This is a genomic window from uncultured Microbacterium sp. (assembly GCF_937927635.1).
Lineage (GTDB): Bacteria > Actinomycetota > Actinomycetes > Actinomycetales > Microbacteriaceae > Microbacterium.
This window is the reverse complement of sequence record NZ_CALBRW010000025.1, coordinates 113956-220206: the sequence shown is the minus strand read 5'-3', so window position 1 is coordinate 220206 and position 106251 is coordinate 113956. Positions and strand designations below refer to the sequence as shown.

At 70.0% G+C, this 106251-nt stretch carries 95 protein-coding genes and 3 tRNA genes (1 of these 98 only partly in view); 78 read left to right on the top strand and 20 right to left on the bottom strand.

Going from position 1 to position 106251, the window contains the following annotated elements; all coding sequences use genetic code 11:
• The 19 genes from Q0568_RS13215 to Q0568_RS13125 all read left to right on the top strand — a co-directional run.
• A partial coding sequence (locus Q0568_RS13215) for a S1 RNA-binding domain-containing protein (RefSeq protein ID WP_298867280.1) occupies positions 1–596 on the top strand: 596 nt, incomplete at its 5' end.
• A 96-nt stretch (positions 597–692) separates the two neighbouring features.
• Positions 693–1292 (top strand): dephospho-CoA kinase, encoded by a 600-nt coding sequence (coaE, locus tag Q0568_RS13210; protein WP_298867278.1) that lies wholly within the window; start codon positions 693–695, stop codon positions 1290–1292.
• Positions 1268–2497 (top strand): MFS transporter, encoded by a 1230-nt coding sequence (locus Q0568_RS13205; protein ID WP_298867276.1) that lies wholly within the window; start codon positions 1268–1270, stop codon positions 2495–2497. Before coaE ends, Q0568_RS13205 begins: the two co-directional genes overlap by 25 nt.
• 59 nt (positions 2498–2556) lie before the next feature.
• Positions 2557–4632, top strand: a complete 2076-nt coding sequence (uvrB, locus tag Q0568_RS13200; RefSeq protein ID WP_298867274.1) for an excinuclease ABC subunit UvrB — start codon at positions 2557–2559, stop codon at positions 4630–4632.
• Positions 4633–4679: 47 nt separating this feature from the next.
• Positions 4680–5423, top strand: a complete 744-nt coding sequence (locus Q0568_RS13195) for a DUF4129 domain-containing protein (protein ID WP_298867272.1) — start codon at positions 4680–4682, stop codon at positions 5421–5423.
• Positions 5420–5908 carry a hypothetical protein gene (locus Q0568_RS13190; protein WP_298867270.1) on the top strand — a complete coding sequence of 163 codons (489 nt, stop codon included), beginning with the start codon at positions 5420–5422 and terminating at the stop codon, positions 5906–5908. The genes Q0568_RS13195 and Q0568_RS13190 overlap by 4 nt, the downstream gene beginning before the upstream one ends.
• Positions 5905–6867 carry a MoxR family ATPase gene (locus tag Q0568_RS13185; protein WP_298867268.1) on the top strand — a complete coding sequence of 321 codons (963 nt, stop codon included), beginning with the start codon at positions 5905–5907 and terminating at the stop codon, positions 6865–6867. Before Q0568_RS13190 ends, Q0568_RS13185 begins: the two co-directional genes overlap by 4 nt.
• Before the next feature lie 2 nt (positions 6868–6869).
• Complete coding sequence (locus Q0568_RS13180; RefSeq protein ID WP_298867266.1) at positions 6870–8138, top strand: DUF58 domain-containing protein; 1269 nt, start codon at positions 6870–6872, stop codon at positions 8136–8138.
• Positions 8135–8710 carry a hypothetical protein gene (locus Q0568_RS13175; protein ID WP_298867264.1) on the top strand — a complete coding sequence of 192 codons (576 nt, stop codon included), beginning with the start codon at positions 8135–8137 and terminating at the stop codon, positions 8708–8710. The genes Q0568_RS13180 and Q0568_RS13175 overlap by 4 nt, the downstream gene beginning before the upstream one ends.
• Before the next feature lie 9 nt (positions 8711–8719).
• Complete coding sequence (gene uvrA, locus Q0568_RS13170) at positions 8720–11611, top strand: excinuclease ABC subunit UvrA (protein ID WP_298867262.1); 2892 nt, start codon at positions 8720–8722, stop codon at positions 11609–11611.
• Positions 11611–13506, top strand: a complete 1896-nt coding sequence (uvrC, locus tag Q0568_RS13165) for an excinuclease ABC subunit UvrC (RefSeq protein ID WP_298867260.1) — start codon at positions 11611–11613, stop codon at positions 13504–13506. The genes uvrA and uvrC overlap by 1 nt, the downstream gene beginning before the upstream one ends.
• 27 nt (positions 13507–13533) lie before the next feature.
• The gene (rapZ, locus tag Q0568_RS13160) at positions 13534–14406 is read left to right on the top strand and encodes an RNase adapter RapZ (RefSeq protein WP_298867258.1); all 873 of its coding nucleotides are present in this window, start codon (positions 13534–13536) and stop codon (positions 14404–14406) included.
• Positions 14407–14494: 88 nt separating this feature from the next.
• Entirely contained in the window at positions 14495–15478 is a 984-nt protein-coding gene (gene whiA, locus Q0568_RS13155; RefSeq protein ID WP_298867255.1) for a DNA-binding protein WhiA, read from the top strand.
• 124 nt (positions 15479–15602) lie between these two features.
• Entirely contained in the window at positions 15603–16229 is a 627-nt protein-coding gene (locus tag Q0568_RS13150) for a superoxide dismutase (RefSeq protein WP_298867253.1), read from the top strand.
• 101 nt (positions 16230–16330) lie between these two features.
• On the top strand, positions 16331–17341 hold the full coding sequence (gene gap / locus Q0568_RS13145) for a type I glyceraldehyde-3-phosphate dehydrogenase (RefSeq protein ID WP_298867250.1): 1011 nt from the start codon (positions 16331–16333) through the stop codon (positions 17339–17341).
• A 10-nt stretch (positions 17342–17351) separates the two neighbouring features.
• Complete coding sequence (locus Q0568_RS13140) at positions 17352–18566, top strand: phosphoglycerate kinase (protein WP_298867248.1); 1215 nt, start codon at positions 17352–17354, stop codon at positions 18564–18566.
• A complete protein-coding gene (gene tpiA, locus Q0568_RS13135; protein WP_298867246.1) occupies positions 18557–19345 on the top strand; it encodes a triose-phosphate isomerase in 789 nt (262 codons plus the stop codon). Before Q0568_RS13140 ends, tpiA begins: the two co-directional genes overlap by 10 nt.
• An 81-nt stretch (positions 19346–19426) precedes the next feature.
• Positions 19427–19675 (top strand): preprotein translocase subunit SecG, encoded by a 249-nt coding sequence (gene secG, locus Q0568_RS13130; protein ID WP_298867244.1) that lies wholly within the window; start codon positions 19427–19429, stop codon positions 19673–19675.
• On the top strand, positions 19675–20031 hold the full coding sequence (locus Q0568_RS13125; RefSeq protein ID WP_298867242.1) for an RNA polymerase-binding protein RbpA: 357 nt from the start codon (positions 19675–19677) through the stop codon (positions 20029–20031). The genes secG and Q0568_RS13125 overlap by 1 nt, the downstream gene beginning before the upstream one ends.
• 133 nt (positions 20032–20164) lie before the next feature.
• Here Q0568_RS13125 and Q0568_RS13120 read toward each other — a convergent pair.
• Positions 20165–20235: transfer RNA gene (locus tag Q0568_RS13120), tRNA-Gly, on the bottom strand.
• 106 nt (positions 20236–20341) lie between these two features.
• Between Q0568_RS13120 and Q0568_RS13115 the strand changes: the two genes are divergently transcribed.
• The 9 genes from Q0568_RS13115 to clpX all read left to right on the top strand — a co-directional run bounded on the left by Q0568_RS13115 (position 20342) and on the right by clpX (position 29247).
• Positions 20342–20418: transfer RNA gene (locus Q0568_RS13115), tRNA-Pro, on the top strand.
• 58 nt (positions 20419–20476) lie between these two features.
• Positions 20477–21958, top strand: coding sequence for a trigger factor (tig, locus tag Q0568_RS13110; RefSeq protein WP_298867240.1), 1482 nt, complete (start codon positions 20477–20479; stop codon positions 21956–21958).
• A gap of 23 nt (positions 21959–21981) precedes the next feature.
• The gene (locus tag Q0568_RS13105; protein ID WP_298867294.1) at positions 21982–22695 is read left to right on the top strand and encodes an ATP-dependent Clp protease proteolytic subunit; all 714 of its coding nucleotides are present in this window, start codon (positions 21982–21984) and stop codon (positions 22693–22695) included.
• Between the two features lie 12 nt (positions 22696–22707).
• Positions 22708–23349 carry an ATP-dependent Clp protease proteolytic subunit gene (locus Q0568_RS13100; RefSeq protein WP_298867238.1) on the top strand — a complete coding sequence of 214 codons (642 nt, stop codon included), beginning with the start codon at positions 22708–22710 and terminating at the stop codon, positions 23347–23349.
• Positions 23350–23508: 159 nt separating this feature from the next.
• On the top strand, positions 23509–24444 hold the full coding sequence (locus tag Q0568_RS13095) for a sugar-binding transcriptional regulator (protein ID WP_298867236.1): 936 nt from the start codon (positions 23509–23511) through the stop codon (positions 24442–24444).
• A complete protein-coding gene (gene deoC, locus Q0568_RS13090; protein WP_298867234.1) occupies positions 24441–25442 on the top strand; it encodes a deoxyribose-phosphate aldolase in 1002 nt (333 codons plus the stop codon). Before Q0568_RS13095 ends, deoC begins: the two co-directional genes overlap by 4 nt.
• A gap of 9 nt (positions 25443–25451) precedes the next feature.
• Positions 25452–26984 carry an aldehyde dehydrogenase family protein gene (locus Q0568_RS13085; RefSeq protein ID WP_298867231.1) on the top strand — a complete coding sequence of 511 codons (1533 nt, stop codon included), beginning with the start codon at positions 25452–25454 and terminating at the stop codon, positions 26982–26984.
• Entirely contained in the window at positions 26981–27832 is an 852-nt protein-coding gene (locus tag Q0568_RS13080) for an aldehyde dehydrogenase family protein (RefSeq protein WP_298867229.1), read from the top strand. Before Q0568_RS13085 ends, Q0568_RS13080 begins: the two co-directional genes overlap by 4 nt.
• A gap of 146 nt (positions 27833–27978) precedes the next feature.
• Positions 27979–29247 carry an ATP-dependent Clp protease ATP-binding subunit ClpX gene (clpX, locus tag Q0568_RS13075; protein WP_298867227.1) on the top strand — a complete coding sequence of 423 codons (1269 nt, stop codon included), beginning with the start codon at positions 27979–27981 and terminating at the stop codon, positions 29245–29247.
• A gap of 6 nt (positions 29248–29253) precedes the next feature.
• Here clpX and Q0568_RS13070 read toward each other — a convergent pair whose 3' ends face one another.
• Genes Q0568_RS13070 through Q0568_RS13060 form a run of 3 tightly spaced genes read right to left on the bottom strand, consistent with a single transcriptional unit; the run spans position 29254 to position 32869 of the window.
• A complete protein-coding gene (locus tag Q0568_RS13070) occupies positions 29254–29889 on the bottom strand; it encodes a class I SAM-dependent methyltransferase (protein WP_298867225.1) in 636 nt (211 codons plus the stop codon).
• Complete coding sequence (locus Q0568_RS13065; RefSeq protein WP_298867222.1) at positions 29882–31933, bottom strand: M3 family metallopeptidase; 2052 nt, start codon at positions 31931–31933, stop codon at positions 29882–29884. Before Q0568_RS13065 ends, Q0568_RS13070 begins: the two co-directional genes overlap by 8 nt.
• A 9-nt stretch (positions 31934–31942) precedes the next feature.
• Positions 31943–32869, bottom strand: a complete 927-nt coding sequence (locus Q0568_RS13060; protein WP_298867220.1) for a LysR family transcriptional regulator — start codon at positions 32867–32869, stop codon at positions 31943–31945.
• Positions 32870–32957: 88 nt separating this feature from the next.
• Between Q0568_RS13060 and tdh the strand changes: the two genes are divergently transcribed.
• The 4 genes from tdh to Q0568_RS13040 all read left to right on the top strand — a co-directional run bounded on the left by tdh (position 32958) and on the right by Q0568_RS13040 (position 36215).
• Positions 32958–34001 (top strand): L-threonine 3-dehydrogenase, encoded by a 1044-nt coding sequence (gene tdh, locus Q0568_RS13055; RefSeq protein WP_298867218.1) that lies wholly within the window; start codon positions 32958–32960, stop codon positions 33999–34001.
• Between the two features lie 11 nt (positions 34002–34012).
• Complete coding sequence (locus Q0568_RS13050; protein ID WP_298867216.1) at positions 34013–35191, top strand: glycine C-acetyltransferase; 1179 nt, start codon at positions 34013–34015, stop codon at positions 35189–35191.
• A 194-nt stretch (positions 35192–35385) separates the two neighbouring features.
• Positions 35386–35994: a helix-turn-helix domain-containing protein gene (locus Q0568_RS13045; protein ID WP_298867214.1), complete on the top strand. Its 609-nt coding sequence runs from the start codon at positions 35386–35388 to the stop codon at positions 35992–35994.
• 2 nt (positions 35995–35996) lie between these two features.
• Positions 35997–36215 carry a hypothetical protein gene (locus Q0568_RS13040; protein ID WP_298867211.1) on the top strand — a complete coding sequence of 73 codons (219 nt, stop codon included), beginning with the start codon at positions 35997–35999 and terminating at the stop codon, positions 36213–36215.
• 25 nt (positions 36216–36240) lie between these two features.
• Here the strand turns inward: Q0568_RS13040 and Q0568_RS13035 are convergent, their stop codons facing one another.
• Positions 36241–37680 (bottom strand): MDR family MFS transporter, encoded by a 1440-nt coding sequence (locus Q0568_RS13035; protein ID WP_298867209.1) that lies wholly within the window; start codon positions 37678–37680, stop codon positions 36241–36243.
• A 75-nt stretch (positions 37681–37755) separates the two neighbouring features.
• Here Q0568_RS13035 and Q0568_RS13030 point away from each other — a divergent pair, with 75 nt between their 5' ends.
• Positions 37756–38358 (top strand): TetR/AcrR family transcriptional regulator, encoded by a 603-nt coding sequence (locus Q0568_RS13030; RefSeq protein WP_298867207.1) that lies wholly within the window; start codon positions 37756–37758, stop codon positions 38356–38358.
• Between the two features lie 12 nt (positions 38359–38370).
• Here Q0568_RS13030 and Q0568_RS13025 read toward each other — a convergent pair whose 3' ends face one another.
• Together Q0568_RS13025 and valS are read right to left on the bottom strand one after the other, a co-directional pair.
• Positions 38371–38586: a hypothetical protein gene (locus tag Q0568_RS13025; RefSeq protein ID WP_298867205.1), complete on the bottom strand. Its 216-nt coding sequence runs from the start codon at positions 38584–38586 to the stop codon at positions 38371–38373.
• Positions 38586–41159 (bottom strand): valine--tRNA ligase, encoded by a 2574-nt coding sequence (valS, locus tag Q0568_RS13020; RefSeq protein ID WP_298867203.1) that lies wholly within the window; start codon positions 41157–41159, stop codon positions 38586–38588. The genes Q0568_RS13025 and valS overlap by 1 nt, the downstream gene beginning before the upstream one ends.
• Positions 41160–41326: 167 nt before the next feature.
• On the opposite strand from valS, the gene Q0568_RS13015 reads away from it, so the two are divergent.
• The 4 genes from Q0568_RS13015 to Q0568_RS13000 are packed head-to-tail and all read left to right on the top strand — an operon-like array spanning position 41327 to position 46227.
• On the top strand, positions 41327–42961 hold the full coding sequence (locus Q0568_RS13015) for an ABC transporter substrate-binding protein (protein WP_298867201.1): 1635 nt from the start codon (positions 41327–41329) through the stop codon (positions 42959–42961).
• A 7-nt stretch (positions 42962–42968) separates the two neighbouring features.
• Positions 42969–43946, top strand: coding sequence for an ABC transporter permease (locus Q0568_RS13010; protein ID WP_298867199.1), 978 nt, complete (start codon positions 42969–42971; stop codon positions 43944–43946).
• Positions 43943–44746 carry an ABC transporter permease gene (locus Q0568_RS13005; protein WP_298867196.1) on the top strand — a complete coding sequence of 268 codons (804 nt, stop codon included), beginning with the start codon at positions 43943–43945 and terminating at the stop codon, positions 44744–44746. Before Q0568_RS13010 ends, Q0568_RS13005 begins: the two co-directional genes overlap by 4 nt.
• Positions 44743–46227: an ABC transporter ATP-binding protein gene (locus Q0568_RS13000; protein WP_298867192.1), complete on the top strand. Its 1485-nt coding sequence runs from the start codon at positions 44743–44745 to the stop codon at positions 46225–46227. The genes Q0568_RS13005 and Q0568_RS13000 overlap by 4 nt, the downstream gene beginning before the upstream one ends.
• A 126-nt stretch (positions 46228–46353) precedes the next feature.
• Here Q0568_RS13000 and Q0568_RS12995 read toward each other — a convergent pair whose 3' ends face one another.
• On the bottom strand, positions 46354–47004 hold the full coding sequence (locus Q0568_RS12995; protein ID WP_298867190.1) for a pentapeptide repeat-containing protein: 651 nt from the start codon (positions 47002–47004) through the stop codon (positions 46354–46356).
• Positions 47005–47233: 229 nt separating this feature from the next.
• Here Q0568_RS12995 and Q0568_RS12990 point away from each other — a divergent pair, with 229 nt between their 5' ends.
• From Q0568_RS12990 to ndk, 5 genes are all read left to right on the top strand, one after another.
• Positions 47234–48073, top strand: a complete 840-nt coding sequence (locus Q0568_RS12990; protein ID WP_298867188.1) for a DUF559 domain-containing protein — start codon at positions 47234–47236, stop codon at positions 48071–48073.
• 335 nt (positions 48074–48408) lie between these two features.
• Entirely contained in the window at positions 48409–51735 is a 3327-nt protein-coding gene (gene ileS / locus Q0568_RS12985; RefSeq protein WP_298867185.1) for an isoleucine--tRNA ligase, read from the top strand.
• Positions 51732–53084 carry a folylpolyglutamate synthase/dihydrofolate synthase family protein gene (locus Q0568_RS12980; RefSeq protein ID WP_298867182.1) on the top strand — a complete coding sequence of 451 codons (1353 nt, stop codon included), beginning with the start codon at positions 51732–51734 and terminating at the stop codon, positions 53082–53084. The genes ileS and Q0568_RS12980 overlap by 4 nt, the downstream gene beginning before the upstream one ends.
• A complete protein-coding gene (locus tag Q0568_RS12975; RefSeq protein ID WP_298867180.1) occupies positions 53081–53500 on the top strand; it encodes a DUF4233 domain-containing protein in 420 nt (139 codons plus the stop codon). The genes Q0568_RS12980 and Q0568_RS12975 overlap by 4 nt, the downstream gene beginning before the upstream one ends.
• Complete coding sequence (gene ndk, locus Q0568_RS12970; protein ID WP_298867178.1) at positions 53490–53906, top strand: nucleoside-diphosphate kinase; 417 nt, start codon at positions 53490–53492, stop codon at positions 53904–53906. The genes Q0568_RS12975 and ndk overlap by 11 nt, the downstream gene beginning before the upstream one ends.
• Before the next feature lie 72 nt (positions 53907–53978).
• Here the strand turns inward: ndk and Q0568_RS12965 are convergent, their stop codons facing one another.
• Complete coding sequence (locus Q0568_RS12965; protein WP_298867176.1) at positions 53979–54587, bottom strand: vitamin K epoxide reductase family protein; 609 nt, start codon at positions 54585–54587, stop codon at positions 53979–53981.
• Positions 54588–54855: 268 nt separating this feature from the next.
• Here Q0568_RS12965 and Q0568_RS12960 point away from each other — a divergent pair, with 268 nt between their 5' ends.
• Positions 54856–57159, top strand: coding sequence for an Rne/Rng family ribonuclease (locus Q0568_RS12960; protein WP_298867175.1), 2304 nt, complete (start codon positions 54856–54858; stop codon positions 57157–57159).
• Here Q0568_RS12960 and Q0568_RS12955 read toward each other — a convergent pair.
• Entirely contained in the window at positions 57124–57390 is a 267-nt protein-coding gene (locus Q0568_RS12955; protein ID WP_298867173.1) for a DUF4031 domain-containing protein, read from the bottom strand. The genes Q0568_RS12960 and Q0568_RS12955 overlap by 36 nt on opposite strands.
• Before the next feature lie 211 nt (positions 57391–57601).
• Between Q0568_RS12955 and rplU the strand changes: the two genes are divergently transcribed.
• The 16 genes from rplU (at position 57602) to Q0568_RS12875 (ending at position 72932) form a co-directional block, all read left to right on the top strand.
• Complete coding sequence (rplU, locus tag Q0568_RS12950) at positions 57602–57910, top strand: 50S ribosomal protein L21 (protein ID WP_298867171.1); 309 nt, start codon at positions 57602–57604, stop codon at positions 57908–57910.
• A 20-nt stretch (positions 57911–57930) separates the two neighbouring features.
• The gene (gene rpmA / locus Q0568_RS12945; RefSeq protein ID WP_298867169.1) at positions 57931–58188 is read left to right on the top strand and encodes a 50S ribosomal protein L27; all 258 of its coding nucleotides are present in this window, start codon (positions 57931–57933) and stop codon (positions 58186–58188) included.
• Between the two features lie 96 nt (positions 58189–58284).
• A complete protein-coding gene (gene obgE, locus Q0568_RS12940) occupies positions 58285–59784 on the top strand; it encodes a GTPase ObgE (RefSeq protein WP_298867168.1) in 1500 nt (499 codons plus the stop codon).
• The gene (proB, locus tag Q0568_RS12935; RefSeq protein ID WP_298867166.1) at positions 59781–60569 is read left to right on the top strand and encodes a glutamate 5-kinase; all 789 of its coding nucleotides are present in this window, start codon (positions 59781–59783) and stop codon (positions 60567–60569) included. The genes obgE and proB overlap by 4 nt, the downstream gene beginning before the upstream one ends.
• A gap of 54 nt (positions 60570–60623) precedes the next feature.
• Positions 60624–61901, top strand: coding sequence for a glutamate-5-semialdehyde dehydrogenase (locus Q0568_RS12930; protein ID WP_298867164.1), 1278 nt, complete (start codon positions 60624–60626; stop codon positions 61899–61901).
• A 49-nt stretch (positions 61902–61950) separates the two neighbouring features.
• Positions 61951–62160: a hypothetical protein gene (locus Q0568_RS12925; protein ID WP_298867162.1), complete on the top strand. Its 210-nt coding sequence runs from the start codon at positions 61951–61953 to the stop codon at positions 62158–62160.
• Positions 62161–62164: 4 nt separating this feature from the next.
• Positions 62165–62767, top strand: a complete 603-nt coding sequence (gene nadD / locus Q0568_RS12920; RefSeq protein WP_298867160.1) for a nicotinate-nucleotide adenylyltransferase — start codon at positions 62165–62167, stop codon at positions 62765–62767.
• Entirely contained in the window at positions 62764–63981 is a 1218-nt protein-coding gene (locus tag Q0568_RS12915; protein ID WP_298867158.1) for a hypothetical protein, read from the top strand. The genes nadD and Q0568_RS12915 overlap by 4 nt, the downstream gene beginning before the upstream one ends.
• Positions 63981–64358 (top strand): ribosome silencing factor, encoded by a 378-nt coding sequence (rsfS, locus tag Q0568_RS12910; protein ID WP_298867156.1) that lies wholly within the window; start codon positions 63981–63983, stop codon positions 64356–64358. Before Q0568_RS12915 ends, rsfS begins: the two co-directional genes overlap by 1 nt.
• A 100-nt stretch (positions 64359–64458) precedes the next feature.
• Positions 64459–64534: transfer RNA gene (locus Q0568_RS12905), tRNA-Ala, on the top strand.
• A gap of 82 nt (positions 64535–64616) precedes the next feature.
• Positions 64617–65864, top strand: coding sequence for an arginine deiminase (locus Q0568_RS12900; RefSeq protein WP_298867154.1), 1248 nt, complete (start codon positions 64617–64619; stop codon positions 65862–65864).
• Positions 65865–65935: 71 nt separating this feature from the next.
• On the top strand, positions 65936–68272 hold the full coding sequence (locus tag Q0568_RS12895) for an FtsX-like permease family protein (protein ID WP_298867152.1): 2337 nt from the start codon (positions 65936–65938) through the stop codon (positions 68270–68272).
• Entirely contained in the window at positions 68269–70947 is a 2679-nt protein-coding gene (locus Q0568_RS12890) for an FtsX-like permease family protein (protein WP_298867150.1), read from the top strand. The genes Q0568_RS12895 and Q0568_RS12890 overlap by 4 nt, the downstream gene beginning before the upstream one ends.
• Before the next feature lie 27 nt (positions 70948–70974).
• Positions 70975–71859: an ABC transporter ATP-binding protein gene (locus tag Q0568_RS12885; protein ID WP_298867148.1), complete on the top strand. Its 885-nt coding sequence runs from the start codon at positions 70975–70977 to the stop codon at positions 71857–71859.
• Positions 71856–72536: an ABC transporter ATP-binding protein gene (locus Q0568_RS12880; RefSeq protein WP_298867146.1), complete on the top strand. Its 681-nt coding sequence runs from the start codon at positions 71856–71858 to the stop codon at positions 72534–72536. The genes Q0568_RS12885 and Q0568_RS12880 overlap by 4 nt, the downstream gene beginning before the upstream one ends.
• A 60-nt stretch (positions 72537–72596) precedes the next feature.
• Positions 72597–72932, top strand: a complete 336-nt coding sequence (locus Q0568_RS12875; protein WP_298867143.1) for a hypothetical protein — start codon at positions 72597–72599, stop codon at positions 72930–72932.
• Positions 72933–72952: 20 nt separating this feature from the next.
• On the opposite strand, the gene Q0568_RS12870 is transcribed toward Q0568_RS12875, so the two are convergent.
• Entirely contained in the window at positions 72953–74089 is a 1137-nt protein-coding gene (locus tag Q0568_RS12870) for a calcium:proton antiporter (protein WP_298867141.1), read from the bottom strand.
• Positions 74090–74211: 122 nt separating this feature from the next.
• Between Q0568_RS12870 and Q0568_RS12865 the strand changes: the two genes are divergently transcribed.
• Both Q0568_RS12865 and Q0568_RS12860 read left to right on the top strand, forming a co-directional pair.
• Entirely contained in the window at positions 74212–75297 is a 1086-nt protein-coding gene (locus Q0568_RS12865; RefSeq protein ID WP_298867139.1) for an NAD(P)-binding domain-containing protein, read from the top strand.
• 10 nt (positions 75298–75307) lie between these two features.
• Positions 75308–76480 (top strand): glycoside hydrolase family 3 N-terminal domain-containing protein, encoded by a 1173-nt coding sequence (locus Q0568_RS12860; RefSeq protein ID WP_298867135.1) that lies wholly within the window; start codon positions 75308–75310, stop codon positions 76478–76480.
• Positions 76481–76510: 30 nt separating this feature from the next.
• Here Q0568_RS12860 and Q0568_RS12855 read toward each other — a convergent pair whose 3' ends face one another.
• The 3 genes from Q0568_RS12855 to Q0568_RS12845 are packed head-to-tail and all read right to left on the bottom strand — an operon-like array spanning position 76511 to position 79051.
• Positions 76511–77356 carry a 3-methyladenine DNA glycosylase gene (locus tag Q0568_RS12855; RefSeq protein ID WP_298867133.1) on the bottom strand — a complete coding sequence of 282 codons (846 nt, stop codon included), beginning with the start codon at positions 77354–77356 and terminating at the stop codon, positions 76511–76513.
• A complete protein-coding gene (locus tag Q0568_RS12850) occupies positions 77353–78381 on the bottom strand; it encodes an App1 family protein (RefSeq protein ID WP_298867131.1) in 1029 nt (342 codons plus the stop codon). The genes Q0568_RS12855 and Q0568_RS12850 overlap by 4 nt, the downstream gene beginning before the upstream one ends.
• Before the next feature lie 13 nt (positions 78382–78394).
• Complete coding sequence (locus tag Q0568_RS12845) at positions 78395–79051, bottom strand: DedA family protein (RefSeq protein WP_298867129.1); 657 nt, start codon at positions 79049–79051, stop codon at positions 78395–78397.
• 69 nt (positions 79052–79120) lie between these two features.
• Between Q0568_RS12845 and pabB the strand changes: the two genes are divergently transcribed.
• The 5 genes from pabB to holA all read left to right on the top strand — a co-directional run bounded on the left by pabB (position 79121) and on the right by holA (position 87075).
• On the top strand, positions 79121–80401 hold the full coding sequence (gene pabB, locus Q0568_RS12840) for an aminodeoxychorismate synthase component I (protein WP_298867126.1): 1281 nt from the start codon (positions 79121–79123) through the stop codon (positions 80399–80401).
• Positions 80402–80499: 98 nt separating this feature from the next.
• Positions 80500–82992, top strand: a complete 2493-nt coding sequence (gene leuS / locus Q0568_RS12835; RefSeq protein WP_298867124.1) for a leucine--tRNA ligase — start codon at positions 80500–80502, stop codon at positions 82990–82992.
• A gap of 120 nt (positions 82993–83112) precedes the next feature.
• On the top strand, positions 83113–83742 hold the full coding sequence (locus Q0568_RS12830) for a ComEA family DNA-binding protein (RefSeq protein WP_298867122.1): 630 nt from the start codon (positions 83113–83115) through the stop codon (positions 83740–83742).
• On the top strand, positions 83739–86021 hold the full coding sequence (locus Q0568_RS12825; RefSeq protein ID WP_298867120.1) for a ComEC/Rec2 family competence protein: 2283 nt from the start codon (positions 83739–83741) through the stop codon (positions 86019–86021). The genes Q0568_RS12830 and Q0568_RS12825 overlap by 4 nt, the downstream gene beginning before the upstream one ends.
• 31 nt (positions 86022–86052) lie before the next feature.
• Positions 86053–87075, top strand: coding sequence for a DNA polymerase III subunit delta (gene holA, locus Q0568_RS12820; protein WP_298867119.1), 1023 nt, complete (start codon positions 86053–86055; stop codon positions 87073–87075).
• Between the two features lie 77 nt (positions 87076–87152).
• On the opposite strand, the gene rpsT is transcribed toward holA, so the two are convergent.
• The gene (rpsT, locus tag Q0568_RS12815) at positions 87153–87413 is read right to left on the bottom strand and encodes a 30S ribosomal protein S20 (protein WP_298867117.1); all 261 of its coding nucleotides are present in this window, start codon (positions 87411–87413) and stop codon (positions 87153–87155) included.
• Positions 87414–87616: 203 nt separating this feature from the next.
• Here rpsT and Q0568_RS12810 point away from each other — a divergent pair, with 203 nt between their 5' ends.
• Together Q0568_RS12810 and Q0568_RS12805 are read left to right on the top strand one after the other, a co-directional pair.
• Positions 87617–88960 (top strand): GH1 family beta-glucosidase, encoded by a 1344-nt coding sequence (locus tag Q0568_RS12810; RefSeq protein WP_298867115.1) that lies wholly within the window; start codon positions 87617–87619, stop codon positions 88958–88960.
• Complete coding sequence (locus Q0568_RS12805) at positions 88957–90192, top strand: MFS transporter (RefSeq protein WP_298867113.1); 1236 nt, start codon at positions 88957–88959, stop codon at positions 90190–90192. Before Q0568_RS12810 ends, Q0568_RS12805 begins: the two co-directional genes overlap by 4 nt.
• Here the strand turns inward: Q0568_RS12805 and Q0568_RS12800 are convergent.
• The 5 genes from Q0568_RS12800 to Q0568_RS12780 form a co-directional block, all read right to left on the bottom strand.
• Entirely contained in the window at positions 90143–90865 is a 723-nt protein-coding gene (locus tag Q0568_RS12800) for an alpha/beta hydrolase (protein ID WP_298867111.1), read from the bottom strand. The genes Q0568_RS12805 and Q0568_RS12800 overlap by 50 nt on opposite strands.
• Positions 90866–90947: 82 nt before the next feature.
• On the bottom strand, positions 90948–92663 hold the full coding sequence (locus Q0568_RS12795) for an ABC transporter family substrate-binding protein (protein WP_298867109.1): 1716 nt from the start codon (positions 92661–92663) through the stop codon (positions 90948–90950).
• 151 nt (positions 92664–92814) lie between these two features.
• A complete protein-coding gene (locus Q0568_RS12790) occupies positions 92815–94758 on the bottom strand; it encodes an ABC transporter ATP-binding protein (protein ID WP_298867107.1) in 1944 nt (647 codons plus the stop codon).
• The gene (locus tag Q0568_RS12785) at positions 94755–95687 is read right to left on the bottom strand and encodes an ABC transporter permease (protein ID WP_298867105.1); all 933 of its coding nucleotides are present in this window, start codon (positions 95685–95687) and stop codon (positions 94755–94757) included. The genes Q0568_RS12790 and Q0568_RS12785 overlap by 4 nt, the downstream gene beginning before the upstream one ends.
• Before the next feature lies 1 nt (position 95688).
• Complete coding sequence (locus Q0568_RS12780; RefSeq protein WP_298867103.1) at positions 95689–96672, bottom strand: ABC transporter permease; 984 nt, start codon at positions 96670–96672, stop codon at positions 95689–95691.
• Positions 96673–96926: 254 nt separating this feature from the next.
• Between Q0568_RS12780 and lepA the strand changes: the two genes are divergently transcribed.
• The 10 genes from lepA to Q0568_RS12730 form a co-directional block, all read left to right on the top strand.
• Entirely contained in the window at positions 96927–98774 is a 1848-nt protein-coding gene (lepA, locus tag Q0568_RS12775; protein ID WP_298867101.1) for a translation elongation factor 4, read from the top strand.
• 51 nt (positions 98775–98825) lie between these two features.
• Positions 98826–99476: a DUF1990 family protein gene (locus tag Q0568_RS12770; protein ID WP_298867099.1), complete on the top strand. Its 651-nt coding sequence runs from the start codon at positions 98826–98828 to the stop codon at positions 99474–99476.
• Positions 99476–100708, top strand: coding sequence for a radical SAM family heme chaperone HemW (gene hemW / locus Q0568_RS12765; protein ID WP_298867097.1), 1233 nt, complete (start codon positions 99476–99478; stop codon positions 100706–100708). The genes Q0568_RS12770 and hemW overlap by 1 nt, the downstream gene beginning before the upstream one ends.
• A gap of 52 nt (positions 100709–100760) precedes the next feature.
• Positions 100761–101801: a heat-inducible transcriptional repressor HrcA gene (hrcA, locus tag Q0568_RS12760; RefSeq protein WP_298867095.1), complete on the top strand. Its 1041-nt coding sequence runs from the start codon at positions 100761–100763 to the stop codon at positions 101799–101801.
• 22 nt (positions 101802–101823) lie between these two features.
• Entirely contained in the window at positions 101824–102936 is a 1113-nt protein-coding gene (gene dnaJ, locus Q0568_RS12755; protein ID WP_298867093.1) for a molecular chaperone DnaJ, read from the top strand.
• Between the two features lie 16 nt (positions 102937–102952).
• Positions 102953–103681: a 16S rRNA (uracil(1498)-N(3))-methyltransferase gene (locus Q0568_RS12750; RefSeq protein ID WP_298867090.1), complete on the top strand. Its 729-nt coding sequence runs from the start codon at positions 102953–102955 to the stop codon at positions 103679–103681.
• Positions 103682–103695: 14 nt separating this feature from the next.
• Positions 103696–104043 (top strand): HIT domain-containing protein, encoded by a 348-nt coding sequence (locus tag Q0568_RS12745; protein ID WP_298867088.1) that lies wholly within the window; start codon positions 103696–103698, stop codon positions 104041–104043.
• Positions 104044–104128: 85 nt separating this feature from the next.
• Positions 104129–105154 (top strand): PhoH family protein, encoded by a 1026-nt coding sequence (locus Q0568_RS12740; protein ID WP_298867292.1) that lies wholly within the window; start codon positions 104129–104131, stop codon positions 105152–105154.
• A complete protein-coding gene (gene ybeY, locus Q0568_RS12735) occupies positions 105151–105609 on the top strand; it encodes an rRNA maturation RNase YbeY (protein WP_298867086.1) in 459 nt (152 codons plus the stop codon). The genes Q0568_RS12740 and ybeY overlap by 4 nt, the downstream gene beginning before the upstream one ends.
• Positions 105606–106251, top strand: the 5' portion of a protein-coding gene (locus tag Q0568_RS12730) for a hemolysin family protein (protein ID WP_298867083.1). 641 nt of this gene lie beyond the right edge of the window; 646 of the gene's 1287 nt are visible here — the first part of the coding sequence; its start codon is at positions 105606–105608; the stop codon falls past the right edge of the window. The genes ybeY and Q0568_RS12730 overlap by 4 nt, the downstream gene beginning before the upstream one ends.

Below are 106251 nucleotides of genomic sequence, written 5' to 3'. Positions count from 1 at the left end.
TCGCCCGCACCCACGCGATCGGCCAGATCGCACCGGGCAAGGTCACCAAGCTCGTTCCGTTCGGCGCGTTCGTCCGCGTCGCAGACGGCATCGAGGGCCTCGTGCACATCTCCGAGCTCTCCAGCAAGCACGTCGAGCTGGCCGAGCAGGTCGTGTCGGTCGGCGAAGAGGTCTTCGTCAAGGTCATCGACATCGACCTCGAGCGTCGCCGCATCTCGCTCTCGCTCAAGCAGGCCAACGACGCGGTCGACCCCAACGGCACCGAGTTCGACCCGGCGCTGTACGGCATGCTCGCCGAGTACGACGAGAACGGCGAGTACAAGTACCCGGAGGGCTTCGACGCCGAGACGGGTGCCTGGAAGGAGGGCTTCGACGCCCAGCGCGAGGCATGGGAGCAGGAGTACGCGGCTGCCCAGGCTCGCTGGGAGGCCCACAAGGCTCAGGTCGTCAAGGCGGCCGAGGCCGAGGCCGCGGCGGGCGACAGCTTCGGCGGTGCGCAGTCCTCGTTCTCGAGCGACTCCGCCGGCGCCGGCACGCTGGCCGACGACGAGGCTCTCGCCGCTCTGCGCGAGAAGCTCTCGGGCGGCAACGCGTAAGCAGCCATCACGCAGGACGGGTCGTCGCCTTCGGGCGGCGGCCCGTTCCGCGTATCCGGGCCGATCCGCCACCGTGCTGCGTGACAGGATGGAGGAATGCCGCTCATCGCCCTCACCGGAGGCATCGCCTCGGGAAAGTCGACCATCGCCGCGCGTCTGGCCGAGCACGGTGCCGTGATCGTCGACGCGGATCAGATCGTGCGCGACGTGCAGGGGCCGGGATCGCCGGTGCTGGCGGCGATCGCCGCGGAGTTCGGCGAGGATGTCATCCGCACCGACGGTGCGCTGGACCGGGCGGTGCTGGGCGCCAGGGTGTTCGGAGACCAGGACCGGCTGCAGGCGCTGAACGCCCTCGTGCACCCCGCCGTGCGCGAGGAGTCCGAGCGCCGATTCGCAGCGGCATTCCAGGCGGACTCGGATGCCGTCGTCGTGTACGACGTGCCGCTGCTCGTGGAGGCGCGCGTGGATGACCCCTGGGATCTGATCGTGGTGGCCGACGCGCCCGCCGACCTGCGCGCACAGCGCATGGTCGCGCTGCGCGGCATGACCGAGGAGGATGCACGAGCGCGTCTCGCGTCGCAGGTGCCGGATGACGTGCGCCGGTCCATCGCGGATGTCGTGATCGACACGTCCGGCACGATCGAGCACACCATCGCCCAGACGGATGCGCTGTGGGAGCGGGTTCGGGCACGGTGACCTTCGCCGGCCACATCCCGGGGACGTCGTCGTACCGGCGCCTCATCGTCGGCCTGTTCTTCGCCGGCGTCGCGACCTTCGCGCAGCTGTACTCGCCGCAGGCCGTGCTGCCGCAGATCTCCCGGGATCTCGCCATCGACCCCGCCACGGCCGCCGTCGCGATCTCCGCGGCCACGCTGGGGATCGCCGTCGCCGTGATCCCGTGGTCGGTCGTGGCCGACCGCCTCGGGCGCGTGCCGGCCATGACGATCGGCGTGTTCTCCGCCACCGTGCTGGGCATCCTGGCGCCTCTCAGCGATGACATCGTCGTGCTGCTGGGCCTGCGGCTGCTCGAAGGGGCGGCGCTGGGATCCGTTCCGGCCGTCGCGCTGGCCTATCTCAGCGAGGAGGTGGACGCCCGCTACGCTGCCACCGCCGCCGGCAGCTACATCGCCGGCACCACGGTGGGCGGGCTGTCCGGCCGCATCGTGTCCGGACTGGTCGGCGAGGTGACGGACTGGCGCTGGGGGATCTGGGCCGTGGCGGGGATGTGCGCGGCATCCGCTGTGCTGTTCGTCTGGCTCACGCCGCGCGCCCGCGGCTTCGTGCCGCTGCGCGAGCGGACGCAGCGCGGGCCCGCGATCGTGCAGCGGCTGTGGCGGCCGCTGCGCTCGGCGCGCCTGTGGGCGCTGTACCTGCAGGGGTTCCTGCTGATGGGCGGCTTCGTCGCGGTCTACAACTACCTGGGCTTCCACCTCTCGGCGGCGCCGTTCGATCTGCCGGGCTGGCTGGTCACACTGCTGTTCCTGGCGTACCTGGCCGGCACGGTCTCGTCGCCGTGGGCGGGAATGCTGGCATCCCGCATCGGGCGGTTCCCGGTGCTGCTGGGGTCGGTCGGCGTGATGACGGCGGGCGCCCTGCTGATGGCGGTGCCGCAGACGGTCGTCGTGCTCGCAGGCCTGCTGCTGTTCACCGCCGGCTTCTTCGGCGCACACGCCATCGCCTCCGGCTGGACGCCCGTCGTCGCAGGGCCCGCGGTGCGCGCCCAGGCGTCTTCGCTGTACTACTTCGCCTACTACGGCGGGTCCAGCCTGTTCGGCTGGGCGCTGGGCCTGGTGTTCGGGGGAGCGGGCTGGGGTGCGTTCGTCGCCGTCGTGGTGGCGATGTGCGCGGCATCCGCTGTCGCCGCAGCTGCGGCGCTCGGCCGGGCCGAGTCGACCCGCTGACGTCCCGCGGGCGGTGCGCGTCCGGTCCGCATGTCCGTGGCCCCTCGTAGGCTGGAGGGATGCAACCCACGCGCAGCGTCCGTCCCTTCGAGGTCGTCAGCGAGTACATGCCCGCCGGCGATCAGCCGCAGGCCATCGCCGAGCTCGCGGCGCGCATCAACGCCGGCGAGACGGATGTCGTGCTGCTGGGCGCCACAGGAACCGGCAAGTCCGCGACCACCGCCTGGCTCATCGAGCAGGTGCAGCGTCCGACGCTGGTGATGGCGCACAACAAGACCCTGGCCGCGCAGCTGGCCAACGAGTTCCGCGAGCTGATGCCGAACAACGCCGTCGAGTACTTCGTCTCGTACTACGACTACTATCAGCCCGAGGCCTACGTGCCGCAGACGGACACCTTCATCGAGAAGGACTCCTCGGTGAACGCCGAGGTGGAGCGGCTGCGGCACTCCACCACGAACTCCCTGCTGTCCCGGCGTGATGTCGTGGTGGTCTCCACTGTGTCGTGCATCTACGGCCTCGGCGCGCCGGAGGAGTACCTCCGCGCCATGGTGGCGCTGCAGGTGGGGGAGCGGTACGACCGCGACGCCCTGATCCGGCAGTTCATCTCGATGCAGTACAACCGCAACGACGTGGACTTCTCGCGCGGCAACTTCCGCGTGCGGGGCGACACCATCGAGATCATCCCGGTGTACGAGGAGAGCGCGATCCGCATCGAGCTGTTCGGCGATGAGATCGAGGCGCTGTACTCCCTGCATCCGCTCACCGGAGAGGTCATCGAGAAGCTCGATGCCGTGCCCATCTTCCCCGCCTCGCACTACGTGGCGGGCACCGACGTGATCCAGCGCGCCATCGGCACCATCGAGGCCGAGCTCGCCGAGCGGCTGGAGGAGCTGGAGCGCCAGGGCAAGCTGCTCGAGGCGCAGCGGCTGCGCATGCGCACCACCTTCGACCTCGAGATGCTGCAGCAGCTGGGCTTCTGCTCGGGCATCGAGAACTACTCCCGCCACCTCGACGGGCGCGAGGCCGGCGAGCCGCCGCACACGCTGCTGGACTTCTTCCCCGACGACTTCCTGCTGGTCATCGACGAGTCGCACGTGACGGTGCCGCAGATCGGCGCCATGTACGAGGGCGACGCCTCGCGCAAGCGCACCCTCGTCGAGCACGGCTTCCGGCTGCCCAGCGCACTGGACAACCGCCCGCTGCGCTGGGACGAGTTCAAGAACCGCATCGGCCAGACCGTGTACCTCTCCGCCACGCCCGGCAAGTACGAGATGGGCATCGCCGACGGCGTGGTGGAGCAGATCATCCGCCCCACCGGCCTGCTCGATCCGGAGATCGTCGTCAAGCCCTCCAAGGGGCAGATCGACGATCTGCTCGAGGAGATCCGCATCCGCGTCGAGCGCGAGGAGCGCGTGCTGGTCACCACCCTCACCAAGAAGATGGCCGAGGAGCTGACCGACTTCCTCGGCGAGCACGGCGTTCGAGTGCGCTACCTGCACTCCGACGTCGACACTCTGCGTCGCGTCGAGCTGCTCACCGAGCTGCGCGCCGGCGTCTACGACGTGCTGGTCGGCATCAACCTGCTGCGCGAGGGACTGGACCTTCCCGAGGTCTCGCTGGTCGCGATCCTGGATGCCGACAAGGAGGGCTTCCTGCGCAGCGGGACCTCGCTGATCCAGACCATCGGCCGCGCGGCGCGCAACGTCTCGGGCCAGGTGCACATGTACGCCGACAACATGACGGACTCCATGGCCAAGGCCATCGAGGAGACCGAGCGGCGGCGCGAGAAGCAGAAGGCGTACAACGCCGAGCACGGCATCGACCCGCAGCCGCTGCGCAAGCGCATCGCCGACATCACCGAAGTGCTGGCCCGCGAGGCCGCCGACACCGCCGATCTGCGCGCTGCACGGACCAAGTCCGGGAAGGGCAAGGGCAAGGCGCCGACGCCCAACCTGCGCCGCACGGGAATCGCGGCCGAGGGCGCCGCGCAGCTGGAGGAGACCATCGGAGACCTATCGGACCAGATGCTGGCGGCCGCGGCCGAGCTGAAGTTCGAGCTGGCGGCCCGGCTCCGAGACGAGGTGCAGGACCTGAAGAAGGAGCTGCGCGCCATGGAGAAGGCCGGACACGCCTGATGCGGCGGACCGGCGGGCCCGGTCGGACGCTCGCCTAGAGTGAGACCGTGACGGACCAGGGCCACCAGCGGGGAAGCGACCCCCGTGGAACCCGCTCCGGACGCTCGCGTCGTGCGCTGACGGCAGGCGGCGCACTGCTGCTGTTCGCCGTCGCCATGCTGAGCGCCGCCATCGCCGGACGTCCGGTGATCGACCTTCCCTCGTCGACACCGCCGCCCCTCCCTGTCATGCCGACTCCGACCAGATCGGACTCGGGCCTTGGCGGCATCCCACAGCAGCGCGACGCGTCCGATGAGACGCTGGCGGTGATCGGGATCATCCTCGTCCTGATCATCGTCACGCTGATCGTCGTCGGGCTGGTGCTGCTGGTGCGCGCGCTCATCCGGGCCTGGAAGGACCGGCCGCTGCGCAGGCAGGACGCGGCCGACGTGGACGTCGATCTCGCCGTCGAATCCGTGGCCGAGCCCGTGCCCGATGCTCCCGCCGTCCGTCGCGGCATCGCCGCCGCCCGCGACGCCATCACCCGTCGCACGGACCCGGGCGATGCGATCATCGCCGCCTGGCTGGGCCTGGAGGAGGCCGCGGCTGATGCCGGCGCAGGGCGCGGCATCAGTGAGACGCCCGCGGAGTTCACGCTGCGGATCCTGCGGCAACGGTCAGGCATCGACACTCCGACGAACCGACTGCTGCGCCTGTACGAGGGCGTGCGCTTCGGCGGGCACGCGGCGAGCGAGTCCGACCGGACTGCGGCGGCAGACGCGCTCTCCGCCATCGAGGACGTCTGGCGATGAGGCGCGGATCGCGGGTGTGGATCGCTCTGGGCGTCGGGGCGGCGGTCGCCGTGGGCCTGAGCATGCTGCAGCTGCCCGTCGTGTACACCTCGGGCTGGGGGCTGCTGGTCGCCGCGGGCGCGCTGCTGTTCGGCATCCGCCTCGCCGACGACCCGCGAGCCGACGCCCCGGGCCGCGAGCGCGGCGCCGAGTACACCGGCTCCGAGGTGTCACGGCTGGCCTGGGCCATCAACCTGCGCACCGGCACCGCCAACGAGGCGGTGGTGCGCCGCGTGCGCGCGACGCTGCGGCGCCGCCTGCTGCGCCACGGCGTCGACGTCGACGACGAGCAGCAGGCCCCGCGCATCGACGAGCTCATCGGCACCGGCCTGTGGACGCGGCTCAACGGCCGGCGCACGCGCGTCTCCGACCTCCGCGAGGCACTCGCCGCCGCCGAACGGCTGGCACCCGCATCCGACTCACCGCACAGGGAGAACGAACAATGAACTTCGAGGACATCGCCCGGCTCGGGCGCAGCATCCGTGAGGCCGTCGCGACCGTGGTCGTCGGCATGGACGATCCGCTGGAGATCGCGCTGGCGACCATCGTGGCCGGCGGGCACGTGCTCTTCGAAGACGTGCCGGGGCTCGGGAAGACCGTGGCGGCCCGCAGCCTGGCATCCGCTCTGGGCCTGTCGTTCCGCCGCCTGCAGTGCACTCCGGACATGCTCCCTGGCGATGTCACGGGCTCGTACGTCTACGCGCCGGACACCGGCCAGTTCGTGTTCCGCCCCGGCCCCATCTTCACGGGCGTCCTGCTGGCCGATGAGATCAACCGCACGACGCCGAAGACGCAGTCGGCCATGCTCGAGGCCATGGCCGAGCGGCAGGTGACCGTGGAGGGCAACAGCTTCCCGCTCGAGCCGCCCTTCCACGTCATCGCCACGGCGAACCCGATCGAGTACGAGGGCACCTACTCCCTGCCGGAGGCGCAACTGGACCGCTTCATGGTGCGGCTGTCGGTCGGCTACCTCGATCAGCGCGGAGAGACCGAGATCCTGCTCGCCAGGCTCCGCCGGCACCAGGAGGCGACGCATGTCGATCCGGTTCTGGCACCGGGGCAGCTGGCGCAGCTGCAGGAGGCCGTGGAGCGGATCCACGTCGACGACGACGTCGCGGCGTACTGCGTGGCGCTGGCCGCCGGCACCCGATCCGCGCAGCATGTGGCCGTCGGCTCCTCGCCGCGCGGCTCGCAGTCGCTCGTGCTGCTGGGACGCGCACTGGCGGCCCTCGACGGGCGCGACTACGTGCGCCCCGACGACATCAAGCGCGTGGCGGTGCCTGTGCTCGCGCACCGGCTCACGCTCACCCCGCAGGCTTGGGCGCAGGGCGTCGATCCCGCCGAGGTGGTCCGCGGCGTGGTCGCGACCGTCGCCGCGCCGCCCAGCGTGGCGGTGCGGCGCTGAGCATGAGCGCGGAGGGACGGCAGCAGGCGGGGCGCCGCACAGGGCCGACGGTCGCGCTGGCCGTGATCGGCGCCGTCGGCGCGCTCGCGCTGGGAGTGGCGTTCTCCCGGCCCGACGTGATGGCAGGCGGGCTTCCGCTGGCTCTTTGGGCCGCCCTCGCGCTGACCAGGCCCGGTCACAGCGGGGTCGGGGTGGTGGTGGAGAGCAGTTCCGGGGACGACGGACGGCATCTGCGAGACGACGTGGTGATCGATTCGGATGCCGAGATCGTGGAGGTCGCGCTGATCCAGGCCGAGCGCGCGCAGCGGCGGGTCTTCGTGGCGGGCCGGTCGCGCCTCGAGGCATCCAGCAGGGCGCTGCACTCCGGGCCGGTGATCAGCGTCGAGGTGGCCGTGCGCGGATTGGATGCGGATGCCGGACTGCTGGGGGCTCCCCAGGCGCCGATCGCCGTCGTCCGTGCGGTGCAGCCCGTGGCGCACCGGCTGCCGCGAACGCCCGTGGCACCGCGGCTCACCGGGCTGCACGGCGCGCACGAGGGCACCAGGCCGGGCCAGGGCGGCGACTTCCGCGACATCCACCCGTTCGCCCCCGGCGATGAACTGCGGCGGGTGGACTGGAGGGCCACGGCACGTGCGGCGCGCCGGCCCGGCGAACTGCTGATCCGGCGCACCGACGCGCTCAGTGACGCATCAGCGGTGATCGTGATGGACACCGTCGAGGACCTCGGCGCCGTGGTGGCCACCTGGGGCGCCGTCGACCTGCTGCGCAGCGGCGCCACCTCGCTGGACCTGGCGCGCAGTGCGGCGCGCGCCATCGCCGAGGCCACCATCGCGCAGGGCGACCGCGTGGCGTTCCACACCCTCGCGCACGGCGGGCGCTCGGTGCGCTCCGGAGCCGGTCGACGACACCTCGCGCGCGTCGTCGCGGAGATCGCGTCCAGCGGGCGCGCGGGGGACGACGCGCGCTTCCGGCGCACTCCGCCCGTGCCGCACGGGTCGATCATCTACGTGCTCTCGACGTTCTTCGACGGCGCCGCGGCCGAGATCGCGACGCGCTGGCGCGCGGCCGGGCACCGGGTGGTGGCCGTCGACACGCTGCCGCCGCTGGACCGCTCGAGGCTGACGACGGAGCGCTCCCTGGCCCTCGAGGTCGTGCTCTCCGAGCGCTCGGACATGCTGCATCAGCTGCGGGACGCCGGTGTGGAGACGCTGACCTGGTCGGGCGACGTGGATGCGCAGCTGGCCGTCCTGCTGCGGGGAGGCGCACGGTGAGACGCGATGACACGCTGAGGATCGGACCGGCGATTCCCGGTGCGGTGCTGCCTCTGCTGCTGATCCTGATCGCCGTCACGGCGGGACTCGCGCTGCAGACGCCGATCGGATGGGTGGTCGCAGCGGGCATCGCGGCAGCGCTGAGCGGCTTCGCGCGGATGGCGGCGGGGCCCTGGCTGGCGGCCGCGGTCCTCGTCGTGATGCTCCTGGCGGCCGAGCCGACCCTCTGGCACACCGCCGCGGTGATCCTGGCAGTGCACCTGCTGCATGTGCTGGGGTCACTGGCACTGGCCGTGCCGCTGCGCTCGCGCATCGCCCTGCGAGCCCTGCGACCGACCACGATCAGGTTCCTGCTCGTCGAACTCGTCGCGCAGGCCGTGGGAGCAGGCGCCACGCTGCTGCCGGTGATCGGAGGCCTCCCGATCGCGGGGCTCGCAGCGGCCGCGGCCGTGCTGGTGCTGGCTCTGGTGGGAGTCCGGATGCTGGCGCAGAGAGGGCCGGAGAGCTTCGCCGTGCCGCGGCGGCCGGTGCGGGCATCCGCTCGTCGCGCCGATGTCGGTGGCCCCTCCTAGACTTGTCTGGTGCCCATCGTCCCTGTCGCCTCGTCCGGAAAACTCAGTGTCCGCGGTGCCCGCGTGCACAACCTCAAGAACATCGACATCGAGATCCCGCGCGACTCCCTGGTCGTCTTCACCGGCCTGTCAGGGTCGGGCAAGTCCAGCCTCGCGTTCGACACGATCTTCGCGGAGGGACAGCGCCGCTACGTCGAATCCCTCAGTGCGTACGCTCGGCAGTTCCTCGGTCAGGTGGACCGCCCCGACGTCGACTTCATCGAGGGCCTGAGCCCCGCGGTCTCCATCGACCAGAAGTCGACCAACCGCAACCCGCGGTCCACGGTCGGCACCATCACCGAGATCCACGACTACATGCGCCTGCTGTGGGCGCGCATCGGCATCCCGCACTGCCCCGAATGCGGTGAGCGCATCCAGCGGCAGACCGTGCAGCAGATCGCGGACCAACTGATGGAGCTGCCCGAGCGCACCCGGTACCAGATCGTCGCACCCGTGGTCACGCAGAAGAAGGGCGAGTTCGCCGACCTGTTCCGCGAACTCGGCGCCAAGGGCTACTCTCGCGCCATGGTCGACGGCGATCTCATCCAGCTCACGGAGCCGCCCGCGCTGAAGAAGAGCTACAAGCACGACATCGCCGTCGTCGTCGACCGCCTGGTGGCATCCGGCGACATCCTCGGCCGCGTCACGGACTCCGTCGAGACCGCGCTGGGTCTGGCCGGCGGGATCATGCAGGTGAACTTCGTCGACGAGGAGGGACACGGCGCCTGGCAGTCGTTCTCCGAGAAGCTGGCATGCCCGAACGGGCATCCCATCACCCTCACCGAGATCGAGCCGCGCACCTTCTCGTTCAACGCGCCGTTCGGGGCGTGCCCGGCCTGCTCGGGTCTCGGAACCCGCATGTCCGTGGACGTCGACCTCATGCTGGGAGACGAGGACCTGTCCATCCGCGAGGGCGTCATCCTGCCGTGGACCACGCAGGGCAAGGGACTCTTCCAGTACTACGAGCGCCTGCTCGAGGGCCTCGCCCGCGACCTGGACTTCTCCCTGGACACCCCGTGGAAGGACCTGCATTCCGACGTGCGCGAAGCGGTGCTGCGCGGCGACAACTACAAGGTCTCCGTCAAGTGGAAGAACCGCTACGGGCGCGAGATGCGGTACACCTCCGGGTTCGAGGGCGTGGTGCCGTACATCGAACGGCAGTACATGCAGGCCGAGTCCGACACGCAGCGGCAGCGCTGGGGCGATTACCTGCGCGAGGTGCCCTGCCCGGTGTGCGACGGCGCACGCCTGAAGCCCGAGGTTCTGGCGGTGAAGGTGCACGGCCATTCCATCGCCGAGGTGTCGAACCTGAGCCTGGCCGAGGCGGCCACCTTCATGCAGACCCTCGAGCTCAGCGACCGCGAGGCCAAGATCGCCGCGCAGGTGCTGCGCGAGATCCGGCTGCGGCTGGAGTTCCTGCTGCAGGTCGGCCTGGCGTACCTGAACCTGGGCCGCTCCGCCGGTTCGCTCTCCGGCGGCGAGGCGCAGCGCATCCGGCTGGCCACGCAGATCGGCTCCGGGCTCACCGGGGTGCTGTACGTGCTCGACGAGCCGTCGATCGGCCTGCACCAGCGCGACAACCGCCGTCTCATCGACACCCTGATCAAGCTGCGCGACCTGGGCAACACGCTCATCGTCGTCGAGCACGACGAGGAGACCATCCAGGCTGCCGACTGGGTGGTCGACATCGGACCGGGCGCCGGCGTGAACGGGGGAGAGGTCGTGCACTCCGGGCCCTACTCCGCGCTGCTGGCCGAGACCGCGTCGATGACCGGCGACTACCTCGCCGGTCGACGCGAGATCGCGACCCCCCGCAAGCGCCGGCGGATCGACAGGAAGCGGATGCTGCAGGTGGTGGGCGCGCGCGCCAACAACCTGCAGAACGTCACCGTGGACTTCCCGCTGGGCGTGCTCACGGCCGTCACCGGCGTGAGCGGATCCGGCAAGTCGTCGCTGGTCAACGACATCCTGTACCAGGTGCTGGCGGGGCGCCTCAACGGCGCCCGCACCGTGCCCGGCAAGCACACCAGGGTCACCGGGCTGGACAACCTCGACAAGGTCGTGCACGTCGACCAGGCGCCCATCGGACGCACCCCGCGCTCGAATCCCGCCACCTACACCGGCGTGTTCGACCGCATCCGCACGCTGTTCAGCGAGACGCCCGACGCCAAGGTGCGCGGGTACCGGCCGGGAAGGTTCAGCTTCAACGTCAAGGGCGGGCGCTGCGACGCGTGCTCGGGCGACGGCACCATCAAGATCGAGATGAACTTCCTGCCCGACGTGTACGTGGACTGCGAGGTGTGCCACGGTCAGCGCTACAACCGCGACACGCTCTCGGTGCGCTACAAGGGCAAGAACATCGCCGAGGTGCTGCAGATGCCCATCGCCGAGGCCGCGGAGTTCTTCGAGCCCATCCAGGCCATCCACCGCTACATGAAGACGCTCGTCGACGTCGGCCTCGGCTACGTGCGGCTCGGGCAGGCCGCCACCACGCTCTCCGGCGGCGAGGCGCAGCGCGTCAAGCTGGCCACGGAGCTGCAGCGCCGCTCCAACGGGCGCAGCATCTACGTGCTGGACGAGCCCACCACCGGCCTGCACTTCGAGGACGTCCGCAAGCTCCTCGAGGTGCTGAACGGACTGGTCGACAAGGGCAACACGGTGGTGGTGATCGAGCACAATCTCGACGTCATCAAGTCCGCCGACTGGGTCATCGACCTGGGTCCTGAGGGCGGTTCCGGCGGCGGGCAGGTGCTGGCCACCGGCACGCCCGAGCAGATCGCCGACGTGGAGGAGAGCCACACCGGGCGCTTCCTGGCCGAGATCCTCCCCGGGGCCGCCCAGAGCCGGCGCAAGGCGGGCTGATGGCCGACGTCCTGCCGTACAAGCCTCGGACGGGCGAGATCCCCACCGATCCGGGCGTGTACAGGTTCCGGGATGCCGAGGGGCGCGTGCTGTACGTCGGCAAGGCCAAGAACCTGCGCCAGCGGCTGTCGAACTACTTCGCGCCGCTGCGCTCCCTGCACGAGCGCACGCGGCGGATGGTGACCACCGCGGCATCGGTGGAATGGACGGTCGTCGCCACCGACGTCGAGTCGCTGCAACTGGAGTACATGTGGATCAAGCAGTTCGATCCGCCCTTCAACGTGCGCTACAAGGACGACAAGTCCTACCCGTTCATGGCGATCACCCTCGCGGACGAGGCTCCGCGCGTGATCGTCACGCGCAATCACAAGATCCGCGGAGCGAAGTACTTCGGGCCATATCCGAAGGTGTGGGCGGTGCACGAGACCATCGACCTGATGATCAAGGCGTTCCCGATCCGCACCTGCAGCGACGCCAGCTACCGGCGCGCCATGCAGACCGGCCGGCCGTGCTTCCCCGGTCAGATCGGCAAGTGCGGCGGCCCCTGCTCGATGACCTGCACGATCGAAGAGCACCGCGCGATGGTCGACGACTTCGTCGCGTTCATGTCCGGCGGGGACGAGCGGTTCAAGCGCGACCTCACCAAGCGGATGCTGGCGGCATCCGCCGCGATGGACTACGAGGCCGCCGCGAAGTACCGCGACAAGCTGTCGGCCATCGAGGCGGTGCTCGGCAAGAGCGCGCTGGTGCTGCCGGCCGACGAGAACGCGGATCTGTTCGGCATCGCCGAGGACGAGCTGTCGGCCGCCGTGCAGCACTTCGTGATCCGCGGCGGACGCGTGCGCGGCGTGCGCTCGCTGACGCTCGACAAGGAGCTCGACATCTCGGGCGGCGAGCTGGTCGACCAGGTGCTCCAGCGCGTGTACGGCGACTCGGACGACATCCCGCGCCGCGTGATCGTGCCGATGCTGCCCGACGACGCGTCCGAGATGGAGGAATGGCTGCGCGAGCGCCGCGGCAGGAAGGTGTCCCTGGCCGTCGCGCACCGCGGCCTGCGCGCGGACTTCATGCGCACGGCCACGCTCAACGCGCAGCAGGCGCTGCTGCGGCACAAGACCCGCCGCACCAGCGACTACGTGGCCCGTACGCAGGCGCTGACCGATCTGCAGGAAGCGCTCGGGATGAGCGAGGCGCCGCTGCGCATCGAGTGCTACGACATCTCGCACCTGAGCGGCACCAACGTCGTCGCATCGATGGTGGTGTTCGAGGACGGGCTGCCCCGCAAGGACCAGTACCGGTCGTTCAACATCCCCGAGACCACCGACGACACCGACTCGATGTACCAGGTGCTCATGCGCCGGCTGGCGCGCGTGGACGAGGCGCAGCCCGCGGAGGACGACCCTTCGACAGGCTCAGGGACCCAGGCGAAGAAGCCGCGGTTCGCGTACCGCCCGCAACTGCTGATCGTGGACGGAGGTCAGCCGCAGGTGCATGCCGCCGAGCGAGCGCTGCGCGACAGTGGTCGCACCGACATCGCACTGTGCGGCATCGCCAAGCGACTCGAGGAGATCTGGCTGCCCGGCGATGACTTCCCGGTCATCCTGCCGCGCACCAGCGAGGCGCTCTACCTCGTGCAGCGCCTGCGCGACGAGGCGCACCGCTTCGCGATCACGCATCAGCGTCGCCGCCGCCGGCGCGACATCACCACGGTGCTCAGCGAGATCCCCGGGCTCGGGGCGGCCCGGATCAAGGGGCTGCTGAAGCACTTCGGCTCCGTCACGGCGCTGCGAGGCGCCTCGCCCGACCAGATCGCCGAGGTCAGCGGGATCGGCCCGACCCTGGCAGCGACCATCCACGCGCACCTCGGCCGCGAGCGACCCGGCGCGAGTGGATAGGCTGGAGTCCGGGGAAGGGAGAGCACGATGACGGCCGCAGATGAAGGCGAGTTCCTGATCGTCACGGGCATGTCGGGCGCGGGGCGCACGACGGCCGCCAACGCGCTCGAGGATCTCGGCTGGTACGTGGTCGACAACCTGCCGCCGCAGATCCTGCGGCCGCTGCTGGATCTCACGGACATGGGCGGTGCGAACCTGCCGAAGATCGCCGCCGTGGTCGACGTGCGGGGCCGCAGCCTGTTCGACGACTTCCCCGGTGTGGCCAATGCCCTGCGCAGCCGCGGCGGAGTCAAGGTGCTCTTCCTGGACGCCTCCGACGACGTGCTGGTGCGCCGGTTCGAGTCGGTCCGCCGCCCGCATCCGCTGCAGGGCGATGGCACGCTGCTGGACGGCATCCGCACAGAGCGCACGCGCCTGGCTCCCATCCGCGAGGCAGCGGACCTGCTCATCGACACCTCTGCCCTGAACATCCACCAGCTGGCCACCCAGGTCTCGGAGATGTTCTCCGAGGCGGGCGCCGCCCGGCATCGGCTCACCCTCCTCAGCTTCGGCTTCAAGTACGGCGTCCCCACCGATGTCGACCATGTGGCCGACATGCGGTTCCTGCCGAACCCGTTCTGGGAGGAGTCGCTGCGCAACCACACCGGGCAGGACGACGATGTGCGGGACTACGTGCTCTCGCGTCCGGGGGCGACCGAGTTCCTGGATGCCTATGAGCAGGCGCTGCTTCCTGTACTGGCGGGCTACCAGCGCGAGAACAAGAGCCACTCCACGGTGGCCATCGGATGCACGGGCGGCAAGCACCGGTCGGTGGCCGTCGCCGAGGAGCTCGCACGGCGCCTGACCGGCACTCCGGGCGTAGCGGTCAACGTCCGCCACCGCGATCTCGGACGCGAGTGACGGCTCTCGGGGCGGTGGAGGGGCGCGCGGCCTTGTAGGCTGGTTCCTTGCGTCGCGATCCGACGCCAGGATCGTGAGAAGGAGTCCCGTGGCACTAACCACCGACGTCAAGGCCGAACTCGTCAGCATTCGCAACGCGCCCCCCGCGGTGCGCGTGGCCGAGGTGACGACGATTCTGCGCTTCGCAGGTGGGCTGCACTCCATCGCCGGTCGCGTGGCGGTCGAGGCCGAGGTGGATGCCGAACTGCTGGCTCGTCGGGTCGCCAGGGATCTCGCCGAGATCTACGGCGTCCGTCCGGACATCGCGCAGGTCAAGGCCAGCACCGCGCAGTCCGGTGACGGTGCTCGCTGGGCCGTCCGCGTGATCGGCCCGGGGGAGACCCTGGCCCGCCAGACCGGACTGCTGGACGCCCGACGCCGCCCCGTGCGCGGCCTGCCCAACCGGCTGACCACGGGTGCTCCCGAGGAGCTCGCCGGCATCTGGCGCGGCGCATTCCTCGCCGCCGGCACGCTCAGCGACCCCGGCCGCTCCGCCATGCTCGAGGTGGACTGCCCCTCCGGCGAGGCCGCCATGGCGCTCGTCGGCGCGGCCCACCGCCTGGGCGTCACGGCCAAGGCCCGCGAGGTGCGCGGCATGCCGCGCGTGGTGGTGCGCGAGGGCGAGGCCATCCGCGCCATCCTGGCAGCCATGGGCGCCCGCCGCACCGCCGCCGCCTGGGAGGAGATGCGCCAGCGCCGCGAGGTGCGCGCCGGCGTGAACCGCCTGGTCAACTTCGACGACGCCAACCTGCGTCGTTCCGCCCAGGCCGCCGTCGCAGCCTGCGCCCGCGTCGAGCGCGCGCTGGAGATCCTCGGCGACGACGTGCCCGACCACCTGCGCACCGCGGGGAATCTGCGCCTCGCGCACCGCGACGCGAGCCTGGACGAGCTGGGCCACCACGCCGAGCCGCCGCTGACCAAGGATGCCGTGGCCGGACGCATCCGCCGTCTGCTGGCGATGGCCGACAAGCGCGCCGCGGCTGACGGCATCCCCGGCACCGAGGCCGCTGTGCCCGCGGGCCTGGATGTCTGAGCGGGAAGGTTCCTGACGCGGGGCCGGTTGTCGTCAGTAGGATGTGAAACGTCTGCTCCGCAGCGCACACGGCGCCGCGGAGAACGCAAGCGCCGCGGCGCGGCGCGGATTGGATGAAATCGACATGGCGACTTACACGCTGCCCGACCTTCCCTATGACTTCGCGGCTCTCGAGCCCCACATCAGCGGCAAGATCATGGAACTCCACCATGACAAGCACCACGCCGCGTACGTCGCCGGCGCCAACGCGGCCCTCGACGGCCTGGCAGAGGCCCGTGACACCGGGGACCTGAAGAACGTCAACAAGCTGGAGAAGGACCTCGCGTTCAACCTCGGCGGTCACGTGAACCACTCGATCTTCTGGACGAACCTCTCGCCGAACGGCGGCGGCCAGCCCGAGGGCGAGCTGAAGGCCGCCATCGACGAGTACTTCGGCTCGTTCGAGAAGTTCCAGGCCCACTTCGCCGCCGCGGCCGCCGGCATCCAGGGCTCCGGCTGGGCCGTGCTGAGCTGGGACCCGATCGGCGCCCGCCTGATCATCCAGCAGCTGTTCGACCAGCACGCCAACGCCGCCCAGGGCACCGTCCCGCTGTTCCAGCTGGACATGTGGGAGCACGCCTTCTACCTGGACTACCTCAACGTGAAGGCCGACTACATCAAGGCCGTCTGGAACATCGCCAACTGGGAGAACGTCGCGCAGCGGTTTGAAACAGCGCGTGAGAAGACCACTGGTCTGCTGGTACTGTCGTAAAAGATGGGCGTCCTGATGGGCGATCAAGCCCATCAGGACGCCGTTGTCCGCGCAATCCGCGAAATTTACGCATTTCCTTGATTAAGAACCAGGAGACTTTCGTGTCTGTCAAGATCGGTATCAACGGCTTCGGTCGTATTGGACGTAACTTCCTCCGTGCAGCTCTTGCACAGAACGCAGACCTGGAGATCGTTGCCGTCAACGACCTCACCGACAACGCCGCTCTGGCGCACCTTCTGAAGTACGACTCCGTCGGGGGTCGGCTGGGAGTCGAGGTCTCGCACGAGGGCGACGTCATCACGGTCGGAGGCAAGGCCATCAAGGTCTTCGAGGAGCGCGACCCCGCGGCTCTGCCCTGGGGCGAGCTCGGCGTGGACATCGTCATCGAGTCGACCGGACGCTTCACCGACGCGGCCTCCGCGGGCAAGCACATCGCCGGTGGCGCCAAGAAGGTCATCATCTCCGCGCCCGGCACCGGTGTCGACGGCACCTTCGTCATGGGCGTGAACGAGGACACCTACGACTCGGCCACCCAGAACATCATCTCCAACGCGTCGTGCACCACGAACTGCCTGGCACCGCTGGCCAAGGTGTTCAACGACACGTTCGGCATCCAGCGCGGCTTCATGATGACCGCGCACGCCTACACGGCCGACCAGAACCTGCAGGACGGCCCGCACAAGGACCTGCGCCGCGCCCGCGCCGCCGCGATCAACATCGTCCCGGCCTCCACCGGCGCCGCCAAGGCCATCGGCCTGGTGCTGCCGGAGCTCAACGGCAAGCTCAGCGGCTCCTCGTACCGCGTGCCCGTGCCCACCGGCTCGATCGTCGACCTGACCATCGTCTCGGACCGCGATGACCTGACCGTCGACGAGGTCAACGCCGCCTACCGCGCCGCTGCCGCCGACGGCCGACTGAACGGCATCCTCGCGTACACCGAGGACCCGATCGTCTCCAGCGACATTCAGCAGGACCCGCACTCCTCGATCTTCGACTCCGCCCTGACCAACGTCTCGGGCAACCTGGTCAAGGTCTCGAGCTGGTACGACAACGAGTGGGGCTACTCCAACCGTCTCGTCGACCTGACCGAGTACGTCGCCGAGCGCCTCTAAGCTCATACGCATGACTCTGCGCACCCTCGACACACTGGGGTCGCTCGCAGGCAGGCGCGTCATCGTCCGTTGTGACCTCAACGTCCCGCTCCGGGACGGAGTCATCACGGACGATGGCCGCGTTCGCGCCTCGCTGCCGACCCTCAACGCTCTCATCAATGCCGGTGCACGTGTCGTCGTGTGCTCGCACCTGGGCCGCCCCGACGGCGCGCCCGACCCGCAGTACAGCCTGGAGCCGGTCGCGCAGCGACTGTCCGAGCTGCTCGGCAAGCCGGTCGCGTTCGCACGGGACACCGTGGGCGAGTCCGCCCGCGGCGCGGTCGCCTCGCTCGAGGACGGCGGCGTCGTGGTGCTGGAGAACCTGCGCTTCAACCCGGGGGAGACCTCCAAGGACTCCGCTGTCCGCCAGGCGTTCGCCGACGAGCTCGCGGCACTGGGCGATGCCCTGGTGTCGGACGGCTTCGGCGTGGTGCACCGCAAGCAGGCCAGCGTGTACGAGCTCGCCCAGACGCTGCCGTCCGCGGCGGGTCTGCTGATCGCCACCGAGCTGGACGTGCTGGACCGCCTCACGGAGAATCCGGAGCGCCCCTACACGGTGGTGCTCGGTGGATCCAAGGTGAGCGACAAGCTCGGCGTCATCTCGCACCTGCTCCCGCGCGTGGACCGGTTGCTGGTCGGCGGCGGGATGCTGTTCACCTTCCTGGCGGCGAAGGGCCATGCTGTGGCCTCCAGCCTGCTGGAGAAGGACCAGCTCGACACCGTCCGCGGCTACATCGCCGAGGCCGCCGAGCACGGCGTGGAGCTGGTGCTCCCCACCGATGTCGTGGTCGCCGCATCGTTCGCGGCGGATGCCGCGCACGAGACCGTCGCAGCGGATGCCATCGAGTCGAGCTCCTTCGGAGCATCCGGCATCGGCTTGGACATCGGACCCGACACGGCGACCGCATTCGCGGAGGCCATCCGCGGATCGCGCACGGTGTTCTGGAACGGCCCGATGGGCGTGTTCGAATTCCCGGCGTTCGCCGCGGGCACCAAGGCCGTCGCACAGGCTCTCACCGAGGTCGACGGCCTCGGGGTCGTCGGAGGCGGCGACTCGGCCGCTGCCGTGCGCCAGCTGGGATTCTCGGACGACCGGTTCGGGCACATCTCCACCGGCGGCGGCGCCAGCCTCGAGTTCCTCGAGGGCAAGAAGCTACCTGGACTGGAGGTCCTCGGATGGCAGTGACTCGTACTCCGCTGATCGCGGGCAACTGGAAGATGAATCTCGACCACCTGCAGGCGGTCGCCACGGTGCAGAAGCTGCACTGGACGCTGAAGGACGCCGGTCACGAGACCGGCTCGGTGCAGGTCGCGGTGTTCCCGCCGTTCACCGACATCCGCTCGGTGCAGACGCTCATCGACGCCGACAAGATCCCGTTCGAGCTGGGTGCGCAGGACCTGTCCGCGTACGACTCGGGCGCGTACACCGGCGAGGTCTCGGGCGCATTCCTGGCCAAGCTGGGCGTCGGCCAGGTGATCATCGGTCACTCCGAGCGCCGTGCCTACCATCACGAGGGCGACGACGTCGTGAACGCCAAGGTGAAGGCTGCGCTGAAGCACGGTCTGACCCCGGTGATCTGCGTCGGCGAGACCGCGGAGGACCTGGAGCGCTTCGGCGGCAGCGCCGTCCCGGTCTCGCAGCTCGAGAAGGCGCTGGAGGGCGTTCCGGCCTCCGCCGACATCATCGTGGCGTACGAGCCGGTCTGGGCGATCGGCTCAGGGCAGGCGGCGAGCCCGGCGCAGGCACAGGAGGTCGCGGCGGCTCTGCGCGGCGTGCTGGTGCGAGTGCTGGACGAGGATGCCGCGGCTCGCACGCGCATCCTGTACGGCGGCTCCGTGAAGTCCGGCAACATCGCCAGCTTCATGCGGGAGCCCGACGTGGACGGCGCGCTGGTGGGTGGGGCGAGTCTCGTCGTGGACGAATTCGCAGCCATCGTGCGCTATCAGAAGCACGTCGGAGTGTGAGTCGGCGGGGCGCGTTCCGCGCCTCGTCCTATAATCGACTGCTAGGCGGGTCTTCTCTGACCCCGGCGAAAGGCTTCATCCGTGGTGGTTCTCGAGTTCGTCCTGCAGGTGGTGCTGGGCATCAGCAGCGTCCTGCTGACGCTCCTCATCCTGCTTCACAAGGGTCGCGGCGGCGGTCTGTCCGACATGTTCGGCGGTGGCATGACGGCCGCCGTCGGGTCGTCCGGGCTCGCTGAGCGCAACCTCAACCGGTTCACCGTGGTGCTCGCACTGGTCTGGTTCGTGACCATCGTGGCACTCGGCCTCATCACGAAGTTCACGGCGATCTGATGGCCGCAGGAGGAAACGCGATCCGCGGTACGCGGGTGGGCTCCGGCCCGATGGGCGAGCAGGATCATGGCTACCACGCCGACCGCATCGCGGTCTCGTACTGGGATGCTCTCGGCAACGAGACCGTGCGGTACTTCGCCGCCGGCGTGCCGGAGGAGGAAATCCCCGAGACCATCGACCACCCGCACACCGGCCTTCCCGCCGGCCGCGATCAGAAGAACCCGCCGGCGATGTCCAAGGCCGAGCCGTACAAGACGCACCTCGCCTACGTGAAGGAGCGTCGCACCGACGAAGAGGCCGAGCAGCTTCTCGCCGACGCGCTCACGCAGCTGCGCGAACGCCGTGGCCAGGCCTGACGCACAGCGCTCGAGCGGAATCCCCGGGAGGTCACTCCCGGGGATTCCTGCGTCTGCGGAGGGTGGCGCGCAGGAAACGACGAGGAGACGCAGGAGAGCCCCCACCTGTCGGTGGAGGCTCTCCAGTATCGCGAGGGGCTGACGGGAATCGAACCCGCGTCATCAGTTTGGAAGACTGAGGCTTTACCATTAAGCTACAGCCCCGCTCGGACGCCCGCTGAGCTGGGCGCCTCGTAAAGCATAGCGGACGTCGCAGGCTGCTCCGTCCGTTAGACTCGTCAGGGCCGTTCCCGTGCGCGCGGGTTCAAGCCGGGGCGTAGCTCAGCTTGGTAGAGCGCCCGCTTTGGGAGCGGGAGGTCGCAGGTTCAAATCCTGTCGCCCCGACCACGGCAACAGACTTCATGCCCGCGCCGTCCGCGCGGAAACCACAAGGAGATACACCAGTATGGCCAACAGCACCGTCGAGAAGCTTTCCCCGACCCGGGTCAAGCTCAGCATCACGGTCACCCCTGAGGACCTCGAGCCCAGCATCAAGCACGCCTACGAGCACATCGCTCAGGACGTGCAGATCCCCGGCTTCCGCAAGGGCAAGGTCCCTGCTCCGATCATCGACCAGCGCATCGGCCGCGGCGCCGTCATCGAGCACGCCGTCAACGAGGGCCTGGATCGCTTCTTCCGCGAGGCCGCCGCCGAGCACAACGTGCGCATCGTCGGCCGTCCCGCCGCCGACATCACCCAGTGGCCGAACGAGAAGGACTTCTCCGGCGACCTGCTCGTCGACGTCGAGGTCGACGTTCGCCCCGAGATCGAGGTCCCCTCCTACGACGACATCACCATCACCGTCGACGCCGTCGACACCGACGACGCCGCCGTCGACGCCGAGCTGGACAGCCTGCGCGCCCGCTTCGGCACCCTGATTCCCGTGGACCGCCCGGCAGCCAGCGGCGACTTCGTCGAGCTCGACCTGATCGCCACGATCGACGGCGCCGAGATCGACCGCGCTGACGGCGTGTCGTACGAGGTCGGCTCGGGCGAGCTGCTCGAGGGCATCGACGAGGCCATCGACTCGCTGACCGCCGGTGAGCAGACCACCTTCCGCTCCAAGCTCGTCGGCGGCGACCACGCCGGCGAGGAAGCCGAGGTCTCCGTCACGGTCAAGGGCGTCAAGGAGCGCGAGCTGCCCGAGGCCGACGACGACTTCGCTCAGATGGCATCCGAGTTCGACACCCTGGCCGAGCTGCGCGACAGCCTCGCCGAGCGCGTCGGCCAGCAGGGCGTCTTCACACAGGGCGCCGCCGCTCGTGACCAGCTGCTGGACGCGCTGCTGGCGAAGGTCGAGATCCCCGTCCCGGCTCAGCTCATCGAGGACGAGGTGCACACCCACCTCGAGAACGAGAACCGCCTGGACGACGACGTGCACCGCGCTGAGGTCGCCGAGGCCAGTGAGAAGCAGTTCCGCACGCAGGTGCTGCTGGACACCATCGCCGAGGGCGCTGACGTGCAGGTCTCCCAGGAGGAGCTGAGCCAGTACATCGTGCAGTCCGCCGCCCAGTACGGCATGGCTCCGCAGGAGTTCGTCGAGGCCCTGCAGGGCGCCGGCCAGCTGCCCGCCCTCGTCGGCGAGATCGCCCGCAACAAGGCCCTCGCCTCGGTGCTCGGCAAGGTCAAGGTCGTCGACAGCAACGGCAAGGCCGTCGACCTGTCCGAGTTCATCGGCGACGCCGACGACGAGGCCGAGGCCGAGGCCGAGGAGGCTCCCGCCGAGGAGAAGCCCGCCAAGAAGCCCGCAGCCAAGAAGGCTCCGGCCAAGAAGGCGACTGCGAAGGCCGACGACGCCGAGGAGAAGCCCGCCAAGAAGGCTCCGGCCAAGAAGGCGCCTGCCAAGAAGGCCGCCGCGGAGAAGGACGAAGCCGACAAGGCCGAGTGATCGCGGATCATCAGGAGGGGCGGATGCTGCGGCATCCGCCCTTCCTGCGTCTGAGTGACGCGCTCTCTGCTCAGGGCGAACACGGCCGGGGCCGCGCGCGCGCGCCGGTAGATTCGAATCACCGAAACACGGAAACAGGAGCTGACATGGCTGAACCCCTGATGGCGACGAGCGTCTTCGACAGGCTGCTGAAGGATCGCATCATCTGGCTGGGCTCTGAGGTGCGCGATGAGAACGCGAATGAGATCTGCGCGAAGATCCTCCTTCTCGCCGCCGAGGATCCCGAGAAGGACATCTACCTCTACATCAACTCGCCCGGTGGCTCGATCACCGCGGGCATGGCCATCTACGACACCATGCAGTTCGTGCCGAACGACATCGTCACGGTGGGCATCGGCATGGCCGCGTCGATGGGCCAGCTGCTGCTGACCAGCGGCACCAAGGGCAAGCGCTACATCACCCCGAACGCCCGCGTGCTGCTGCACCAGCCGCACGGCGGCTTCGGCGGCACGGCCAGCGACATCCAGACGCAGGCGCAGCTCATCCTCTCGATGAAGCAGCGTCTCGCCGAGATCACCGCGGGCCAGACCGGCAAGACCGTCGAGCAGATCAACGAGGACGGGGACCGCGACCGCTGGTTCACCGCCGACGAGGCGCTCGAGTACGGATTCGTCGACCACATCCGCGAGCACGCCAGCGACGTGCACGGCGGCGGCGGCACCGGCGCGGACAAGTAAGGAACACGACACATGTACACACCCACGTTCCGCTCCGCCGGCACCCTCCCCTCCAGCCGCTACGTGCTCCCGCAGTTCGAGGAGCGCACCGCCTACGGCTTCAAGCGCCAGGACCCGTACAACAAGCTGTTCGAGGACCGCGTGATCTTCCTCGGCGTGCAGGTCGACGACGCCTCGGCCGATGACGTGATGGCGCAGCTGCTGGTCCTGGAGAGCCAGGACTCCGAGCGCGACATCACCATGTACATCAACTCGCCCGGCGGCTCGTTCACCGCCATGACGGCCATCTACGACACCATGCAGTACGTGGCACCGCAGATCCAGACCGTCGTGCTCGGCCAGGCGGCATCCGCAGCTTCCGTGCTGCTGGCCGCCGGCGCCCCCGGCAAGCGCCTCGCCCTCCCCAACGCCCGCGTGCTCATGCACCAGCCGGCGATGGGCGAGGCCGGTCAGGGCCAGGCATCCGACATCGAGATCCAGGCCAAGGAGATCCTGCGGATGCGCACCTGGCTCGAGGAGACCATGGCTCGCCACACCGGCAAGCCCGTCGAGCAGGTGAACCGCGACATCGACCGCGACAACATCCTCTCGGCCGAGCAGGCCAAGGAGTACGGCATCGTCGACCAGGTGCTCAGCTCGCGCAAGCGCGCCTGAGACACCCGTCTCGCAGGAGCGGCCCGGCACCACGCCGGGCCGCTCTTCTGCGTTCAACGGGCAACGGATGCGCAGGACGTCGGCATCCGAATGCTCATCTGAGCAGAACAGTGCGCGTGCGTCGGTACCCTCCTAAGCTGGAGGCGGAAGGAGGATGCCGTGGACGACGAACTGCTCATGGTGCGCGTGGCCGAGCTCTCGTACGACGAGGACAAGACGCAGGACGAGATCGGCGCCCTCCTCGGCATCTCGCGCTGGAAGGTGGGCCGGCTGCTCGTGCAGGCCCGCGAGCGCGGCATCGTGCGCATCGAGATCGTGCATCCCCGCGCCCGTCGGCTGGGTGCCGAACGCGCACTCGTGGAGCGATTCGGACTGAAGGATGCCGTGGTCGTCCCCGCACCCGACGAGCCCGGCGCCGTGCTGGAGCGCGTCGCCCGCGCCGCCGCCGACATGCTGACAGCCCTGCGCCCCGTGCCGCGCACACTGGCCGTCAGCTGGGGACGCACGCTCACCGCCATCGCCGAGGCGCTGCCCGAGGGATGGGCGCACGGCGTCACCGTCGTGCAGGCCAACGGGGGAGTGAGCCTGAACCGGCGCTCGGGAGGCGCGGCATCCGTCGCCGCCACCATCGCGCAGCGCGGCGAGGGCCAGGCCGTGCTGCTGCCCAGCCCCGCCATCCTCGAGCGTGTGGAGACCAAGCGGGCCATCGAGGCGGACCGCACGGTCGCCGCCATCCTCGATGAGGCGTCGCACGCCGGTACGTTCCTGTTCACCGCGGGGCCGTGCGACGCGGCATCCGCTCATGTCGAGAACGGCTACCTGACCGCAGCGGACATCGACGAGCTCGCCCGACGCGGCGCCGTCGGAGATCTGCTGGGCCGCTACATCGACGCCGACGGCAACATCGTCGACCCGCAGCTGGACGCGCGGACCGTCGGCGTGAGCCTCGAGCGGGTGCGCTCCGCGCCCCGATCCATCTTCGTCACCGCGGGCGCCGCCAAGCACGACATCGCGCGTACAGTCGTCGGCAACGGACTGTGCACCGTCCTGGTGACCGATGAATCCACAGCACAAGCACTCTTGGAGGAGATGTGACCACCACAGAACTGAGCCGTCGCACGGCTGTCGACGTGCTGGGCGGTGAACCCGACGACGCCACCCTGCGCCGCTTCCTGCACGGCCTGCCCGGCGTGGACGCGGTGGGCCTGGAGCAGCGCGCGGCGGCCCTCGGCACGCGCTCGATCAAGACCACCTCGAAGGCGTGGGCGCTGGACAAGGTCATCTCGCTGATCGACCTGACCACGCTCGAGGGCGCCGACACCGCGGGCAAGGTGCGTTCGCTGGTGGCCAAGGCGAAGACCCCGGATGCCGCCGACCCGAGCACCCCGCGGGTGGCCGCGGTGTGCGTGTACGGCGACATGGTGCCGCACGCCATCGAGGCGCTCGGATCCGCGCACGGCGACCCCGACGACGGAGGCATCCACGTCGCCGCCGTCGCGACGGCCTTCCCGTCCGGCCGGGCGTCGATCGAGGTCAAGCTGGCCGACACCGCGGATGCCGTGGCCGCCGGCGCGGACGAGATCGACATGGTCATCGACCGCGGGGCGTTCCTGGAGGGACGCTACGGGTTCGTGTTCGACCAGATCGCCCGGGTCAAGGAGGCGTGCCGCCGCGCGGACGGCACGTACGCCGCGCTCAAGGTCATCATGGAGACCGGCGAGCTGAACACCTACGACAACATCAAGCGCGCCTCGTGGCTGTCCATCCTGGCCGGCGGCGACTTCATCAAGACGTCCACCGGCAAGGTGCAGCCCGCGGCCACGCTGCCCACCACGCTGCTCATGCTCGAGACCGTCCGCGACTGGTACCGCGCCACGGGGGAGAGGATCGGCGTGAAGCCCGCCGGCGGCATCCGCTCGTCGAAGGACGCCATCAAGTACCTCGTCACGGTCGCCGAGACCGCCGGCGAGCAGTGGCTGCAGCCGCACCTGTTCCGCTTCGGCGCGTCGAGCCTGCTCAACGACGTGCTGCTGCAGCGCCAGAAGATCACCACCGGTCACTACTCCGGTGCCGACTACGTGACCATCGACTGAGGACGAGACATGTCATTCCTGGAATACGCTCCCGCGCCGGAGTCAAAGGCGATCCTGAATCTGAAGGAGAGCTACGGGCTGTTCATCGACGGCGAGTTCGTCGACGGCTCCGGCCCGTCCTTCCACACCATCTCACCTGCCGACGAGAGCCGCATCGCCGAGATCTCCTCGGCCTCGGATGAGGACGTCGACCGCGCGGTCGCCGCGGCGCGCCGCGCGTACGACCGCGTCTGGTCGAAGATGAGCGGCCGCGACCGCGGCAAGTACCTGTTCCGCATCGCGCGCCTCGTGCAGGAGCGCGCCCGCGAGCTGGCCGTGGCCGAGAGCCTGGACAACGGCAAGCCCATCAAGGAGAGCCGCGACGTGGACGTGCCGCTGGTGGCGGCCTGGTTCTTCTACTACGGCGGCTGGGCCGACAAGCTGGACTACGCCGGCCTCGGCGCCGACCCGCGCTCGCTGGGCGTGGCGGGCCAGATCATCCCGTGGAACTTCCCGCTGCTCATGCTGGCCTGGAAGCTGGCCCCGGCCCTCGCCGCGGGCAACACCGTGGTGCTCAAGCCCGCCGAGACCACCCCGCTGACCGCGCTGATCTTCGCGGAGATCCTGCAGCAGGCGGACCTGCCCGCCGGCGTCGTGAACATCATCACCGGTGCCGGAGCCCCCGGCGCCACGCTGGTGCGCCACCCCGACGTGGACAAGATCGCCTTCACTGGCTCCACGGCCGTCGGCCGCGACATCGCCAGGGCCATCGCCGGCACCGACAAGCGCGTCACGCTGGAGCTGGGCGGCAAGGCCGCCAACATCGTGTTCGACGACGCGCCCATCGACCAGGCCGTCGAGGGCATCGTCAACGGCATCTTCTTCAACCAGGGGCACGTGTGCTGCGCAGGCAGCCGCCTGCTGGTGCAGGAGTCGATCCACGACGAGGTCGTCGACCGGCTCAAGCACCGCCTGTCCACGCTGCGCCTTGGCGACCCGCTGGACAAGAACACCGATATCGGCGCCATCAACTCCGCCGCCCAGCTGGCCCGCATCCGCGAGCTCAGCGACATCGGCGAGGCCGAGGGCGCCGAGCGCTGGACCGCCGACTGCGCGCTGCCGGACAAGGGCTTCTGGTTCGCGCCGACCATCTTCACTGGCGTCGAGGCCTCCAGCCGCATCGCCCGGGACGAGATCTTCGGACCGGTGCTCTCGGTGCTGACCTTCCGCACGCCCGCCGAGGCCATCGCCAAGGCCAACAACACCCCGTACGGGCTGTCGGCCGGCATCTGGAGCGACAAGGGATCGCGCATCCTGGCCGTCGCCGACCGGCTGCGCGCGGGCGTGGTGTGGGCCAACACGTTCAACCGCTTCGACCCGTCCAGCCCCTTCGGCGGCTACAAGGAGTCCGGCTACGGGCGCGAGGGCGGCCGCCACGGTCTGACCGCGTACCTGAAGAGCGGCGCGTCCTCGACCCGGGCGATCACCGCGAAGCAGACCAGGGCCGTCTCCGCCAAGGCGTCCAAGCCCACCAAGCCCGCCAAGAAGGGAGCCGCAGCATGAGCGCGCGGTTGACGATTCCCAAGACCTACAAGCTCGCGATCGGCGGAAAGTTCCCCCGCAGCGAATCCGGTCGCACCTACGAGGTGGTCTCGAAGAAGGGCGCCTTCCTCGCCAACGCCGCGAAGGCGTCGAGGAAGGATGCTCGGGATGCCGTCGTCGCGGCCCGCGCGGCCGTGAAGGGCTGGTCGGGCGCCACCGCGTACAACCGCGGGCAGGTGCTGTACCGCGTCGCGGAGATCCTCGAGGGCCGCCGGGCCCAGTTCGTCGATGAGATCGTCGACCAGGAGGGCGTGTCGGCCGCCGTCGCCGGCGCGCAGGTCGACGCCGCCATCGACATGTGGGTCTGGTACGCGGGCTGGTGCGACAAGTACGCGCAGTTCGCCGGCAACGCCAACCCCGTCGCGGGCCCGTACTTCAATATCTCGGTGCCCGAGCCCACCGGCGTCGTGGCCATCGTCGCGCCGCAGGACTCCGCGCTGCTGGGCCTGGTGTCGGTCATGGCGCCGGCGCTGGTGACCGGCAACACGGTGGTCGTGATCGCCAGCCAGCGGCATCCGCTCTCCGCCATCAGCCTCGCCGAGGTGCTGGCCACCAGCGACGTGCCCGGCGGAGTGGTGAACGTGCTCACCGGCTTCCCCGCGGAGATCACGCCGTGGCTGGCGTCGCACGCCGACGTCAACGCGCTGGATCTCGCCGGCGCGGGCGACCTGGACTGGGTCGACCTGGAGATCGCCGCCGCCGACACCCTCAAGCGCGTGCTGCGCCCCGGCGAGGTGGAGCAGAGTCTGGACCGCATCACCGCGTTCACCGAGACGAAGACCGTGTGGCACACGAAGAGCATGGTCTGACCCGAGGCGCCGTGGGCCCGGTTCCGCTGTCGGCGGACCCGGGCCCTTCGCATGCGCGCCAATGCGGCCGGGTGTCGGTGCATGCGGTTAGGCTCGAAAGGCGGCATCAGGCCCCCGCCTGATCCACGGCTTCGAGGAGGACGCGCATGACACGCATCGGTGAGAGTGCCGACCTGTTCAAATGCTCTTTCTGCGGAAAGAGTCAGAAGCAGGTGCAGCAGCTGATCGCCGGACCTGGCGTGTACATCTGCGATGAGTGCGTCGAGCTGTGCAACGAGATCATCGAGGAGCGGATGGCCGAGGCCGGCACCGGTCCGGTCGCCGAGTTCGATCTGCCCAAGCCGCGCGAGATCTACTCCTTCCTCGAGGAGTACGTGGTGGGGCAGGAGCTGGCCAAGCGCTCGCTGGCCGTCGCCGTGTACAACCACTACAAGCGCGTGCGCGCCCGCGGCACTCTGCAGACCGCCGAGCAGAAGGCCGAGGAGGTCGAGGTCGCGAAGAGCAACATCCTCATGCTCGGCCCCACCGGCTGCGGCAAGACCTACCTCGCCCAGACCCTCGCCAAGCGGCTGAACGTGCCGTTCGCCGTCGCCGACGCCACCGCCCTCACCGAGGCGGGCTACGTGGGCGAGGACGTCGAGAACATCCTGCTCAAGCTGCTGCAGGCCGCCGACTACGACGTCAAGCGCGCCGAGACCGGCATCATCTACATCGACGAGATCGACAAGATCGCCCGCAAGGCCGAGAACCCGTCCATCACCCGCGACGTGTCGGGCGAGGGCGTGCAGCAGGCGCTGCTGAAGATCCTCGAGGGCACCGTCGCATCCGTGCCGCCGCAGGGCGGGCGCAAGCATCCGCACCAGGAGTTCCTGCAGATCGACACCACGAACGTGCTGTTCATCGTGGCAGGCGCGTTCGCGGGCCTGGAGGACATCATCTCCGCCCGCGTCGGCAAGCACGGCGTCGGGTTCGGCGCTCCGCTGCACGACCCGGGCAAGGATCTCGACCTGTTCGGCGAGGTGCTGCCGGAGGACCTGCACAAGTTCGGCCTGATCCCCGAGTTCATCGGTCGCCTGCCCGTCGTCACCTCGGTGTCGCCGCTGGACCAGGATGCTCTGATCGACATCCTCACCGGCCCGCGCAACGCTCTGGTCAAGCAGTACCAGCGCATGTTCGAGATCGACGGCGTGCAGCTGGAGTTCGAGGACGACGCGCTGCGCTCCATCGCCGACCTGGCCGTGCTGCGCAAGACCGGCGCCCGCGGCCTGCGCGCCATCCTGGAGGACGTGCTCGGACCCATCATGTTCGAGATCCCGTCCGCCGAGGACGTCACGAAGGTCGTCGTCACCAAGGCCGCCGTCGAGGACGGCGCCCCGCCCACCGTGGTGCTCGCCCGCAAGCGCAAGAGCGCCTGAGCGGGTTCAGATCGCAGTCAGCTCCGCGACCAGCACGGTGTCCACGGCATCCGCCCACACCGTGTGCCGGGTCACGGCGAAGCCCGACGAGGCGAACGTCGCCGTGTACGCCTCGAGTGTCCTCAGCGCGGTGTAGTCGCTGATGTACGGGCGCACCGGCGTGGGCTGATCGATCAGCACGGTCGGGTCGTCGCCCATCAGGAAGGTCGCCGTCACCACGCGCCCGCCGGGGCGCAGCATCCGATGCCACTCCGCGACGGTCCCGTGAAGGTCGGGGATGATGTGCAGCGCCGTCACGCACAGGATGAGATCCATCGATGCATCCGGCAGTGGGAGTGCCGCGACATCCGCCTCGACCCAGCGCACCTCCGGCAGAGCGGATGCCGCGGCGGCCAGCATCCCCGGCGACAGGTCCGCACCCGTCAGATGGAGCCCCGGCATCCGCTGGTGCAGGGCGCGCAGCACGAGGCCGGTGCCGGTCGCGACGTCCAGCACATCGCGCACGCCGTCGAGATCGGCGAACGCCGCGACCTCGAGAGCCACGGCCTGATGCATCGCATCCTCGTCGTAGGTCGCCGCGCGCCGATCGAACGCACCGCGGATGGCGCCGAGGGTCTCCGCGAATTCGGAGGGCTCAGGCATCCAACCCGCGCCTCTTCAGCAGCGGCGCGATCTCGGCATCCCGGCCGCGGAAGTCGCGGTAGGCCTCCAGCGGGTCCTTCGAGCCGCCGACGCCCAGCAGGAGCCGGCGGAAGCGGTCGCCGTTCTCACGGGTCAGCCCGCCGTTCTCGCGGAACCACTCCACGGTGTCGGCGTCGAGCACCTCGCTCCAGATGTACGAGTAGTAGCCGGCGCTGTAGCCGCCGGAGAACACGTGCGCGAAGTACGTCGACGAGTAGCGCGTCGGCACGACGGGGTTCAGCAGCCCGATGTCGGCCAGCGCCGTCTTCTCGAACGCCGCCACGTCGCCGGGCTCGTCGCCTGCGCCGAGGAGGTGCCAGGCCTGGTCCAGCCACGACGCCGCCAGGTATTCGCTGGTGGCGTGGCCCTGGTCGAACGCCTCCGTGTCGCGCAGGCGCTGCACGATCGCGGCATCCAGCGGCTCGCCGGTCTCGACGTGGCGGGCGTAGTTGTCGAGCACCTCGCTCCACAGGATCCACATCTCATTGACCTGGCTGGGGAACTCCACGAAGTCGCGGAACACGTTGGTGCCGGCGAAGTGCGGGTAGGTCACGCGCGCGAACAGCCCATGCAGGGCGTGCCCGAACTCGTGGAAGAGCGTGGTCACCTCGTCCAGCGTCAGCAGGGTGGGCTCGCCGTCGCCTGGCTGCGCCACGTTGAGGTTGTTGACCACCACGGGCAGCGTGCCGCGCAGTGCGGACTGGCTGACGATGGGGTTCATCCACGCGCCGCCGCGCTTGGAGTCGCGGGTGTACAGATCCAGCACATACAGGCCCACGGGCGAGCCGTCGGCGTCGTGCACCTCGAACACGCGCGCGCCCGGGTGATACGCGACCAGATCCGTCCGCTCGGTGAATGTCACGCCGTACAGACGGGATGCCGCGAAGAATACGCCGTCGTGCAGCACGCGCTCGGCCTCGAACCACGGGCGGAGGGCCGCGGTGTCGATGTCGTAGCGGGCCTGGCGCACCTTCTCGGTGTAGAACGCCCAGTCGTGCGCCTCGAGCGGGAACGGCTCGGCCTCGGTGGCATCGATGATCTCCTGCAGCGCCGCGCGCTCGCGCTCGGCGTTGCGCGCGGCGGGTGCCGCCAGCTCGCGCAGCATCCGCTCGACGGCATCCGGAGTCTTCGCCGTCTCATCGGCGGTGATGTACGCGGCGTGCGAGGGGTAGCCCAGCAGGGCGGCGCGCTCAGCGCGCAGTGTCACGATCTCGGTCAGAACGGCGCCGTTGTCGTTCTGATTTCCGCGCGAGCCGCGGGAGAGGGATGCAGCCATGATGCGTCGGCGGCTCTCGCGGACGGTGAGGGACGCCAGGTACGGATGCCCGCTGAACAGCGTGAGTCCCACCAGGTGCTTGCCGGTCTCGCCGCGGTCGGCGGCGGCGCGAGCCGTGGCGCTCAGCTCGCCGGATGTGAGCCCGTCGAGCTCCGCGGCGTCGTCGAACAGCACGGCGAGCTCGTTGGTGTCGTTCAGCAGGTTCTTCTCGAAAGCGGTGCTGAGCGTCGACAGCCGCTGATTGAGCTCGGTGAGCCGGACCTTGGCCGCATCGTCCAGCGCCGCGCCGGCGTGCGTCATCTCGCGGAAGTGCCGCTGCACGAGGTAGCGCTCCTCGGCGCCCAGATCCAGCTCGTCCAGCCGGGAGTGCACCTGCGAGACCCGCCAGTACAGCTGCGAATCCAGCCGGATGGCATCCTGGTGCGCCGACATCAGGGGCGCCAGCTCCTCGTCGATGGACTGGATCTCCGCGGTGGCATCGGCCGACGCGACCGTGTAGAACGCCGCCGCCACGCGCTCCAGCATGCTGCCGGAGCGCTCCAGTGCCACCAGCGTGTTCTCGAACGTGGGCATCGAGCGCACCATCGTGATCGCCTGCACCTCGCGCAGGTGCTCCTCGAACGCGGCGTGGAAGGCCGGCAGGTAGTGCTCCGGGCGGATCGCCGCATAATCGGGCAGCCCGTACGGGAGCGTGGAGGGGGAGAGCAGCGGGTTCGTGGCCTCGGTCATCTCTCGAGCCTATGGGGTGTGCGTCGCGGCATCCGTCAACCGCGCCATCACGCGGGTCAGCGCCTCGATCACGAGCCGCACCGAGCTGCGGCGCAGGTTCTCGGGGCGGGTCAGCACGTCGATGGTGCGCAGGGTGTTCACGCCACGCAGCGGCAGGCGCACGATGTCGCGATCGTCCACGCTGCGCGAGGTGTACCGCGGCAGCAGGCCGATCGCGTCGCCGGCGGCGATCACCGCGGCCACCGCGCCGTAGTCGTTGATGCGGTGCTGCACCTGCACGGGCCGGTTGGCGATGGCCGACACCGCCCGCAGCACGTCGTCGGGGGAGTAGCCGACGCGGCTGGTCACCCAGCGTTCACCGGCCACGTCGGCAGGAGAGAGCGAACGACGCCCGGCCAGCGGATGCTGCACCGACACCGCCACGTCCAGCGGCTCGCGCACCAGCGTGACACTGCGGATGCCGCCGGTGGGCCACTGCGCGGAGTGCTCCATCCGATGCGCCAGCACCAGGTCGTAGCGGGCGGTCAGTGCGGGGAACTCGCTCTGCGCGACATCCTCGTCGGTGAGGTGCACGGCCGGTGCCGGGCCGGATGCCGCCAGTTCCCGCACCAGCGGGCCGAACAGCGCCTGGCCGGCACTGTGGAACCCACTGAGGCTGACCGAGCGTGCGGCGTCGTGCTCGAACTCGTCCAACGCGTTGCGGGCGGCGGCCATGGCGTCGATGGCCTCCGCCCCCGCCGCGGCCAGCACCTCGCCGGCGGACGTCAGCGCGAGCGTGCGGCCGTTCTTGCGCGTCAGCGGCGTGCGGAATCCGCGCTGCAGTGCCGCCAGCTGCTGCGACACGGCCGACGGGGTGACGCGCATCGCCTCCGCCACGGCGGTGACGCTGCCGAGGGCCCCGAGCTCCCGCAGGATCTGCAGCTGATGGAGTTCCACACCCCGATCCTATTGTTAAGCATCCACTGAATGAACCGTGCAGGAGAAGGCTGTTGCTCTACAACGTCGAATACGGTCAGATCGAAGCATGAAGGCTCTTTTCAAGCCCGCCGCTGCCGCCGGGCTGGAACTCACCGAACGCCCCGATCCCACCCCCGGACCCGCCGACGTCATCATCCGCGTCCTGCGCACCGGCATCTGCGGCACCGACCTGCACATCCGCCGCTGGGACGACTGGGCGGCATCCGCTGTCGCCGCCCCGCTGGTGCCCGGCCACGAGTTCTACGGCGAGGTCGTGGAGATCGGCGATCAGGTGCGCGACATCGCAGTGGGTGACCGCGTCTCCGGCGAAGGCCACATCGTCTGCGGCACCTGCCGCAACTGCCGCGCGGGACGCCGGCAGATGTGCATCCGCACCATCGGTCTGGGCGTGCAGCGCGACGGGGCGTTCGCCGAGTACCTCTCGCTGCCGGCCACCAACGTGTGGAAGCACCACGACGACGTCACGCCAGAGCTCGGCGCCATCTTCGACCCGCTCGGCAACGCCGTGCACACCGCGCTGACCTACCGTCTGGTGGGCGAGGACGTGCTGGTCACCGGGTGCGGCCCGATCGGACTGATGTCCATCGCCGTCGCCCGGCACGCCGGCGCCCGCTTCATCACCGCCACCGACGTCAGCGCGCCGCGGCTGGAGATGGCGAAGGCCATGGGCGCCGACCAGGTCATCGACGTCTCGAAGCAGGACATCCGCGAGGCGCAGGCCGCCCTCGGCATGCGCGAGGGGTTCGATGTGGGCTTCGAGATGAGCGGTGCGCCGAAGGCGCTGCCTGCCATGATCGACAACATGAACCACGGCGGGCGGATCGCCATGCTGGGCCTGCCCGGCGCCGGGTTCAGCATCGACTGGGGGAAGCTCGTCACCCACATGCTCACCATCAAGGGCATCTACGGCCGCGAGATGTTCGAGACCTGGAACGCCATGGGCGCCATGCTGCAGACCAGCGCCACGCTGCGCGAGTCGATCAGCCGCGTGATCGCCGAGGTCATCCCCGCGCGCGAGTGGGAGAAGGGCTTCGACGCCGCAGCGGCAGCCGGCACCGGCAAGATCATCCTCGACTGGACCCAGCTTTAAGGAGCACCGCGATGTACACCACCTTCAAGGACCACCTGGCCGCCGAGCTCGCCGGCATCGAAGAGGCAGGGCTCACCAAGCACGAGCGCGGCATCCGCGGCCCGCAGAGCGCCGAGATCACCGCGGACGGCGCCGAGGTGCTCAACTTCTGCGCCAACAACTACCTGGGCCTCGCCGACGACCCGCGCATCCTCGCTGCCGCGAAGGGCGCCCTGGACGAGTGGGGCTACGGCATGGCCAGCGTGCGCTTCATCTGCGGCACGCAGGAGCAGCACCTGGAGCTGGAGCGGCGGTTGGCGGCGTTCCTCGGCACCGAGGACGCCATCCTGTACTCGTCCTGCTTCGATGCCAACGGCGGCGTGTTCGAGACGCTGTTCTCGGCCGAGGACGCCATCATCTCGGACGAGCTGAACCACGCGTCGATCATCGACGGCATCCGCCTGTCCAAGGCCCAGCGCTACCGCTACCGCAACAGCGACATGGCCGACCTCGAGCAGCAGCTGAAGGATGCCGCGGACGCCCGCTTCCGCGTGATCGTCACCGACGGCGTGTTCTCGATGGACGGCTACATCGCAAAGCTGCCCGAGATCTGCGACCTGGCCGAGAAGTACGACGCGCTGGTCTTCGTCGACGACTCGCACGCCGTGGGCTTCATCGGCGACAACGGCCGAGGCACCCCCGAACTGTGCGGGGTCAGCGACCGTGTGGACATCTACACCGGCACCTTCGGCAAGGCGCTCGGCGGCGCGTCCGGCGGGTACGTCGCCTCGCACCGCGACATCGTCGCCCTGCTGCGCCAGCGCTCCCGTCCGTACCTGTTCTCGAACACGCTGGCGCCCGCGATCGTGGCCGGCACGCTGACCGCCCTGGATCTCGTGGAGGGCTCCGCCGACCTGCGCGCCCGCCTGCGGTCCAATGCGGAGCTGTTCCGCTCCCGTATGACCGAGGAGGGCTTCACGCTGCAGCCGGGGGAGCACCCCATCGTGCCCGTCATGTTCGGCGACGCGGCGCTGACGGCCCGCATCGCGGCCGAGATGCAGAAGCACGGCGTGTATGTCACGGCGTTCAGCTTCCCGGTGGTGCCGCGAGGGCTGGCGCGCATCCGCGTGCAGCTGTCGGCCGCGCACACGCCCGAGCAGGTGGAGCGCTGCGTCACGGCGTTCGTCGCGGCCCGGGATGCCGTGAGCTGACGCGTCCACGTCACCCCGAGACCCCTCCGCATCGTCGAGACCCCTCGTGGTCGACGTCGCTGCGGAGGGGTCTCGGCATTCGTGAGGGGTTTCGGCATCATGGGCGGGGCGACGGAGCGCAGAAGAGTCTCTGCAAAGAATTTCATGCAAAGAAGTAGTTGCAAAGAAATGCTTGCAAGAGTATCTTTGCATGCATGACGGAGAACGATGAGGGACGGACGCTGGATGCCGGGGCGCTGAAGGCGCTGGCGCACCCACTGCGGGTTCGCATCTACGACCTGCTCAGCGAGCGAGGGCCGCAGACCGCGAGCACCCTGGCCGCGATCATCGGCGAGACCTCCGGCGCGACCAGCTACCACCTGAGGGCGTTGGCCGCGAAGGACCTCATCCGCGAGGTCCCGGATCGCGGCACAGCCCGCGAGCGCTGGTGGGAGCGCCCGAAGGGGCGCATCAACCTCCCCGGTCCCGACGACACGATGTCGCCGGCCAATCGTGCGGCAGCGCAGATCGTCACCTCCGAGTTCTTCCGCCTGCGGCACCAGACGCTGATGGACTACCTCAACCGCCCCACGGCCGATCAGCCGGAGGAGTGGCGGGATGCCGGGCTCGTGATGACCACGATGCTCGATCTCACGCCCGAGCAGATGCTCGAGGTGCGCCAGGAGCTCTCCGACCTCGTCGATGCCGTCGTCGAGCGGTATCGCGGCCAGGAGTCACAGCCCGGCACCCGGCGCGTGTCCCTGCGCGCCGAGATCTTCGATCTTCCCGCGGCCGGCAGCCGCGGCGTCCCGAACCAGGAGTGACCATGACCGCCGCCGTGCTTCACCTCGCCGCGCCGACCGCCCTCGAGCGTGGGCTGCTGCGTCTTGCCGCCACCATCACCTCGTACGCCGAGCACCGTCGCGAACGCCGCGCCGAGCGCCACGAGATCGCGCTCGACATGCTGCGTGAGCAGCGGGTGCGCAAGCGCGATCCGCGTGCACTCGACGTCGCCCTGCTCTCCCTGGGGTCGCGACCGCGGTAGCGGTCCCTGTGAGCGACTCATCGCCTCAGTGCCTCGACCCGGCCGCGGCAGGAGCGCCCGACGTGACCGGCGTCGTCCGCCCCGGCAGCACCAGGCAGACGCCCACGGCCACCACGGTGAACCCGACCGCCCACCAGAATGCCGTGTCGAAGCCGGATGCCAGGCCGGCGAGGCCCGTCGCGCCGTGCGTCGTCGCCTCGAGGATCACGGCGAGCAGTGCCGTGCCGAAGGAGCCGCCGAGCTGCTGCGCCAGTCGGGTGATGATGCTCGCGTGCGGCACCTGGTCGCGTTCGAGGCCGACGAAGGCGACGGACATCATCGGGATCATCAGCGCGCCCATGCCGAAGCCGCGCAACACCAGTGCGATCATCAGCCAGATCATGCTCGTGGTGGAGTCCGCGACGGCGAACGGGACGGTGGCCAGGCCCATGACGACGAACCCGGCGATCGCCACGCTGCGCGCGCCGAGGGCGTCGGTCAGCCGCCCGGCGAGCACGCGGCTGAGCAGTGCTCCGACGCCCTGGGGTATCAGCAGCAGGGCCGCCGCGAGCACGTCCGTGCCGCGGACGATCTGGAAGTAGAGCGGCAGCAGCAGCATCGACCCGTAGAGGGCGGCGCCGGACAGGAAGAGGGCCGCGCTCGAGGTCGCCACCGTCCTCCGTCGCAGCAGACCCATGTCGATCAGCGCGTTGGCGGGTCGGCGCACCTGGCGGAGCACGAACGCCACGGCCAGCACGATCCCGGCGACGACGGGCGCCCAGACATCCAGACGCGAGAAGCCGCCGACCTGGCTGACGTTCGAGAGCCCGTACAGGATGCCGACCAGGGCCGGCGAGACGAGCACCATGCCCACCCAGTCGAGGGGGAAGCGGCCCCGTGGCGGGTCGGACGGCAGGAACCGCCATGCCAGGACGAGCCCGATCAGGCAGAACGGCACATTCACCCAGAAGATCCCGTGCCAGTCGAACCAGGTGAGGATGAGTCCGCCGAGCGTCGGTCCGATGATGGGGCCGAGTGCTGCCGGCAGGCTGACCATCGCCATCAGGCGGCCGAGGGCGGCCCCGGGCGGCACCTGCTGCACCGCCAGGGGGGCCATCAGCGGCATCATCAGCCCGCCGCCGATGCCCTGCACGACGCGGAAGGCGATCAGGCTGGGGGCATCCCAGGCCATGCTGCACGCGATCGAGGCCAGCAGGAAGAGGGTCAGGGCGAGCATCCAGAGGCGTTTCCCGCCGAGCCGCGCCTGCGCCCAGCCGACGATGGGGATGGCGACGCCCAGGGCGAGCAGATACGCCGTGGTCACCCACTGGATGGTGCTGACGGGAACGGCGAGATCGGTCGCGAGCGTGGCCAGCGAGACGCTCATGATGGTGCTGTCGAAGATGACCGGCAGTGCACCGGTGATCAGGACCAGGGCCGAGACGATGGCGCTGCGCGGCACGGTCGGCGCTGCGGGGGAAGTCATGGGAGCTCCTCCACTTAAGATACATGACTGTATCTACAGTTCTCGGAGTGTACGCGCGTCGGATAAGATACACAAATGGATCTTGAAAAGCCGATGAAGCGTCGCCGCGGGCAGGAGCTCGAGGATGCGATCCTCGCCGCGGCCTGGGCGCAGTTGGTCGATCGTGGCTACAACGCGTTCACGATCGACGCGGTCGCCGAACGGGCGGGCACCAGCCGGTCGGTGATCTACCGGCGCTGGCCCGATCGGGACGACCTTCTGGAGGCCGCGATCGCGACCGGCCTGAATCAGGGCCGCGAGGTGACTCCGCCGGACACCGGCAGCCTGCGTGGGGACATGATCGAGGTTCTTCGGCGGTCGAACCGGCTGCGCGGATCGATCGCACCCCTGATGAGCGTGCTGATGGGCGCCTACTACGCCGATTCTGGCCGCACGTTCGGCGACGTGCGCGAGCGGGCGCTGGGGCCGCGTGGCGGCGGACCCATCGACACCATCCTGGAGCGAGCCGTCGCGCGAGGCGAAGCGGACGCCGCGAAGCTCACCTCGAGGGTGCGGTCGGTTGCCGTCGACCTGTTCCGCCACGAGATGCTCATCACCGCGGCGCCCCTGCCGGACGAGGTGATCGACGAGATCGTCGACGACGTGTTCCTGCCGCTGGTCCGCCCCGACAGGCAGTGACCAGCGCCGGGCTCAGTCCTCGAAGGGACGGGCGATGACCTCGCCGGATGCCGTGAGCAGGACCTCCCACCCGGCATCCAGCTCCGCCAGCGGGCGCCCCTCCAGCCAGGTCAGGGTCCAGTGGCCCGTCAGCCCCCGGCCCTCCACCTCGGCGATCGCCGGGCGGAGGGCCGCAGGGACGGATGCCGGGGGCTCAGCGCCCACGGCCCAGCGCGTGCCGAGCTGCATCACGCCTCCGGAACCGGGGCCAGCTCGATGGCCGTGACGGCCAGCTCTTCGGCCTCCGCGAAGGCGAGCTCGGAGATGCGGCCCACGGCGCGCAGGTCGTCGGCGGCCGCACGCAGCGCCTCGAGCTTCGCGGCGGGCGCGGAGATGGTCGCCGTGGCGACGGGCGTCTTCTGCGAGGCCTTGGCCTCGGTCTTGGCTCGGCGGATGCCGATCAGCGCCTCACTGGCGGTGGCGAGCACAGCCGTGTCGCCCTCGATCTCGAGCGCGACGGGCCACGCGGCGGTGTGGATCGAGCCCTCCTCGAACCAGCTCCACGCCTCCTCGGTCGCGAACGAGATGATCGGGGCCAGCAGCCGCAGCAGCGTCGACAGCGCCAGGCGCAGCGCGAGCGCAGCGGATGCCTGTCCCACGTCGGTCTGGTCGTAGGCGCGCTCCTTCACGAGCTCCAGGTAGTCGTCGCAGAACGTCCAGAAGAACGACTCGGTGACCTCCAGCGCCTTGGCCTGGTCGTAGTTCTCGTACGCGGCCGTGGCCTCGCGCACCACCTGGTCGAGGGTGGCCAGCATCGAGGCATCCAGGGCATGCGTGATCTGCGCGCCCTCCGGGACGGGGAACGACAGCACGAACTTCGCCGCGTTGAGGATCTTGATCGCCAGGCGGCGGCCGATCTTCACCTGTGTGGGGTTCTGCGGGTCGAACGCCGCATCCATGCCCAGCCGGCTGGACGCCGACCAGTACCGCACGGCATCCGATCCGTGCTTGTCGAGGATGTCGGCGGGGGTGACCACGTTGCCCTTGGACTTGGACATCTTCTTGCGGTCGGGGTCCACGATGAAGCCGGAGATGGCGGCGTTTGCCCACGGCGCGCGCTGGTCCTCCTCGGTGGAGCGCAGCATGGTGGAGAACAGCCAGGTGCGGATGATGTCCTGGCCCTGCGGGCGCAGGTCGAACGGCGCCACCGTGTTCCACAGCTCCTCGTCGCGCTGCCAGCCGCCGGCCAGCTGCGGGGTGAGCGAGGAGGTGGCCCAGGTGTCGAAGATGTCCTGCTCGGCCACGAAGCCGCCGGGCATGCCGCGCTGCTCCTCGGTGTAGCCGGCGGGCACGGAGCTGGTCGGGTCGATCGGCAGCTCCTCGTGCGACGGGGTCAGCACACGGTCGTAGTCGCGCTCGCCGTTCTCGTCGAGGCCGTACCAGATCGGGATCGGCACGCCGAAGAAGCGCTGGCGCGACACCAGCCAATCGCCGGTGAGCCCGCCCACCCAGTTCTCATAGCGCACGCGCATGAAGTCGGGGTGCCAGGACATCTTCCGGCCGTTCTCCAGCAGCTGGTCGCGCAGCTGCTCGTCGCGGGCGCCGTTGCGGATGTACCACTGGCGCGTGGAGACGATCTCCAGCGGGCGGTCGCCCTTCTCGAAGAACTTCACGGCGTGGCTGAAGGGCTTGCCCACCTCGATGAGCTCGCCCGATTCGCCCAGCAGCTCCACGATCGCCTTGCGGGCGCTGAACACGGTCTTGCCGGCCAGCTGCGCGTACGCGTCGCGACCGGCATCCGAGGTGATCGCCTCGGGAGCATCGGCCAGCACGCGGCCGTCCTTGCCGAGGATGGTGCGGTTGGGCAGGTCCAGCTCGCGCCACCACACGATGTCGGTCACGTCGCCGAAGGTGCAGATCATGGCGATGCCGGAGCCCTTGTCGGGCTGCGCGAGGTGGTGCGCCAGCACGGGCACCTCGACATCGAAGATCGGGGTGCGCACGGTGGACCCGAAGTACGGCTGGTAGCGCTCATCGTCGGGGTGCGCGACCAGCGCCACGCAGGCCGCCAGCAGCTCGGGGCGGGTGGTCTCGATGTGGATGTCGCCGGAGCCGTCGCTCTTGTGGAACGCCAGCCGGTGGTACGCGGCCTGCTGCTCGCGGTCCTCGAGCTCGGCCTGCGCGATGGCGGAGCGGAAGTCGATGTCCCACAGCGTGGGCGCCAGCGACTGGTACGCCTCGCCGCGCTCCAGCCCGCGCAGGAACGCCAGCTGGCTCTGCCGGATGGTGTCGTCGGAGATGGTGCGGTAGGTCTGCGTCCAGTCCACGCTGAGGCCCAGCTGGCGGAACAGCGCTTCGAACTGCTTCTCATCCTCGATGGTGAGCTCTTCGCACAGCTCGATGAAGTTGCGGCGGCTGATGGGCAGCTGATCGGCCGGCTTCAGGCTCTTCGCGTCGCCGTGGAACGGCGGGGTGAAGTCGGGGTCGTAGGGAAGGGAGGGGTCGCAGCGCACGCCGTAGTAGTTCTGCACGCGACGCTCGGTGGGCAGGCCGTTGTCATCCCAGCCCATCGGGTAGAACACGTTCTTGCCGCGCATGCGCTCGAAGCGCGCCTTGATGTCGGTGTGCGTGTACGAGAACACGTGGCCGATGTGCAGGCTGCCGGATGCCGTGGGCGGGGGAGTGTCGATGGAATAGACGCCCGTGCGGCCGGACGCCGTGGCCTTGGCGCGATCGAACAGGAAGGTCCCCTGCTCGTTCCAGCGCTCACCCCACTTCGCTTCGAGACCTTCGAGTGCGGGCTTGTCGGGGATGGCGGACATGAAGGTCTCCTTGAGCAATGTGTGCGGCACTGTGTGAGCGTGCCTGAGTGTGGGTTGTGGGGAGATTCTATCGGCTGAATCTGGAGGGCGCGTAGATCGACCGCGTCCAAGAACCGCCGGTACGATGGAGGCACACCCCTTTTCCCGCACTCTTCCGAGGTCCCCGAATGCCTTCTCTTCCCGTGCGCCGTCTTCTTCCCCTGGCCGCTCTCGCCGCAGCATCCGCTCTGGTGCTCAGCGCGTGCGCCGGTCCGGCATCCGATTCCGGCGCGAAATCCGGTGCGAATCCGGATGCCGAGATCACCTGGGCCATCGAGGGCGCCAACCTCTCCAACGGCAAGATGGACCCGCAGTCCAGCCAGCTCGACTCCACAGCCATGGTGCAGCGCCAGGTGCTGGACTCGCTGGTCTACCAGGAGGCCGACGGTACGTTCTCGCCGTGGCTGGCCAAGAGCTGGAAGGTCTCCGACGACGGAAAGATCTACACGTTCACGCTGCGCGACGACGTGACCTTCACCGACGGGACCGTGTTCGACGCGGCCGCGGTGAAGGCCAACTTCGACCGCATCGTCGACCCCAAGACGGAGTCCGCACAGGCCGCCGCCATGCTCGGCGGCGACCTGTACGCCGGCACGAAGGTCATCGACCCGCACACCGTCGAGGTCGACTTCACGAAGCCCTACGCCCCGTTCCTGCAGGCCGCCAGCACCACGCAGCTGGGGTTCTGGTCGCCGAAGGTGATCAAGAGCGCGGGCGATCAGATCAAGGCCGGCGGCCCCGACGTCAACGTCGGCACCGGACCGTTCACGATGACCTCGTACACCGCGAACCAGGAGATCGTCTACACCCGCAACGACGACTACGCGTGGGGTCCCGACGGCGCCAAGGCCCCGAAGGTGAAGACGCTGCGCGTGGAGCTGCTGCCGGAGGCATCCGTCCGTGCCGGCGTGGTGGGCTCGGGTGAGGCGCAGATCGCGAGCAATCTGCCGCCGAGCGCGGTCAAGACCCTCGGCAAGGACATCACGGTCACGGCCAAGGAGTACCCGGGCCTGCCGTACTCGCTGTTCCTGAACGAGAAGTACGGCGTGTTCGCCGACCAGAACGTGCGCCACGCGTTCGAACTGTCCATCGACGTGGATGCCGCCGTCAAGCAGATCTTCTTCGGCCAGTTCCCGCGCGCCTGGAGCATCCTCGGCCCGACCACGCCCGGTTACGACGCCTCGCTCGAGGGCACCTGGACCTTCGACCCCGAGAAGGCGAACCAGCTGCTGGACGAGGCCGGCTGGACCACCCGCGACTCCGACGGTTACCGCACCAAGGACGGCACGCGCCTGTCCGCACGCTGGATCGCCTGGACGCCGGTCTCCGACGAGCACACGGCCATGGCCAACGCCATCCAGTCCGACCTGAAGAAGGTCGGCTTCGAGATCAAGCGCGAGACGCTGGAGCCCGCGGCCTACAACGAGCAGTACGGCCCCAGGACCTACGACATCACGGACTGGGACTTCTCGGGTGTCGACCCCGACCTGCTGCGCAGCCACCTGGGCACCGACGGTTTCCAGAACGCCTCGGTGGTCAGCGATCCCGCCGTGGACAAGCTGCTGCAGGACGGGCTGTCCACCACCGACCCCGCCGCGCGCGCGAAGATCTACCAGCAGGTGCAGCAGTGGAACGCCGAGAACGTGGCCATCGTGCCGCTGTACGTGTCCTCGGCCATCACCGCGACATCGAAGGACGTCAAGGATCTGACCTACGACCTGTACGGCCGCCCGCTGTTCTACACCGTGAGCCTCGCCGGCTGAGATCCGCGTGCCACGCGCTCTGACCCGGATCGCCGGGATCGCCGCATCCGCCGTCATCGTCCTGTGGGGCGCGGCGACGCTGGCGTTCCTGGCGTTCCGGGTCATCCCGGGCGACGCGGTCACGGCCATGCTGGGCCCGCAGTCGCAGGTCAGCGAACAGGTCAAGGCCGGTATCCGCGCCGATCTGGGGCTGGACCGGCCGCCGCTCGTGCAGTACCTGTCGTACCTGGGCGGACTGCTGCGCGGCGATCTCGGGCGCTCCTACCAGCTGCGGATGCCGGTGACCGAGGTCATCGGCCGCCAGCTCGGCCCCACGCTGCAGCTGACCGCGCTGGCGCTGCTGATCGCGGTGGTGCTCGCGCTGGCGGCGGCGCTGTTCGCGCGCCGCGGCATCGCCCGCGGAATCGTCGTGGGCCTCGAGCTGGTCGTGCTCTCCTCGCCGGTGTTCTGGATCGGCATCCTGCTGCTGGCGGTGTTCTCGTTCTGGCTGGGCTGGTTCCCGGTCGCGGGATCGCGAACCCCGGCGACGCTCGTGCTGCCCGCCGTGACGCTGGCGCTGCCGGTGGCGGCGCTGATCGGGCAGGTGCTGCGCGACGGCATCGACCAGGCTGAGCGGCAGCCGTTCGCCGAGACCGTGCGGGCGCGCGGCGCGGGGCCCGCGCGGTTGGTGCTGCGGCACTCGCTGCGGCACGGCGCCGCCAATGCGCTGACTCTCGCCGCGTACTTGACCGGTTCGCTGCTGGGCGGCGCCGTGCTCGTGGAGACCGTGTTCGCCCGCCCGGGCCTCGGACGCATCACGCTGGCCGCCATCCTCAACCGCGACCTGCCCGTGCTGTCCGGGATCATCATGCTGAGCGCCCTGGTGTTCGTCATCGTCAACACGCTGGTCGAGCTCGCGCATCCGCTGCTGGATCCGCGGCTGCGCACGAGCCGTGCCGTGTTCGCCGAACAGGCCGCCGGAGCGGTCACGGAGGAGCGGCGATGAGGGCGGCGGGGCTGTGGCTGGCGGCGGCGTTCCTCGCGCTGGTCGCCGTCGCCGCGTTCGCCCCCGACCTGCTGGCGGCGCACGACCCGTTGCAGACCGACGTCATGGCCGCGCTGCAGCCGCCCAGCGGCGCGCACCCGTTCGGCACCGACCAGTCCGGCCGCGACGTGCTCTCCCGCGTGGTGCACGGCGCGGCCCGCTCGGCGGGGATCGGCCTGCTGGCCACCGCGCTGGCCCTCTTGATCGGGCTGGCCGTCGGCGCGCTGTCCGGTGTCGCACCGCGACTCGTCGATGCCGGGCTCATGCGCGTGACCGATGTGCTGATGGCGTTCCCGGAGTTCCTGGTCGCCCTCATCGTGGTCGCCGTCCTGGGCCCGGGTGGTGTCAACGTCGCCATCGCCGTGACCATCGCCGCCGTGCCGGTGTACATCCGGCTGGCACGCACGCAGACGCTCACGCAGCGCTCGACGGAGTACGTCGAGGCGTCGCGCATCCTCGGCGTGGGGCGGATGCGGGCGTTCCGCCGCCATGTCGTGCCCGGCGTGCTGGGCGCGCTGAGCGTGCTGGCCACCATCGGCATCGGCTCGGCCATCCTCGCCGCGGCGGGCCTCAGCTTCCTGGGGCTGGGGCCGGCCGAGCCCGACCCGGAGTGGGGGCTCATGCTCTCGGGCGGGCGCAACGTGCTGGGGCAGGCATGGTGGATCTCGGTGTTCCCCGGCCTGGCCATCACGCTCACCGTCATCAGCGCCACCGTGCTGGGGCGCGCACTGCGCCGCAGGCTGGACGGAAGCGCGGCATGAGCGCCGTGGAGCTGCAGGGGCTGCGCATCTCGATCGACGGACGCCCGGTCGTCGACGACGTGTCGTTCACCGCGGAGCCGGGGGAGTGCCTGGCCATCGTCGGCGAGTCCGGCGCCGGCAAGTCGCTCACCGCCCGCGCCCTGCTGGGACTGCTGCCGACAGGTGCGGTCTCGTACGTGGAGCGGCTGTCGATCGCAGGGACGGATGCTGCGCAGCTGAGCACCGCGGGCTGGCGCAGGCTGCGCGGGCGCGGCATCGCCCTGGTCTCACAGGATGCGCTGGCGGCCCTGGACCCGCTGCGGCGGATCGGACACGAGGTCGCCGAGCCCATGGAGATCCACGGTCTGCGGCCCGGCAACCGCAGGCGATGGGTGCTGGACCTGCTCTCCGAGGCATCCATGCCCGATCCGGAGTGGCGAGCCCGCAGCTACCCGCATGAGCTGTCCGGAGGCCTGCAGCAGCGCGCGCTGATCGCGTCGGCGCTCGCCGCGGATCCTGCGGTGCTGGTGGCCGATGAGGCGACGACCGCGCTGGATGCCACCGTGCAGGCCCGCATCCTCACGCTGCTGCGCGGCATCGCCGACAGCGGCAGGGCCGTCGTGTTCATCAGCCACGACTTCGCCGCCGTGCGCCGGGTCGCCGACCGCGTGCTGGTCATGCGCGCCGGGGTGGTCGTCGAGCAGGGCACCGTCGACGAGGTGATGCGCGCCCCGCGCACCGAGTATGCGAAGCAGCTGGTCGCGGCCAGCACGCCGGCGCCACGAGCATCCTCTCCCGGGCCGGGAGCGACCCTGCTCCGGGCATTCAGCGTCTCGAAGACGTTCGACCGTCCGGCCGTCGTCGAGGCGACCTTCACACTCGGTGCCGGCCGCACGCTGGGGATCGTGGGGGAGTCCGGCTCGGGCAAGACGACGCTGGCGCGCATGATCGTCGGGGTGCAGCATCCGGACTCCGGCGCCCTGGAGTGGGCGTCGCCGCAGCGCGTGCAGCTCGTGCACCAGAACCCGCTCGGGGCGTTCGACCCGCGTTGGAGCATCGGACGCTCGCTGCGCGAGGCGCTGCAGGCGGCAGGCGTGCGGCGGGGTGAACGTGCGGCGCGGGTCGCTGAGCTGCTGACGGAGGTGGGCCTCGACCCGGCGCTGGCATCCCGCCGCCCGCGCGAGCTCTCCGGCGGACAGCGCCAGCGCGCCGCCATCGCCCGGGCGCTCGCCGCAGAACCGCAGGTGCTGGTGCTCGACGAACCGGTCTCAGCGCTGGACCCCACGGTGCGGCAGCACGTGCTGGACCTGCTGGTGCGCCTGCAGGACGAGCGCGCGCTGACCATGGTGTTCGTCTCGCACGACCTGGGCGTGATCGCCTCGGTCTGCGATGACGTGCTGGTCATGCAGCACGGGATCATCGTGGAGCAGGGGCTGACCACCGACGTGTTCACCGATCCCCGGCATCCGTTCACCCGCGAGCTGCTGGCCGCCGGGGCCTGACTCAGCCTCTCACCCCGAGCGCCCCGCGCGCCGAAGTACGCTTCGCGCGGACGGAATCCGAGTGTTCCTCCGCGCCAGGTGCACATCTCCGCGTCGGGCGCTCGCGTGGTCACCGCTCGGCCTGACTCAATCGCGCACGGAGATGCCGGCGGATGCCGCGAACACCGGTGCCAGCTGCTCCACCTGCGCCATGGTGAGGGTCGTGCCGCGCAGGGAGCTCACATCCAGGAATGCCAGGGCGTCGAGGCCGCGCAGGTCGACGTGCTCGGCGCGCATGCCGCGCGTGCCCAACGCGTCGCAGCGGGTGCCCTCGAACGCCATGCGCGTGAGCGTCGAGCCCGGCAGATCCAGCGTGGTGATCTGGCAGTGCTCCACGAGCACGTCGACTGCCTTCGCGCCCGCGAGTGTGAGGTAGTCGATCCGCACACCCTGCAGCTCCAGCTCGTGGATGCGCGCGTCGGTGAGGTCCAGCGTGCCGATCCGTCCACCGGTGATCCGCACGCGCCGCAGATTCGCCTCGCGTGCGGCGAGTGTCGTGACCTGCACGTTCTGCAGGTCGACGTCCATCAGCGTGGCGCCGCGCAGCTCGAGGGCACCGGCGCTGCCTGTCAGCACGCACTGATCCAGCGTGGAGTGCGAGAGGTCGGCATCCCCGGTCAACTCGATCCGCGACGCCTGCAGATCCGCACCGCGCTTCGGCGCAGCCGACTCCAGGTGCGGCGGCAGATCCGGTGCGGAGACCAGGGGCGGGCGGAGATCCTCACTGCGACGGGCCATGCGCTCGACTCTAAGACAATCGACGTCAGCCGCTGTGCGCCCGGCGCGGAGAAGTGCGCTTCGCGCGGATGGAATCCCGGCATCCGTCCGCGGCTGGTGCACATCTCCGCGCGAAGCGCTCGCCGAGGAGAGAACGCATTCGTCCTGCACCATCACGGATTGGATGGAACTCTCCACAATCCGTGGATCTGCAACCTCCGAGCTGGCAGCGAACGCGCAGGCTGTGGAGATGGGCACTGATGTGAACGAGTTGATGGCATTCATCTCGGATCGTGGAGGGGTGGTGCGGGCTGTGCGCGTGACCGAGCAGGGTTTCGGCCGACGCGCGGTGGATGCAGCGGTGGCGCGCGGGCTGCTGGTTCGGCCGCGCCGAGGGTGGCTGGCGGCGCAGGGGACCCCGCGGACGTTCCACGATGCCGCGCGCTTCGGGGTCGTGATCACATGCCGCACCGGTGCTCAGCATTACGGACTGTGGTTGCACGACGCTTCCGGGCCGCTGCATGTCGCGGTGCCGACGACGCGGACCGGGCACGTGGGCGCCCATGCCCGCGTGCACTGGGGTGCGCCGCTGATCCCGCGGGATCCGGATGCCCTGGTCGATCCGATCGAGAACGTGCTGGCCTACATCGCGGAATGCGAACCGTTCGAGCAGGCACTCGCCACGTGGGATTCCGCATTCAACAAGGGGCTCGTCGAGATGGCTGCCATGTCACGGCTTCCGCTGCGTCCTGCAGCGCGTCGAGTGCTCGCCCGGGCGACGCCATTCTCGGATGCCGGTCTCGAGACGTACCTGAGGAACCGGCTGCGCTGGTTGAAGGTGCCGTTGCGCATCCAGACCTGGATCCATGGGCATCGCGTCGACGCGCTCATCGGCGCGCGACTGGTGCTGCAGATCGACGGCAAGCATCACGTGGGCGCACAGCGCACCGAGGACATCAGGCACGCGGAACTGAAGCTGCTCGGTTTCCACGTCATCCGCGTCTCCTATGCGCAGATCATGTTCGATTGGCCCGCTGTTCAGGACCTCATCATGCGTGCCGTGGCTCAGGGACTGCATCTCGCGGCCTGAGGCCATGCGCCTTGCGCGGAGGAGTGCGCTTCGCGCGGGTGGAATCGCGGCATCCGTCTGCGGCTGGTGCACATCTCCGCGCGAAGCGCTCGGAGGCGGTGACGCACAGCGAGCGGCGGCGGGATGCGCGTAGAATGGCCGGACAAGCGCTGATCCGGCCATCACCGGGGAGCTCTCGGAAGAACGCTTCGCTTCGGCGGGGTCACTAGAACCGAGCGGGGCAGGCCCGTCATCGCCGCAGTGAGAGTGGATGCCGCGAGGCGTCAAGCGAGGTGGTACCGCGGCCGTCAGGCCGTCCTCGCAGCAGCATCCGCCCACGACCACTGCGAGAGACGATGACATACCCGCGCACAGCCGGCACCGCGTTCGGCCCGGCCGCCGTCACCCCGAGTCCGCGATTCCCCGAGATCGAGACCGAGGTGCTCGAGTTCTGGAAGAACGACGACACCTTCCGGGCGTCCATCGCGCAGCGCGAGGATGCCGAGGAGTGGGTCTTCTACGACGGCCCGCCGTTCGCCAACGGACTGCCGCACTACGGGCACCTGCTCACCGGCTACGCCAAGGACCTGTTCCCGCGGTTCCAGACCATGCTGGGCAAGAAGGTCGACCGCGTGTTCGGCTGGGACACCCACGGTCTGCCCGCCGAGCTCGAGGCGATGAAGCAGCTCGGGCTCACCGAGAAGCACGAGATCGAGGACATGGGCATCGACGTCTTCAACGCGAAGGCGCGCGACTCGGTGCTGGCCTACACCCGCGAGTGGCAGGACTATGTCACCCGCCAGGCCCGCTGGGTGGACTTCGAGCGCGGTTACAAGACGCTCGACCTCGGCTACATGGAGAGCGTGCTGTGGGCGTTCAAGACGCTCTACGACAAGGACCTCGCCTATGAGGGCTACCGCGTGCTGCCGTACTGCTGGCGCGATGAGACGCCGCTGTCCAATCACGAGCTGCGCATGGACGACGACGTCTACCAGGACCGTCAGGACCCGTCGGTCACCGTCACCTTCCCGCTCACCGGTGCGAAGGCCGAGACGCTGGGCCTCACCGCGGTGCGCGCCCTGGCCTGGACCACCACGCCGTGGACCCTGCCGACCAACCTGGCACTGGTCGTGGGGCCCGACATCGAGTACGTCGTGGTGCCGGCGGGTCCCGACGGCGCGGCCGACGTGGTGGCGGGCGACGATGTCGTCGAGACCGCCGCGCATCGCTACCTGATCGCGCGCGAACTGCTGGGCGGTTACGCCAAGGACCTCGGCTACGAGTCCGCCGCCGACGCGCTCGCCGCCGTCGAGGCCACCCACCTCGGTCGCGACCTCGAGGACATCACCTACGACCGTCTGTTCGACTACTACGCCGACACCGAGACCTGGGGCACCGAGAATGCCTGGCGCATCCTCGTCGACGACTACGTCACGACCACCGACGGCACCGGCATCGTGCACCAGGCGCCCGCCTATGGTGAGGACGACCAGCGCGTGACGAACGCCGCCGGCATCCCGACCATCCTCTCCCTCGACGACGGCGGAAAGTTCCTGCCGAACGTCACCGAGGTCGCCGGCATGCTGTGGATGGACGCCAATCGTCCGCTGATCCGGCTGCTGCAGGCCGAGGGACGGATGCTGCGCGAGCAGAGCTACGTGCACTCCTACCCGCACTGCTGGCGATGCCGGAACCCCCTGATCTACAAGGCCGTGTCCAGTTGGTTCGTGCGCGTCACGGACTTCAAGGACCGGATGCTGGCGAACAACGAGCAGATCACCTGGGTGCCTGAGAACGTCAAGCACGGCCAGTTCGGCAAGTGGCTCGAGGGCGCGCGCGACTGGTCGATCAGCCGCAACCGCTACTGGGGCTCGCCCATCCCGATCTGGAAGAGCGACGACCCGGAGCACCCGCGCGTGGACGCGTACGGCTCGCTGGCCGAGCTGGAGCGCGATTTCGGGCGCCTGCCGCACAACGCCGACGGCGAGGTGGACCTGCACCGCCCGTACATCGACGAGCTCACCCGGCCGAACCCCGACGACCCCACCGGGAAGTCCACGATGCGCCGCATCGAGGACGTCTTCGACGTGTGGTTCGACTCCGGCTCGATGCCGTACGCGCAGGTGCACTACCCGTTCGAGAACCAGGAGTGGTTCGACACGCACGCGCCCGCGGACTTCATCGTGGAGTACATCGGACAGACCCGCGGCTGGTTCTACGTGATGCACGCGCTCTCCACCGCGCTGTTCGACCGCCCCGCCTTCAGCGGCGTGGCCTGCCACGGCATCGTGCTGGGCAGCGACGGCTACAAGATGTCCAAGTCGCTGCGCAACTACCCCGACGTCAGCGAGGTGCTCGACCGCGACGGCTCCGACGCCATGCGCTGGTTCCTGATGTCCAGCTCCGTGCTGCGCGGCGGCAACCTCGCCGTCACGGAGGAGGGCATCCGCTCGGGCGTGCGGGAGTTCCTGCTCCCGCTGTGGAACTCGTGGTACTTCTTCGCCACCTACGCCAACGCTGCGACGGAGGGCGGTTACGAGGCCACCTGGCGCACAGACTCCACGGACGTGCTGGACCGCTACATCCTGGCCCGACTCGGCGACCTGGTCCGCGAGGTGCGCGCCGACCTGGAGGGCCTGGACTCGACCACGGCATCCGCTCGCCTGCGCGACTTCGCGGAGGTGCTGACCAACTGGTACATCCGCCGCTCCCGCGACCGCTTCTGGGAGGGCACCGACACCCAGGCTTTCGACACGCTGTACACGGTGCTGGAGACGCTGACCCGCGTGGCGGCCCCTCTGGTGCCCCTGATCAGCGAGCGCATCTGGCAGGGCCTGACCGGCGGACGCAGCGTGCACCTGACCGACTGGCCGGATGCCGATCTGTTCCCCGCCGCCGATGACGTGCGCGACGCCATGGACGCCGTGCGCGAGCTCTCCAGCGTGGGCAACGCGCTGCGCAAGAAGGAGAAGCTGCGCGTGCGCCTGCCGCTGGCGCGCCTCACGGTCGTCTCGCCGCTGGCGGAGAGCCTCGGCCAGTTCGAGGACATCCTGCGCGAGGAACTCAACGTCAAGTCCGTCGAGTTCGTGCAACTGGGCGAGGGCACCGCGAGCGAGTACGGCATCAGCCACCGCCTGAGCGTGAACGCCCGCGCAGCCGGTCCGCGCCTGGGCAAGGACGTGCAGCGCGTGATCGCCGCCGCCAAGGCCGGGCAGTGGAAGGAGTGGAAGGGCCAGGTCGTCGCCGGCGGCGTCGCGCTCGAGCCGCAGGAGTACGAACTCGTGCTGGAGACCACCGGGCGTCCTGCGGGCGAGGCCCTGGCGCTGGTGCCCGACGGCGGCTTCGTGCTGCTGGACACCGCCACCACTCCCGAGCTGGAAGCCGAGGGCCTGGCCCGCGACGTGATCCGCGCTGTGCAGGACACCCGCAAGAAGGCCGGTTTCGACGTCAGCGACCGCATCCGCCTGCAGCTGCGGTTCGCGGATGCCGCGGATGCGGATGCCGTGCAGCAGGCGTTCGAGCTGGCGGATGTCGCCGGCGAGACCCTCGCACTCGAGCACAGCCTGCTGCGTGCCGGCGACGAGCTCGCCGACAGCGAGTACACCGCCGAGATCGGCAAGGGCGTCTACGCCAACCGCGACGCGTTCACGGTGGCCGTCAGCAGGATCGGAGGTGGCGCATGAGCGACGTCCAGCGTGCCGACGCCGTCTACGACAAGCTCCTGGAGCGCGCGGGGGAGCGCTGGGTGCAGCCTCGCAAGGAGCGGGTCGCCCGCATCCTGACGCTTCTGGACGACCCGCAGCGCACCTACCGCGTGGTGCACATCACGGGCACCAACGGCAAGACGTCCACGGCCCGGATGATCGATAGCCTGCTGCGCGCCCACGGGCTGCGCACCGGACTGTTCACCAGCCCGCACCTGAAGCGCTTCACGGAGCGCATCATGATCGACGGCGAGCCCATCGCGGATGCCGCGATCGCCGACGCCTGGGATGAGATCGAGCCGTTCATCGCGATCGTGGATGCCGAGCTCGAGGCGGCGGGCGACGCCCCGCTGACGTTCTTCGAGCTGCTCACCGTGCTGGCGTTCGTGGCCGCGGCCGACGCGCCGGTCGACGTGCTGGTGCTGGAGGTCGGCATGGGCGGCGAGTGGGACTCCACCAACACCGCCGACGGCGACGTGGCGGTGTTCGCGCCCATCGACATGGACCACGCCGACCGTCTCGGCGACACGATCGAGAAGATCGCCACCGTCAAGGCCGGCATCATCAAGGAGGGCGCACTGGTGGTCTCCGCCCAGCAGCGTCCGGAGGCCGAGGCCGTGCTGCGGCGGTTCGCCGCGGACAAGCACGCCACCATCGCCTTCGAGGGCGACCGGTTCGGGCTGTCCGCGCAGGCATTGGCCGTGGGCGGCCAGATGATCAGCATCCGGGGCCTGGCGGGGGAGTACCCCGACGAGTACCTGCCGCTGTACGGCGCGCACCAGGGCCACAACGCCGCCCTCGCCGTCGCCGCGGTCGAGTCGCTGATCGGAGCCGGGGAGCAGCCCATCGCCGCCGACATCGTCTCGGACGGACTGCACGGATCGACCTCTCCGGGCCGACTGCAGCTGCTCGGCGTCGCGCCGACCGTCGTGGTGGATGCCGCGCACAACCCGCACGGCGCCGCCTCCCTCGCCCAGGCGCTGAAGGACAGCTTCGACTTCGACGAGTGGGGCCTGGTGCTCGGCATCTTCGCCGACAAGGACACCGCGGGCATCGTCGATCAGTTGCTGCCCGAGGTCACCGAGGTGTTCACCACCACGGTCGACTCCGTGCGCGCCGAGGAGGCCGACGCCCTCGCCGACCTCGTCGAAGAGCGCGGGCGCCGTGCCAGCGTGCATCCGACCCTTGCGGATGCCGTGGATGCGGCCCGCGAGTGGGCGTCCGCCTCCGAGCGCCGCGCCGTCATCATCGCCGGCTCGATCCACCTCGCAGGGGAGGCGATCCTGCTCTCCGAGGAGGAGGACTGGAAGAGCGGATGGCGCGGATGAGCGCTCGTACGCAGAAGGCGCGCGCGCCGCGCACGCTGGCCCAGAAGCTCGGCGCGATCGTGCTGGGCTTCGAGTCGGTCGTGGTCTTCCTCGCAGGTCTCACCGTCTACGGGCTCAAGGCGCTGCCGGACACGGTCCCGGACTGGTGGGGGATCGTCGGCGGTGTCGCGCTGGGTGTGCTGCTGATCGCGGTGGCGGGTGCCATCGCGCGCCCCGGCGCCATGGTCGCCGGCTGGATTCTGCAGGGGATCGTCCTGGCATCCGCGATCCTCGTCCCCGCCATCGCCCTGGTCGCTCTGATTTTCGGCGGCATGTGGGGCTATGCGACGATCATGGGGGCTCGGATGGACCGCAGGCACACCCCGCCGCAGAACCCCACCGAGTCTCAGACAGGAAGCGAAAGACATGGCCACTGAAGAAACCCTCGTCCTCGTCAAGCCCGACGGCGTCGCCCGCGGACTGACCGGCACGATCCTCGCCCGCATCGAGGCGAAGGGCTACGCCCTCGTCGACATCCGCCTGGTCGAGCCCGACCGCGACGTGCTCGCGAAGCACTACGAGGAGCACCTGGGCAAGCCGTTCTACGAGCCGCTCATCGAGTTCATGATGTCGGGCCCGTCGGTCGCGATCCGCCTCGCTGGCAACCGCGTCATCGAGGGCTTCCGGTCTCTCGCCGGCACCACCGACCCGACCTCCGCCGCCCCCGGCACCATCCGCGGCGACTTCGGCCGCGACTGGGGCCTGGCCGTGCAGCAGAACCTCGTGCACGGCTCCGACTCGCCCGAGTCCGCTCAGCGCGAGCTGGGCATCTGGTTCGGCTGACACCGGAACGACTGCATGAAGAAGGGGACGTCCGAGGACGTCTCCTTCTTCATATCTGCGGCCGTCAGCGGATCACAGCATCCGTGCGACCTCGCCGAGCAGGTCGACGCCGGCGAACTGCGCGAGCGCCACGATCATCGCGAACATGATGACGGATGCCAGCGGCACCCAGGCCATCAGGCGGCCGAAGGCGTGCTGCACGGAGGGGCGCCGGGAGAACGTGCCGTTGCGGCCGAGCTCCGCGATCGTCGCCAGGAAGGTCGGGATCACCGCCAGGTAGGTCACTCCGCACCACGGGCACAGCGTGTGCAGGTCGAAGAAGCTCTGCCCGATCAGCCAGGCGATGAACACGAACGAGAACAGGATCCCCAGGCCGAACAGACCCCAGAACCAGCGCGGGAACCTCACGCCGGCGATCACGGCCACGCCCATGACGAGCACGGCCATCCAGCCGGCCACGCCGATGATCGGGTTCGGGAACCCGAACACCGACCCCTGCCAGGACTCCAGGTTCGTGCCGCACGACAGGAACACGCTGATGTTGCAGCCCAGAGCTGCGTCCGGGTTCTCCAGCGTCGTGAACTTGTCGAGAGTGAGCTGGAATGCCGCCCACCAGCCCGCGAGACTGGCGATGATGAGCCAGATGCCGTAGCCGATATGACGTGTCCTCTGCGCGCTCATATCGGGATTATCCCAGCGTGGGCTATGCGATCGGTGTGAGAGCGGACGCGCGCGTGTCGCCACGATGCGGCGTCAGCGCGATCGGGATGCGATAATGAACGAAGGTGTCGTCGCGAGGAATCGCGATCGCATCGACAAGACTTCGGGGTGCTACGCCCCACGTGATCCGGCGACAGCGCCGATCGCATGCCGATTGAGTTCGCGGCCGCAGTACAGCCGCACGAGTTTCCGCGGCGCACGCAGTGCCCGCGCAGGGAGTCAGCCCGAGATGGCCGATGAGAATGATGACAAGACCACCCCTATCCTCGACGAGACGCCGGCGCAGCCGGTAGTCGAGGAGTCCGCTGAGCCGGAGCAGTCGGCTGAGCCGGAGCAGCCTGCCGAGTCAGAGAAGCCGGCCGAGCCTGAGAAGGCTGCCGAGCCTGAGAAGGCTGCCGAGCCTGAGAAGGCTGCCGAGCCCGAGAAGCCGGCCGAGCCCGAGGAGCCGAAGCCGGTCACGGCCGTGACGCTGGGGCTGCTGCCCGAGGTGTTCGTCTCGCAGGTGTCGACGCAGCTGCACTTCTACGCGCCCGAGATCGTGGCACTTCCCGCGGTGGACCACCACCACGACGAGGACGACGACAGCGGCTCCGCGTTCTCACGACGCCGCAGCCGTCGTCGCGGATCCGACGGCGAGGGCCGTGACGGACGCGACGACCGCCGCCAGCGCCAGCACACGGTGGAGTACATCACCGAGCCGAAGGCCATCAAGGGCTCCACGCGCCTGGAGGCCAAGAAGCAGCGCCGTCGTGACGGACGGGATGCCGGACGCCGGCGCCCCGTGGTCACCGAGGCCGAGTTCCTCGCCCGCCGCGAGTCCGTCGACCGGATGATGGTCGTGCGCGCCAAGAACGGCCGCACGCAGATCGGCGTGCTCGAGGACAACGTGCTCGTCGAGCACTACGTCGCGCGCAATCAGGACGCGTCACTGATCGGCAACGTGTACCTCGGCCGCGTGCAGAACGTGCTGCCCAGCATGGAGGCGGCCTTCGTCGACATCGGCCGCGGGCGCAATGCCGTGCTGTACTCCGGCGAGGTCGACTGGGATTCCGTGGAGACCGGCAACCAGCCGCGCCGTATCGAGCTCGCGCTCAAGCCGGGCGACCGCGTGCTGGTGCAGGTGACCAAGGACCCGGTGGGCCACAAGGGCGCCCGGCTGACCAGCCAGGTCTCGCTGCCCGGCCGCTACCTCGTGTACGTGCCGGGCGGATCGATGAACGGCATTTCCCGCAAGCTCCCCGACAACGAGCGCGCGCGCCTGAAGCGCATCCTCAAGGAGGTGCTGCCGGAGTCCTCCGGCGTGATCGTCCGCACTGCGGCCGAGGGCGCCACCGAGGAGCAGTTGACCCGCGACGTGCAGCGCCTGACCGCGCAGTGGGAGCACATCCAGAAGCTCGTGCAGAACCAGCAGGCCCCGGCGCTGCTGCACGCCGAGCCCGACCTGCTGGTCAAGATCGTCCGCGACGTCTTCAACGAGGACTTCGCGCGCATGACCATCCAGGGCGATGACGCGCATCGCACCATCAGCGCCTACCTGGAGAGCGTCGCCCCCGATCTGCTGGAGCGGGTGGAGACCTACACCGACGACGTCGACCCGTTCGACGCGTACCGCATCACCGAGCAGATCGAGAAGGCGCTGGACCGCAAGGTGTGGCTGCCCTCCGGCGGCTCGCTGGTCATCGACCGCACCGAGGCCATGACGGTCATCGACGTCAACACCGGCAAGTTCGTCGGCACCGGCGGCAACCTCGAGGAGACCGTCACCAAGAACAACCTCGAGGCGGCCGAGGAGATCGTCCGCCAGCTGCGCCTGCGCGACGTCGGCGGCATCATCGTCGTCGACTTCATCGACATGGTGCTCGAGTCCAACCGCGACCTGGTGCTGCGCCGTCTGGTGGAGTGCCTGAGCCGCGACCGCACCAAGCACCAGGTGGCCGAGGTCACCTCGCTCGGCCTGGTGCAGATGACCCGCAAGAAGCTCGGCCTGGGCCTGCTGGAGACCTTCAGCGAGGCCTGCGAGGTCTGCGCGGGCCGCGGCGTGGTCGTGCACCACGATCCCGTGATCAAGCACCGCGGCGGCGGATCGTCCAACAACGGCGGCAACCAGGGGCGTCGCTCGCGTGGCGGCTCGTCGTCATCGTCGCAGCAGTCCGCCGCACCGGCGCCCGCGCAGGCTCCGGCCGGCAGCACCCACGGCATCACCGAGGGCGCGAAGTCGGCGCTGGCCGCGATCGCGGCGTCCACCATCGCCCCCGTCGCGGGCGAGGTGCCCGTGGTCGTCGCCGAGCAGGCCGAGGTCCCCGTCGTGCACGAGCGCCCCAAGAAGAGCCGCCGGAAGCGGGGCTCGGATCACAAGGGGCCGAAGACCGAGGCGGAGCAGCTCCTGGACTCCGTCCTGGATGCGCTGCCCGAGCCGAAGGCGCCGGGGCAGGGACGCAACCGCCGTCGCGTCACCACGGCCATGCTCACGGCAGGCGCCCACGCGGCGGCATCCGACTCAGTCGCGCTCCCGAGCCCTGACGCGCAGTCCTGAGGCGATCAGACGCCTGGTGAGCTCCTTGCCGCCCACGTGCTGTGCACCGGCGGCGAGGAGCCTCGGCAGCGCATCCGCCGGGACGTCGTAGTGATCGCGGTCGAACGCCCTCGGCGGGATTCCCGCGGCCACAGCCAGGGCGTGCAGCTCGTCCAGATCGCTGTCGCTGACCAGGTGCGCCCAGAGCCGCCCGTGGGCGGGCCAGACGGGGTCGTCGACGAGAACGGTCATACCGTGATCCTAGGCCCGACACACCACGGCGCTCACTTTGCGGCATCCTCCGCATTCCGGTAAAGTAGTCCTTTGGTGCGAGACCCCTGTCTGCCTGACCGGCGACAGGAGAAGTCTTGCGTCCGCACCCTTCGCGAAGGCGTCGTACGCAAGCAGCAGTCTTCCCGTGAGATTCCCGGAGCAGTCCGCTCCCCAACGAAACAGGTATGAAGTGGTTTACGCAGTAGTGCGCGCCGGTGGACGGCAGGAGAAGGTCGAGGTCGGCACGATCGTTCAGCTCGACCGTGTTCAGGCCGCCCAGGGCGAGAAGATCGAGCTTCCCGCCGTGCTTCTCGTCGACGGCGCCACGGTGACCACCGACGCGGAAAAGCTGGCGAAGGTCAAGGTCACGGCTGAGGTTCTCGGCAACCTCCGCGGCCCGAAGATCGTCATCCAGAAGTTCAAGAACAAGACCGGCTACAAGAAGCGTCAGGGGCACCGTCAGGACCTCACGCGCGTCAAGATCACCGGCATCAAGTAAGCACGAAGAGGAGCTGAGAAATGGCACACAAGAAGGGTGCGAGCTCGACCCGTAACGGTCGTGACTCCAACGCACAGCGACTCGGCGTGAAGCGCTTCGGCGGCCAGGCCGTCAACGCCGGCGAGATCATCGTCCGCCAGCGCGGCACGCACTTCCACCCCGGTGCGAACGTCGGCCGTGGCGGCGACGACACGCTGTTCGCCCTCGAGGCGGGCGCTGTCGAGTTCGGCACGAAGGGCGGCCGCAAGGTCGTCAACATCGTCGCTGCCGCTCAGTAAGCACAGCAGACTTTCTCGGAACGGGGCGGGCTTCGGCTCGCCCCGTTCCTGCATATGGGCCCGCTTACGCGGGCTCCGGATCCCCAGAGGAGCGACATGGTCACGTTCGTGGACACCGTCACCCTGCACCTGCGCGCCGGCAAGGGCGGCAACGGGTGCGTCTCGGTCAAGCGCGAGAAGTTCAAGCCGCTCGGCGGACCCGACGGCGGCAAGGGCGGTGACGGCGGGGACATCGTGCTGGTCGGCGACCCGCAGGTCACGACCCTGCTGTCCTACCACCACTCGCCGCACCGCAGCAGCGGCAACGGCGGCTTCGGCATGGGCGACTACCGCTCCGGCTACGACGGCGAGACGCTCGAGCTGCCCGTGCCGCTGGGCACCGTGGTCAAGACGCCCGAGGGTGAGCTCATCCACGACATGGTCACCCCCGGCGAGCGGTTTGTGATCATGGAGGGCGGCCGCGGCGGGCTGGGCAACTCGGCGCTGGCCTCGCCCAAGCGCAAGGCCCCGGGCTTCGCCCTGCTGGGCACGCCCGGCCAGGAGGGCTCGGTCGTCCTCGAGCTGAAGACCGTCGCCGACGTGGCCCTGGTCGGATATCCCTCCGCCGGCAAGTCGAGCCTGATCGCCGCGATGTCCGCCGCGCGCCCGAAGATCGCGGAGTACCCGTTCACCACGCTGCACCCGAACCTGGGCGTCGTGCAGGCCGGCGACAGCCGCTACACGGTCGCCGACGTGCCGGGGCTGATCGAGGGCGCCAGCGAGGGCAAGGGCCTGGGCCTGGAGTTCCTGCGCCACGTCGAGCGCTGCAGCGCTCTGCTGCACGTGCTGGACTGCGCCACGCTGGAGCCCGGCCGCGACCCGCTCACCGATCTGGACGTCATCCTCGCCGAACTCGCCGCCTACGAGGTGCCTGAGGGGCAGATCCCGCTGCTGGAGCGCCCGCAGCTCGTCGCTCTGAACAAGGTCGACGTGCCCGAGGCCCGTGACCTGGCCGACATGGTGCGCGCCGACATCGAGGCGCGGGGCTTCCGCGTGTTCGAGATCTCCACGGTCTCCCGCGAGGGCCTGCGCCCGCTGAGCTTCGCGCTGGCGGAGCTCGTCGAGGAGCACCGCCAGGCCGTCGCCGTCGAGGCGCCCGCCGAGCGCATCGTGATCCGCCCGAAGGGCGCGCAGGCCGACTTCACGATCCGCATCGAGGGCGGCACCTACGGCAACGTGTACCGCGTGCTGGGCGAGAAGCCGGTGCGCTGGGTTCAGCAGACCGACTTCCAGAACGAGGAGGCCGTCGGCTACCTCGGCGACCGTCTCGAGAAGCTCGGCGTCGAGGACGCGCTGCTGAAGGCCGGTGCCGTCGCCGGTTCCACGGTCGTCATCGGCACGGGCGACAACAGCGTCGTGTTCGACTGGGAGCCGTCCATCGCCTCCACCGCCGAGCTGATGACCTCGCCGCGCGGCACCGACATCCGCATCGGCGGCACGAGCCGTCGCACCACCGGCGAGCGTCGTGAGCGGTACCACGAGCGGATGGATGCCAAAGCGGCCGCCCGCGCCGAGCTGGAGCAGCAGCGTCTGGCATCCCGCGAGGGCGAGGAATGAGCGCGCTCTCTCGCGCAGACCTCGCCACGGCCACGCGCATCGTCGTGAAAGTGGGATCCTCCTCGATCAGCGGTGAGGCGTCCTGGCGCATCCCGATGATCGTGCAGGCGCTGTCCATGGCGCACCGCCGCGGCGTCGAGGTTGTGCTGGTCTCCTCGGGCGCCATCGCCACCGGCATCCCGGTGCTCGACCTCGGCTCCCGCCCGACCGACCTGGCGACGCAGCAGGCCGCTGCGGCCGTCGGCCAGAACATGCTGGTGTTCCGCTATCAGGAGGCGCTGCGGCCGTTCCGCATCGTCGCCGGGCAGGTGCTGCTGACCACGGGCGACCTGGAGAACCCCACGCCGCGCAGCAACGCGCGTCGCGCGATGGATCGGATGCTGGCACTGGGCGTGCTGCCCATCGTCAACGAGAACGACACGGTCGCCACGCAGGAGATCCGCTTCGGCGACAACGACCGCCTGGCCGCACTCGTGGCCACGCTGCTGCACGCCGACGCACTGGTGCTGCTGAGCGACGTCGACTCGCTGTACACCAAGCCGCCGATGGACCCGGATGCCGAGCCGATCGACGTGGTGGCGGCGGATGCCGACCTGACGGGGCTCGAGTTCGGCGCGTCGGTCGTCAACAGCGTCGGCACCGGGGGAGCGGCCACCAAGGTGTCGGCCGCGCGCATGGCCGCTGCGGCCGGGATCGGCGTGCTGGTCACCAGTGCCGACCTCGTCGGCAGGGCGCTCGAGGGCGCCCCCATCGGCACCTGGTTCGAGCCCACCGTCACGGACTGAGACGTCGCAGGTCATACGGACCTCGGCCCTGTCGAGCGCCGATACACTGACCGCATGACCTCACCCGACCTCGCCCAGGCACCTGTCGAGACCGCACAGGACCGCCTCGCGCGTGCCAAGGAGGCATCGCGCGAGGTCGCGCGCCTGACCAGCGGCCAGAAGGAGCAGGCGCTCGAGGCCATCGCACATGCCATCGAGGCGGATGCGGGGCGGATCATCGCGGCCAACGAGCGTGACATCGAGCGCGGCCGCGAGGACGGCATCGGCGATGCGCTCGTGGACAGGCTCCGTCTCGACGAGAAGCGCGTCGCATCGCTGGCATCCGCCGTGCGCGAGGTGGCGGCACTGCCCGACCCGATCGGGCAGGTGCTGGGCGGACACCGGATGCCGAACGGCGTGGCCCTCGAGCAGGTCCGGGTGCCGTTCGGCGTGGTGGGAGCCATCTACGAGGCGCGCCCCAACGTCACCGTCGACATCGCGGCCCTCGCGCTGCGCGCCGGCAACGCCGTGGTGCTGCGCGGCGGCAGTGCAGCCAAGGAGTCCAACACCGTGCTGGTGGAGCTCATGCGCGAAGCGCTGGCATCCGTCGGCGTCGATCGCGAGGCCATCCAGACCGTCGACGACTTCGGTCGCGACGGCGCGAAGGCGCTCATGCACGGGCGCGGCTTCATCGACGTGCTCGTGCCGCGAGGGAGCGCCTCGCTCATCGAGACGGTGGTGACGGAGTCCACCGTGCCCGTTATCGAGACCGGCGCGGGCGTGGTGCACATCGTGCTCGACGAGTCCGCCCCACTGGACTGGGCCCGCGACATCGTCGTGAACGCGAAGGTGCAGCGGCCGAGCGTCTGCAACGCGGTCGAGACGGTGCTGGTGCTGAAGGATGCTGCGCCTCGGCTGGTTCCCGTCGTGGCCGAGGCGCTGCAGCACGAGGGCGTGACCGTGCACGGCGACGAGGCTGTGGCGCAGCTGGCGGCGGACGTCGTCCCGGCCACGGACCAGGACTGGTCCACCGAGTACCTGAGCCTGGACATCTCGATGAAGGTCGTGGACACGCTCGACGACGCGCTCGCGCACATCCGCCGGTACAGCACCGGCCACACCGAGTCGATCATCACGACCGACTCCCGCAACGCGGAGCGCTTCCTCGCCGAGGTGGACTCCGCGGTGGTGATGGCCAACGCATCCACCCGATTCACCGACGGAGCGGAGTTCGGGTTCGGTGCGGAAGTGGGCATCTCCACGCAGAAGCTGCACACCCGCGGACCCATGGGCGTCTCCGAGCTGACCAGCACGAAATGGCTGGCCAGGGGGACGGGTCAGACCCGCGGCTGAGCGCTAGACTGGACAGGCGCTCGCCCGACCGCCCAGAAACGGAGCCAGAATGAACCTCGTCGCACAGATCGCGATGGCCGCGGCCGAAGCCCCAGGACACAACGTGATGGGCCAGACGGTCATCGCCGGCATCATCGCGGCCGTGGTCTTCGCCGCGCTGGGGCTGGTCACGCTCTCGTACCGCAACGTCGCCAACCGCCACTCGGCCAAGGCCGAGGCATTCGCCGAGAAGCACGGCGAGGACGGGCACAGCCACTAGGCGCATGCAGGATTCCTCTGCTCGGGCGCCGCGCATCGGAGTGATGGGCGGCACGTTCGACCCGATCCATCACGGCCACCTCGTCGCGGCCAGTGAAGTGGCGCACTCCTTCGATCTCGATGAGGTCGTGTTCGTGCCCACGGGTCGCCCCTGGCAGAAGCAGAACGTCTCGCCCAGCGAGCACCGCTATCTGATGACGGTGATCGCCACGGCATCCAATCCGCAGTTCACCGTCAGCCGCGTCGACATCGATCGCGACGGCCCCACCTACACGATCGACACGCTGCGCGACCTGAAGCGCGAACGTCCGGGTGCGGAGCTGTTCTTCATCACCGGAGCGGATGCCGTAGCGCAGATTCTCAGTTGGAGGGACCATGATGAACTCTGGGACCTCGCGCACTTCGTCGCGGTCTCACGCCCCGGACATGTGCTGAGCACCGCAGGGCTGCCCACGGACGTCGTGAGCCAGCTCGAGGTGCCGGCGTTGACGATCTCGTCGACGGCGTGCCGCGAACGGGTCGAGAACGGACAGCCCGTCTGGTACCTGGTGCCGGACGGCGTGGTCCAGTACATCGCAAAGCATCATCTGTATCGGAGCAGGGCATGAGCACATCGGAAGAGAACGGGAAGGTGCAGCTGACTCGCAAGCAGCTGCGCGAGATCCGCCTGACCGGCTCCACGCCGGTCATCAGCGAGGAGGAGGCCGCTGCGGCCGTCGCACCTCCGACGACCGTGCTGCCGCGCGCTGCAGAGCCGATCGAGATCGCCCCCGCGCCGGTCGAGGAGCAACCGCACCCCAGCGCGCCCCTGACGCGCCGCCAGATGCGCGCCCTCGAGCACGCCGCGGCAGCCGCCCAGCACGTTCCGGCAGCCGACGACGCGACTCCTGCTCCTACTCCTGAGCCCGCCCCGGCCACAGCCGAGCAGGTCCGCGAGACCGTTCCGCCACAGGGCGCCGGACTCGTGTCCGGACTTCCCACGTTCACAGAGGCGCCTGCTCCCGCCCCCCGATTCGAAGCAGCACCCGAAGCTGATCCGGCCCCCCTCTCCACCGATCGAGACCGCGTCGTCGGCATGTTCGAGCGTCCCGCTGAGGTCGAGCAGGCTCCCGAGCCGACCCCTGCGGCCGCCCCGCGCAAGCGCATCGTCCCCGAGGTGATGGGCCGGGGTCTGATGACTCCGGGACACGTCGCCGACGAGGCCCCGATCCGGGAGCGGGCCGAGCCCGACGCTGTCGAGCCGAAGCACGCCGAGCCTGAGCACGTCGAGCCGAAGCGCGTCGAGCCGGAGGCCGCCCAGCCGGCGGTCGTCGAGCCCGAGCGCCCGAAGGTCGGCGCGGCATTCGGCATCGGCGTGCAGGCGCGGTCTGCCGACTCCGTCGCCGGTGCGCGCTTCGACGACGTGCTCGACGGCACGGTCTCGAACTCCCAGCACGGGGCATCCACGGCGCTGATCTTCACCCCTTCGCCTGGACTCGGCTCGCTCTCCGGCCCCATCGCCTCGACCGGCGAGATCCTCGTCACGGGCACGTACGCGCTGCCTGACGGGCTGGGCTCGCAGGGACACGCCCTCGGCGCCGCCGACGGCAGGGCCGCCGACGCAGGATTCATGGACAGCGAGCTCGCTCCGGCGTCCTCGCCCACACCCATCGCCGCCAGCTCCGCCGTGAGCACCTCCAGGCCCGCCGGCGAGGTCATCCGCCCGCTGGCACCTGACAAGAGCAACAAGCTCATGATCACCCTGGCGATCGTCGCCGGTGGTCTGGCCATCGTCCTCGCCGCGACGCTGGTCATCGCCTTCACCACAGGAGTCTTCGGTTGATGCAGTCCCCCCAGAACGCCCTCGAGATGCTCCGGATCGCCGCGAACGCGGCGGACTCCAAGGGCGGTGAGGATCTCGTCGCTCTGAACGTGTCGGAGCCGCTGCCGCTGGTCGACATCTTCCTGCTGGTCACCGGTAACAGCGAGCGCAACGTCGCCGCCATCGCCGACGAGATCGAGGACCAGCTCTTCGAAGCCGGGCACAAGCGCGTTCGCCGTGAGGGCCGCGCCGAGTCGCGGTGGGTGCTGCTGGACTTCGGCGACCTGATCGTGCACGTCTTCCACGCCGAGGAGCGCAGCTACTACGGCCTGGAGCGGCTGTGGAAGGACTGCCCCGTCGTCCCGATCGAGATCGCGGAGCGCGTGACGGGGGAGTAGTCCCGACGACACACCCGGGTGCGCGGCGCGATTCGCGGACGCCTCGATCGGTGTAGTACGCTGAACAGGTTGCCGGGGCGAACGCCCCGCAGCGCAGATTGGGCCTGTGGCGCAGCTGGTAGCGCACCTGCATGGCATGCAGGGGGTCAGGGGTTCGAGTCCCCTCAGGTCCACCATCGAGAAGCCCCGCGAGAGATCGCGGGGCTTCTTCCATCCCGGGAATACGATCGTAGGGATCGCCATGGGGAAGGAACGATGATGACGACTGCTGCGGACTACGGGGTGCATTCCGAGGTGGGCCGGCTCCGCAAGGTGCTGGTGTGCCGCCCGGGGCTCGCGCATCACCGGCTCACGCCGTCCAACGCTGACTCGCTGCTGTTCGACGACGTGCTGTGGGTGGAGAACGCCCAGCGCGATCACGACGCGTTCGTGGCCAGCATGCGCTCGCACGGCGTGGAGGTCGTCGAGCTGCACGAGCTGCTGGCGGAGACCCTGGCCGTCCCCGGCGCCACCGACTGGCTGCTGGACCGCAAGATCACCGCCGACCAGGTGGGCGTCGGCCTCATCGACCCGACCCGCGCGTTCCTGGCATCCCTCGACACCGCCCAACTGGCGGAGTTCCTCATCGGCGGCCTGGCCACGACCGACCTGCCGGCGGACTACCGCAACGGCTTCCTGGCCCTGGCACGCGAGTCCACCGGGGTCAGCGAGTACCTGATGCCGCCGCTGCCGAACACGCTGTACACGCGCGACACCACGTGCTGGCTGTACGGCGGCCTGACCATGAATCCGCTGTACTGGCCCGCGCGCCGCGACGAGACGCTGCTGATGAAGGCCATCTACACCTTCCACCCCGACTACACCGGCTCCCGCGTGTGGTGGGGCGACGCGGAGCACGACTCGGGACCGGCGACCCTGGAGGGCGGCGACGTCATGCCCATCGGCAACGGCGCCGTGCTGATGGGGATGGGCGAGCGCACCTCGCGGCAGGCCATCACGCAGGTCGCGGCATCGCTGTTCGCATCCGGCGCCGCCGAGCAGGTGATCGTGGCAGGCATGCCCAGGCTGCGCTCGGCCATGCACCTCGACACCGTCTTCACGTTCGTGGACAGGGATGCGGTCACCGTGTACCCGCGCATCATGGATGCCGTGCGCACCGTCACCCTGCGTCCCGGCACAGGGCCGGAGGCGCTGCATGTCACGGACCACGGTGACGCGGCCTTCACGGATGTCGTCGCGTCGGCGCTGAACCTCGACCGGCTGCGCGTGCTGGAGACCGGCGGCGACGTGTACGAATCCGAGCGCCAGCAGTGGGACAGCGGCAACAACGCCGTGGCCCTGGAACCGGGCGTGGTGTACACCTACGACCGCAACACGAAGACCAACGACCTCATCAGCAGTGCCGGGATCGAGGTCATCCCCATCGTCGGCGCAGAACTCGGACGCGGCCGCGGCGGCGGGCACTGCATGACCTGCCCGATCATCCGCGACGCCGTCGATTTCTGATCGCTGCCTGTTGCATTCTGCACGCCGCCCGCGCGAGGATGGTCAGCGTTGTGCGCAGCGAATGAGGGACGATGACGTTTTCCGCCAGGCGGGCCCGAGAGCATCTCGGCCGACTGTCGCTGATCGTGCTCATCGTCGTGCTCGTGGTGGTCAGCATCGGCGGACTCGACGCCGTGGCGCATCGGATGCTGGCATCCGGCACCTCGGACATCTTCGCCCGTGCGGAACCCGACGCACAGACGGCGAGGGTCGTCGCCTACCAGGCAGCGGATCCCGCAGCCCAGGACACCCGCGTGCGCAGGGCCGTCGCCGAGGCGTTCGCCGGCGCGGACGTCGAGGTGCCGCGCCGGATCGAGGCCGAGGCGCGGGTGCAGTCGCCGCAGGGCGAGCAGCTCTCCCTGAGGCTGCTGCAGGACGACCGCATCACCCGACTCGGCCGCCTCGTCGAGGGGGACTGGCCGACATCCGGCGGACAGTTCGCGCTGACCGCGCCGGCTGCGCGCCGTGCGGGTCTCACCGTCGGCGACACCGTCACCCTCGCCGACGGCGGCGCATCGCTGACACTGTCCGGCATCTGGAAGCCCGACGATCCAGCCGACCCGGCGTGGCTCGGCGACCCGTCGGTCGCCTCCGGCGAGAACGACGGGGTCATCGGCCCCGCCGTCGTGGACGCCACGGCGTTCGCCGCCATCCAGGACATCCCCACGGTCACCTGGCGGATCGCGCCGGTACGGACGGATCCGGCGGACATCCTCGTCCTGCAGCACGCGCTCGCGACGCTGCAGGACCTGCCGGATGCCGTGGACCCCCAGCACCACGACAACGTCCGCATCGACGGCGAGCTGGGGACCACCCTTCAGCGCCAGGCCACGGCGCTGGCGCGCACACGGGGTCTGCTGGTGGCCCCGCCGCTGATCCTCGCCCTGCTCGGCGCCCTCGTGCTGGGTGTCGTGCTGCGCACCCTCGCGGTGTCCCGCAGCGAAGAGCTCTCGCTGCTGCGGGCGCGCGGCGCCTCGAGCGTCCGGCTCGCATCGACCGCCGCAGCGGAGATCGCCATGGTCGCCGCGGCGGGAGCGCTCCTGGCGCTGGCCGTGCTCGTGCCGACCGTCGGCATCACCGGCGCCGCCGTGCTGGCTGCGTCCGCCGCGATCGTGCTCCCCGCGATCGCCGCAACGGCATTCACCCTGCGCAGTGCGATGCGCTCCGACACCGCCCGCTCGGACGCGGGCCTGCGCTCGTTGGCGGCCGTGCTGCTGCCGGCCCTGGTCGCGGTGGGCGTCGCGGCGCTGCCGGCATGGCAGCTGCTCGGCACCGGCGGCATCCTCCGCGAAGACGGCACGGCGGATCCTCTGGCGGCGGCTGCGCCCGCCCTGCTGCTGATCGCGGCGAGCGCCCTGGCGCCCGTGATCGCGGTGCCGCTGGCGGCTCTGGCCGAGCGGGTGCTGCGCCGCACCCGCGGGATCTCGCCGATCCTGCCCCTTCGGCAGCTGGCACGCCGGATGGGAGGCGCCGCTGTCGCGATCCTGTGCCTGGCACTCGCTGCGGCATCCGCCGCCCTCGCCGTCACTGCGCCCTCGGCGGCCCGAGCTGCCGAGCAGGCCACGCGGGTCGCGGGGCTGGCGAGCGACGTGCGGATGATCGCCGATGACGCCCTGGACGTGCAGGCGTCCGAGGTCGCCACCTGGCGCGGGGTGACGGGCGTCGCGCAGGTGCTGCGCACGCGGCTGGTCGTCGGCAGCGACGAGGCCGTGCTGCTGGCCGTGCCGTCGCGCGAGCTGGTCGGCGGGACGAGACTTCCCGTCGGCTCGGACGGCGGCATCCCCATGGAGATCACCCGCAGCCTCGCCGACCGGCTCGGGGCCGTCAGCGGCACGGTGCTCACCGGCCAGGTGCGCTTCACCGCCCAGCCCGTACGATTCCGCGCCGCCCGCATCGTCGACTCCCTCCCGACCGTCGGAACAGGCTGGGGGGTGGCCGTCGACGCGGAGCAGCTGAGCCTCATCGGCGCGGACATCACCCCCAATGAGCTGTGGGTGGACAGCAGCGAGCAGGCGGACACCGTGCGCAGGCTGCGCGCGGCGACCACGCACCCGGCGCGCATCCTCACCGCTGCGCAGGTGAGCGCGGCGCCCGTCACCTCCATCGCGCCGACCGTGCTCAGCGCCGGTGCGCTGGCGGCCGCCGCGCTCGGAGTCCTGGGCTTCCTCGCCGCGGCTTCCGCGATGAGCGGCGAGCGCCGAGACGAGCCCGTGGTGCTGCGGGCGCTCGGCCTGTCGCGCCGACGTCAGCGTGCGATGAGAACGGGGGAGACCGCGGGGGTGGCGATCTACGCGGCGCTCGTCGGCGGCGCCCTCGGTGCCGTCGTGGCCTGGCTGGTCCTCCCCGTGGTGCTGGGAGTGGGCGCATGAGCGGGCGGATGCGGCTGCTGACCCGGGGCGCTGCGACCACGCCGCTGCTGTCGCTGCTGGTCGTCGTGGTGATCGCGGTGCTCTCCGCGCTGGCCGTGGCGGCGCCCGCGCTGCTGTCCGACGGGCGCACGGCCACCATCCGCCGCGGCGTGGCATCCGTTCCCGACCTCACCCGCTGGCCATCGGCGATCGCGCCGGGGCTGCCGCTCGCCAGTCGCACGTCCGACGACAGCCTCGGCGTCTGGGGCGGTGCGCTGGCGGCGGTCGAGCAGATGCGCCGCACCCAGCCGGAGCCGCTGCGCAGCCTGCTGGGCACGCCGCGCATCACGGTCGGCCTGGATCCGTCCGCCACGGTCGACGACGACCCGCAGCGCACCACCCCCGTGCCGCTGAATCGCGTCGGGCTGATCTCCGACCCGGGTCTCGCCGGGCGCGTGGATCTCGCCGAAGGGCGGATGCCGAAGAAGACCGATCCCGCCGACGGCGTCGAGATCGTGTTCACCCGCGATGTCGCCGACCAGTTGAAGTGGCAGATCGGCGAGCAGCGCCGCTGGGACCGCCTCGAACTGACCCTGGTCGGCATCGTGACGCCGAACGGGAAGGACGCCGGCGACTGGACCTTCATCGGCGGATCGGCGGCACCGCGCATCGAGGTGGACGGGAGCGGCAACCGCATCCTGATCGGCGCGGCGTTCATGCAGGTCGACGAGGCCTCGCTCCTGGACGAGTGGACCAGGAACGCCAAGATCAACTCCTGGATGCCGTTCCGGACCGCGGGAGTGGATGCGACCACCGCCGAACGCGCATCCGCGCAGCTGCGCCTGCTCTCGGCCGACGTGGTCACGATCCGGATGCCGGACAACGGCTTCTACAGCCGTGGTCTGCAGTTCCACTCCGCGCTGCCGCAGGCGCTGGATGCCGGAATCTCCCGCGCGAACGCGATGACGCCCGTCGTCACGGTGGCTGCCGTCGGCCCGATGATGGTGGCGCTGGTGGTGCTGACGCTCGTCGCGCGGCTCATCGCGGTTCGTCGGGTGGCGGGCATCCGCGTGCTGCGCGCACGAGGCGCCTCCCTCGGCCGCCTGATCGCCCTGCTCGGCGGTGAGGGGGCGCTGCTGGGCGCGGTCGGAGCCGGGATCGGCGTGGGCGTCGCCGCGGCGGTATGGGGCCTGGACGGCGGCTGGGTCCTGGCCGTGCCCGTCGTCCTCGCTCTCGTCCCGGCCGTCGCGCTGCCGTGGAGCACGCTGGCGGATGCCGCCGCCGAGGGCCGCCGCGACCTGGGCGAGAGAGCGGGCCGAGACACCGAGAGGATCGCACTGGAGCTGCTGGCGGTCGCGGCGACGGCCGCGCTCGGCATCCTCGTCATCGCGCGCGGACAGGGCGGCGGCGCCGATCCGGTGCTGCTGGCGCTGACCGTTCTGCTGGGCGTCGTCGGCAGCATCCTCACGCTGAGACTGCTGCCCCTGCTGCTGAGGCTGGCAGAGCGCCGCGGGGCGCGTCGCGCGTCGCTGGAGTCCCTGCTGGGTCCTGCCCGGGCGCGCCGTGAGTCGGCCGTGCGGGCCGCACCCGTCTTCGGCGTGGTCACGGGGCTCGGCGTGGCCGTCTTCTCCATCGCGTTCGCGGCGACCGTCTCCGGCGGCATCGTGCGCGCGGCCGACATCGACGTCGGCGCCGCAGTGCGGGTGGATGCCGCGTACATCACAGGTGCGGCGGCCTCCGACGTCGCGGCGCTGGACGGCGTGGCCGCGCTGGCGGCCGTGCAGGACGGCGGCAACGCGCAGATCTCCGCAGGCACGGCCGAGCAGCAGACCAGGGTGTATGTGCTGGACGGCACCGCGTTCTCGCGGGTGCAGCAGGGATTCGACGCGCGCATCCCGCTGCCGGCGTCCCTGGGGGAGCGCGCGGACGGTCCCGTGCCCGTGGTCATGTCACAGGCGCTGTGGGACGAGCTCGGCGGCGTGGATGCGAAGCTGGAGATCGGCCGGACATCGGTCCGGGTGGTGGGCGTCGCGCCTTCGGATGTGTCCTTCGGCAGCACCGACGAATGGGTGATCGTCGATGCGGTCAATGCCAAGGCCATCGGTCAGGACAGCACCGGCTACTCGCAGCTGTACCTCGCCATCGAGCCCGGCGCCGACCCGGATGCCGTCGGAGCCGCGGCTGTCTCCGCGGCCGGCGGGGACGCAGTGGCGACCACCCCCGAACGCGTCGTCGCCGCGCACGCCGAGGATCCCGGCTACACCGTCGTGCGCGGCGCGCTGCTGGCAGCCAGCGGGATCGTGGCCGTGCTGGTGATCGTCGCGATCATCGCCACGCTCGCCCTGGGGGCGGACACCAGGGCGCGGATGCTGGCGATCCTGCGCACGCTGGGCAGCGCCCGCCGCACCGCGGGCCGTCTGGTGACCTGGGAAGTGGCGCCCGCGCTGCTGCTGGCACTGCCGTTCGGCGTGGGCGCGGGAGTCGCGACGGCGATGCTGGTCATCCCGCAGCTGGATCTGCGGGGCTTCGTGGGCGGTTCGGCGCAGCCGCCGGTGTCGCTGGGCGGTCTGTGGACGCTCGCGGCCGTGGTCGGATTCGGGCTGGTGGCCGCTTTCTCCGTCGCGGTGGCCGCAGGACTGGCGTCGCGGCTGGACTCCGCGGACGCGATCCGCGCGGGCGATGAGCGGATGCCGTGAGCGGGAGGTCGGGAGAGGATGGGTGACATGTCGGATGGTGGGATCGTCTGCGAGGGCCTGGTGCGGATCTTCACCGCGCAGGGCGTCGAGGTGCAGGCGCTGCAGGGGCTCGAGCTGCGGATGGTGACGGGCGAGGTGGTGGCGCTGATCGGCGCCTCCGGCTCGGGCAAGAGCACCCTGCTCGGCATCCTGGCCGGGCTCGACAAGCCGACGGCCGGCTCAGCGCGTGTGGCGGGGCACGACCTGGTGACCATGCGCAGTGCGGAGAGGCTCAGGTACCGCCGCAGCAGCGTGGGGTTCGTGTGGCAGCAGTCGGCTCGCAATCTGCTGCCCTACCTGTCGGCGCGGGAGAACATCGCCATGGTCCACGAGATGGCGGGCGTCGTGCCGCGGGGCGAGCGGAAGAGCCTCGCCGACGAGCTGCTGGCGCAGCTGGGCGCCGCGGAGTTCGCGGACAAGCGTCCTGCACAGCTCTCCGGCGGGCAGCGGCAGCGCGTCGCGATCGCCGTGGCCCTCGCCAACCGGCCGCGCGTGCTGCTGGCCGATGAGCCCACCGGCGAGCTCGACGATCAGACCAGCGCCGAGGTCCTCGCGGCCATGGAGGTCGTGAACCGAGAGCGCGGCGTCACCACGCTGATCGTCACGCACGACGCCGGCGTGACCGAGCATGTGGAGCGCACCGTGCGCATCCGCGACGGGCGCACGTCGACGGAGACGCTGCGCAGCCGGAGCACCGGTGAGGATGGCGTGGCGGTGCGCACGGCCAGGGAGTACGCGGTGCTCGATCGCGCGGGGCGGATGCAGCTGCCGGCCGACTTCGTGTCGGCCCTCGACCTGCGCGAGCGCGTGCGGCTGAGCCTGGAGCCGGATCACGTGCGCGTCGCGCCCGACCGCGAGGAGGACGCCTCGTGAGCGCCGTGCTGCAGGCCGAGGCGCTGTCCCGGGTCTTTCCGAGCCCTTCGGGCGACGTGGTGGCCGTGCGCGACGCGGAGCTGTCCGTGCGGGCGGGGGAGCTGGTGGTGCTCGCCGGCAGGTCGGGGGCGGGCAAGACCACGCTGCTGACGATGCTGGGCGGCCTGGATCGCCCGACGTCCGGCCGGGTGCTCGTCGACGGCGCCGACCTCGCCGATGCCTCCACCGACGTCGCCGCCCTGCGGGGAGCGCGCATCGCTTCGATCTTCCAGACTTCGGGCCTCATCCCGGTGCTCTCGGCGGCCGAGAACGTCGAGGTGCCGCTGCGGATCCGCCGGGTGGCGCCCGCCGAGCGCGATCGCCGTGTGGCGGACGCGCTGCGCGACGTGGGCCTGGCCGAGCATGCCCGGCAGCGCCCCGGCGAGCTGTCCGGCGGCCAGCAGCAGCGCGTGGGGATCGCCCGCGCCCTGGTGATGGCGCCCGGCATCCTGCTGGCCGACGAGCCGACCGCCCAGCTGGACAGCGAGACCGGCGCGCAGATCATGGAGCTCATCGCCCGCCTGGTGCACGAGAACGGCACCGCCGCGATCGTGGCCACGCACGACGCCGCGATGGCGGCCCGCGCCGACCGCGTGCTGGAGCTGCACGACGGAGTGCTGCGCGACCGTCTGGGCTGAGCTCCCCGCGCGGATCGGGAGCACAATGGAAGCACCGGGAACAGCGCGAAGGAGCAGACCATGGTGGACACGATCGAGGCCGAGCAGCAGGCGGACCGCATCAGGACGGCCATCGAGGTGCCGATCGCGATGGGCCCGGGCTTCCTGCGCGGCGATGTGGACGTGCACGACATGACGGATGCCATGATCGCCGCGGTGCGCGGCTACCAGGCGCAGGAGAAGGAGGCCGGCCGTGACCTGGCGCCACTGGGCGCCCGCTCGAACGAACTCATCCCGGTGCTCAAGGAGCTCATCACCTGCGGCGGCGGGTACCAGGCGGGACGCTGCGATGCCGACTGCGTGGCCCGCACCATGACCTACCTGGTGGGGGAGTTCGGCACCGCCGAGGAGCCCTGAGCTCAGGTTCGCCGGCCGGCTCAGGCGAACACGCTCAGACCGTACAGCACGAACATCAGCAGGTGCACGGCGCCGTGCAGGGGTGTGAGTCTGCGGGCCGAGTACGTCGCTAGCGTCAGCAGGAGCGTGGCGCCCAGCAGCACCAGATTCACCGGAGTCTCGGCCAGGAGGACGCGCTGCCCGGTGAGCAGCCCGATCGTCAGCACCACCGGGATGGTGAGCCCGGCGGTGGACACCAGCGCGCCGTGGCACAGGTTGCTGACCCGCTGCGGATCGCCGCCTGAGGCCGCGCGAATCGTGGTGATGGTCTCGGGCAGGAACACGATCATCGCGATGAGGATGCCGGAAAGCGCGATCGGAGCGTCGAGACGGTCCAGGCCCTCGTCCAGCAGGGCGGCCATGTCGTGCGAGAGGAGCACGATCGGCAGCACCATCGCGATCAGCAGGACGGTGCGGGCGGTCAGTTCCGCGCGGTGCTCGGCGAGCACCCGCCGGATCGGAAGGCGAGCCGGAGCGGATGCCGCCGATGGGACCCCCGAGATCTCCTGGAAGTCCGCGCGCTGCGCGCCCATCTGCCGCACCAGGAAGAACCCGTACACGCCCACGGTCAGCACCACCACGATGATCGCCTGCGCGGGCGTGTAGGCGCCCGTGCCGTCGCCGATCAGTCCCGGCAGGGCGAAGGCGACGGTCAGCAGCACGATCAGCATCCCGAGATACAGCGAGACGCCCGTGCTGTTGGCACGTCGATCCGGATGCCGGTACCCGCCCACCACTAGGGCCGCGCCGATCACCAGGTTCATGATGATCATCGACACGGCCATCACCGAATCGCGGGCGATCGTGGCGTGCTCGCCCGGCCCCAGCATGACGGCCGAGATGAGGATCACCTCGATGGCCGCGATGGACAGCGTCAGCACCAGGGTGCCGTAGGGGTCGCCCAGGCGGTGCGCGAGATGCTCGGCCTCAGTCACGACGCCGAACGCGTTGACCGTGATCACCGCGACGATGCCGACCAGCAGCAGCCACAGCAGCCAGGCCGAGACGGGACCGGCCAGCACGGGCGCCAGTACGAGCAGCAGGACGAAGGAGCCCCAGCCGAGCATCAGCCGCAGGATGGCGGTGGGGGTGAGGACGGAGCGCAGCAGGGTTCGCATGGCGGATGCCGAATCCGCAGGGCCGTCCCCGCCTGAGATCTCTCCGCCGGGTCGTCCCGGCGGTTGCTTGCCGGCCAGTGTAGCAAGGGAACATCCGCACCCGCCGGGGCGTTGGGCCCGGTGTGAGCATCCTTCAGAGCGTCGTGATCGGAGCCGGCCAGGCCGGGCTCTCCGCGTCGTACCACCTGAAGCGCCTCGGCATCGAGCACGTCGTGCTGGATGCGAACGAGCATCCAGGAGGAGCCTGGCAGCACCGCTGGGATGCGCTGACCATGCGCGATGTGCATCGCGTCGCCGAACTGCCGGGCGATGTGCAGCCCGCGCACGACGGCAGGCGCGCCAACCAGGCGGTGCCCGCCGTGTTCGCCGCGTACGAGTGGGCGCATGCGCTTCCCGTCATCCGTCCGGTGGCCGTGGATCAGGTCACCGACGACGACGGACTGCTCGTCGTGCACGCCGACCGGGGCACCTGGCGCACCCGCACCCTGGTGAACGCCACCGGCACGTGGACGCGCCCGTTCCTGCCGCACTATCCCGGCATGGAGACCTTCCTCGGCGAGCAGCTGCACACCGTCGACTACCCGGGCCCCGAGCACTTCGCCGGCAAGCGCGTGCTGGTCGTGGGCGGCGGGGCCTCCGCCGTGCAGTTCCTCGGCGCGCTGGCGCCGATCACCGACACCCTGTGGGTGACGCGCCGCCCGCCGGTGTGGCGCACCGATGACTTCACTCCCGAGGCGGGTGCGGCGGCGGTCGCCCTGGTTGAGCAGCGCGTGGCGCAGGGGCTGCCGCCGGAGAGCGTGGTGAGCGTGACCGGACTCGTGCTGCGCCCGCAGGAGCGTGAGGCCGAGAGACTCGGCGCATATGCTGCCCGCCGGGGGATGTTCCAGAGCATCGAGCCCGACGGCGTGCGCTGGGCGGACGGAGCCTTCGAGCAGGTCGACGTGATCCTGTGGGCCACCGGCTTCCGTCCCGCCATCGCACATCTGGCGCCGCTGCATCTGCGCAGCCCGCAGGGCGGCATCCGACTCGACCGGAACGGGCGGGGGACCACGGCCGTCGCCGATCCGCGCATCCAACTGGTCGGCTACGGTCCCTCGGCCAGCACCATCGGAGCCAACCGTGCGGGGCGCTCGGCGGCGAAGGGCGTGCAGCGCAGCCTCGACGGACTCGAAGCAGGGATCGAGCAGTCCATCAGCGTCATCGCCTAGAGTCGCAGGCATGCGCAGATCCGTCTGGGGGACAGCGATCACCGCGCTCGCCGTGATCGCCCTGGTCGGCTGCGCGTCCGCAACCGCTCCGACCGGTGCGACGGCATCGCCAGAGGCATCGCCGACCGCGACACCCACGCCGACCCCCACTCCGGATCCCGTTCAGGCGGCAGTGGCGCGGATGAGCCTCGCCCAGCAGGCCTCCAGCGTCGTGATGGGCACGATCCCGGGAACCGACACCGCCGCCCTCCGCGCGTTCATGACCTCGGGGGCCGACGGCGCGCCGCTGGGCGGCTTCATCCTGATGGGCGACAACATCGCCGCCGATGCCGCAGCCGAGCGCACCGTGACGGACGCCCTCACGCCGGATGCGGCTCTGCCGCCGCTGATCGCCATCGACCAGGAGGGCGGCTATGTCTCCCGGCTGCGGTGGGACAGGCTCCCCGGCGGCCGGGGACTCCAGGCTGACGATCCCGCTCAGGTGCAGCAGATCTTCGCACAGCGGGCGAAGATGGTCGCCGAGACCGGCGCGAACCTGAACTTCGGCGTCATCGCCGATGTCCCCGCCAGTCCCACGGCGTTCATCGCGCCACGGGCGCTGGGTGCGGATCCGCCGTCGGCCGCTGCGCGCGTGACGGCGGCCGTGAACGGCGAGAAGGGCGTCGTGCTGTCCACGCTCAAGCACTTCCCCGGTCACGGAGCCACGCCGGGTGATTCGCACGTCAGCATCCCGCACACCGATATGACACTGGCGCAGTGGCAGCAGGGTCCGGCGGTGCCGTTCCAGGCCGGCATCGACGCCGGAGCCGAGGTGCTCATGTTCGGCCACCTGGCGTACACCGCCGTGGACTCCGCCCCGGCCTCGCTGTCGCCGCGCTGGCACCAGATCGCCCGCGACGAGCTGGGCTTCGCCGGGCTCATGATCACCGACGACATCGGCATGCTCACCTCCTCAGGCGTGCCCGCCTACCGCGATCTCGTCGCCGACGGCGTGGCCGCCATCGTCGCGGGCAACGACATGGTGCTGGTCATCGCGGGCTCCACGCCGCAGACGGCCGGACAGGTCGCCCGGGCCATCGTGCTGGCCGTGCAGGACGGCAGACTGCCCGCCGGGCGACTGCGGGATGCCGCCGAGCACGTCATGGCGCTGCGCATGCAGCTGGCACTTCGACAGGCTCAGTGACCCAGGGAGGGTCGGCTCAGTGGGCCTTGGTCAGTGACCCAGCCAGGCTCCCAGCATCCGCTCCCGCATGACCGCGCCGCGCTCGGCGAAGCCGCGCTGGCGGCGCACGTACTCGGCCTTGCCCTCGGGGGTCTCGATGCGCACCGGCCGCACGCCCCAGTCCGACAGGTCGTAGGGCGCGGCCTCCATGTCCAGCAGGCGGATGTCACGCGCCAGTTCGAACGCATCCAGCAGCAGCTCGCCGGGGATCAGCGGTCCGAGCTTGACCGCCCACTTGTACAGGTCCATGCCGGCGTGCAGGCAGCCGGGCTGCTCGAGGTCGGGCTGCGAGTCGCGCGTGGGCGCCAGCCGGTTGCGCGGCACGGCATCCGGGGTGAAGAACCGGAACGCGTCGAAGTGGGTGCAGCGCAGCTCGTGCGCCTCCACCACGGCATCCGTCCCCGCCTGGCCCAGTCGCAGCGGCGCCGGATGCCGGTGCTCGCCCTCGCGGTAGACCATCGCCCACTCGTGCAGGCCGAAGCAGCCGAACTGCCCCGGGCGCGACGCCGTACGGCGCAGCATCCGCTCCACCAGACCCGCCAGCTGGGGCTTCTCGGTGCGGAAGACCTCGGGATCCGGCATCACTGCATCGCCGGGGCCGGCTGGGGAGTACCAGCGCCACTGCGCGCGCTCGGGCGCGTCCTCGAGCACGATTCCCGCGCCCGGATGCCAGCGGCGCAGCAGCGCGGGCTTGTACGCGTAGTACGTGAACAGGAAATCCCACACCGGATGCTTCTCGCCGCGGGCCGTGCGCTCACGGTGCGCCGCGGTCAGGGCATCCGCCCGCTCCTCGTGCGCGCGGGCGCGCTGCACCCACTCGTCGCGAGGCAGTCTCATGACGCGGTGTCGATGATGCCGGCCTCGCCCAGCCGATCCCGCAGGCCCGCGCCGTCCTCGGCGCTCACCCAGGGCACGGACCCCGCCACGTGCTCGACGGTGGCGCGGCCACCGGCCAGCACCGCCTCGGCGGGCAGCAGGCGGCGGATGGCGACACCTGCGACGGACCCGGGGTTGCGCTCGAGGAAGTCGGAGTAGATCGACTCGTCGTGCTGCCCGTCGTCGCCGATGAGCAGCCACTGCACGTCGGGGAACTCCTCGGCCAGCCGCTGCAGGTTGCTCGACTTGTGGTCGCGGCCGCTGCGGAACCAGCGGTCGTGCGTGGGACCCCAATCGGTGAGCAGCATGGCACCCGCGGGGAACAGGTTGCGGGAGAGGAACCTGCGCAGCGTGGGCGCCACGTTCCACGCACCCGTGGACAGGTAGACGATGGGGGCGCCGGGGCGATCACGGCGCAGCTGCTCCAGCAGCACGGCCATGCCGGGCACGGGTGTGCGGGCGTGCTCGTCGAGCACGAAGGAGTTCCATGCGGCCACGAACGGGCGGGGGAGCGCGGTGACCATCACGGTGTCGTCCACATCGCACACCACGCCGAAGCGCGCGTCATCGGCGACCACGAACGCGGTGGCCTCCACGGGCTCGCGGCCCTCGACGGACATGGTGAAGGTCTGCCAGCCCGGCGAGAGCTCCGCGGGGATGACGGTGTCGATCACGCCGCCGCGGTCGGCGACCACGTCGTGCGTGCGCCCGCCGACATGCACCTGCACGGCCGCATAGCCGACCGGGATGCCGGCGAATGCGCGCCAGCCGCGCGCACCGGCCCCTTCGCCGCGCGCCTTCTTCGGTACCGGCGGCAGGATCAGCACCCGGCCGACCACCCGCACCCAGCCGGTTCCGCCGTATCCCGGGATCGGAACGACGGTCGCCGAACGGCCACGTCTGCGGGCGCGGCGTTCGCGCGAGACATGGACGCGGTGTTCGAGTCGGGCGAACCAGTGGATCTTGGCCGGGGAGGCGGAGGGCATCGCATCCAGTCTTTCACGCTTCGTGCTGCGACTCATCCCTCATATGGCGCTCCTCGCGGCGGGCGATGACCCTCTTCACCACCAGCACCCCGATCAGCAGCAGGGCGATGACTCCGACGAACACGTAGCCCGCGTAGTGCACGCGCTGGGAGAGCTCGGGGTAGCTGCCCGCGGCGCTCGCGGCCAGGCCCACGTAGGCGGTGGCCCACAGCACGCAGGCCGGCAGCGTCCAGGCGATGAAGCGCCGGTACGCGTAGCCGCTCATACCGACGGTCAGGGGAACCAGGGAGTGCAGCACCGGCAGGAAGCGGGACAGGAAGATGGCGATGCCGCCGCGTCTGAGCAGGTAGCGCTCGGACCGCTCCCAGTGCTCCTCGCCGATGCGCCTGCCCAGCCAGGAGTGCCGGATGTGCGGTCCCGCCCAGCGGCCCAGCCAGAATCCCAGAGATTCGCCGATGAGTGCGCCGACGACCACGCTGATGCCCAGCGCGATGCCCTGCCCCCACGAGGCGACGCCGATCGCCGCCACGAGCACGACGGTGTCACCGGGCACGATCAGGCCCACGAGGATGCTGGTCTCCAGCATCACGGCGACCCCTGCCAGCAGCGTGCGCAGGACGGGATCGACGGACTGCACCGTCTGGATCGCCCACAGCACGAAGTCGTTCACCCCATGAGCGTACGGCCTCGGCGCCCGCGGACGCTGAGAACGGCGCCGTCCGCCCCTACGCTGGGAGACGTGCCCGCCCCCCGCCCTCTCCAGGCCCTGCCGCTGCCTGCCGTCGTCGATGCCGAAGCCGTCTTCCTGCGGCTGCTCGCCGACCGGAACGCGGCATTCTGGCTGGATGCCGGGACGGGGGCGACCGCGGGATGGAGCATCCTCGGCACCGGGCGCATCGAGCACGATCCGACGGCGGTCCGGTCCGTGCTCCTGGACGCTGCCGCACCGGAGGACGATCTGCCCTTCCGCGGCGGCTGGGTGGGCTGGCTCTCCTACGAGGGTGAGGGCGCCTGGATCGCGGTGGAGCGCGCGATCGCCGTCGACCATGCCACCGGGCGCGCGTTCGCGCTGGCCGCCGAGGACGAGGTCGATGCGTGGCGTGCAGAGGTCCTGGCTGTCGTTCCCACGGCATCCGCTGCTCCTCCGGCCGACCCTGCGCCGACCTCTGCGACCGCCCGGCACGGCGTGGACGAGTACAAGAAGCTCGTGCAGGAGTGCCGTGCCGCCATCGAACGCGGTGACGCGTACCAGCTGTGCCTCACCACGCGTTTCACCGCACCGCGTCCGTCGGACCCGCTGTCGGTCTACCGCCGGCTGCGCGCGGCGACCCCTGCGCACCACGGCGGGTTCATCCGGGTCGGGGACCGGATGCTGCTGAGCGCCAGCCCCGAGCAGTTCCTCGAGGTCGCAGGGGGAGTGGCGCGGACCAGCCCCATCAAGGGCACCCGCCCACGGGGCGCGGGTGCCGAGGAGGATGCCCGCCTGGCGGCCGAGCTGCAGGCCGATCCCAAGGAGCGCGCTGAGAACGTCATGATCGTCGACCTCATGCGCAATGACCTCTCGCACGTCGGCGTGCCGGGGACGGTCGACGTGGAGCGCCTGTGGCAGGTGGAGACGTACCCCGCCGTGCACCAGCTGGTGAGCACCGTGAGCGTGCGGCTGCGGAAGGGCACGACCGTCGGGGATCTCGTGGACGCGGCCTTTCCCGCGGGCAGCATGACCGGGGCGCCGAAGGAGTCGGCGATGGGCATCCTGCGCCGGCTGGAAGGCGCTCGCCGCGGGGTCTACTCGGGGTGCTTCGGGCACGTGGGGCTGGACGGCGGAGCGGATCTGGCTATGGTCATCCGCTCCATCGTCGTCGAACGCGATCATGCGTACGTCGGTGCGGGCGGGGGCATCACGTGGCTGTCGAAGCCGGATGCCGAGGCCGCGGAGGTCTCCGTGAAGGCCAGGGCGCCCCTCGCGGCGCTGGGGGCGGGGCTGCCTCACGAGTGGGCGGCGCTGCTCCAGTCGCGATAACCTGGGATATCCCGCTTCTCGCGGGCTCCCGGCATCTTCAGATTGGTCGTTCCTTGTCCGAGCACGCGTCCGAAACCACCACCGAACCCACTGAGGTGATGTCCGCACACGACATCCAGGCCAAGTGGCAGCAGTTCTGGGCGGAGGACGAGACGTTCCTCGCCGGCGGTGCGGACGACGAGCGGCCCCGCAAGTACATCCTGGGCATGTTCCCGTACCCCTCCGGCGACCTGCACATGGGACACGCGATCAACTACCTGTACCCCGACATCGTGGCGCGCTACTGGCGGCATCGCGGGCACAACGTGCTGAACCCCATCGGCTGGGACTCCTTCGGCCTGCCCGCCGAGAACGCCGCCATCAAGCGCGGAGCGGACCCGCGCGAGTGGACGTACAAGAACATCGATCAGCACAAGGCGGGCTTCCGCGGCTACGGCATGTCGTACGACTGGTCGCGCGTGCTGCACACCTCCGACCCGGAGTACTACCGCTGGAACCAGTGGCTGTTCCTGAAGCTGCACGAGCGCGGGCTGGCGTACCGCCGCAAGAGCGCCGTGAACTGGTGCCCCAAGGATCAGACCGTGCTGGCCAACGAGCAGGTCGTCGACGGGCGCTGCGAGCGCTGCGGCACCGAGGTCGTGAAGAAGAAGCTCACCCAGTGGTACTTCAAGATCACCGAGTACGCCGATCGGCTGCTGGACGACCTGGACACGCTCGAGGGGCACTGGCCGCACAAGGTGCTGCAGATGCAGCGCAACTGGATCGGCCGCTCCACCGGCGCCGACGTGGACTTCCGCATCGAGGGCCGTGACGAGCCGGTCACGGTGTTCACCACGCGCCCCGACACCCTGCACGGCGCCACCTTCTTCGTGGTGGCACCTGATTCCGATCTGGCCGCGGAGTTGGCATCGGGATCCTCCGCCGAGGTGCGCATGCGCTTCCAGGACTACCTGGAGCAGGTGCAGAAGCAGTCCGAGATCGAGCGGCAGTCCACCGACCGCCCCAAGACCGGCGTGTTCCTGGACCGCTATGCGATCAACCCCGTCAACGGCGTGCGGATGCCCATCTGGGCGGCCGACTACGTGCTGGCCGACTACGGCCACGGCGCGGTGATGGCCGTGCCCGCGCACGACCAGCGCGACCTGGACTTCGCCCGCGCCTTCGACCTGCCCGTGCGCGTGGTGCTGGACACCACGGTGTCCGGCGGCGCGAACGAGGGAGAGGACCTGGCCGAGCTCGACCCGGCGGTCACCGGGAAGGCGCTGGCTGGCAACGGCCGCATGACCGGCTCCGGCGACCTCGACGGGCTGGAGAAGAACGAGGCCATCGCCCGCACCATCCAGACACTGAGCGCCGCGGGCGCCGGTCGCGCGGCGAAGAACTTCCGCCTGCGCGATTGGCTGATCTCGCGTCAGCGCTTCTGGGGCACCCCGATCCCCATGCTGCACCTGCAGGACGGCTCGGTCGTGCCGGTCCCCGAGGGCCGTCTGCCCGTGCGCCTGCCTGACGTGGAGGGCCTGGACCTGCGCCCCAAGGGCACCTCGCCGCTGGGCGCCGCCGAGTCGTGGGTGCGCACGGTCGACCCCGCCTCGGGCGAGCCCGCGCTGCGCGACCCCGACACCATGGACACCTTCGTGGACAGCTCGTGGTACTTCCTGCGCTTCCTGTCGCCGAACAGCGACCAGTTCGCGTTCGACCCGGCCGAGGCCAGGCGCTGGGCCCCGGTCGACGGCTACTTCGGCGGCGTCGAGCACGCCATCCTGCACCTGCTGTACGCGCGCTTCATCACCAAGGTGCTCTTCGACATGGGGCTGATCGACTTCCAGGAGCCGTTCTCCAACCTGGTCAACCAGGGCATGGTCATCATGGACGGCTCCAAGATGTCCAAGAGCAAGGGCAACCTCGTCGAACTGTCCGACCTGCTGGGCCAGTACGGCGCCGACGCGCTGCGCCTGGGACTGGCCTTCGCGGGCCCCGTGGAGGACGACAAGGAGTGGAACGGCGTCTCGCTGTCCGGCGCGCAGAAGTTCCTCTCCCGTGCGCTGCGCGCCGGAGACGAGACCTCCAGCCCGGTGGGGGCGGATGCCTCCCGCGGCGACGTCGTGCTGCGCCGCATCACGCACCGCCTGCTGGCCGACGCCCCGACCCTGGTCGAGCAGACCAAGTTCAACGTGCTGGTCGCGCGCCTGATGGAGCTGGTCAACGGCATCCGCAAGACCATCGACGCGGGCGCCGGCGCTGCCGACCCCGCCGTGCGCGAGGCGACCGAGACCGTCGCGCTGCTGCTGGAGCCCATCGCCCCGCACACCGCCGAGGAGCTGTGGTCGCGTCTGGGTCATACGCCGTCGCTGAGCGAGATCGCCTGGCCGGATGCCGACCCCGCGCTGCTCGTGCAGGACACGGTGACCACGGCCGTGCAGGTGAACGGCAAGGTCCGTGCGACTCTCGACGTGCCCGCCGACATCGGCGAGGCCGATCTGGAGGCCGCCGCCCGCGCCGACGAGAAGGTGCAGCGGGCACTGGAGGGCAAGGAGATCGTGCGCGTGATCGTGCGCGCCCCGAAGATCGTCAACTTCGCCGTCAAGGGCTGAACTCAGGACGGGGTCCTGGGGTCGTCGAGAACTCCTGCACATCCGCGTGATGCGCAGGAGTTCTCCACATGCGCCGGGATTCCGGCATCCACCGTCCGCATGGGTGCGTAGCGTGACGGAGTGCCCGCATCTCAGCCGTCAGAACAGGAGGCCCCGCCGCGCCCTCGCCTGAGGCTGGGCATCGGCGCGGCGGTCACGCTGGGGCTGGTCGTGCTGTCCGCCGCAGTGGGCTGGGGCATCCTGCGCGGGCAGTCGACGCCCGTGGACGCGATCAGCCTGAAGGGCGGCTCGTCGACCTCGGCGCCGGCCGACGGGAACGGCGGGCTGTACGTGCACGTGCTGGGCGAGGTCGAGCACCCCGGCCTGTACATCCTCGAGGCCGACGCGCGGCTGGTCGACGCGCTGGCCGCCGCCGGCGGGACGCGGGAGGATGCCGACCTGCAGGCTGTGAACCTCGCCCGCGCGCTCACCGACGGGGAGCAGATCATCGTGCCGGCCAAGGGAGCGGCATCCGGCGGCGCCGCGGGCGCGACCGCGCCCTCGGCCATCGGCGCGGACGGGAAGGTCGATCTCAACGCCGCCACGCAGGACGACCTGGAGACGCTGCCGCGGATCGGCCCGGCGCTCGCGCAGCGCATCCTGGACTGGCGGGAGGAGAACGGCAGATTTCGCGCCGTCGACGACCTGCTGGCGGTGCCGGGCATCGGCGACAAGCTGCTGGCCGGGATGCGCGACAAGGTGCGCGTGTGAAGGACCTGCGCACCGGCATCCTGGCGCTGCTGCTCTGGGCGGTGGCGCTGCTGTGCATCCAACTGCCGGTGCTGGCGCTGCCGCTGGCGGGCGCCTGCGGTGCGGGGGCTGCCGGGGTGCTGCTGGCGGGCCGGTGGCGGCGGGGCTTCGTCGTGCTGGTGCTGCTGTGCGCGAGCGCAGTGGGGCTGGTCGTCGCCGGGGCTCAGCCGCAGCGCGCCGTGCTGGCACAGTCCGACGGGCGGGCGGTGGAGGCCGTCGTGGAGGTCGCATCGTCGGCATCCGTGGGACAGGACGGGCGCCTGTGGTTCGACGCCCAGACTGTGGTAGCCGGGCCGCCCGGTCGCATGGAGCCGTTGAGCGCTCGCGTGCGGGTCGGCGTGGAACCCGTCCCCGGGGTCGACATGGGCGCCCGCCTGCGGGTGACGGGTCAGGGCAAGGCCACCGGGCCTGCTGAGCAGGCGGGGCTGGTGATCTTCGGCACGGACGTGGAGGTCGTATCGCCGGCATCCGGGGTCTTCGCCGTCGCCGCCGACACGCGGGCGACGTTCGTGGCCCGCGCCACGCGCCTGCCCGAGCCCGGTGCCGGCCTGCTGCCCGGGCTCGCCGTCGGCGACACCCGGGCGGTCTCGCCGGAGCTGAACGACGCCATGATCGCATCGGGGCTCTCGCACCTGACGGCTGTCTCCGGCAGCAACTGCATGGTGATCGTCGCCGCCGTGTTCTGGCTGGTCTCGCTGGCGGGCGGCAGCCGCGCGCTGAGGGTCGTGCTCTCGTTGACCGCGCTGGGCGCGTTCGTCGTGCTGGTCACCCCGGAGCCCAGCGTGGTGCGCGCGGCGGTCATGGCGGCGCTGGCGATGCTCAGCATCCTGCTGGGGCGACCCAGCGCGGGCCTGGCCATGCTGTCGCTGGCCGTGTGCGGACTGCTCATCGCGGATCCGTGGTTCGCGGCGTCGCCGGGCTTCGCCCTGTCGGCGGCGGCCACGGCCGCGCTGCTGGTGCTGTCCCGGCCGCTGCTGCGGGGTCTGGGACGTTGGATGCCGGCGCCACTGGCCCTCGCCCTGTCGGTGCCGCTGGCAGCCCAGGTCGTGTGCGGACCGATCATCGCGCTGTTCTCCGATCAGCAGTCGCTGGTCGCCGTCGTGGCCAACCTCATCGCCGAGCCCGCCGCGCCCATCGCCACGGTCGTGGGTCTGCTGGCATGCCTGACCGCGGGCATCCCGCCGCTGGCCGACCTGCTGGCGGCCGCAGCCTGGCTTCCTGCGGCCTGGATCGACACCACGGCGACGGTGAGCGCGGGACTGCCCGGAGCCACGGTCGCGGTGGTGGCCGGCCCGGTCGCGGCAGTCATCGTGGCTGCGCTGAGCATCGCCGTCGTGGTCGTACTGGCCAGGCCCCGCAGGCGGTGGCTGCGCACCGCATCCGCAGTCGTCCTGATCGTCGCGCTGGCAGCCGCGGGCGGGCGGATGCTGCTCAGCGGCCCTCTGGCGCCGTTGACGACACCGTCGGACTGGGCTGTGGCGGCCTGCGACATCGGCCAGGGAGATGCCGTGCTGCTGCGCTCGGCGGGGATGACCGCCCTCGTCGACACCGGACCCGACCCTGATCTGCTGACGCGCTGCCTGGCGCAGACCGGCGTCTCCCGCGTCGACCTGCTGGTGCTCACGCACTTCGACCTGGATCACGTCGGCGGCACCTCCGCGGTCTTCGGGAAGGTGGGAACCGTGCTGCACGGACCCGTCACAGAGGACGACGAGCGGCGGATGCTGGCACGACTGGTCGACGGGGGAGCGAGGCTGCAGGACGCCAGCACCGGGCTGTCCGGCACGCTCGGCGACGCGCGCTGGCGAGTGCTGTGGCCGGATGCCGATCCGCGCGTCTTCCCCTCAGGCAATGACGCCAGCGTCGTGCTGGAGGTCTCCGGCGGCGGCATCCCGCGCACCGTCCTGCTGGGTGACCTGGGCCAGGGCTCCCAGCGGCTGCTGCTGAGCTCGGGCCGACTGCACGGCGCGTACGACGTCGTGAAGGTCGCGCACCATGGCAGCCGCGACCAGGAGCCCGGCCTGTACGAGGCCGTCCGCGCCTCGGTCGGGCTGATCAGCGTGGGGGCGGACAACGACTACGGACACCCGCGTCCGGAGACTCTGGCACTGCTGGAAGCCGCGGGCACCCGGGCGCTGCGCACCGACCGACGCGGCACGATCCTGCTGGGCGAGCGCGACGGCGAGCTGCTGATGTGGTCCACCCGCGCTCCGCCGGGAGAGCCCCCATCCGAAGGGTGACGATGTCTTCACCGCCGATAGGCTGGAGAGCATGGCAGCACCGAAGACCGCGAAGGGCGCGAAGATCCCGCAGATCTCATGGCGCGAGCCTCGCCCCGCACCCATCGTGCTGGTCTCCGGGCCCGAGGAGGTGCTGGCCGAGCGTGCCATCGCCGGCGTGCGCGACTACCTGCGCGCCGAAGACGCGGCGCTGGAGGTCAGCGACATCCGTGCCGACGACTACGCCGCGGGCACGCTGCTGGGGGTCACCTCGCCGTCGCTGTTCGGCGAGCCGCGACTGGTGCGCGTGGCCGGGGTCGAGAAGTGCACGGACGCCTTCCTGCAGGAGGCCGTGAAGTACCTCGAGCACCCGCAGGAGGGCGCGACGGTCATCCTGCGCCACACCGGCGCCACCGTGCGGGGCAAGAAGCTGCTGGACGCCGTGCGCGCGGGCACCGGCGGCGGCATCGAGATCCCGTGCGCGGCCGTCAAGCGCGACGGCGACCGCGTGGACTTCGCGGCGGGGGAGTTCAAGGCCGCCCGCAAGCGCATCGCGCCGACCGCGCTGCGCTCCCTGGTCTCGGCCTTCGCCGACGACCTCACCGAACTCGCCGCCGCCTGCCAGCAGCTGATCGGCGACGTCGAGGGCGACATCACCGACGAGGTCGTCACCCGCTACTACGGCGGACGTGTCGAGGTGTCCGCGTTCGTGGTGGCCGACACGGCCATCGCCGGCCGCTACGGCGAGGCACTGATCGCCCTGCGGCACGCCCTCGCCTCCGGCGCCGACCCGGTGCCCATGGTCGCCGCCTTCGCCATGAAGCTGCGCACCATGGCGCGCGTGGCGGGCAACCGCGAGCCCAGCCGTCAGCTCGCGCAGCGCCTGGGGATGAAGGACTGGCAGGTCGACCGCGCCCGCCGCGATCTGCACGGCTGGAACGAGCGCTCTCTGGGCATGGCCATCCAGGCCACCGCCCGCGCGGACGCCGACGTCAAGGGCGCCGCGCGCGACCCGATCTTCGCACTGGAGCGCATGGTGGCCGTCGTCGCCACCCGCGAGCCGTACGGCGCCTGAGCGGCTGCGGCAGGCCGGCATCCGGACAACGCAGAAGGCCGCCCCGCGAACGGGACGGCCTTCTCATGTCTGCGGGCTCAGAGAGCGGCGACCTGCTTGGCGATGGCCGACTTGCGGTTCTTCGCCTGGTTCTTGTGCACGACGCCCTTGCTGACGGCCTTGTCGAGCTTGACGGACGCGACCTTGAGGGCGGCCTCAGCAGCCTCCTTGTCGCCGGCGACGACGGCCTCGCGGGTCTTGCGGACGACGGTCTTCAGCTCGCTCTTGACGGCCCGGTTGCGCTCCTGCGCCTTCAGGTTGGTCTTGTTGCGCTTGATCTGCGACTTGATGTTTGCCACGTGTGGACGCTTTCTGTCTGGATGGGAATCGGATGCTGCAGACGAGAGAGGGCGTCGACAGCGGTCGTGAGGGACGAACCCACACGCAAGCCAAGAGTCAATGCTACCAGCACCGGGCACCCGCACGCGAAACGGCGGGGCTCCGCGCGCCATGCGCGGGATTCGGTCGCGCGATATGTGGAACCGGGTGCACAATCGAGCCTATGACGTCACCGCTGCCGATCATGCGCTGGTCCACAGCCACCTCCGCCTTCCAGATCGAGGGCTCCCGCACCGCCGACGGCCGCAGCAGATCCATCTGGGACGACTTCGTCGACCGGCCCGGCGCCGTGGTCGACGGCGGAACCGCGGAGCCCGCCTGCGACAGCTATCGCCGAACGGCGGATGACATCGCGCTGCTCGCCGACCTGGGTGTTGACGGCTACCGCTTCTCGATCCCGTGGGTGCGCATCCAGCCCGGCGGAGCGGGACCTGTGAATCAGCGCGCGCTGGACCACTACGAGAGGTTCGTCGACGAGCTGCTCGAGCACGGCATCACCCCCGAGCCCACGCTCTACCACTGGGAACTGCCCGTCGAGCTCGAGGCCGACGGCGGCTGGCTGAACCGCGACATCGTCGACCGCTTCGCCGAATACGCGGGGCTCGTGGGCGCGCGCCTGGCCGACCGGGCGGCGCGCTGGTACACGATCAACGAAGCGGCGATGACCACGCTGCAGGGCTACGGCACCGGCGAGCTCGCCCCGGCGAAGCAGCTGCTGTTCGGGGCGCTGCCCACCGTGCACCACCAGCTGCTCGCGCACGCGCGCGCAGCCTCCGTCCTGCGCGCGGCCGGAGCGGCACAGGTGGGACTCACCAACAACCACACCCTGGTGATCCCCGCAAGCGGATCGGATGCCGATCTCACCGCCGCGCGTGTCTACGACCTCGTGCACAACAGGATGTTCTCCGAACCCCTGCTGACCGGTGCCTATCCCGACATCCAGGCACTGGGGCTGCCTCCGATGCCGGTGCAGGACGGCGACCTGGACGAGATCGCCGCATCCTGCGACTTCTACGGCGTGAACTTCTACAACCCCACCACCGTGGGCGCGGCCCCCGAGGGCAGTCCCGTCCCGTTCGATCTGCTGCCCACGCCGGGCGCGCCGCTGACGGGCTTCGGCTGGCCCGTCGTCCCCGAGGCCCTGCGCGACTTCCTCGTGGACCTCAGCCACCGGCATCCGGACATGCCGCCGATCGTGATCGGCGAGAACGGGGCATCCTTCCCCGAACCAGACGCCGCCGGACGCGTGCAGGACGACGCCCGCATCGACTACCTCTCCCGGCACATCGACGCAGTCGCCCAGGCCATCGAGCAGGGCGTGCAGGTGGACGAGTACACGGTCTGGTCGCTGATGGACAACTTCGAATGGGCCGACGGGTACACGCAGCGCTTCGGGCTCGTGCACGTGGACTTCGCCACCGGCATCCGCACTCCCAAGGCGTCGTACGACTGGTATCGCGACCTGATCCGCCGATCCCGCACCGCGCGCGAGGAGCGCGTCCGATGACCGCCACGGCCAGGGTCGGCGCCCGCTGGATGACCCTGTTCACCCTGGCGTGGCTGGCCATCTGGACCGTGCAGCTCACCCCGGTTCAGCTGCTGCTGCCGCTGCAGCTGAACACCTCCGACGACGACTGGATCCGCGGCGTGGTCTCCTCGGGCTTCGTACTGGGCATCGGAGGGCTGTTCGGCATCATCGCGGCCCCGTTTGTGGGCGCGATCTCCGATCGCTCCCGCTCCTCACGCGGACGCCGCCGCCCCTGGGCGCTGGCGGGCGTCTGGCTGGCAGCGGTGTTCCTCGTGCTCACCGGGCTCGTCGACGGCCCCTGGCTGGTCGGCGCGTGCTGGGTGGGGGTGTCGATCGGCATCTCGGTGGCGTCCGCGGCGTTCACCGCCCTCATCGCCGACCAGCTGCCGCCCGCGCAGCGCGGTGCGGCGTCGTCGGCCGTCGGATCCAGCCAGGCCGTCGGCATCGTGCTGGGCGTGGGCCTGGTCGTGCTCCTCGGACTCGGCGTGCTGGCCGGCTACCTGCTGCTGGCCGTCGTCATCGCCGTGGTCGGCACGCTGGCCGCGCTGCTGCTGCCGGATCCGCCGGCAGTGGCATCCGAGCTGCCGCAGCGCACCGCGAACCGCGGACGGCTCGCCTCGCTGCGCGATCGCGACTTCGCCTGGATGCTGTGGGGCCGGCTCGTCGCGAACATCGGCAACGCACTGGGCACGGCGCTGTTCCTCTTCTTCCTGCTGCACGGCCTTGACCAGCCCGAGGCCCAGGCGCAGGACAACCTGCTGCTGCTGATCGTCGTCTACACGGTGTTCGTCGTGATCGCCTCGGTGCTCACCGGCATCCTCTCCGACCGCACCGGCAGGCGGCGCGGGCTGACGGTCGCCGCCACCTTCGTGCAGGCGGCGTCCGGCGTGGCGATCGTGATCCTGCCGACGTTCGAGATGACCATGATCGCGGCGGCTCTGATGGGCCTCGGCTACGGCGCGTTCTCCACGGTGGGCCTGGCGTTCGCCACCGACCTGCTGCCCGACGAGCAGGACCACGCCAGGGACCTCGGCATCGTCAACGTCACCGCGGCGTTGGGGCAGCTCATCGGACCCATGGTGGGCGCGGGGCTGGTCGCGCTGGTCGGCGGCTTCTGGCTGGTGTTCCTGATGGCTGCCGTGCTGTCTGTGCTGGGTGGCCTCATGACCGCTCTCGCACGGTCGCCAGAGCCAGTCCCAGCACCGCGTTGAACACGCGTGGCCGCATGGCCGTGACCAGGTGCGTCGTGCGGGGCACGACGATCAGCTCGGCGTGCGGGGCGAGTCGGCGGAACAGCCGCTCGTGCGTGCGCAGCTGGTCGAACTGGCCGTTCACGAACCAGAGCGGGATGCGGATGCGCGCCACCGCCGTCGTGAGATCCAATGCCGCCAGGCTCCGCAGCGCCGCATCCTGGGCATCCAGCGCGTACCCGCCGGCGCCGAAGTCCGCGCGCGTCTCCGAAGGGATCGTCGCATCGAGAATCCGCTCGGTGATCCAGCTTCCGTGGTCCGGGAGCCTGTTGACGGCTCCCGCGACCATCCGGTAGGCGGCCAGTCCTGCGCCGCGGGGGAGCGCGCTGCAGGAAGCCGCCACCAGTCCCGCCACCGGCGGCGTCTGCTCGCCGCCGGTGTACGCCAATGACAGCAGCCCGCCCATCGAGTGCCCCACCAGCAGCACCGGCCCCTGTTCCGCAGCCCTGCGGACAGCCGCATCGATCGTGTGCAGGGCCTCGTGCAGGGTGAAATCCTCGTCCATGCGGGTGCCGTGCCCAGGCAGATCGACCGCCGTCGCCGGGATTCCCACCGCCTCGAGATAGGCCAGCTGGGCACGCCACATCGTCGCGGAGGTGCGGATGCCGTGCACCAGGACGACCTGCTCGTTCACGCTCCCAGCATAGGAAAGCGGGGCCGGTGGATGAACCACCGGCCCCGCCTCATTTCGACAGGCTCAGTGACCTGCCTCGGGATTACTTCTCCCAGCCGACGTTCTCAACGGGCTGCACGCCGAAGAGGTCCAGGCCCACGTAGGGCTCGGGGGTCAGGTTGGCGAGACCCTTCTTCGTGGCGGAGATCGACGGACCGTTGTACAGCGGGATCAGACCCCACTCCTTGAAGATCTGCGCTTCGAGCTTCATCGCGGCCGCGGTCTGCTTGACCGGGTCGCTGATCGACTCGACGTCCTCGTGGATCTTCTTGTCGGTCTCGGCGTTCTGCACGCCGGAGAGGTTCAGACCCTGATCCGTGCAGTACAGCTGGCAGAACCATGCGGCGCCGAACGGGTCGGAGGAGGTGAAGCGAAGACCCGCGACATCCCAGTTCTTCGACGTGTAGTCATCGGAGAACTTGTTCGACGGACGGACGTCGACCTTCAGGTCGATGCCGACCTCCTTCTCCATCTTCTGCAGCGACTGCGCAAGGGCTGCCTGCGTGGGGTCGTCGCTGAAGATGGGGTAGGTGACGGACAGCTTCACGCCGTCCTTCTCGCGGATGCCGTCGGAGCCCTTCGCCCAGCCGGCGTCGTCGAGGATCTTGTTGGCTTCCTTCGCGTCGTACTTGTAACCGGCCTCCTTGAGCGCGTTGCTGTAGCCCGGCTGGAACGAGAACAGCGTGAAGGAGCCCGCGGGCTCCTCCTTGTAGTCCAGGCCGTTCCACGCGATCTTCTTCTGCTGGTCGATGTTGATCGCCATGAAGAAGGCCTTGCGGACCTCGACGTCCTTGAACTGCGGCTTGTCGGCGTCGACCTCGAGCAGCGTGTTCGCGGTCTGCTGGGCGCGGTGGATGGTGATGTCCTTCATGTCCGCGACCTGCGCCAGGCGGTCCTTGGTGCCGACGCCGACCATGTCGATCTCGCCGTTCTTGAAGGCGTTGATCGAGGCCTGCGAATCCATCGCGGTGAAGGTGACCTCGTCGAGCATGGGCTTGTCGCCCCACCACTTGTCGTTCGGCTTGAACGAGATGAAGCCCTTGTTGGCGTCGAACTGGTCGACGGTGTACGGGCCGGCACCCCACTCGGCGTGCGGGTTGCTGATCATCGCCTTGTTGAAGTTGTCCGGAGTGGCCATCTTCGGGTGGATGACACCCGTCAGGAACGGCATCTGCGGCCAGGCGAACTCGCCCTTGAAGGTGACGATGGCGGTCTTGGGCGTGTCGCCCTGCACGACCGACTCGATCTCCTTGTAGCCGTCCGTGGCGTTGGGGTTGAAGCCCTCGTCGGTGGAACGGTTGGCCTTCCACGTGGCGTCGATGGCGGTCCAGTCCATCGGGGTGCCGTCGTTCCAGGTGGCCTTGTCGGTGAAGGTGAACGTCAGGACCGTCTTGCCGTCCTTGACCTCGTTCTTCCACTCCGACAGGTAGTTGTCGTTCTTGTAGGGGGTGCCGTCCGGCTTCATCAGCATGATCTGCGGCGTGTACCACGCGGCGAGAGTGGCGGTTCCCGCGCTGCCGTCGCTGTTGAACGCGTTGAGCTGCTCGGGGATCTCGCCGATCGCGAAGTTGACCTTGCCGCCCTGCTTCAGGTTCTCGCGGGGCTGGGGGTTGTAGTCCGCTGCCTGCGTCTCGGTCGCGCCCTTGCTTCCCGAGTTTCCGTTGTCACCGGTGTTTCCGGTGTTGGCTGCACACCCGCTCAATACGAGTGCGAAAGCGCCGGAGATTGCCAGCGCTCCCATCAGCTTGTGCTGCTTCATGGTGCTCCTTTCGCCTTTCGGCGTGTCATTAGGGAGAGTAGTTGGCTTCGGGACCGATCCGACGCGCACGTGAGTGAATCGTGACTAACCGTTGACTAACCGTTATTTCGCTGTGACGCGACGGTCATCGCCCCGGGGAACCCGCTGAGGATCAGACGGTCGCCGGCCTGGTCGTCATGGTCTCCGGGTCGAAGATCACGCGCTGGCGCGTGCGCTCGATGTCGGGGTCGGGCACGGGGATGGCCGACAGCAGCGCCTGCGTGTAGGGGTGCTGCGGGTTGTCGAAGACGTCGTCCACGTCGCCGTACTCCACGAACTCGCCGAGGTACATCACGGCCACGCGATCGGCGATGTGCCGGATCACGGAGAGGTCGTGCGCCACGAACAGGTACGACAGCCCCAGTTTGACCTTCAGCTCGTCCAGCAGGTTGATGACGCCCGCCTGGATCGACACGTCCAGTGCCGAGACGGGCTCGTCGAGGACCACGATCTTGGGGTTGGTCGACAGGGCGCGAGCGATGCCGATGCGCTGCCGCTGGCCGCCCGAGAACGCGCCGGGGAAGCGGTCGCGGTGCGCGGGGTTGAGCCCCACCAGATCCATGAGCTCCTGCACACGGGTGTGGATCTCGTCGCGGTGCATGCCGATGGCATGCATGGGTTCCGCGATGATGTCGGTCACCGTCATGCGCGGGTCCAGCGCCCCCATCGGATCCTGGAACACGATCTGGATGTCGTGGCGGAGCTCGCGCTCCAGCCTGCGGTTGTGCAGGCCGTTCACGCTCGTGCCGCCGATGATGATGTCGCCGTCTTCCTGCTTGACCAGGTCCATGATCTGGAGGAGTGTCGTGGTCTTGCCGGATCCGGACTCGCCCACGATGGCCATCGTCTCGCCCTCGCGGACGTCGAAGCTGATGCCCTTGACGGCCTGCACCTCGCCCACCTTGCGCTTGAACAGGGCGCCCTTCAGCAGCGGGAACGTCTTCTTCATGTTCCGCACCTCGAGCGTCACCGGGCGCTCCTCGCGCGGGATGCGGGTGAGGGTGCTCTCGTGCACCTCGGCCACGGGGTACACGGGCAGGCCGCCGATGAGGCCTGACGCGTCGATCTCCTCGGCCCGGATGCAGGCGGCCACGTGCCGCTCACCGCTGTCGGAGTGCACCGGCACCAGGTCGGGCTCGCGACGGTGGCAGGCGTCGATGGCGATCGGGCAGCGCGAGGCGAACGGGCAGGCGTCCGGCAGGTCGATCAGCAGCGGCGGGTTGCCCTTGATGGGGATCAGGGGCTCCTTCTCCGCCTTGTCCACGCGGGGGATGGCCCCCAGCAGGCCGATCGAGTACGGCATCCGCGTGTTGTGGAACAGCTCGTGCGCGGGGGCGTGCTCCACGGGCTTGCCCGCGTACATCACCATCACGTCGTCGGCCGTGCGAGCCACCACACCCATGTCGTGGGTGATCATGATCACGGCGGCGCCGGTCTCGTCCTGCGCCTTCTCGATCAGGTCGAGGATCTGCGCCTGGATCGTGACGTCCAGGGCCGTGGTGGGCTCGTCGCAGATGATCAGTCGCGGATTGTTGGCCATCGCGATGGCGATGACCACGCGCTGGCGCATGCCGCCGGAGAACTCGTGCGGGAACGACTTCATCCGCCGCTCCGGGAACGAGATGCCGACGACCTTGAGCAGTTCGATCGATCGCTCCCAGGCCGCGGCCTTGGACATTCCGTGGTGCGCGGTCAGCGCCTCCACCAACTGGTCGCCGATGGTGAACACCGGCGTCAGCGAGGTCAGGGGATCCTGGAAGATCATGGCCATGCCGTTGCCGCGGATCATCGACATCTGCTTGTCGGACTTGCCGAGCAGCTCCTGGCCGTCGAACTGCACGGATCCCGTGACCTTCGCGTTCTCGTCGAGCAGGCCCATGATGGCCAGCGAGGTCACGGACTTGCCCGATCCGGACTCACCGACGATGCCGAGTGTCTTGCCGGCCTCGAGGTCGAAGGAGACGCCGCGGACGGCGTCGACCCGACCAGCCTCCGAGGCGAAGCTGACCTTGAGGTCGCGGACGGAGAGGACGGTGTTGGAGGTGGGGGTGCTCATGCGCGGCCTCCTGCCGCAGAAGTGGGATCGAGGGCGTCGCGCAGACCGTCGGCGACGAGAGCCATCGACACGGTCAGCAGCGTCAGCGCCAGTGCGGGGAAGTAGAACAGCCAGGGGGCGCTGGTCACGCTGGCCGCGCCCGTGCCGATCAGGGAACCGAGCGAGACGTCGGGGAGCTTCACGCCGAAGCCGATGAACGACAGGCCGGTCTCGGTGCCCACCGCGCCGACGATGCCGAGCGTGAAGTTGATCACCAGCAGCGAGCCGATGTTGGGCACCAGGTGACGCAGCACGATCTTCATGCCCGGCACGCCCATGTAGCGCGCGGCGGAGACGTACTCGCGCTCGCGCAGCGACAGCGCCAGCGTCCAGATGACGCGAGCGGGGAAGAACCAGCTGACGAAGATCATCGCCAGCGAGATCACACGCCAGTCGCCGCCGGCGTCGTTGGAGACGAGAGCCAGGATCAGGAAGGTCGGCACGACCATCAGGAAGTGGATGATCAGCAGCGTGAACTGCTCGATGCGGCCGCGGAAGTATGCCGCCGCGGTTCCGACGACGGCGGACAGGGCGGTCACGCCGATGGAGACGGTGATGGCGATCATCAGCGAGCGCTGCAGCCCGACGGCGGTCTGGGTCCAGGTGTCGTTTCCGCCTGCGGTGGTGCCGAACCAGTGCTCCGACGAGGGGCCGGTGCTGAGGTTGAGGAAGTCCTGGTCCTCGATCGTGTACGGCGACGTGAGGGGGACGATGATCGAGTAGATCACCATCAGCACGAAGATCACGATGCCGGCGACGGCCGGCTTGTTGCGCAGGAAGCGGCGCGTGTACAGCGTCCACTTGCTCAGCTGCTTGCCGGGGATGCGCTCGGCGGTGGTGTCGGGGCCGACGGGCGGCTGCACTGCGGGGTCGATCATCTCGGTGCTCATGTCAGCTCACCCTCACTCGCGGATCCAGGACGACGACGGCGATGTCGGCCAGCAGGGCGCCGATCGCGGTCAGCACGGCCCCGAAGGCAGCGACGGCGACCACGCCGTGGATGTCGTTCCCGGTGATAGTGGTCAGGAAGTAGCGGCCCATGCCCTGCCAGGCGAAGATCGTCTCGGTCAGGATCGCGCCGGTGAAGATGCCGGGGATCGAGAACGCGACCTGCGTGGCGACCGGGATGAGCGAGGTGCGCAGCGCGTGGCGCCGGATGGCCTGCTGCTTGGTGAGGCCCTTGGCGCGGGCCGTTCGCACGTAGTCGGCGCTGATGTTGTCCAGCAGCAGGGTGCGCTGCAGGAAGTGGTACTGCGCGTAGCCGATGACCACCAGGGCGATGGTGGGCAGGATGAGATGCTGCAGCGCGTCGATGAGCACCGGGAAGAACCCGGTCACACCCTCGGATGACGAACCCGTGACGAAGAAGACCCGGGTGCCGACCCAGTTGTTGAAGTTGATGGCCAGGATCACCACCGCGAGGCCCGCGACGATGATGTTGACGTTCATCGTGACGATCGAGATGCCCTGCCAGACGCGGTCACCCAGCTTGTACTGGCGGGATGCCGTGTACACGCCGATCCAGATGCCCAGCAGCGTCATGATGATCGTGGCGCCGAGCACCAGCTCCGCGCTGATCCACATCCGGTACGCGACCTGCTCGTTGACCGAGCCGCCGGTCGGGCTCACGCCCCAGTCCCAGCGCAGGATGATCCCCGTGAACCAGGTCCACCACCTGTCCAGCAGCGGAACTCCGGCGTCGAGGTTGCGGGGGCGAAGCAGGTTCTGGATCTGCTCGGGGCTCAACGGAGGCTTCCTGCCGACGTAGTTGCTGCGCGGATCGAGGAAGGACCAGGCCAGGAGGTAGGTGACATTGGTCGCGACCACGATCATCAGCAGCCAGCCGAGTGTCCGGCGCACGAGATACTTGATCAAGGTGGTGATTCTTTCTCTTCTACAGACGCGCGCGGGATCTGCCGACGCAACGCTGGGTCGGGATGATTCAAACACCATCCGTCTCGTTTTGCACACCGGCAGCCCGCGTCGGCTGTGACGGAGTCCTGTGTCGCACGGCTCTCCCGAGGAGGGCGGCGGCAACTTCGCGAGACTATCATCGTGGGGCCCGAATGGAGGATTCACCCGCACGACTCGTAGACTTGCCGGGATCCCTCCTCCCGTTCAAGGACCACATGTCACCCCGCGCACTCACCCCGCTCCCACCCGCTGCGACGCCCGCGTCGCAGATCCGGAATTTCTGCATCATCGCCCACATCGACCACGGCAAGTCGACCCTCGCCGATCGGATGCTGCAGATCACCGGCGTGGTGTCCGACCGCGACATGCGCGCCCAGTACCTGGACCGGATGGACATCGAGCGCGAGCGCGGCATCACCATCAAGAGCCAGGCCGTGCGGATGCCGTGGCAGACGGATGCCGGAACCTACGCGCTCAACATGATCGACACTCCCGGGCACGTCGACTTCACCTACGAGGTGTCGCGGTCGCTCGCGGCCTGCGAGGGCGCCATCCTGCTGGTCGACGCAGCGCAGGGCATCGAGGCGCAGACTCTCGCCAACCTGTACCTGGCGCTGGAGAACGATCTGACGATCATCCCGGTGCTCAACAAGATCGACCTTCCCGCCGCCGATCCCGAGAAATTCGCCAAGGAGCTCGCCGACCTCATCGGCGGGAGTCCCGAGGACGTGCTGCGGGTCTCCGGCAAGACCGGCGTCGGCGTGGAGGCGCTGCTGGACCGGATCGTCAGCGAGGTTCCTGCGCCCACGGGAGACGTCGACGCTCCCGCCCGCGCCATGATCTTCGACTCCGTCTACGACGCGTACCGCGGCGTGGTCACCTACGTGCGCATGGTGGACGGCAAGCTGCAGCCCCGTGAGCGCATCCAGATGATGTCCACCGGCGCGAATCACGACCTGCTGGAGATCGGCGTGTCCAGCCCGGAGCCGGTCCCCACCAAGGGGCTCGGCGTCGGCGAGGTCGGGTACCTCATCACCGGTGTGAAGGATGTGCGCCAGTCGAAGGTCGGCGACACCGTCACGACCGCCCGGCGTCCGGCATCCGAAGCGCTGGCCGGGTACACCGACCCGAAGCCGATGGTCTTCTCGGGCATCTACCCGATCGACGGCAGCGACTACGCCGAGCTGCGCGAGGCGCTGGACAAGCTCAAGCTCTCCGACGCGTCGCTGCAGTACGAGCCCGAGACCTCGGTCGCGCTGGGGTTCGGCTTCCGCTGCGGATTCCTCGGCCTGCTGCACCTGGAGATCATCCAGGAGCGGCTGTCGCGCGAGTTCGGACTCGACCTGATCACCACCGCGCCCAGCGTGATCTACGAGGTCACCACCGACACGGGGGAGAAGGTCACGGTCACCAACCCCAGCGAGTACCCCGACGGGCGCGTGGCATCCGTCGCCGAGCCGATGGTGAAGACCGCCATCCTGCTGCCGAAGGACTACGTCGGCACCGTGATGGAGCTGTGCCAGTCGCGGCGCGGGTCGCTGCTGGGTATGGAGTACTTCTCTGAGGAGCGCGTCGAGCTGCGGTACAACATGCCGCTCGGCGAGATCGTCTTCGACTTCTTCGATCAGCTCAAGTCGAAGACGCAGGGCTATGCCTCGCTGGACTACGAGCCCAACGGGGAGCAGGAGGCCGACCTGGTCAAGGTCGACATCCTGCTGCAGGGCGAGAAGGTCGACGCGTTCAGCTCGATCGTGCATCGTGACAAGGCGTACTCGTACGGCACCATGATGGCCGAGCGGCTGCGCAAGCTGATCCCTCGCCAGCAGTTCGAGGTGCCCATCCAGGCCGCCATCGGCGCGCGGATCATCGCCCGCGAGACCATCCGCGCCATCCGCAAGGACGTGCTCGCCAAGTGCTACGGCGGTGATATCAGCCGCAAGCGCAAGCTGCTCGAGAAGCAGAAGGAGGGCAAGAAGCGCATGAAGATGGTCGGCCGCGTCGAGGTGCCCCAGGAGGCGTTCATCGCCGCGCTCTCGGGCGACGTCGAGGGCAAGAAGCAGTAGTCCCGCACGTCGTGCGGGTGCTGTTCAGGCACGTCGAATAGGGTTGGATTCATGCGTCGCGGGACATTCCGAGAAGGCACGGTGGACTACGCCGCGGTCGGGGCCACTCATGCCCCCGACCTGATGCAGTACCCGCCGGAGGGCAGCATCCCGGCCGAGGAGTCCTGGCGGATCGGCAGCGGCGAGGACCGCTTCCGCACCGCCGGCGAGGCGCTGCTGTCGTGGACGGCGCAGCGCGCGGGCGGACTGGAGCTCAGCGACGTGCGACCGGCGTCCGGCGAGAGCTACACCGGCGTCAGCTTCGACGCCGAGGGCACTCCGATCGCCCCCAACCGGAGCCAGGTCGAGCAGCGCTTCGACGCCGAGGGCACTCCGTTCGTCGCGCCGGGGATGACGCTCAAGGTGCGCGGCCGCGTCAAGGGCATGCGGGCGGACGCCGAGCTGCGGGTGATCTCCGTCACCGAGGAGCGTCGCCGGATCGGCTTCGTGCTGGGCACCGTCGCCGGCTCGACGGTCAGCGGCGAGGAGTCGTTCGACATCGACTGGCGCGAGGACACCGACGAGGTGTGGTTCACCGTGCGCGCCTTCGACACGCCGACCTCGATGCTGTACAAGCTCCCGGGCATGGTGCGTCGTCGCCGGCGAGAGCTGTTCTCGCGCTATCTTCGGGCCATCTCCCCCCTGTACGCCACTCCCATCTGATGGGCGGGCCTCTTCCTCTGGGCGACCCGGCTCCCGCCGACGGACGCTTTCCCACGGGGTTCCCCGTCGATCCCGCCGTCCCGTTCTCGGCCTACCTGCACGTGCCGTTCTGCCGCGTGCGCTGCGGCTACTGCGACTTCAACACCTACACGGCCACCGAACTGCGCGGGGCCAGGCAGGATCAGTACGCCGATACGCTGATCCGCGAGATCGAGCTGGCCCGCGGCGTGCTCGACGAGGTCGGCGGGGTGCGTCCGATGGACACCGTCTTCTTCGGCGGCGGCACGCCCACGCTGCTGCCGGCGGGCGACCTCGCGAGGATGCTGCAGGCCGCGACCGACGCGTTCGGCATCCGCGACGGTGCGGAGGTGACCGTCGAGGCGAACCCCGACACCGTCACGCCGCAGGTCGTTCAGACGCTGCTCGAGGCCGGTGTCACCCGCATGTCCATCGGGATGCAGTCCGCCGTGCCGCATGTGCTGGCGGCGCTGGACCGCACGCACGACCCCGAGAACGTGACGACCGCCGTGCGCTTCGCCCGCGAGGCGGGACTCGACGTGAGCGTGGACCTGATCTACGGGGCGCCGGGGGAGTCGCTCGCCGATTGGGAGCGGTCGCTGGATGTCGCGCTGGAGCTGGAGCCCGACCACATCTCGGCGTATGCGCTGATCATCGAGGACGGCACGAAGCTCGCCAGACAGATCCGCCGCGGCGAGGTCCCTGCACCCGACGACGACCTGCAGGCGGACATGTACGAGCTGGCTGACCGGCGGCTGGCGGATGCCGGCTTCGACTGGTACGAGGTCAGCAACTGGGCGCGCACTCCGACAGGCTCGGCGACCCATCAGTCCCGGCACAACTTCGCGTACTGGCGCGGCTTCGACTGGTGGGGCTTCGGCCCGGGGGCGCACAGCCATGTCGCGGGCCTGCGCTGGTGGAACGTGAAGCATCCCGCCGCGTACGCGCAGCGGCTGTCACTGGGCGAGTCGCCCGCCGCGGGACGCGAGCGGCCCGACGAGCAGGCGCGCACCCTGGAGCGCGTGCTGCTGCGCAGCCGGCTCGCCGAGGGCCTGCCCGTCGAGGACATCGCCGAGACGCACCGCGACCGGGTGGCCGAGCTCATCTCCGACGGCCTGGTGGACGCGGCATCCGCTCTGCGTGACCGCCGTGTGCGCCTGACCCTGCGTGGGCGCCTGCTGGCGGATGCCGTGGTGCGCACCCTCACGGAGTAGGCCCCGGGGTAGGATTGGCACTCTAGAGGTAAGAGTGCCAGCGGGAGGGATCATGGTCACAGAACGGGGACTCGAGGTCCTCCGCGCGATCGTGCAGGACTACGTCGCCACTCACGAGCCCGTCGGCAGCAGGTCGATCGTCGAGCGGCACGCGTTCGGCGTCTCCGCGGCGACCATCCGCAACGACATGGCGCAGCTGGAGGACGAGGAGCTCATCGCCGCCCCGCACACGTCGTCGGGGCGCGTGCCCACAGACAAGGGGTACCGCGTCTTCGTGAACCACCTCGCGCAGGTGCGTCCGCTCTCCACCGGACAGCGCAATGCCATCGAGACGTTCCTCGCCGACCCCGCCGATCTCGATGACCTGATGGCCCGCACCGTGCGGGTGCTCACGCAGCTGACCGGTCAGGTCGCTCTGGCGCAGTATCCGTCGTTCGCGCGCGCCAGCATCACGCACATCGAGCTGGTCGCGCTGGCGCTCAATCGGATGCTGGTGATCCTCGTCACGGACGCCGGCGGCGTCTCGCAGCGGATCGCGCCGCTTCCCATCGATCTGGACGAGGCGGATGTGGCGGTGCTGCGCGCGCAGCTGGCCGCGCTGATCACCGGGCGCGCCGTCAGCGATGCGGCCGACCGCATCCTGTCGCTGGCCGCACCCGAGCAGCCCGGCGCGCGCCGGCTGCAGCCCGCGCTGCTGGCCCTGACCGCGGTGATCTCCGAGGAGCTCGCGGAGTTCCGGCAGGAGAAGCTCGTGATGGCGGGGGCTGCCACGCTGGCGCGGCGCGAGCAGGACTTCCGCGGCAGCATCCATCCGCTGCTGGAGGCCATCGAGGAGCAGGTCACGCTGCTGCGGCTGATGAGTGAGATGGTGACGGACGAGCACGGGCTGGCCACCAGCATCGGGCTCGAGAACGCGTCTTTCGGCCTCGGCGAGGCGTCGATCGTGACCAGCGACTACGCGGCGCCAGGAGGCACGGCCAGGGTCGGGGTCATGGGCCCCACCCGCATGGACTACCCGAGCACCCTCGCGGCCGCCCGCGCCGTGGCGCGCTACCTGTCGCGCATGCTCGAAGAAGACGGAACGACCCGGTGACCCGGGTGTCAGAAAGGTGATCGTGGCGGACCATTACGAAGTCCTCGGGGTGTCCCGGGACGCCAGCCAGGACGAGATCAAGAAGGCGTACCGCAAGCTCGCCAGGCAGCTGCACCCCGATGTGAACCCGAGCGAGGAGGCGTCCGAGCGGTTCAAGCTCGTCACGCACGCCTACGACGTGCTGGGTGACGAGGAGTCCCGCCGGCGATACGACATGGGCGGCGACGAGCACGCCGGCGGCTTCAGCGGCTTCGGCGGGTTCGGCGACATCTTCGAGACGTTCTTCGGCGCCGGTGCGGGCGGCGGGCGCCAGGCGCGCCCGCGTTCCCGGCGGGAGCGCGGCGAGGACGCCCTCGTGCGGGTCACGATGGACCTGGGCGACGTCGTCTTCGGCGCGCACCGCGACATCGAGGTCGACACCGCCGTGCTGTGCGAGACCTGTCAGGGCAGCTGCTGCGCGCCCGGCACCTCGCCGGTCACCTGCGATGTGTGCGGCGGCTCCGGCCACGTGCAGCGCCAGGTGCGCAGCCTGCTGGGCAATGTCATCACCACGCAGCCGTGCGGCACCTGCGAGGGCTTCGGCACGGTCATCGAGGTGCCCTGCGGCGGCTGCGCCGGCCAGGGGCGGGTCCGCACCCGTCGCACCGTGTCGCTCGACATCCCGGCGGGTGTCGAGACCGGCCTGCGCCTGCAGCTGCCGGGCTCCGGCGCGGTGGGCCGCGCGGGCGGACCGAACGGCGACCTGTACGTCGAGGTGACCGTGGCCCCGCATCCGGTGTTCAGCCGCGAGGGCGACGATCTGCTGGCCACGCTCGAGGTGTCGATGGCGGACGCCATCCTCGGCACCACCACGAGCATCGACGGTCTGGACGGGCAGGTCGACCTGGAGCTGCGCGCCGGCGTGCAGTCCGGAGACGTGCTGACCATCGCCGGCCGCGGTGTCACGCCGCTGCGCGGCACCCAGCGCGGCGACCTGCGCGTGGGCGTGCAGGTGGTCACGCCCACCAAGCTGGACTCCGCGCAGCGCAAGCTCATCGAGGACTTCGCAAAGAAGAGCAAGGCTCCGGCACCCAAGCTCGCGCAGTTCCAGCAGGGGCTGTTCTCGAAGCTGCGCGACCGCTTCCGCAGCCACTGACCCCGACAGGAGCCGCATGGCACTGCACTTCATCGTCCCGGACTGCACGGACGCCGCCGTCGGCGACGTGATCGCGCTGACTGGCGCCGAGGCCAAGCACGCCTCGGTGGTGCGCCGTGTGCGCGTGGGCGAGACCGTCACGCTCGGCGACGGTCGCGGCGTGTGGCTCGAGGGCGCCGTCGACGACGTCTCCGCGGCCCGGGTGACCGTGCGCGTGTCCGCGCGGCGCATGCAGGAGACCCCGGAGTCCCGCATCGTGCTCGTTCAGGCGCTGGCGAAGGGCGACCGCGACGAGCTCGCCGTGCAGGCGGCGTGCGAGCTGGGCGTGGATGAGATCGTGCCCTGGCAGGCTGCGCGCAGCGTCTCGCGCTGGGAGGGGCCGAAGGCTGCGAAGGGGCGGGAGCGGTGGGCCACCATCGTGCGCGAGGCGGCCAAGCAGGCGCATCGGGCGTGGGTTCCCGAGGTGGCTCCGGTGACCACCACGGCGCAGCTCGCGGAGCGCGCTGCAGGGGTGCGGATGCTGGTGCTGGACCCGTGGACGGATGCCCGGCTCTCCGGAATCCGCTCCGACGGACGCGACATCGTGCTGGTGGTCGGACCGGAGGGCGGCATCGCCGCCGAGGAGCTGGAGCGGCTGGAGGCCGCCGGGGCCGAGCGCGTCCGGCTCGGCGACACGGTGCTGCGCACCTCGACCGCAGGGCCTGCGGCCATCGCGGTGCTCTCCGCCGCGCTGGGCCGCTGGTAACTAGACTGAAGCCCATGAGTGAGCCCTCGATCTTCACGCGCATCCTGAACGGGGAGATCCCCGGCGAGATCGTCGCCCAGAACGACCGTGTCTTCGCCATCCGCGACATCAATCCGCAGGCGCCCCTGCACGTGCTGGTGATCCCTCGCAGCGAGCAGTACCGCGACGTCACCGAGCTCGCCGCCGGCGATCCGGGGCTGATGGCAGACATGGTCGCGATGGCCAAGCAGATCGCCACCGAGCACGCCAACGGCGAGTACCGGCTCATCTTCAACAACGGCGCCAGCGCCGCGCAGTCCGTCTTCCACGTGCACGCCCATGTGCTCGCGAACATCGAGGAGAACAAGCTCGTTGGCTTCTGACATCCCGCCGCCCTCTGACGGCGACGCCCCGCAGTTCCCCGCACAGCCCGAGCGCACCGAGCGCATCTACGCCGACGGCGTCGCGATGGTGCAGCTGCTGGGCCCGCAGGATCGGCTGCTGCGGATGCTGGAGAAGCAGCATCCGCGCGTGCAGGTGATGGTGCGCGGCAACGAGATCAGCCTGGGCGGGACGGATGCCGAGGTCGAGTCCGCGAAGCGGCTGGTGGAGGAGCTGCTGGAGATGACCCGCGCCGGTGCCGACCTGGTGCCGAGCGATGTGGCCGCCTCCGCGCGCATGCTGCAGCGTTCCGACGGCCCGCGCCCCAGCGAGGTGCTCGGCGAGGCCATCCTGTCCACCCGCGGGCGCGTGATCCGCCCCAAGACGGCGGGCCAGAAGGAGTACGTCGACGCCATCGAGCAGAACACGATCGTGTTCGGCATCGGCCCCGCAGGCACCGGCAAGACGTACCTGGCCATGGCCAAGGCCGTGCAGGCGCTGCAGCGCAAGGAGGTCGAGCGGATCATCCTGACCCGTCCGGCCGTCGAGGCGGGGGAGCGACTGGGCTTCCTGCCCGGTTCGCTGACCGACAAGATCGATCCCTACCTTCGTCCGCTGTACGACGCGCTCAACGAGATGATGGACCCCGAGATCGTGCCGCGGCTGATGACCACCGGCACCATCGAGGTCGCGCCGCTCGCGTACATGCGCGGACGCACCCTGAACAACTCCTTCGTCGTGCTGGACGAGGCGCAGAACACCACGCCCGAGCAGATGAAGATGTTCCTGACCCGGCTCGGGTTCGGCACGAAGATGGTCGTCACGGGTGACATCACGCAGGTCGACCTGCCACAGGGCGCGTCGGGCCTCCGCCTCGTCACCCGCGTGCTGGACGGCATCGACGACATCCACTTCTCGCGCCTGACCAGCGACGACGTGGTGCGTCACTCGCTGGTCGGCCGCATCGTCGACGCGTACAGCGAGTACGACGAGCGCCGCACCGCCGCGCGGTTCGAGCGCGAGCAGGCGCACGAGTTCGCGAACCGTGCCGAGCGGCGCTCCGGGATGCGCCCGAACCTCAGAGACCGCAAGCCGAAACGGGGCCTGGAATGATCGAGATCAACAACGAGTCGGCCATCGAGATCGACGAGACCGTGCTGCAGCGCCTCACCGACTTCAACCTCGAGCAGCTGCATGTCAGCGCGGACGCAGAGGTCGCGATCGTGCTGGTCGACGAGGGCGCCATGGAGGCGCTGCACGTGCAGTGGATGGACGAGCCGGGCCCCACCGATGTGCTGAGCTTCCCGATGGACGAGCTGCGTCCCGGCACGCCGGACCGCCCGACGCCCGCGGGGCTGCTGGGCGACATCGTGCTGTGCCCCCAGGTCGCCGAGTCGCAGGCGCAGACGGCGGGTCACTCCCTGATGGACGAGCTGATCCTGCTGACCACGCATGGCCTGCTGCACCTGCTGGGCTTCGACCACGCCGAGCCCGACGAGGAGCGTGAGATGTTCGGGCTGCAGAAGTCGCTGATCGAGGCCTTCGCGCACGCCGAACGTCGCCGATGACTCCTGTCATCCTGCTGGCCGCCGCGGTCCTGCTGATCGCGTTCGGCGGTCTGATGGCGGCCGTGGACGCTGCGTTCTCGGTGACCTCCAGCACGGATATCGACGAACTGGCGTTCGGGCGCAGCGCGGATGCCCTGCACCGCATCGCCGCCGACCCCGATGCGCACGTCAACGCCGTCGCGTTCATGCGCGTGCTGTCCGAGACCACGGCCGCTGTGCTCGTGACGGTGGCACTGGACTCGTTGCTTCCGACGATCTGGTGGGCCATGCTGGCCGCCGCCGTGCTCATGACCGGCATCACGTTCGTGCTGGTGGGCGCGAGCCCTCGGTCCTACGGCCGCATGCACTCCGAGACCATCCTGCGGGTGTGGGCGCCGGTGGTGCGCGGCGTGCGGATCCTGCTGGGTCCGCTGGCGCAGGCGCTGGTGCGCGCAGGCCGCCGGGTGACACCCGGCGGAACCCGCAGCAGCTTCGCCTCGGAGGAGCAGCTGCTGAGCATGGTCGATGAGGCCGCCTCGCATGATCTCATCGAGGAGGACGATCGCGATCTGATCCACTCGGTGTTCGACTTCACCGATCAGTTCGTCCGGGCGGTCATGGTGCCGCGCACCGAGATGAAGACCGTGGATGCCGCCGCCACCA

Coding starts and splice junctions, on each gene's coding strand:
- coaE (WP_298867278.1), top strand. CDS start 693: ATGCCGCTCATCGCCCTCACCGGAGGCATCGCCTCGGGAAAGTCGACC.
- uvrB (WP_298867274.1), top strand. CDS start 2,557: ATGCAACCCACGCGCAGCGTCCGTCCCTTCGAGGTCGTCAGCGAGTAC.
- Q0568_RS13190 (WP_298867270.1), top strand. CDS start 5,420: ATGAGGCGCGGATCGCGGGTGTGGATCGCTCTGGGCGTCGGGGCGGCG.
- Q0568_RS13185 (WP_298867268.1), top strand. CDS start 5,905: ATGAACTTCGAGGACATCGCCCGGCTCGGGCGCAGCATCCGTGAGGCC.
- Q0568_RS13180 (WP_298867266.1), top strand. CDS start 6,870: ATGAGCGCGGAGGGACGGCAGCAGGCGGGGCGCCGCACAGGGCCGACG.
- uvrC (WP_298867260.1), top strand. CDS start 11,611: ATGGCCGACGTCCTGCCGTACAAGCCTCGGACGGGCGAGATCCCCACC.
- rapZ (WP_298867258.1), top strand. CDS start 13,534: ATGACGGCCGCAGATGAAGGCGAGTTCCTGATCGTCACGGGCATGTCG.
- Q0568_RS13150 (WP_298867253.1), top strand. CDS start 15,603: ATGGCGACTTACACGCTGCCCGACCTTCCCTATGACTTCGCGGCTCTC.
- Q0568_RS13140 (WP_298867248.1), top strand. CDS start 17,352: ATGACTCTGCGCACCCTCGACACACTGGGGTCGCTCGCAGGCAGGCGC.
- tpiA (WP_298867246.1), top strand. CDS start 18,557: ATGGCAGTGACTCGTACTCCGCTGATCGCGGGCAACTGGAAGATGAAT.
- Q0568_RS13125 (WP_298867242.1), top strand. CDS start 19,675: ATGGCCGCAGGAGGAAACGCGATCCGCGGTACGCGGGTGGGCTCCGGC.
- tig (WP_298867240.1), top strand. CDS start 20,477: ATGGCCAACAGCACCGTCGAGAAGCTTTCCCCGACCCGGGTCAAGCTC.
- Q0568_RS13105 (WP_298867294.1), top strand. CDS start 21,982: ATGCTGCGGCATCCGCCCTTCCTGCGTCTGAGTGACGCGCTCTCTGCT.
- Q0568_RS13100 (WP_298867238.1), top strand. CDS start 22,708: ATGTACACACCCACGTTCCGCTCCGCCGGCACCCTCCCCTCCAGCCGC.
- Q0568_RS13085 (WP_298867231.1), top strand. CDS start 25,452: ATGTCATTCCTGGAATACGCTCCCGCGCCGGAGTCAAAGGCGATCCTG.
- Q0568_RS13080 (WP_298867229.1), top strand. CDS start 26,981: ATGAGCGCGCGGTTGACGATTCCCAAGACCTACAAGCTCGCGATCGGC.
- clpX (WP_298867227.1), top strand. CDS start 27,979: ATGACACGCATCGGTGAGAGTGCCGACCTGTTCAAATGCTCTTTCTGC.
- Q0568_RS13070 (WP_298867225.1), bottom strand. CDS start 29,889: ATGCCTGAGCCCTCCGAATTCGCGGAGACCCTCGGCGCCATCCGCGGT.
- Q0568_RS13065 (WP_298867222.1), bottom strand. CDS start 31,933: ATGACCGAGGCCACGAACCCGCTGCTCTCCCCCTCCACGCTCCCGTAC.
- tdh (WP_298867218.1), top strand. CDS start 32,958: ATGAAGGCTCTTTTCAAGCCCGCCGCTGCCGCCGGGCTGGAACTCACC.
- Q0568_RS13050 (WP_298867216.1), top strand. CDS start 34,013: ATGTACACCACCTTCAAGGACCACCTGGCCGCCGAGCTCGCCGGCATC.
- Q0568_RS13045 (WP_298867214.1), top strand. CDS start 35,386: ATGACGGAGAACGATGAGGGACGGACGCTGGATGCCGGGGCGCTGAAG.
- Q0568_RS13040 (WP_298867211.1), top strand. CDS start 35,997: ATGACCGCCGCCGTGCTTCACCTCGCCGCGCCGACCGCCCTCGAGCGT.
- Q0568_RS13035 (WP_298867209.1), bottom strand. CDS start 37,680: ATGACTTCCCCCGCAGCGCCGACCGTGCCGCGCAGCGCCATCGTCTCG.
- Q0568_RS13030 (WP_298867207.1), top strand. CDS start 37,756: ATGGATCTTGAAAAGCCGATGAAGCGTCGCCGCGGGCAGGAGCTCGAG.
- Q0568_RS13025 (WP_298867205.1), bottom strand. CDS start 38,586: ATGCAGCTCGGCACGCGCTGGGCCGTGGGCGCTGAGCCCCCGGCATCC.
- valS (WP_298867203.1), bottom strand. CDS start 41,159: ATGTCCGCCATCCCCGACAAGCCCGCACTCGAAGGTCTCGAAGCGAAG.
- Q0568_RS13015 (WP_298867201.1), top strand. CDS start 41,327: ATGCCTTCTCTTCCCGTGCGCCGTCTTCTTCCCCTGGCCGCTCTCGCC.
- Q0568_RS13005 (WP_298867196.1), top strand. CDS start 43,943: ATGAGGGCGGCGGGGCTGTGGCTGGCGGCGGCGTTCCTCGCGCTGGTC.
- Q0568_RS13000 (WP_298867192.1), top strand. CDS start 44,743: ATGAGCGCCGTGGAGCTGCAGGGGCTGCGCATCTCGATCGACGGACGC.
- Q0568_RS12995 (WP_298867190.1), bottom strand. CDS start 47,004: ATGGCCCGTCGCAGTGAGGATCTCCGCCCGCCCCTGGTCTCCGCACCG.
- Q0568_RS12990 (WP_298867188.1), top strand. CDS start 47,234: ATGGGCACTGATGTGAACGAGTTGATGGCATTCATCTCGGATCGTGGA.
- ileS (WP_298867185.1), top strand. CDS start 48,409: ATGACATACCCGCGCACAGCCGGCACCGCGTTCGGCCCGGCCGCCGTC.
- Q0568_RS12980 (WP_298867182.1), top strand. CDS start 51,732: ATGAGCGACGTCCAGCGTGCCGACGCCGTCTACGACAAGCTCCTGGAG.
- Q0568_RS12975 (WP_298867180.1), top strand. CDS start 53,081: ATGAGCGCTCGTACGCAGAAGGCGCGCGCGCCGCGCACGCTGGCCCAG.
- ndk (WP_298867178.1), top strand. CDS start 53,490: ATGGCCACTGAAGAAACCCTCGTCCTCGTCAAGCCCGACGGCGTCGCC.
- Q0568_RS12965 (WP_298867176.1), bottom strand. CDS start 54,587: ATGAGCGCGCAGAGGACACGTCATATCGGCTACGGCATCTGGCTCATC.
- Q0568_RS12960 (WP_298867175.1), top strand. CDS start 54,856: ATGGCCGATGAGAATGATGACAAGACCACCCCTATCCTCGACGAGACG.
- Q0568_RS12955 (WP_298867173.1), bottom strand. CDS start 57,390: ATGACCGTTCTCGTCGACGACCCCGTCTGGCCCGCCCACGGGCGGCTC.
- rpmA (WP_298867169.1), top strand. CDS start 57,931: ATGGCACACAAGAAGGGTGCGAGCTCGACCCGTAACGGTCGTGACTCC.
- obgE (WP_298867168.1), top strand. CDS start 58,285: ATGGTCACGTTCGTGGACACCGTCACCCTGCACCTGCGCGCCGGCAAG.
- proB (WP_298867166.1), top strand. CDS start 59,781: ATGAGCGCGCTCTCTCGCGCAGACCTCGCCACGGCCACGCGCATCGTC.
- Q0568_RS12930 (WP_298867164.1), top strand. CDS start 60,624: ATGACCTCACCCGACCTCGCCCAGGCACCTGTCGAGACCGCACAGGAC.
- Q0568_RS12925 (WP_298867162.1), top strand. CDS start 61,951: ATGAACCTCGTCGCACAGATCGCGATGGCCGCGGCCGAAGCCCCAGGA.
- nadD (WP_298867160.1), top strand. CDS start 62,165: ATGCAGGATTCCTCTGCTCGGGCGCCGCGCATCGGAGTGATGGGCGGC.
- Q0568_RS12915 (WP_298867158.1), top strand. CDS start 62,764: ATGAGCACATCGGAAGAGAACGGGAAGGTGCAGCTGACTCGCAAGCAG.
- rsfS (WP_298867156.1), top strand. CDS start 63,981: ATGCAGTCCCCCCAGAACGCCCTCGAGATGCTCCGGATCGCCGCGAAC.
- Q0568_RS12900 (WP_298867154.1), top strand. CDS start 64,617: ATGACGACTGCTGCGGACTACGGGGTGCATTCCGAGGTGGGCCGGCTC.
- Q0568_RS12895 (WP_298867152.1), top strand. CDS start 65,936: ATGACGTTTTCCGCCAGGCGGGCCCGAGAGCATCTCGGCCGACTGTCG.
- Q0568_RS12890 (WP_298867150.1), top strand. CDS start 68,269: ATGAGCGGGCGGATGCGGCTGCTGACCCGGGGCGCTGCGACCACGCCG.
- Q0568_RS12885 (WP_298867148.1), top strand. CDS start 70,975: ATGTCGGATGGTGGGATCGTCTGCGAGGGCCTGGTGCGGATCTTCACC.
- Q0568_RS12875 (WP_298867143.1), top strand. CDS start 72,597: ATGGTGGACACGATCGAGGCCGAGCAGCAGGCGGACCGCATCAGGACG.
- Q0568_RS12870 (WP_298867141.1), bottom strand. CDS start 74,089: ATGCGAACCCTGCTGCGCTCCGTCCTCACCCCCACCGCCATCCTGCGG.
- Q0568_RS12860 (WP_298867135.1), top strand. CDS start 75,308: ATGCGCAGATCCGTCTGGGGGACAGCGATCACCGCGCTCGCCGTGATC.
- Q0568_RS12855 (WP_298867133.1), bottom strand. CDS start 77,356: ATGAGACTGCCTCGCGACGAGTGGGTGCAGCGCGCCCGCGCGCACGAG.
- Q0568_RS12850 (WP_298867131.1), bottom strand. CDS start 78,381: ATGCCCTCCGCCTCCCCGGCCAAGATCCACTGGTTCGCCCGACTCGAA.
- leuS (WP_298867124.1), top strand. CDS start 80,500: ATGTCCGCACACGACATCCAGGCCAAGTGGCAGCAGTTCTGGGCGGAG.
- holA (WP_298867119.1), top strand. CDS start 86,053: ATGGCAGCACCGAAGACCGCGAAGGGCGCGAAGATCCCGCAGATCTCA.
- Q0568_RS12810 (WP_298867115.1), top strand. CDS start 87,617: ATGACGTCACCGCTGCCGATCATGCGCTGGTCCACAGCCACCTCCGCC.
- Q0568_RS12805 (WP_298867113.1), top strand. CDS start 88,957: ATGACCGCCACGGCCAGGGTCGGCGCCCGCTGGATGACCCTGTTCACC.
- Q0568_RS12795 (WP_298867109.1), bottom strand. CDS start 92,663: ATGAAGCAGCACAAGCTGATGGGAGCGCTGGCAATCTCCGGCGCTTTC.
- Q0568_RS12790 (WP_298867107.1), bottom strand. CDS start 94,758: ATGAGCACCCCCACCTCCAACACCGTCCTCTCCGTCCGCGACCTCAAG.
- Q0568_RS12785 (WP_298867105.1), bottom strand. CDS start 95,687: ATGAGCACCGAGATGATCGACCCCGCAGTGCAGCCGCCCGTCGGCCCC.
- lepA (WP_298867101.1), top strand. CDS start 96,927: ATGTCACCCCGCGCACTCACCCCGCTCCCACCCGCTGCGACGCCCGCG.
- Q0568_RS12770 (WP_298867099.1), top strand. CDS start 98,826: ATGCGTCGCGGGACATTCCGAGAAGGCACGGTGGACTACGCCGCGGTC.
- hemW (WP_298867097.1), top strand. CDS start 99,476: ATGGGCGGGCCTCTTCCTCTGGGCGACCCGGCTCCCGCCGACGGACGC.
- hrcA (WP_298867095.1), top strand. CDS start 100,761: ATGGTCACAGAACGGGGACTCGAGGTCCTCCGCGCGATCGTGCAGGAC.
- Q0568_RS12750 (WP_298867090.1), top strand. CDS start 102,953: ATGGCACTGCACTTCATCGTCCCGGACTGCACGGACGCCGCCGTCGGC.
- Q0568_RS12745 (WP_298867088.1), top strand. CDS start 103,696: ATGAGTGAGCCCTCGATCTTCACGCGCATCCTGAACGGGGAGATCCCC.
- Q0568_RS12740 (WP_298867292.1), top strand. CDS start 104,129: ATGGTGCAGCTGCTGGGCCCGCAGGATCGGCTGCTGCGGATGCTGGAG.
- ybeY (WP_298867086.1), top strand. CDS start 105,151: ATGATCGAGATCAACAACGAGTCGGCCATCGAGATCGACGAGACCGTG.